Origin of the sequence: Pseudoxanthobacter soli DSM 19599 (assembly GCF_900148505.1) — a bacterium.
Classification (GTDB): Bacteria; Pseudomonadota; Alphaproteobacteria; order Rhizobiales; family Segnochrobactraceae; genus Pseudoxanthobacter; species Pseudoxanthobacter soli.
The window spans coordinates 1-88540 of sequence record NZ_FRXO01000015.1; the positions used below are offsets into that span (position 1 = coordinate 1).

Sequence of the window (88540 nt, forward strand, 5' to 3'; positions counted from 1 at the left end):
TCTAAGGCTTGTGGGGATTCACCGCGAGTTGATGACGGCAGCGGCGAGGTAGATCATGGCCTCGAAGCTGCGGTCGGTTTTGCAAGCGCGCATGGCGATGCGCTTGAATTCCTTGAGTTTGCAGAAGAAGTTTTCGATGAGGTGACGCCATTTGTACATCTCGGTGTCGAGCGGGATGGGAATGGCGCGGCGGGGGTGCTGTGAGATCACGATCTTTGCGCCACGCTCGTTGAGTTCGGCGATGATCTCGTTGCTGTCGAAGGCCTTGTCCGCAAGCAAGGCACCGAACTCGACGCCCTTGATTAGCGGGGCGACACCGACGGTGTCGAAACGATGACCGGGCATGAGCTGAAACCGCACGAGGTTGCCCAAGGCGTCGGTCAGCGCCAGGATCTTGGTCGTCATGCCGCCTTTGGAACGGCCAATGGCCTGGCTCTGAGTCCCCCTTTTGCGCCCTGGCCGTGCCGGTGAACCTTGACGATGGTGGCGTCGACCATGGCGTATTCCATGTCGGGCTCCTCCGTCAGCGCATCGAAAATCCGCTTGAAAACATCGGCTTCTCGCCAATCGCGGAACCGCCGGAACGCCGTGCTCCAGTTGCCGAACGTGGCTGGAAGGTCACGCCACGGACTGCCCGTGCGGACAATCCACAGCACCGCCTCCAGGAACAGCCGGTTGTTTGCGCCGCTACGCCCAGGGTCCGTCGGCTTGCCCAGACAATGCGGTTCCATCTTCGCCCATTGGGCGTCCGTCAGTACGAAGCGATCCATCCAAAGCGTGAATCACATCTACGCCAAATTGGGAATCCCAAATCCCCACAAGCCTTAGCCGGCGCGGCCGCTCTAGCCGCGCGGTGTGCCCTGCAGGGCGGCGCCGAGGCCGGGAATGGTGTCGAGACCGCTGTCCCAATAGGGTTCCGGGCCGTAGAGGTCGGCGAGGAAGTCGATGAACAGCCGCACCTTGGCGGGCAGGAAGCGGCGGCTCGGATAGACGGCGTGGACGCCGACCCGCCGGGAGGCGTGATAGTCGGGCAGCACCACCTGAAGCGCGCCGGAGCCAAGTTCGGCGCCGACATCCCAGGTCGAGCGCAGCGCGATCCCCATGCCGGCGATCACCGCCTCGCGCACGACTTCGTTGGAGTTGGTCCTGAGCGGACCGGAAACCCGCACCGCGACGGAGCCTTCGGGCCCCTCCAGCCGCCACGGGTCCTGCTGCCGCGTGGCGAGGCAGGCATGGCGGTCGAGATCCGCGATGGTCTCCGGCTGGCCATGGCGGGCGAGATAGGCGGGTGCTGCGCACATCACGCGGTGAACGTCCGCAAGGCGGCGCGCCACGAGGCTCGAATCCATCAGCTCGCCGATCCGGATCGCGACGTCGACGCCCTCGCCGACGAGGTCGACGAAGGAATCCGACAGGTCGAGATCGACCACCACCGCCGGGTTCGCCTCTATGAAACGGCCGAGGTGCGGCGCGACGTGCAGGCGGCCGAACGAGGTCGGCGCCGAGACGCGGAGCACGCCCCGGGCGAGCGCGGAATCCCCGGTGACGTAGGCCTCCGCCTCGCCCACGGCGGCGATGATGGCCGACACGCGCTCGAAGAAGCCCTGCCCTGCCTCGGTCACGGACACCTGACGCGTCGTGCGCTGGAGCAGCCGGGTGCCAAGGCGCTCCTCGAGCTTGTTCATGCGCTTGGAGACCACCGCCGGCGACAGCCCCATCTCGCGGCCCGCCGCCGAAAGGCTGCCGTTGGTGACGACGCGCACGAAGATTTCGAGATCCGTCAGATCAGACACAGCGCTGGAACACCGTCTGGAGCCTATCGCGTTCAGATCGAACCGATCCGAACGACGAGCATAGGACCAAAGTCTTGAACCCGGGGCGATTTCCTGTCGGCCGGATGGGTCCATCCGATCGGGAAAGCGCTCCGGTGCGGGTGGAGCCGGACCGGTCGCGCGGAGAGACACGCGCGACGATCCTGTCCCCCGTTCTTGCACCGGCTTTCCTGCCCCCCGCAAGCCGCTTCCCGCAAGCCGCTTCCGGCATCGTGGGGACCGGGCGACCGGCCCAAACGAAAACGGCCGCGCGAACGCGGCCGATCCCGGTGCGCGCCTCCCGAACCCGGCGATCCGGACCGGGAGGCGCTTTCGATGGGGAGGGAAGCCGTCAGAGGTTCTTGACGATTTCCTCGGTCATCTTCTTGGCGTCGCCGAACAGCATCAGCGTGTTGTCGCGGAAGAACAGCTCGTTCTCGACGCCGGCATAGCCGGAGCCCATGCCGCGCTTGATGAACAGCACGGTCTTGGCCTTCTCCACGTCCAGCACCGGCATGCCGAAGATCGGCGAGGCCGGGTCGGACTTGGCGGCTGGGTTGGTCACGTCGTTGGCGCCGATCACGTAGGCGACGTCGGCCTGGGCGAACTCGGAGTTGATGTCCTCCAGTTCGAACACCTCGTCATAGGGCACGTTCGCCTCGGCGAGCAGCACGTTCATGTGGCCCGGCATACGCCCGGCGACCGGATGGATGGCGTACTTCACCTCGACGCCTTCCTCCTTCAGCTTGTCGGCCATCTCGCGCAGCGCGTGCTGCGCCTGGGCGACCGCCATGCCGTAGCCGGGCACGATGATGACCTTGGACGCGTTCTTCATGACGAAGGCGGCGTCTTCGGCCGAGCCCTGCTTCACCGGGCGGCTTTCCTTGGCGCCACCGCCGGCCGCGGCCGCCGTCTCGCCGCCGAAGCCGCCGAGGATCACCGACACGAACGAGCGGTTCATGCCCTTGCACATGATGTAGCTGAGGATCGCGCCCGACGAGCCGACCAGCGCGCCGGTGATGATGAGCGCGGTGTTGCCCAGCGTGAAGCCGATGCCGGCCGCCGCCCAACCCGAATAGGAGTTGAGCATGGAGACCACCACCGGCATGTCGGCGCCACCGATCGGCACGATGATGAGGCCGCCGAGCACCAGCGAGACCAGCGTGATCAGCCAGAACAGCGCGTGGCTCTCGGTGCGCACGAATGCCACGATCAGGATGATCAGCAGCACGGCGAGGCCGAGATTGATGGCATGGCGCGCCGGCAGCAGGATCGGCTTGCCGCTCATGCGGCCATCGAGCTTGAGGAAGGCGATGACCGAGCCGGTGAAGGTGATCGCGCCGATGGCGACGCCGAGCGACATTTCCACGAGGCTGGCGCCGTGGATGGAACCGGGATCGCCGATGCCGAAGGCTTCCGGCGCATAGAGCGCGCCGGCCGCCACGAACACCGCCGCGAGGCCGACCAGCGAGTGGAAGGCCGCGACGAGCTGGGGCATCGCCGTCATGGGAATGCGCCGGGCGGTGACGGCGCCGATGCCGCCGCCGATGGCGAGCGCCAGCACGATCAGCGCGAACGCGCCCGGCGAGGGACGCGCCACGGCGAGCGTGGTGAGCACGGCGATCGCCATGCCCGACATGCCCATGAGGTTGCCACGACGGGAGGTGGCGGGGCTGGAAAGCCCGCGCAATGCCAGGATGAACAGCACCCCGGAAACGAGATAGAGCAGAGCCGCGAGATTGGCGTTCATGAGATGCGGTTCCTCAGCCCTTCTTGCGGTACATGGCGAGCATCCGGCTTGTGACCATGAAGCCGCCGAAGATGTTGACGGCGGCCATGACCAGAGCCAGGAAGCCGAATCCCCGCGCCCAGACGGCGCCGGGGCCGACGGCGAGGTCGACGCCGACGGACAGGAGCGCGCCGACGACGATGACCGACGAGATCGCGTTGGTGACCGACATCAGCGGCGTGTGCAGCGCGGGCGTCACCGACCACACCACGTAGTAGCCGACGAAGATCGCCAGCACGAAGATCGACAGGCGGAACACGAACGGATCGATCGCCCCGCCGGTCACGGCGCTGAGGCCGTGGGCGATGGCGTCGCCGGCACCGGAGGCGCCGTGGGCGATCTGGTCGGCATAGGCCTGGGCGGCATCGGCCGCGGCGCGCGCCTCCTCGGCCGCGATGCGGGCGAGGTCGGCGGCCGCGCGGGCCTGTTGAAGAGCGTCGCTCTGCGCAACGGTGTCCATGTCAGCTTCTCCCCCGATCAGGCCGCGGCGAAGGCCGGATGCACCACCGCGCCGTCGCGGGTGATCACGGTCGCCTTGACGAGTTCGTCGTCCCAGTTGATGGCGAGGTTCTTCGTGGCCTTGTCGATCAGGGTCTCGACGAAGGCGTAGAGGTTCTTGGCGTAGAGCTGGGACGCGGAGGCCGCGATGCGGCCGGAAACGTTCCTGTGGCCGACGATCTTCACGTCGCCGACCGTCACCACTTCGCCCGCCACCGAGCCTTCGACGTTGCCGCCGCGCTCGACCGCGAGATCGACCACCACCGAACCCGGCTTCATCGAAGCCAGCATCTCGGCCGTGATCAGCCGGGGCGCGGCACGGCCGGGAATCAGCGCCGTGGTGATGACGATGTCCTGCTTCTTGATGTGCTCGGCGACGAGGGCCGCCTGCTTGGCCTGATATTCCGCCGACATCGGCTTGGCGTAGCCGGCGGCGGTCTCGGCCTGCTTGAATTCCTCGTCCTCGACGGCGACGAACTTGGCGCCGAGCGAGGCGACCTGCTCCTTCGAGGCCGGGCGCACGTCAGTCGCGGTGACGACGGCACCGAGGCGGCGCGCCGTGGCGATCGCCTGGAGGCCGGCGACGCCGGCGCCCATCACGAACACGCGGGCCGCCGGAACCGTGCCGGCCGCCGTCATCATCATCGGCAGCGCGCGGTCATATTCGGCGGCGGCGTCGATCACGGCCTGGTAGCCGGCGAGGTTCGCCTGGGACGACAGCACGTCCATCACCTGGGCGCGGGTGATGCGCGGCATCAGCTCCATCGCGACCGACGTGATGCCGGCGCCGGCGAGTTCGGCCAGCGCCTCGGCATTGCCGTAGGGGTCGAGCGTGGCGACCACCAGCGCGCCGGACTTGATGAGCCTGATTTCGTCGGAGGTCGGGCGGCGCACCTTGAGCACGATGTCGGCATCGGCAAGCGCCGTGGCCGCGTCGGGAGCGATGGTGGCGCCGACGGCTTCATATTCGCCGTCCGGAATGCGCGAGGCCTTCCCCGCGCCCGTCTCAACGCTCACCGTCGCGCCGAGGGCGATGAAGCGCTTGACGGTGTCGGGAGTCGCGGCGACGCGCGGTTCCGCGTCGACCGTTTCTTTGGGAACGGCGATCTTCATGGAAAGCTCCGCTGGATCAACCTGCCCCCGGACGCCGGCCGGGACCAGAAAAGCTGATCGATTTCAGAAGGACGGAGCAGCCCCCGTCCGCATTCGGGAATGCGGGCCGCCCCAGACGCGTGAAGAGGAGGCATGGCCCAGCCCGGCCGATGCCGCCTGCGGAAAAGACAGGCTCGCCGACGGACCGCCACGGCCATCCGCCGGAAATTCGAAAACCGGCCCGGCAGACATCGTGCCGCCCCGCGATACCGCCGTCGGCCGGCGCGGGCGCGCGGCGAACGGGGCGCCGGCCTGCTTCAGGTCAGGAAGAAACCCATCAGGGCCATGAGAATGACGAGGCCGATCACCGACCACTTCACCATCCCGAGAAAAGTCGAATAGGTCGCTTCGTGGGCCGCGTAGTCCATCGCCGTCATATGCTCGCCGGCGGATCGTTCGGTCGTTGCATGGGACAAATGCCCGTGCGCCGTGTTCCCGTGCGCCATGTCTCGCTCCCTTCAGTTGTCGCCTTCGACGCCGGACGGAGCAGGCCGGGACGCCACCGGGCGCCGCAACCACGCCCCCGCCGGCAGAACCGCGGTGACTTATGCCTTAGGACTCTTAGCGGCGATATCGCACGGGAGCAATTCGGCATTTCCGCCGAACCACCCCTCATCTCCTGCATGGCTGATCGTCGCGGAGCGGGCAGCGGCGCGGCCGGGCGGCCGCGCGCGGTGGGCGCGCAAGGCGCCCTCAGGCCGGGACTTCGGCGAGCCCGACGCCCTGCAGCGCGGCCTCCTGACGGGCGGCCAGCAGACCGGGCTTGAAATCGGCGATGGCGGCCTCGAACAGGCGGTGGAAGTTGAGTTCGGCTTCGAGGTGGAGGAACACGCCGCCGAGGCCGAGCGCGGCGCGGTCCATGAACACGAACTCGCGCGGCACCGTGACCGGCCCGAGTTCCTTCAGCCGCTTCGCCACCGTGAATGCTTCCCGGCGGCCATATTCGGCCGCGCTGACGCCCTCGGCGATGGGCCGCACCCTGTCTTCCAGCAGCGGGCCGTAGATGAAGCGCGCCCAGATATTGAGGGTCTCGATCAGGTCGCGGTTGAGGTTGCGGAAGCCCCACACCTCGTAGGCTGCGACCACCTCGTCCTCGTTGCCGGCCTGGAGCCCGCGATAGAGCTGGATGACGCCGGCCACGAAGCGCGGCGGAAAGATGCGGATGCAGCCATAATCGAGCAGGTTGATGCCGGCAGGCCGGCCGTCTTCCTCGAACACCGTGTAGTTGCCGAGGTGCGGGTCGCCGTGGATGGTGCCGAAGCGGGCGAACGGGTGCCACCACGCGCGGAACATGGTTTCCGCCAGCCGGTTGCGGTCTTCGAGCGGCCGGTCCTTGAACGCCAGCATCGGCCGGCCTTCGAGCCAGCCCATGGTGAGCAGCCGCTTGGTGGAGAGTTCCGGCACGATCGCCGGCACGCGGATGCCGGGTTCCTCGCCGAGGATGATGCGGTAGAGCGCGGCGTGGCGCGCCTCGCGGCGATAGTCGAGTTCCTCACGCAGGCGCGCGCCGACTTCCTCGGCGATCTCGCGGGTGTCGATGGCCGGACGCATGCGGCGGTGGATCGCGAGCAGCGCGGAGAACTGCTTCAGGTCGGCCTCGACCGCCGATTCCATGTCGGGATATTGCAGCTTGACGGCGAGGTCGGCGCCGTCGAGCCCGACGGCGCGGTGGACCTGGCCGAGAGAGGCGGCGGCGGCGGGTTCCTTCTCGAACGAGCGGTAGCGCTTTTCCCACGCAGGGCCGAGTTCGGCCATCATGCGGCGCTTGACGAAGGCCCAGCCCATCGGCGGCGCGTTCGACTGGAGGTTGGCGAGCGCGGCGGCATATTCCGGGGGAACGGCTTCGGGAATCGTCGAGAGCAGCTGCGCCACCTTCATCAGCGGCCCCTTGAGGCCGCCGAGCGCGCCGGCGATGTCGGCCGCCGTCTTCTCCGCGTCGAGTTCGCGGCCGAGGAGCCGCGCGCCCATGATGCGGGTCGCCACGCCGGAGATGTCGGTGCCGACGCGGGCATAGCGCGCCGCCCGGGCGGTGAAGCGGTTGCGTTCCTGGTCCACCCTGTCGTCCGCCACTCGTCGTCTCCCTTGCCGCGCCGCCCGTCCTTGAAGTGGGCACGCGACGCCGGATTACCAGAGGCGCCACCCGATCACGAGCGCGAGGGTCAGGCTTCGGACCGGCCGCCGGGCAGGATGCGCACGAGGGCGACGAGCACGATGACGGCGATGGGGGTGATGAAGTCGGTGTAGAGGATCGGGCCGGCATTGCCGGCGGCCATGTCGGCCGTCTGCTCGATCTGGATGAGATGGCCGATTCCGGCACCGCCGAGGAAGCAGAGCGCCATGATCCCGACCGCCATGGAGAAGCCGAGTTCCTTGCGGAAGGCGGCGATGATGGCGGTGACGCCGATGCCGAGATTGGCGACGCCGACCTCGAGCTGGAACGGGCTCGGCGCCCAGCCGATGGAGGCCGCGACCTGATCGGGCACGAAGACGTGGCCGGTGAAGCCCCACAGGCCGAGCAGGCCGAGCGGGATCAGCAGCACATAGCGCAGCAGCGCCCGGGCGATGCGGTAGGGCGTGATCGGACGCGGCCCGCGGCCGAGCGCGACGCCGGCCGCGACCAGCGCGACCACCCAGGCCAGAATCGGCACCCAGAAAACCATCGCCATCTCCTCATCGGCCTTCGGCGGGCAGCCGCCGCGACGCCGCGACCCGCGCGCGCGAGCGCCGCGCACACGGCTGAAAGGCGGATCATTCCCGAACTTGGCGTCCGGCGCCAGAGGCCCGGGCACGGCCGGCATCGCAAAACCGGATTCCGGTGCCGCCCGGTGAGGCGGTGCCGCGACCGGCCTCACTCGACGATGACGTCGTCCGGCGGCGCGTGGTCGTCGGGAAGGGTGTCCTCGCGCGGCTCGCCGGTGCGCCAGAACGTCGTGGTCTGGTCGTTCCAGTCGAGCAGCATCCGGCTGTAGACGTTCTCGCCGTTCAGAATGAACTGGCTCATGCCGATCGGGATTTCGTCCGCGGTCTCCACCCCGTTCATCGGGCCGGACACCAGCATCCGCGCCATGAAGATGGTGTTGTTGTAGGGCACGAACGCGATCTTCGCGCCGGTCTCCTCCAGCGTCAGCACCAGCCGGTCGCCGTCCACCGCAATGCGGGCGGGGCCGAGCATGTCGCTGGAATAGGCTCCGGCGAAGCGCGCGAGGTCGCCGGGCGGCGTGCGGTCCGCCGGCGGCTGTTCGCCCGCCTCGTTCTCCGCCACCGCGTCCTGCGACTGCTTCAGCGCGACCTTCAGCGCGGAATCGTCGCCCTTCTGGTCGAGGAGTTCGGTGTTGATCCACTTGGCGAGGCCGGTGGAGAAGGTCGGCAGGCCCTGGTCGCGCAGGTTGTTGAGCACGATCACGCCGAAACCGGCCTCGGGCATGAAGCCGATATAGGCGTTGAAGCCCTGCGAGCTGCCGCCATGCCAGACGAGCTGGCCGCGCGAGGTGGCGGAAACGAACCAGCCGTTGGCATAGGACAGGTTGCCGCCGATGGCGATGCGCGGCAGCCGGGTCTGGTCGAGGGCTTCCTCGGAGACGAGGCGCTTGCCGTCCCAGACGCCGCCGGCGAGCTGGAACCGCACCCAGCGCGCCATGTCCTCGAGGTTCGAGTTCATCTCGCCGCCCGGTCCGAGCCGGTAGGGAATGTTGACGTTGAAGGGAATCTGTTCCGCCCCGTGGGTGGTGAAGCGGTGGCCCTCGGCATGGTTCGCGGCGTCGGCGATATCCGCCATGGTGAAGCTCGTCGACGTCATGCCGAGCGGTTCGAGCAGTTCGGCGTGGACGAGCTCTTCCCAGCTCCCCACCTCGTAGCGGTCGGCCAGGATCATGCCGCCGATCAGCGACGGCAGGTTGGTATAGGCGAACTTCGAGCGGAAGCTCGATGCGAACGGAATGCTGCGCAGCTCGTAGACCCGCCGGCCATCCTTGTAGCCGAGATAACCCATGACATCGTTGACATAGGCCGGCAGGCCCGAGCGCTGGGCGACGAGGTCCTGCACCTCGAATTCGCGCGTCACCCACGGATCCGACAGCGTGAAGCCCGGCATGAGATCGGCCACGCGGGCATCCCATCCGAGCTTGCCCTCATCGACCGCCATGGCGAGCGTCGTCGACAGGAAGCTCTTGGTGACGGATGCGATCTGGAACACGGTCTTCGCGTCCACGGGGCGCTTGTCGGCGAGGGAGCGGACGCCGAAGCCCTTGGCGTAGACGAGGCCGTCGCGGTTCACGATGCCGACGACGGCGCCGGGCACGGCGAAGTCCTTCATCGCCTGCCGGACGAGAGCGTCGAGCTTCGGCGCGAACTTGGCGACGCGCTGCTTGACCACGCCCGGCGCGAGTTCGCCCGCGCCGCCCTGCTGCGCCGCCGCCGGCGCCGCCGAGAGGCCGACCGCCAGCACCGTCGCGGCGACGAACCCGATCCCGCGGGCCACCGGACCGGCCGGACGCAACAACACCCCGAACGCCGTGCGCACGAACCTACCGACCATCATTCGCTCACCGAGACTATGAAAGACAAGGAAAGATTTATCACGGGCGACTTTAAGCAACGATGGAGCGATTCCATCGATCTGCAAATAGCATCACAGCGCACGATTTGAACAGCGCGTCGCACGCGATAAAAAAGGACCTGCCTGGGATCGGCTTCTTCGATCGGCCGCCGTCTAAACTTCGGCGGGCGCCTCGCCGGCTTTCCGCGTCCTGGCTGCGACGGCATCGAGGGCGGCGACCACGCGGTCGCGGTGCTGCGTGAGGGCCTTGTAGGCGAGTTGCGGCTCGTCGAGTGCGAGGATCTGGCCCTTCAGACTGTCCGCCAGCGCGGCGCCGTCGGGGTGGCGGGCGAGCGCGGTCAGCGGGTCGATCTCGATCTTGATGGTGAACAGGATGTCGCCGCTTTCCGGCAGGCGGCGCAGGGTCTGGCGCTCGACACGGATGAAGGTGCGCGCGGCGACGACGTCCGGCCCGGCGGTCCAGGCGCGGTCGCGCGGGCCGTTCTTCGATTCCGGATGATGCAGTTCGGGATCGGGATTGAGCGCCCAGTTCATCCGCCACACCGGAAAGCCGACGCGCAGGCTGTCGAAGATGCGGTTCATGCGCGCGGCGAGCTGCTCGGCATAATGCGGCACCGGCTCGTGCAGGCCGTCGAGGGTCTTGCCGAACTTTTCCGCCAGCGACCAGGACGACGGGAAGCACAGCGAGGCGGCGGCGAGGCGGTAGCCGCCCGCGCCCTTGCGCATCAGGCAGAGATCTTCCTGCACCAGCCGCGAGACCTGCAGAAGCGGCGGGCCGGCGGCGTCGGAAAGATCGACGACGCGGTCGGCGGGCAGGACGGCCACGCCCTCGCCCGCGCGCCGGTAGAGGCCGGGATGGATCTCGACGAGGTGGGCGGCGACGAGGTCGGCCACCTCGCGCTGGGCGGCGCGGGTCTCGATCTCCTCGCGCCACACGGCTTCGGGGCGGTGCGCGATCAGGTCCTCCTTCTCGTCGAGATAGGCGACGAGAAGCCGGTCGGGCAGGAACCAGTCGGCGAGGTCGACCGGCTGCAGGCCGATGGAGAACGGCTTGCGCGAGCCGTCATAGGGCGTATGGGCGAAATCGGTCATCGGCGAACGGCTTCCACGGAGATGCGCGGGCGCCTGGCCCGCCCGCCCATCCTGCCGATCCCGCCGCCGCGGCCAATGCGGCCCATCGCCCCGACCGGGCGTCTGCCGATCAGTCGAGGGTTTCCAGTTCGTCGATCATGCCCGAGATGACGTCGAGGCCGCGCTTCCAGAAATCCGGATCGCGGGCATCGAGGCCGAACGGGGCGAGCAGTTCGCCGTGGTGCCGGGTGCCGCCGGCCTTGAGGAGCGCGAAATATTTCTCCTGAAAGCCGCTCTCGGCCTGCGAATAGACCGCGTAGAGCGAGTTCACCAGACAGTCGCCGAAGGCGTAGGCATAGACGTAGAACGGCGCATGGATGAAGTGCGAGATGTAGCACCAGAACGTCTCGTAGCCCGGATTGAGCCGGATCGCCGGCCCCAGGCTTTCGCGCTGCACTTCGAGCCAGATATCCGAGATGCGCTCGGCGGTGAGTTCGCCCTCGCGGCGCTCGAGGTGGATGCGCCGTTCGAAGGTGTAGAACGCGATCTGGCGCACGACCGTGTTCAGCATGTCTTCCACCTTCGAGGCCAGCATCACCTTGCGCTCGGTGGCGGTGCGGGTGCGGTCGATCAGGGTGCGGAAGGTCAGCATCTCGCCGAACACGCTGGCGGTCTCGGCCAGCGTCAGCGGCGTCGGCGCCATCAGCGCGCCGTTCGGCGCCGCCAGCACCTGATGGACGCCGTGGCCGAGTTCGTGGGCGAGCGTCATCACGTCCCGCACCCGGCCCTGATAGTTCAGGAGCACATAAGGGTGCGCGCTCGGCACGGTCGGATGCGCGAACGCGCCCGGCGACTTGCCCGGCCGCGCCGGCGCGTCGATCCAGCCGCGCTCGAAGAAGCGGTCGGCGATCGCCGCCATGTCCGGCGAGAACCGGCTGTAGGCTTCGAGCACGGTGGCGCGCGCGTCTTTCCACGGCACCACCCGGTCGTCGGCCTCCGGCAGCGGGGCATTGCGGTCCCAGTGGTCGAGCGCTTCCTTGCCGAGCCAGCGCGCCTTCATGGCGTAGTAGCGGTGGGACAGGCGGGGGAAGGCGTCGCGCACGGCGGCGACGAGCGCATCCACCACCTCGCGCTCGACGCGGTTGGCGAGATGGCGCGAATCCGCGACATCCTGGAAGCCGCGCCAGCGATCGGAGATTTCCTTGTCCTTGGCGAGCACGTTCATGACGAGCGTGAACGTGCGCAGGTTTTCCTTGAACACCTCGGCGAGCGCGACGGCCGCCGCCTCGCGCCGCGCCGGCACCGGATCGGACAGCCGGTTCAGGGCCTGCTCCAGCGTCATCGTCTCGGTGGCGATCTCCACCGTCAGCCCGGCCACGGTCTCGTCGAACAGGCGGTTCCAGGCGGCATGGCCGGTGACGGACTTCTCGTGGAACAGCTGCTCGATGCGGGGTTCGAGCTGGTAGGGCTTCTCGCGGCGGCAGTCCTCGATCCAGGGGCGGTAATGGGACAGCGCCGGCGCAGCGTAGCCGGCTTCCAGCGCGGCGGCATCGAGATCGTTGAGTTCGAGGCCGAAGAACAGCAGGTGGGTGCCGGCCGTCGTCAGCTTCTCCTGCACGTCGCCGTAGAACTTCGCCCGCTTCGGATCGGAGGTATCGCCGGCATAGACGAGCCCGGCGAACGAATAGAGCCGGCCGACCAGTTCCTCCAGCGCCTCCAGGCGCGCGATCACCTCGGCCAGCGCGGCGCCGCCCTGCGGCCCGGACAGGCGGGTGGCGAGCGTGCCCTTCACCTCGGCCTCAAAGGCGCGGGCTTCTTCCAGCGCGCGGGCGAGATCGGTGGCAACCGCCGGAGAGTCCATGCCCGGATAGAGATCGTCGAGATTCCACTCCGGCAGGTCGCCGAGCGCGGCTGCCGATGCCGTGGCAGCCGACGGAGCGAATGCGGGGCCGGCGGCAGGCGGAAACGGACCGGGCGAAGCAAGGCGAGGCATCGAACCACATACTCCCTGGATGCAGGCCGGCGTCCGCGTCGCGGCGGGCCGGCCGGGGCGCCGCGGCGGCGCCCATTCCATCACGTTGTTCCCTTCACATAGGCCGTTCGAGGTGGGCGGATCAATGGCGGCGCCCCGGAATGCCGCCGGGCGGAACGGATGGGGCGGTGCTGGCGCGTCCGCACGCCGGCATGGCAGCACGGCGGCGATGCAACCGGACCGACCGTGACCATTTCACAATAATGAATCCTCATCTTGCGATCTGCGGACGTTGTTAACGGGACGTTGAGGGAAATCATAAACATCATGGCTTCCTGCCCACGGCCGTGCTTGCGACCCGAGCGGGGGCAGACGCGGCTTTGCGGCCGCGGCACCGGCGTGCCGCCCTTCGCGGATGGAGGCGGCGCATCGCAGGTCACGATCGCTTGATATCCGCGGGCCGGCCGACGCTTCGTTCGGAATGAAAAGGAGAGCCCCTTTGCGCGTTTCGTTCCGCACGATCCTTGCCGGCAGCGCCCTCGTCACGCTCGCCGTGGCCGTGCCCGTGACCACGTTCGCGGCCATGCCGGGCGCGTTCGGCGTGCAGTCCGCCGGGCGCACCCAGGATCTGATCGCCGCCGCGATCTCCACCTATTCGGTCGACCCGGTTTCCGCCGCGCTGCGCCGGACGATCGAGGGCCACATCGCCGCGATGGCGCCGCCTGCGGCCGCGCCCGCCGATCCCGCCGCCGCGGCGCCGGCGCCGAAGCCGCTCTCGGCGAGCGACGCGGACTGGGTGGGCATCGCCGCGTTCTATTCCGCGCGTGGCTATGCGCCGGTCTGGTTCGCGGGCGGCGTGCCGACCGCGCGCACCCGGGCCGTCGCCAACCGATTGGCGAAGGCCGGGGAGGACGGCCTCGACCCCGCCGCCTATTCCGTGCTGGACCGCTCGCTGCAGCCGATCTCGCCGGAGGATGCCGACCGGCTCGCCCGCGCGGAGCTGCGCGCCGCAGCCGCCATCCTGCGCTATGCCCGCGAGGCCCAGACCGGGCGGGTGAAGCCGTCGTCCGTCTCGCCGCTCGACGCGGAAAAGCCGGTGCCGCCGGACCCGGCGTCGGTGCTCGCGGCGGTCGCCGACGCGCGCGACCCCGCCGTCGCGCTCGACAGCTACAACCCGCCTTATCTCGGCTTCCGGCAGCTGCGCGCCAAGCTCGCCAACCTGCGGGCCGGCCTGCCGGTGAGTTCGATGCCGCTCGGGGCCTCCGCGGCCGGCAAGATCCCGTCCGTCGGGCGCGTGCCCGCGCTCGCGGTGCGCGATCCGGCCGTCGCCGAGCGCGGCCCGGCGCTCGCGTCCCGCGGCACCGGCATCGTTTCCGACGCCGATCCGCAGGTCACCGGAAGCCTGCCCCAGCCGCGTCCGCAGGCCGCCGCCACGGAGAGCGGCAAGAGCGCGACCGCAACCAGGGACACCGCGGCCTACCGCCAGACGGAAGCCGCCATCCTCGCCAACATGGAGCGCTGGCGCTGGCTGCCGCGCGATCTCGGCCGCTTCCACGTCTGGGTCGACATTCCCGGATACGACCTCGCCGTGGTGCGCGACGGCGAACGCACCTTCCACACCCGCGTCGTCGTCGGCCGGGACACCAACCAGACGCCGACCTTCTCCAGCGCGATCAACAACATCGTCGTCAATCCCTACTGGAACGTGCCGGTCTCGATCGTCACCAAGGAGATGCTGAAGCAGATCAAGGCGAACCCGGGCTACCTCGCCAAGAAGAACTACGAGGTGCTCTACAAGGGCCAGCCGGTCGATCCGACCCGGATCGTCTGGAACGAGAACGCGGCGCGGGCCCTGTCGATCCGCCAGAAGCCCGGCGCCGGCAATGCGCTGGGGACGGTGAAGTTCCTGTTCCCGAACCCGTTCTCGGTCTACCTGCACGACACGCCGTCGAAGGCGCTGTTCGCCAACGATTCCCGCGCCGACAGCCACGGCTGCGTGCGGGTGCAGAACCCGATGGCGTTCGCATCCGCCCTGCTGGCGGAGGACCCGAACCTCAACGGCGACAAGGTGAAGGATCTGGTCGGCGGCAAGGAGCGCTGGCTGAAGATCGCCACCCCGGTGCCGGTCCATCTGACCTATTTCACCGCCATGGTGACGCCGAACGGCGACCTCGACCTGCGCGAGGACATCTATGGCCGCGACGCCAGGCTGAAGGCCAAGCTCGGGCTGTGACGGTCAAGCGCGGGCGGGAAGACTTGAGGCCACAATATTTGACGCTGAAGACTTGAGGCTGAAAAGACTTGAGGCTTGAAGACGCTCTGCGGCACGCCCATTGCTGAGCGTGCCGCAGATTCGACCGGCGGCTCCCCCCCAGTCCGAACCACGCCGGTTTGCGGGTCCGGAAGAAGCCACCGATGATCCCCGGCCGCGCCTGAAGGCAGCAGCCGGTGGCCCGAAAGCCGGCCAGGACGTCCGACGCATTCCGCCGCGCGCCCCCAGATCAGGGAGGCCGCGCCGCCGTCATTCCGCGTCTTCGGCTCATCAACCACAGCGTCCGTGCCGCGATGGGCAGGACCGGGGATCGTCACCGTCGATTTCAACTCGCCATCGCCCCGGCGGGCGAGCCCGGAATGCTTACCTGTTCAGAATAATTCCATCTGGAACAGGCAACTTTCTAAAATAAACCCCCAAGATTAAATTTCAGAAAGGTTTCGTTTGGCGCCGTTTTGCGTCGCGGCGATACATACACCTTATGTCGCCGAAGTATATATTCGACTCTGCCCAATTTGGGCACATTTCATACTTTTAATATTTCATAGTTTTAATGTGAGGAGCCTCGGGCGGCGGCGACGTGCGCATTCGCCCATGCGGGAGCGTGCCCCGGCGCATGCGCGCAGGCGGCCCGGCGGCGGCAAGACCCAATCGGTGCCGCGCGTCAGGCTTGCAAGACCGTGTGAGGCTTTCTGAACCGCGTCAGGCTTGCAGGACGGTGAAGGCGTCGACGTCGATCAGGCCGAAATCCGAGATCTTCAGGTGCGGGATCACCGGCAGCGGCAGGAACGCGACCTGAAGGAACGGCTCGGCGAGCGTGCAGCCGAGCGAGCGGGCCGCGACGCGCAAGGGGCCGAGCGCGGCCTCCACTTCCTCGTAGGGCATCAGGCTCATCAGCCCGGCGACGGGAAGCGGCAGGTCGGCGACCACCCGGCCGCCGGAGACCACGGCGAACCCGCCCTTGATCTCGGAGAGGTGGTTGACCGCCATCGCCATGTCGGCGTCGTCGGCACCGACCACGGTGATGTTGTGGCTGTCGTGGCCGACCGAGGAGGCGATGGCGCCGCGCTTGAGGCCGAAGCCCTTCACGAAGCCGAGCCCGATATTGCCGTTGACGCCGTGGCGCTCGACGACCGCCACCTTGACCACGTCCTGCGACAGGTCGATGCCGCGGATGCCGTCGTCGAACGGCAGCGTGAGCGTGAGGTGGTCGGTGATGATCTTGCCGGGGATGATCCCGATCACCGGCCCGGTCGCCTTGCTGGCGCGGACGCGGAAATCGGCCGCCGCGACGTGGGGCGCGCGGATGCTGTCGAGCCCGACCGGGGCGACCAGCGGACGCGCCTCGAACGCGGCATCGTCCACCGGCACGCCGCCGGCGATGACGCGGGCGACGGTGCAGGCTTCCAGATCGTCGAGCAGCACGATGTCGGCGCGCCGCCCCGGCGCGATCATGCCGCGGTCGAACAGCCCGAACGCGTTGGCCGCCGTCAGCGAGGCCGAGCGGTAGGCGGCGAGCGGGGGAACGCCCATCGCGATGGCGGTGCGGATGAGATAGTCGAGATGGCCCTCGTGGGCGATCTCCAGCGGGTTGCGGTCGTCGGTGCAGAAGGCGAGGAACGGCGAGGTGGCGAGCGTCAGCAGCGGGCCGATGGCGGCGAGGTCCTTGCAGACCGAGCCCTCGCGGATCAGCACCGTCATGCCCTTGCGGATCTTCTCGAGCGCCTCCTCGGCGGAGGTCGATTCGTGGTCGTTGCGGATGCCGGCCGCGATGTAGCCGTTGAGATCGGTGCCGGTGACGAGCGGCGCATGGCCGTCGATGGAGCCCCCGGCAAAGGCGACGAGCTTGTCGAGCACCTCCGGATCCTTGTGGAGCACGCCGGGGAAGTTCATCACCTCGGCGAGGCCGAGGGCCTTGGGATGGTCGCGCAGCGGCACGAGGTCGGCGGCCGTGAGGCGGGCTCCGGCGGTTTCCATGTGGGTCGCCGGCACGCAGGACGACAGGTTGACCTTGAGGTCCATCACCATCGCCGAAGCGCTGTCGAGGAAGAAGCGGATGCCGGGAACGCCGAGCACGTTGGCGATCTCGTGCGGGTCGCACAGCGCCGTGGTGACGCCGTGGGGCAGCACGCAGCGGTCGAATTCCTGCGGCGTCACCAGCGACGATTCGACGTGAAGGTGCGTGTCGATGAAACCGGGCACCGCGATGCGGCCGGCGCCGTCCACCACATGGCGGCCGCGATAGCGGCCATAGGTGCCGACGATGGTGTCGCCGCACACCGCGATGTCGGTCTCGACCAGGTCCCCGGTGACGAGATCGAGGAGCCGCACATCCTCGATCACCAGATCGGCCTCGGTGACGCCCCTGCCCTGATCGATCCGCCGTTCCAGCACGCCGCGCGAAACCACCATCGACCTCCAACAGAACCGCCGCCCGAACCCATCCCGCGCCGCGAACCGCGCGGGGATGCCCGACGCCCGATCATTCCATAGGGCAGCGGGAATGTCACAGGGATAGGACGGCGCCGGGGCGGGACGCGGAGCGGCGCCCATTACGCAAGTCGGAACGCTGCTGTACAAACGGATCGCGGGCACCCGCGGCTCTCGCGATCCGGTGCCCGCAGGTTGCGCTATCCACCGAGGCCACGTTCATGTCCGTCTCTTCCCGGCGTTTTTCCTCCCGCGTCGACCACATCGCCGGCGAATCGGTCGATGCCTGGAAAATCCACTATGCGGCCAGACAGGCCGAGCGGCGCGGCGAGGACGTCATCGTCCTCAGCGTCGGCGACCCGGATTTCGCCACCCCGGCGCCGATCGTGCGCACGGCGATCGAGGCGCTGGAGCGCGGCGACACGCATTATTCGGACATTCTCGGCCGCCCCGCGCTGCGCGAGGCGATCGCCCGCGAGCACAACCGCCGCAGCGGCATGAATGTCGGCCCGGAGAACGTGATCATCGCCTCCGGCGCCCAGAACGCGCTGTTCGCCACCGCGCTCTGCCTGTTCGGGCCGGGCGACGAGGTCATCGTGCCGGAACCGATGTATCTCACCTATCCCGCCACCATCGGCGCTTCGGGCGCCACCCTGGTTCCCGTCGCGATGCCGGCGGCCGGCGGCCTCAGGCCCGATATCGCGGCGATCGCCGCGGCCGTCACCCCGCGCACGCGCGCCATCGCGCTCGCCAATCCCAACAACCCGACCGGCATGGTGCTGACCCGCGAGGAGGCCGATGCCATCGCCGCCATCGCGATCCACAACGACCTGTGGGTCATCTCCGACGAGGTCTACGGCACGCTGGTGTTCGACCGCGAGCACATCACCCTCGCCGCCCTGCCGGGCATGGCCGAACGCACCGTGACCGTGGACAGCCTGTCGAAGTCCCACGCCATGACGGGCTGGCGCGTCGGCTGGCTGGTCGCGCCGCCGGATCTCATCGGCCACGTCGCCAATCTCGACCTGTGCATGCTCTACGGCCTGCCCGGCTTCGTTCAGGAGGCGGCGCTGGTCGCGGTGGAGGACAGCGCGGCGGTGACCGAGGCGATGCGCTTGATCTATCGCCGCCGCCGCGACCTTGTCGTCGCAGGGCTGGAGGGCATCGACGGCATCCGCTGCCTGACGCCGGAAGCCGGCATGTTCTGTCTGCTCGACGTGCGGGACACCGGGCTCAGCGCGCTCGATTTCGCGTGGGGCCTGTTCCGCGAGACCGGGGTTTCGGTGCTCGACGCAGCCCCGTTCGGCCCGAGCGCGGCCGGCTTCGTGCGCCTTGCCTTCACCATCGGCGACGAGCAGCTCGCGGAAGCCTGCGTGCGCATCGCCGGCTATGTCACCCGGCTGATGCGGCGAAACGATATCGAGGGTTAGCAGACCTCCGGTCCCGCGCGGGTTCCGCTTCCACGGTGATTCTGTCCGGCCGGAGCACCCCGGAGAGTCTGCTCAGGACGACGCGGGCACCGCCGCCGCCGGGGCGCCTGCCTTTTGATCCAACCGCTTGCCGGCCGGGCGGGAGTGCGGCCATGATCGGCCGCTTCATTCACGAGGACCATCATGACGACCAATGCCGAATTGCTCGCCCGTCGCAATGCAGCCGTGCCGCGCGGCGTGGGGCACACCACGCCGATCTCGGCGGAGCGAGCGGAAAATGCCGAGGTCTGGGACGTCGAGGGCAAGCGCTACATCGATTTCGCCGGCGGCATCGCGGTGCTGAACACCGGCCACCGCCATCCCAAGGTGATCGCCGCCGTCAAGGAGCAGCTCGACCGCTTCACCCACACCTGTTTCCAGGTGCTGATGTACGAGCCCTATATCGAACTGGCCGAGCGGCTGAACGCCCTCGCCCCGATCGACGGGCCGGCGAAGTCGCTGTTCTTCACCACCGGCGCCGAGGCGACCGAGAACGCGGTCAAGATCGCGCGCATCGTCACCGGCCGCTCGGGCATCATCGCCTTCACCGGATCGTTCCACGGCCGCACCAACCTCGCCGTGACGCTGACCGGCAAGGTGCTGCCCTACAAGAAGGGCCTGCCGGCCACCCTGCCCGACATCTTCCACGTGCCGTTCCCCGCGCCGCAGAACGACGTGACCGTGGATGAGGCGCTGCGCCACCTGAGCTTCCTGTTCAAGGCCGACGTCGCGCCCGACCATGTCGCCGCGATCATCATCGAGCCGGTGCAGGGCGAAGGCGGCTTCCACATGGCGCCGCCGGCGCTGATGACGGCGCTGCGCACGATCTGCGACGAGCACGGCATCCTGCTGATCGCCGACGAGGTGCAGACCGGCTTCGGGCGCACCGGCAAGATGTTCGGCATGGAGCACTACGAGGTGAAGCCGGACCTGATCTGCGTGGCGAAGAGCCTCGCGGGCGGCTTCCCGCTTTCCGGCGTCATCGGCAAGGCGGACGTGATCGACGGCGTCGATCCGGGTGGCCTCGGCGGCACCTATGCCGGCAACCCGCTCGCCTGCGCGGCGGCCCTCGCCGTGCTCGACGTGTTCGAGGAAGAGCACCTGCTCGACCGTTCGAACGCCATCGGCGAGCGCATCCGCGCCCGTCTGCACGGCTGGGAGCGGCGCAACGACCTCGCCCCCATCGCGGCGGTGCGCGGCCCGGGCGCGATGATCGGCTTCGACATCGTCAAGGAGCGCGGCACGCACGAACCCGATGCCGACACCACCAAGGCGGTGGTGAAGAAGGCCTATGAAAGCGGCCTCGTGCTGCTTTCCTGCGGCACCACCTACAACACCATCCGCATCCTGGTTCCGCTGACGGCCTCCGACGAGATCGTCGACGAGGGCCTGGACCTTCTCGAAGGCGCGCTGCGGATTTCGTAAGCGACGCGCAATCGCGGGAACCGACGCGCGGCGCCGCTTCCGGAACCGAACCGGATGCGGCGCCGCAGCGGCTGCGGACGGCGGTGTGCGGACATGCGCGCCGCATAAGAAGACCACGAGGGCGATCCGGACCATGACCACCTGCGGCGAAGTGCTGGTCGAGCTGCTCGAAGCCTACGGCGTCGACGTGGTGTTCGGCATTCCGGGCGTCCACAATGTCGAGTTCTATCGCGGGCTATCGGCCTCCACCGTCCGCCACGTCACGCCCCGCCACGAACAGGGCGCCGGCTTCATGGCCGACGGCTATGCCCGCGCCACAGGGCGGCCGGGCGTGTGCTTCACCATCACCGGCCCGGGGCTGACCAACATCCTGACCGCGATGGGACAGGCCTATTCGGATTCGATTCCGATGCTGGTGATCGCCAGCACCAACAGCCGGCCGCAGCTCGGCACCGGGCGCGGCCACCTGCACGAGCTGAAATCGCAGCGCGCGCTTGCCGAGGGCGTCACCGCCTTCAGCCACACGCTGATGACGCCCGACCAGCTGCCGGACGTGCTGGCGCGGGCGATGGCGGTGTTCGCGAGCGCCCGCCCGCGACCGGTCTATATCGAAATCCCCGTGGACGTGATTGCGGCACCGGCAAGCCATCTGCCGCGCAAGGCCCACGCCCTGCCGGCCCCGCCGCTGCCGCCGGCGAGCGCCATCGCCGCGGCGGCAAATGCCTGCGCGGCGGCGGAACGGCCGCTGCTGGTACTCGGCGGCGGTGCGGTGGCGGCGCCCGCGGCCGCCGTGGCGCTTGCCGAAGCGCTCGACGCGCCGACGGTGATGACCATCAACGCCCGTGGCCTGCTGCCGCCGGACCACCCGCTGATCGCAGGCGAAATCCTCACCGCGCCGCCGATCCTCGCCGCGCTGGCGGAGGCGGACCTCGTGATCGCCGCCGGCACCGAGTTCGGGGAGACGGAGATGTATCCCGACGTCGCCGACATCCGCATTCCCGGCGGGCTGGTGCGCATCGACATCGACCCCGAACAGCTGGTGCGGGCACCGGCCGCCGACATCCCGCTTCTCGGCGATTGCCGCGCGACCATGGCCGCGCTGGCGGAGTCCCTGCCGGCCGATCGGGACAGCGGCGGCGCCGCCCGCGCGGCAGCGCTGCGCGCGGCGACCGCCGCCGCCCTGCCCACCGGCATCGCGCCCTATCGCCGGCTGATGGAGACCATCGACGCGGTGCTGCCGCACGCGATCGTCGTCGGCGATTCCACCCAGACGGTCTACCACGCCAACCAGTTCTACCGTCCCGCGCTGCCGCGTTCGTTCTTCAACGCCTCCACCGGCTACGGCACCCTCGGCTACGGCCTGCCGGCCGCCATCGGCGCGCAGCTCGGCGAGCCAGACCGGCCGGTGATCGCCCTCGTCGGCGACGGCGGCGTGCTGTTCACCATCGGCGAACTCGCCGCGGCGGTGGAAGCCGGCGCGCCGGTGATCGTCATCCTCTGGAACAACGATGGCTATGGCGAGATCCGCAGCTACATGACGGCGCGGCAAATCACCCCGGTCGGCGTCGACCTCAAGGTGCCGGACTTCATCCGCATCGCGGAGGGTTTCGGTTGCGCGGCCGAACGCGTGCGCAGCTTCGCCGGGCTCGCCGACGCCCTCGTTGCCGCCCACGAGCGCTTCGTGCCGACGCTGATCGAGATCCGCGCCGACGCCCCGTTCATCCGGGAATGCCTCTGAGGGCGGCGGCCGCCCCGGGCCGTTGCTGCTCCGCCCTGCCCCGGGGGCGCCGGGACGATGCCGGCGCTGCCGTGCCCGGGCCAGACCCGGCCTCGGCTGCATCCCGGGAGGCCGTCCCTTCAGGCACACGCGGACGATTCCCCTTGAAGCGGCGCCATCCCAGGATTGGTGCGACACGATGCCGTGAGGCGGCGACGGAACCGCTGTCCGAACCGGTCCCAAAGAAACAACCGGCTTGCCGTCTTTCGCAAGTGCAGCGAAACTCCCGCCTCACGGAAGGCCGCCGGGCGGCCGGAATGGTTCGGCCCTGGCGCCTTCCGGAGCACGATCACGCTTGCCTGAAGCCGTGAGCGTGTCCGAAGGACTCGTTCCGGACGCCTTTCGACGGACTGCTTGATCCGTCCGGAACGGAACCGCCGCCGGAGAACCATGCGCCGAGACACGATGACCGCGCCCTCGCTCCGCTCGCTCGCCCTCATCCGCCCCGACGGGACGGGTGCGCTCGACGCTGCGGTTGCAACCGGCGCGGATGCGGTGGTGATCGATCTCGCGCCGTTCCGCGATGCCGCCCTTGTGGACGCGCGGACCCGCACGGCGGCGCTGCTCGCGGCGATGCCGCGCGGCGGCGGCGCGCCGCTCCGGTTCGTGCGCGTTCACCCCATCGCGTCGGGCCTCGTCGATGGCGACCTCGATGCGGTGATCGCTGCCGGGCCGGACGGCATCGTGCTGCCGGGCGCGGACCCCGACGGCATCGGCCGTCTGGCGCTGCGCATCGCCGTACGCGAGGCGCGGCTCGGGCTCGATGCCGGTGCGGTGTCGATCATCGCGATGGTGGCGGAGGACGCGGCCGGGCTTCTGAAGCTGTGCGGCGCGCAGCCGGCAGGGCGCCTCGCGGCCCTCGGCTTCTGTCCCGCCCGGTTTCGCGGCGCGGTCGGCACTCCCGGACGGCTCGCCAATGGGCGGGAAGATGCCGGCGCGGCCGACCTGCTGGCGCGCGGATTGGTGGCGGCGGCCGCCGCGGCGGCCGGCGTGGCCGCGCTGATCGACCTGACGGCGGAGACCGCGGCGCAGAGCGACAATCATGCGACCGAAGAATTGGGCGCGCTCGCCCGCCGCGCGCTCCGCGACGGCTTCACCGGCGGCTTCGCCTCGGCCCCGGAAGGCATCGCCGCGCTGAACGGGGTGTTCCGCGGCGAAGAAGCCGCAGTGGGGTGAGGCCCGCTTCGCCGCGCCAAGCGGCCGTCCGCCCACATCGGACAGGAAGGCCACTCCCCGGCAAGGACGCAGATTTCACGAACAGATGCGACCGCCTCGCCGCACGTCACCGGAAGCCCCGATGACGTGCGTCTCGCTGGCCGGCACGCCGCTCAGGCCCCCGCGCGCTTGACGCCGATGGCCGCAGCCACCGCAGCCGACGCGGCGGCGGGGTCGCGGGCGGCGATGGCGTCGGCGGCGGCGCGGTAGGAGGCGGCGGCGGCGCGGCGGCGCGGCGGCGCGGCCGCCGAGAGGGCGAGGCCGAGGGCCGCGACAAGGCCGGCGAAGGCCTGGTTGCCGCTGCCCGTCAGCAGTTCCGCGGCGATGCGGTTCTCGGCGGTGACGGACTCGGCGCGGTCGCTTCCCGCGGCCTCGAACGCCGCGACCGCAGCCGACAGGCGCTCGACCGACGCGGCGGCCGGCCGGCGCGCCGCGAGCGCGGCGGCATCGGGCAGCACCGTCGCCCGGAGCGCGAGGAGGTCGGCGGCGAGCGGGCCGCGCAGGTCGTCGTCGGCGAGCGACCATTTCACGAGATCGGCGTCGAGCACGCTCCACGAGGCGCGCGGCAGCACCAGCGTGCCCGCGCGGCGGACGGTGCGGATCATGCCCTTGCCGGCGAGGATCTTCACCGCCTCGCGCAGGATGTTGCGGCCGACGCCGAGCGCCAGGCAGATTTCGCTTTCGACCGGCAGGGTCTCGCCGGGCAGGTACTCGCCCCGCACGATCGACGTGCCGATCACGCGGGCGGCACGCTGGGCGAGGCTTTCGGCGGGCGGACGGACGGGCTTTCTCGTCGCGGCGGGCGCGGACGCGGCACCCGACCCGGAGGACCCGGCCTTGGAGGACCCCGCCTTGGGAGATGCTGCCTTGGGAGATGCTGCCTTGGGAGATGCGGCGTTGCGGGATGGCGCCTTGGGCGACGCAGCTTTGGGCGACGCAGCTTTGGGCGACGCAGCTTTGGGCGATGCAGCTTTGGGCGATGCCGCGACCGCCCTGCCGGACCTGCCCGTCTTCCTGGAACCGCCGTCAGATCGCGCCATCCGAGCCCCTTCCGCGTTCCGGAGCGGCTGGCTCTCGCCCGGCGGACGCCCGTCTCCGGCCGTCCGGCCGGCGCACGGCCAGCCTCATCCTCTCTCGAGCCACCCGCGCCGGGCATGGTCCAGCGGCATCGGATCGGATGCACCGGCGTCTGACGCCACTATGGTCCTATCTTGCGGCCCCGTAAATCCCACGATTGTTGCAGTGCGAAACCTTTCAGCGGCCGTAGCGCGAGATGGCGAGATCGTCCGCCGCGATCTCCGGCTTGCGGCCGGAAATCAGGTCGGCGATCACCTGCGCGGAGCCGCACGACATGGTCCAGCCGAGCGTGCCGTGGCCGGCATTGACATAGAGGTTCGGATAGCGCGTCGGGCCGACGATGGGGGTCGAATCCGGCGTCATCGGCCTGAGGCCCGTCCAGAAGAACTCGTCGGTCATGCGGCCGCCGGTCGGGAACAGGTCGTTGATGGAGAGTTCGAGCGTCTCGCGCCGTTCCTTGAGCAGCACGCGCTTGTAGCCGGAGAGTTCCGCCATGCCGCCGATGCGGATGCGGTCGCCGAGGCGCGTGATCGCCACCTTGTAGAGGTCGTCGAGCACGGTGGAGACCGGCGCGCCCTCCGGATCGACGATCGGCAGCGTCAGCGAATAGCCCTTCACGGGATAGATCGGCGCGTCGATGCCGAGCGGCCGCAGCAGTTGCGGCGCGAACGACGCGAGCGCGACCAGATAGGTGTCGCCGGTGATGGTGCCACCATCGGTCTCGATGCCGGTGATCCGGCCGCCGTCCGCGCGGATGCGGCGGATGGTGGTGTTGAAATGGAACTTCACGCCGAGCGCCTCGGCCATCGGCGCCAGCCGCTCGGTGAACATCTGGCAGTCGCCGGTCTCGTCGTTCGGCAGCCGCAGACCGCCGACGAAATCGGCGCGGGCGCGCGCGAGCGCCGGCTCGGCCGCGATGCAGCCCGCCCGGTCGAGCAGCTCATAGGGCACGCCGTACTGCCGGAGCACCGCGATGTCCTCGGCGGCGTGGTCGAGCTCCTGCTGGGTGCGGAACAATTGCAGGGTGCCGAGCTCGCGCTCGTCGTAATGGATGTTGGTCGCCTGCCGCAGCGCCTTGAGGCAGTCGCGGCTATATTCCGCCAGCGCCACCATGCGCCCCTTGTTCACGGCATAGGCCGTGTGGGTGCAGTTCATCAGCATCCGGAACAGCCACGCATACATGTGCGGGTCGAGCTGCGGGCGGATGACCAGCGGGCCATGCTTGTGGAACAGCCACTTCAGCGCCTTCTGCGGAATGCCCGGCGCCGCCCACGGCGAGGCATAGCCCGGCGAGACCTCGCCCGCATTGCCGAAGCTCGTCTCCATCGCCACGCCCGGCTGGCGGTCGACGACCTCGACCTCGTGCCCCGCCCGGGCGAGATAATAGGCGGACGTGACACCGACGACCCCCGCGCCGAGGACAACGACCTTCATGATCAAACTCCAGTCCAGAACGGGACGGCGCCCGTCCGGGCGCCGCGTTGCAATTATCCGACCAGTTCGCCACGCCGCTCAGCCGATATAGCGGCGGTGATAGCGCGAACCGAGGCCGGTGAGGATTTCGTAGCCGATGGTGTGGGCGGCGGCGGCCACGTCGTCGACCGACTGGTGCGGCCCGATGAGTTCCACCGGGGCGCCATCGAACAGCCGGCCGGGCGGCACCGCGGAGGCGTCGAGCGTCGCGGAATCCATCGAGATGCGCCCGACGAACGGCAGCGCGATCCCCTCGAAATAGGCCGACCCGGTGTTGGAATGGCTGCGCAGCCAGCCGTCCGCGTAGCCGACGGCGAGGGTCGCGATGCGCATCGGCCGGTCGGCGCGGAAGCTGTAGCCGTAGCCGACCGCGCATCCCGGCGCGATGTCGCGCACCTGGATGACCCGGCCGTCGAGCCGCACCACCGGCTTCATGGGATTCGGGAGGCCCGGAACCGGGGCCAGCCCGTAGAGCGCCGCACCCGGCCGCACCATGTCGAAATGATAGGCAGGGCCGAGATGGATGCCCGCCGAATTGGCGAAGCAGGCCGGCGCCGCGGGCAGCAGCCGGCGGCGGGCCTCGAACGCCGCGAGCTGCTCGGCATTGGCCGGATGCTCCGGCTCGTCGCCGCAGGCGAGATGGCTCATGACGGCCTTGAGTTCGATGCCGGCGAGCGTCGCAGGCGTGTCGGCCAGCGCCTCGATTTCCGCGAGCGGCAGGCCGAGCCGCGACATGCCGGTATCGATCTGAATGACGCCCGGCAGCGCCCGGCCGTGGCGGCGGGCATAGGCGGCCCAGGCCTCGACCTGCCGCAGGTCGTTCAGCACCGGCGTCACGCCCGCCTCGGCGCACTCGGCCTCGGCATCCGGCATCAGCCCGTTCAGCACATAGATCGCGGCGGACGAAGGCAGGTGGGGCCGCAACCGCAGCCCTTCCTCGAGATGGGCGACGAAGAAGTGCCGGCATCCGGCGGCGGCGAGCACCGGCGCCACACGGTCGGCGCCGAGGCCGTAGGCGTCCGCCTTCACGACGGCGGCGCAGGCCGCGCCGGACGCACGCGCCTGGAGGGCGAGATAATTGTCGCGGATCGCCGAAAGGTCGACGGTGAGCCACGCACCGGCATGTTCGGCGGTGGGCCACGGAATGGCGTTCGCCACGGCGACTTGCGACAGGGACACCATCCGACCTCTCCTCCGTGAAGCGCCTGCGACCCGGACCACGACGGCCGGGCCGAACGCATCGAAGCTTTTGAAACCAGACCCGATTTTCCCGCCGGCGGCCAACGCCCCGTCCGGTCGGCACCGTCGGAAACCCGAACGCCCGCATCCGTGCCAGCCACAAGGATGGCAGAAGGACGACGCAATTTCATTGCGATCTGCGCATGAAATTGCCATCTGCAAGATTATTTCCGCATATCATGCGGGAAAATGGAGGAAAGCTGCATGGCCGTGCTCGACGCCATCGACGAACGCATCATCGCGCTCTTGCGCAGCGACGGCCGGCTGAGCAACGCGCGGCTCGCCGAGGCGGTCGGGCTGTCGCAATCGGCCTGCCTCAGGCGGCTGCACGCGCTCGAAACGAGCGGCGTGATCCGCGGCTACACCGCCATCGTCGACCTGCCGGACGAGGCGGACGTCACCGTCGTCTATGTCCACATCACCCTCGACCGGCAGACCGAGGATTATCTCGACCGCTTCGAGGCCGGCGTGCGCCGCTGCCCGGACGTGCGGGAGTGCTACCTGATGACCGGCATCGCCGATTATGTGCTGAGGGTGGAGGCAGCGAGCGTCGCCGACTATGAGCGGGTTCACCGCGAGCAGCTTTCGCGCCTGCCCGGCATCGCGCGCATCCAGTCGAGCTTTACGATCCGCAGCGTCGTGCGCGCCGGCTCCGGCCCCGGCCGCCGCTGAGCCGCCCGTGAACTCGCTATCGATGAGAATGACGCGCTCAGACGCGGCTGATTGTGGCCGCTTACAACTGGCAGATTATGCGCCGGAACGGTTTCGCGTTGCGGACATAGCCATTCCGGGGCGCGTCGGATTTTTCGTCAAGCACGGCAGCAGAGTAGGCCTCGTCGAGGCGCATTGTCTTCCAACCGATACGCTCGTTGCTATTGCTGCCACCGCGTACCTGCCAGACGCTCATTGCGAGGTTGCCGGCAGTCGTCTCCCCAACGGTGTGAACCTCGACAACCCGAGAATAGCCATCGTAGCGCAACTCAAGGCACTTGCCGCTTCTCAACGCTGAACACGCCAACTCTGTCCACATGGCGAGCATCCTAAAGGTTGCCTCAGAGCAGAATACCCGATTCACGCGTGGCTCGCGAAGTATGTAACGCCCCAAAACGAAGGCACCCCGGAACGGCTGTTCCGGGGTGCCTGTGGTCAGACTGGGTGGCGAGGCGAAATCAGGCCTTGCCTTCGGTGTCGTTGCGCATCTCGTACCACATCGCGTTCAGGATCGCGAAGGAGCAGGCGAGCCCGAGGCCGAGGATCCAGGAGAAGTACCACATGGCTGCTTTGCTCCGTGTCAGTAGGCGTTGGGGTTGCGGTCGATGGTGGTGGTCGAGACCGTGCCGCGCATCACCCGGTAGACCCACGCGGTGTAGACCAGGATGATCGGCAGGAAGATCACGGTCGTGATCAGCATGATCCACAGCGTCAGGTGGCTCGACGAGGCGTCCCACACCGTCAGGCTGGCGTTCGGATCGACCGAAGACGGCAGCAGGAACGGGAACAGCGAGAGACCGGCCGTCGAGATGATGCCGAGGATGCCGACGGCCGAGCCGAGGAAGGCGAGCGGCCGGATGCGGGCGGCGAGGCAGAGCGCCGCGATCACGAAGCCGGCGAAGCCCAGCACCGGAGCGGTGATCATCCACGGATGGGCGGCATAGTTGGCGAGCCAGGTGCCGGTGTTGGCCGAGACCGTCTTGCCGAGCGGGTTCGAGGGCCCGAGCGGGTTCTGCACGCTCGTCACCACATAGGCGCCGAGGTGGTTGGCCACCCAGTAGCCGCCGACCGCGAACAGCACCACCGTCGCCAGCGCGGCGATGATGCCGTAGCTGCGCGCCCGCGCCGCCACGGTGCCGTCGGTCTTCCAGACCAGCAGCGTCGCGCCATGGGTGACGAGCATCGCCACGCTGACGAGACCGCCGAGCAGCGCGAACGGCGTAAGCAGGCCGAAGAACGTGCCGTGATAGGCCGGCCGCAGGGTCTCATCCAGCGAGAACGGCACGCCGAGCAGCACGTTGCCGACCGCGACGCCAAAGATCAGCGCCGGCACGAAGCCGCCGATGAACAGCGCCCAGTCCCACAGCGAGCGCCACGCCGGGTTCTCGATCTTGCCGCGGAACTTGAAGCCCACGGGCCGGAGGATGAGGGCGAGCAGGATCACCATCATCGCGAGATAGAAGCCCGAGAACGACACCGCGTAGAGCGCCGGCCAGGCGGCGAAGATCGCGCCGCCGCCGAGGATGAGCCACACCTGGTTGCCTTCCCACACCGGGCCGATGGTGTTGATCACCACCCGGCGTTCGTCGTCGGTCCTGCCGACGAACGGCAGCAGCGCCGCCGTTCCGAGATCGAAGCCGTCCATGATCGCGAACCCGATCAGGAGGACGCCGAGCAGAAGCCACCAGATGATCCGCAAGGTCTGGTAGTCGAGAGGAATGAGCTGGTCCATGGGATTGGTCCTTGCAGATCAGGAGCGGCTGGCGACCGCGCTGGCGGGCCTGAAGGCAGCCCCCGGCGCAATCGGCTCGTCCATGGGAAGGTGCAGCGGCTTCGGTCCGTGACCGATGGTCTTGATCATCAGCCAGACCTCGATGATCGCGAGCGTCGAGTAGATCGCCACGAACATCGTGAGGCTGAGGGCCAGATCGAGCACCGTCAGGCCCGAGGTCGCATAGAAGGTCGGCAGCACGCCTTCGATGATCCAGGGCTGGCGGCCATATTCGGCGATGAGCCAGCCGAATTCGATCGCGACCCACGGCAGCGGCAGGCTCCACAGCGCCACGTGCAGGAACAGGCGGTTTTCGCCGATCTTGTTGCGCGAGGCGATCCAGAACGCGACCGCGAAGAAGGCGATGAAGTAGAAGCCGAGCGCCACCATGGTGCGGAACGAGAAGAACAGCGCGATCACGTTCGGCACGGTGCTTTCGGCCGCCGCGGCGACCTGCTCGTCGGTCGCGTTCTCGATGTCCGGCCGGTACTGCTTGAGCAGGAGGCCGTAGCCGAGGCTGCGCCAGGTCTGGTCGAACTTGGCCCGCGCCTCAGCATCGGTCGGGTTCTTGCGGATGGTCTGCAGCGACTCGTAGGCCACCACGCCGTTGCGGATCTGACCGGCGGCACGCTCGACGAGATCGTTGATGCCGAGCAGCGGCGTCGTCAGCGAGCGGGTGGTCAGCAGGCCGAGCACGTAGGGGATGCGCACCTCGAAGGCGTTGGTGTGCGTCGCCTGGTCCGGGATGGTGAAGAGCTCGAAGCTCGCCGGCGCGGACTCGGTCTCCCACATCGCCTCCATGGCGGCGACCTTCATCTTCTGATGCTCGGTCGCGAGATAGCCGCTCTCGTCACCCAGCACGACCACCGACAGCGCGGAGGCAAGGCCGAAGCTCGCCGCGACCGCGATGGAGCGCTTGGCGAGCGCGGTGTGACGGTTGCGCAGGAGGTAGAACGCGCTGATCGACAGCACGAACATCGCGCCGGTGACGTAGCCGGCCGAAACGGTGTGCACGAACTTCGCCTGGGCGACCGGGTTGAACAGCACCGCGGCGAAGTCGGAGACTTCCATGCGCATGGTGTCGGGATTGAACACCGCGCCGGTCGGGTTCTGCATCCAGCCGTTGGCGATCAGGATCCAGAGGGCCGAGAAGTTGGCGCCGAAGGCGACCAGCCAGGTGACGACCAGATGGCCCACCTTGGAAAGCCGGTCCCAGCCGAAGAAGAACATGCCGACGAAGGTCGCTTCCAGGAAGAAGGCCATCAGGCCTTCGATGGCGAGCGGAGCGCCGAAGATGTCGCCGACATAGTGGCTGTAGAAAGACCAGTTCGTGCCGAACTGGAACTCCATGACGATGCCGGTGGCGACACCCATCGCGAAGTTGATGCCGAAGAGCGTGCCCCAGAACATCGTCATCTGCCGCCAGATCGGGCGGTTGGTCATGACGTAGACGCTCTCCATGATCGCCAGCATGAAGGAAAGGCCGAGCGTCAGGGGGACGAATAGAAAGTGATATAACGCGGTTGCCGCAAACTGCAGCCGCGAAAGATCGACGACGGTGAAATCGATCATCGGTCTTGCCTCGCTGGGTCCGGTCGCCGTGGTGCCCGCCGGCAGGCAGCGCCTGCGTGCCCCCACACAGAATACGGCCCTCTCCACTTGAGAGGACCTCCAGAGCGGACCTAACGCCCACGCCGCCCCGGGAACCTTGATCCGCGTCAAGGCACGCCGGGCGCCCCCATTCTTGAAGTTGGACGTATTGACGCGGGGCGGGAGAATGCGCGCGCCCGCCCGCCTACATTGCGCTTGAATGCAGCCCGTGCCCCGAAGCCGGAGCTGATGCCGGAGCTTTCGGGGTGAGACCGACCGACGGAAAAGGAATCGCCATGGCGCCGGGAAACGACAGGCCCGGAAACGGCAGAAGCGGCGCCGGAGCGGGGGCGGATGACGTCGGGCAGGCGCGCGAGCCGTCGCCGGTCGATTCGGCCGTGGGCGAGGCGGCGGAAGCCGCGGCGCTGCCGCGCAAGCCCGGCCGCGCCGAGTCGCGCTGGCTTCGCGGCCTGCAGGGCCATGCCCGCGGGCCGCTGATGATCGCCATCGCCGCGCCGCTCGTGGCCGGCGTGCTGGTCGTGTTCCAGGCCTTCCTGCTCGCCCACGTGCTGGACCGCGCGATCTCGGGACACGCCCCGGCCAGGGACCTTCTGCCCGGGGTGATCGCGTTCGCGCTGATCATCATCGGCCGCGGGCTGATCGGGCGCGTCGGCGAGGAGGCCGGGGCCGTGGCGGCGGAGCGCATCAAGGCGCTGCTGCGGCGATCCCTGTTCTCCCATCTGATGGCGGCGCCGCCGGCCTGGGTGCGCGGGCGCGCCTCCGGTGCCATGGCCTCGGTGCTGATGGAGCAGGTCGAGGCCATCGACGGCTTCTTCTCGCGCTTCCTGCCGGCGATGATCGCCGCCGCCGTGCTGCCGATCGCCTTTGCGGTGACGGTGATGCCGTTCGAACCCATCGCCGGGCTGCTGTTCTTCGTGTCCGCGCCGATGATCCCGCTGTTCATGGCGCTCGTCGGCTGGGGCGCGGAAGCCGCGAGCCGCCGTCACCTCAATGCGTTCGCCCGGCTTTCCGGCTTCTTCGCCGACCGGGTGCGCGGCATCGCCACGCTGAAGCTCTACGGCCGCGCCGAAGCGGAGGCCGACGCCGTGAAGGCCGCCAGCGACGACCTGCACCAGCGCACGCTGGCGGTGATGCGGATCGCGTTCCTGTCCTCGGCGGTGCTTGAATTCTTCGCCGCGCTCGGGGTGGCCGGCGTCGCGCTCTATATCGGCCTCACCTATCTCGATCTCATCAGCATCTGGTCGCTGCCGCTGACGCTGCAGATCGGCCTGTTCTGCCTGGTGATGGCACCGGAGGTCTATCTGCCGCTGCGGGTGCTGGCCGCGCATTATCACGACCGCGCCAACGCGCTCGCCGCCGTCAACGAGATCGGCGCGGCGTTCGATTCGCTGCCGGCGGTCGGAGCCGAACCCGAGAGCGCACCGGCCCCGGCCGCCGCCCGCCCGACGGCTGCGCTCGGCCTCGACATCGGCCGCCTGCGGCTTGCGACGCCGGACGACGCGCGGATGCTGCTCGACGGCGTCGACCTCGCCATCGCGCCCGGCGAGCACGTCGCGATCATCGGCGAAAGCGGCATCGGCAAGTCGACCCTGATCGAGGCGCTGTGCCGGCTGCGCGCGTTCGAGGGCGACATCCGCCTCGGCGGTCGCGCGCTCGCCGACATCGACGAGGCGGAACTGCGGGCGACGATGGCGGTGCTGGGCCAACGGCCGCATCTGTTCCGCGGCACCCTCGCGGACAATATCCGCCTCGGGCGGCGGGAGGCGGACGATGCCGCCGTCGCCGAGGCCGCGCGGCTCGCGGGCGTCTCCGCCTTCGCCGACAGCCTGCCGGACGGGCTCGCCACATTCGTCGGCGAACGCGGCCACGGCGTCTCGGGGGGCGAGGCCCAGCGGGTGGCGCTCGCGCGCCTCTTCCTGCGCGACCCCTCCGTGATCCTGCTCGACGAGCCGACCGCCCATCTCGACGGCGAGACGGAGCGGCGCGTTCTCGATGCCGTCGTGGCGTTCGCGCGGGGGCGCACCCTCGTGGTGGCGACGCATTCCCCGGCCGTCGCCCAGCGCATGGACCGCATCTTCCGCATCGCCGGCGGCGGCCTCCTGCCCGTTCCCCACCGCCGCGGCCGCCGCGACGGCACCGCCGCCGCCGACGGCCAGGCGTGAAGGAGACCCCGATGCACGCCCTCCTCGCCTTTCGCAAGCCGTTCGCCCGCCGAGCCGGCCGCCTCGCGCTCGCACTCGTTCTGGCGGCGGTCACGCTTGCCGCCGGCATCGGCCTGCTCGGTGTTTCCGGCTGGTTCATCACCGCCTGCGCGCTGGCCGGCGCCGGCTCGATGTTCAATTTTCTCGGCCCCTCCGCCATGGTGCGCGGCCTGTCGCTGCTGCGCATCGTGGCGCGCTACGGCGAGCGGCTGGTCGGCCATGACGCCACCCTCGGCCTGCTCGCCGACCTGCGCGCGTTCGTGTTCCGGGCGCTGATCCCGCTCGCCCCGTTCCTGACCCGCGGCCGCGACTGGACCTCCGGCGACATCGTCTCGCGGCTCACCGCCGATGTCGACGCGCTCGATACCCTGTTCCTGACGGCGATCACGCCGGCGCTGACGGTGCTGCTGCTCGGCCTCGCCGTCGCGGCGCTGATGGCGGGGGCGATTCCCGCGGCGGCACTGGTCGTCGCCTGCGGCGTGGTGATCGTCGCGATCGTGGTGCCGCTCGTGACGGTGCGGCGGGGCCGCAAGCCGGGCCGCGCGGTCGTCGCGGCGTCCGCCGAGGTGCGCGCCGCGGTGCTCGACGGGCTCGACGGCCACACCGACCTTGCCGCGCTCGGCGCGCTCGATGAGGCGCGGGAGCGCGTGCGCGCCGCCAGCGCCGCGCTCTCGGCCGCGCGGCTCGGCCAGATCCGGGCCGGTGCCGACGGCGCGCTCGCCGTGCAGGTGGTCGCCGGGGTGGTGCTGACGGGCGTGCTGTGGTTCGGCCTCACCGGCCTCGGTGCCGGCGAAGGGGCGCTGTCCGGGCCGGTCCTCGTCGGCTGGCTGCTCGCCGGCTTCGCGATCTTCGAGGCCGCCGGACCGGCCGCGCGCGGCGCGAGCCGCGTCGGCGCGGCGATGGCCGCCGCCGCACGCCTCGCCGCGCTGACGGAGGCGAAGCCGGTCGTGCGCGATCCGCAGCGCCCGGCCGCGCTTCCCGACGGCGCCATCGTGTTCGACGACGTGCGCTTCGCCTACGATCCCGCCCGCCCGGTGCTCGACGGCGTGTCGCTGACGGTATCCCCCGGCGAAAGGGTGGCGATCGTCGGGCCGAGCGGCATCGGCAAGTCGACCCTCGTCAACCTCCTGCTGCGCCTCGACGATCCGCAGGCTGGCGCGATCCGCATCGGCGGCGCCGACATCCGCGACGTCGCGCAGGCGGAGCTTCACCGCCGCATCGCGCTGATGTCGCAGGATACCCCGGTGTTTCTCGGCAGCGTGCGCGACAATCTGCTGATCGGCGATCCCGCGGCGGACGATGCCGCCTGCTTCCGCGCGCTCGCCGCCGCCCGGCTCGAGGGCTTCGTGCGCAGCCTGCCCTCGGGGCTCGATACCTGGCTCGGCGAAGCCGGCCGTACGCTTTCGGTCGGGCAGGCCCGCAGGCTCTGCCTCGCACGCGCGCTGCTGTCGCCGGCCCCGGTCATCGTGCTCGACGAGCCGACCTCGAGCCTCGACCACGAGACCGAAAGCGGCTTCCTCGCCGATCTCGCGACGGCGACGCAGGGCCGGACCGTGGTGATGGTGACGCACGCCCACCTGCCGCACGGCGCGGTCGACCGCGTGCTGAAGCTCGACGGCGGCAGGCTGCTGCCGGCCGCCGCCTGAAGTTTAGGAAGACTATCGAAAATCGCCCGGCCGGATCGCTTCACCCGGCCGGAAACACGCGCCCCGCCGTTCAGGCCGGGGTCGGGACGTCGGCACCGAGCAGTCCGTCGGACTTCAGGCGCTGCCAGAACGCGGCCGGGATCGGCGTCTCGAACCATGCGAGGTTCTGGCGGATGCGCTCGGGCTTGGCCATGCCGAGCACGACGCTCTTCACCGCCGGATGGCCGAAGGCGAACTGCACCGCCGCCGCCTGGATCGGGATGCCGAATGCGTCGCACACCGCGTTCAGCTTCAGCGTCTGCTCGATGATCTCGGCCGGTGCGTCGCCATAATCGAACTTGGCACCCGGCCGCGCGCCCTTGGCGAGAATGCCCGAATTGAACACGCCCACCGCCACGACATCGACATTGCGCTTGCTGGCTTCGGGCAGGAAATCGGCCAGCGCCTCCTGGTCGAGCAGCGAATAGCGGCCAGCCAGCATGACGATGTCGAGGTCGGCGTCGCGGATGAAGCTCGACGCCACTTCGGATTCGTTGACGCCGATGCCGATGGCGCCGACCTGGCCCGCGCGGCGCAGCTCGTCGAGCGCGCGATAGCAGCCCTCCACCGCGGTGCGATAGTTCAGGTCGAACGCCTCGCCCTGATTCCGGCGGTCGATGTCGTGGATATAGAGGATGTCGATGCGCGAGACGCCGAGGCGGGCGAACGACTGCTCCAGCGAGCGGAACGTCGCGTCGTAGCCGTAATCGATCACCGGCTTCAGCGGCAGCGGCGCGAAGTAGCCGGTGCCCTTGAACGCCTCGCCATAGGGCGGCACGAAATAGCGGCCGACCTTGGTGGAGAGCAGGAAGCTGTCGCGCGGCACCTGACGCAGGAAGCGGCCGACCCGGATTTCGCTGAGGCCGCTGCCATAGAGCGGCGCGGTGTCGAAGTAGCGGATGCCGGCGGCATAGGCCTCCTCCAGCGTCGCGTCCGCGACGGCCTCGGGAACCGCCTCGTAGAGATTGCCGATGCCGGCCGCGCCGTAGCCGATCCGAACGGACATCGGCTTGGCGGAAAGCGCGGAGGAAGCGGGCTTGGTGTCGGTCATCCGGAACGTTCCTCGATCAGGGAGCGACTCGACGGCATGGCCGAGCCGTTGAAGCGCGCGGATGCTATCGGCACGGTACTTAAACCGCAATGTACCGGCCGGCGATTTCCCGCCTCCGTTTCGTGAACGTGGCGCGGACGGCCGCTCAGCCGCCGGCCTTGTCCGTCTGCCACTCACGGAACGGATGCGTGACCAGATTGGAGTTCTGGTATCGCGGATCGCCGGTCACCTCGGTGCCGAGCCACGCCGGCATCTCGACGTGATCGTCGGGGTGGCGAAGCTCGATCTCCACCAGCACGAGCCCGGCATTGGCGCCGCCGAATTCGTCGACGGTCCACAGCGCGCCGTGGTGGACGACCTCGTGGCGGACCTTCTCGATCACCGGCTCGGAGGGGAAAAGCTCAAGCATCTGCTCGGCGTCCGCGCGCGGCACCTCGTATTCGAACTCGTGACGCACCCGGTCCGACACGGCGCCCTTGATGGTGATGAAAGCCTTGTCGCCGGCGATGCGGATGCGGGCGACCACCATCGGCGTGCGGACGAAATAGCCCTGCCGGATATCGACCGGGTTGCGCGCCTCCTTCCGCCAGGCATCGTCCTTGACGAGGAATTTCCGCTCGATCTCGAGGGCCATGGCGCCGCTGTCCGTTCCCGGTGGCATCAGCCAGATTGTGATCCGAAAAGCCACGCGAACGCCAGTCCGGCGAATGGTCGCGCACGGCGTTTCATCGTCCGTCTCGCTTCTCCCCCTCAATCCTCCATGACGGGCCGTCCATTGGTCGCGTCGTATTTGAGAATGTCCGCCCTCATCCGGTCCTGCCACCGGGCGACGAACTCACTTGTGTCGGACGCGTGCAGGTGTGCGGCCAGCGACGGCTGGTCCCGCCAGCGCTCGACGACGAGGAGGCGCGCGGCATCGCGATCGTCGACTGCGACGGCATAGAACTGGTTGCCGTCGCGCTGCCGGCTGCGGCGTGCGAGAGCCTCGATATCGGCGGTGAAGGCGTCCAGATCGCTTGGATCGACCTGAACATGGCCTGCGACGATCAGCATCGGGCGCTCCTTATGCCGGGGGAAATGGCCGTCATCGCTTCACTCATGGCGTGCCGCCTCGCGTTCCGCGTCACGCGACGGTGAGGACGATCTTGCCCTGGATGCCGCCGCGTGCGGCCCGCTCGTGCGCCCTCGCCGCCTCCGCCAGCGGAAAGGTGCTGTCGACGACGACGCGGACGGTGCCGTCCTCCAGCAGGCGGGCGGCTTCGGCGAGCTGCGCGCCGCTGGAGCGGACCTGGGTCGTCGATATCGTGATGCCGCGCTTTTCCGCCTCGTCGTGGCCGGCGAAGCCGAGCGGATAGACCGGCAGGAGGAAGCCACCGCGCTTCAGCGTGGCGAGGAAGCGGCCGGTCTCCGCGCCGCCCACCGTATCGAGCACGACATCCACGTCGCGCACGATCTCGTCCGCCGCGACCTGCGTGTAGTCGATGAACCGGTCCGCGCCGAGGTCGCGCATCAGCGCCTCGTTCTTGCCCGACGCGACGGCGATGACGCGCGCGCCCTTCCAGCGGGCGAGTTGCACGGCGAGATGGCCGACGCCGCCGCCCGCACCGTTGATCAGAACCGTTCTGCCGTCGAGCGGCGGGGGAACATGCGCCCGGGGCTGGAACGGGTTCGGCGCGTCGTGGCCGAGATCGATCAGGAACTGCCAGGCCGTGAGCAGCGACATCGGCGCGCCCGCCGCACGGACATGATCGATGCCGGCCGGCTTCCGCGCGAGGTCCGATGCCGGCACGGCGACATATTCGGCATAGGCCTTGTTGCCTTCCATGGCTTCGGCCGGGAAGCGCACCATCGCATAGACGTCGTCGCCGGGCGCGAAGCCTGCCACGCCCGGACCGACCGTCTCGACCACGCCGGACACGTCCGATCCCAGGATCAGCGGGAAGGCGGGAGAGGGCTGCCATTCGGGCGGAAGCGAGCGGTAGCCGTCGCGGAGATACCAGTCCGGCGGATTGAGGCCGGCCGCATGGGCGCGCACCAGAACCTCGCCCGGCGCGGGAACGGGACGCGGCGCATCCTCGTAGTGCAGCACCTCGGGGCCGCCGAAGGCGTGAAGCCGAACGGCCTTCATGCTGTTGGTCATTGCCTGCTCCATCGGAAGATCATCGTCCGGGAGATATGACCCGAGAGGCTGGATTTGATAATCGTGCCGGAACTCGCTTTAGTCATGCCATGAAGGAACAGATTGCACTTGAGCGACTGACCGGCCTGATCGCGTTCGCGCGCGCCGGATCGATGGGCAGCTACACCGCCGCCGCCCGGTCGCTGGCGATTTCACCCTCGGCGGTGAGCAAGAGCATCCAGCGGCTGGAGAAGACCCTCGGCATAGCCCTCTTCACCCGCACCACCCGCTCGCTGACGCTGACCCCCGAGGGGCGCGACCTTCACGAGCGCGCCCTCGCCCTGCTGCGGGCCGCGGAGGAGATCGAGCAGGTGGCGAAGGCCGCCCGGTCGGAGCCTTCGGGCACGCTGCGGGTCGCGGCCTCCCTGCCGATCGGCATCCACGTGATCGCCCCGGCCCTGCCGGCATTCCGCGCGCGCCATCCCGATGTGGAGGTCGACCTTCGGCTGAGCGACCGGTTCGTCGATATCGTCGAGGACGGCATCGATATCGCCGTGCGGATCGGCGATCCCGGCGACTCGCGGCTGCTGTCGCGCCGGCTGGCGCCGCACCTGTTCTGCTGTTTCGCCTCGCCCGCCTATCTCGCCGCGCGCGGCACGCCCTCCCATCCCGACGAACTGGAGACCCACGACACCGTCAGCTTCCGCTATCAGAGCACCGGCCATGTGATGCGCTGGCCGTTCCGCGTCGGCGACCGCGAGATCGAGGTGGTGCCGGCCTCCGGCATCGTGGTGGATGCGAGCGAGGCGGTGATCGCGGCGCTCGTGGCCGGTGGCGGCATCGGCATCAGCGCGAGCTTCATCGCGGCGCCTCATGTGGCGCGCGGCGATCTGGTGCCGGTGCTGTCCGCCTATGCGGTCGAACGGCACAACATCACGGCGCTCTGGCCGCAAAGCCGCCGCTCCAATCCCGCCGTGCGCGCGTTCCTCGCGCATCTGCAGGGCATCTTTCGCGCGCGGACGGCACCGCGCGCCCCCGCCCGCGTGAAGCCGGCGCAATCCGAGGCGCGCGGGCGCGGAAGCCCGGTGCGCGCGTGCGGTCAGGGCTTGTAGAACGCGAGGAACATCGCGATGCCGCAGTCGATCAGGGGATCGGCCTCGCTTGCCGGCCAGGGCGGCAGCGCGAGCATGCCCGAGAGCCTGGAATCTTCCGAGATGAGGGCGAGAAGCTGGAGCGCGGCGAGGTCGGGATCGGGGATGCGCAGACGGCCCGCGCGGTCGAGCGCGGCCAGATAGGTCGCGATCTTGCGGACCGAGCCGCCGGGGCCCTCCTCATAGAACACCTCCGCCAGACGGGGGAACCGCGGCGCGACCGGAATCAGGACGCGGAAGAGGTCGAGCCCCTCGCGCTGGGTGAAGATGCGCCGATAGTTGTCCGCCACCCTCCGCAACTCGGCCTCGACCGACGCGCTCTGCGGGTCCGGCACGTAGAGTCTGGCATTGACCGCCCGGCATTCGACGCGGATCAGCTCTTCGAACAGCGCGGCCTTGCCGGGGAAATGCGCGTAGAGCGTCGCCTTGGAGATCGCGGCGACGCGCGCGATCTCCTCCATCGTGGCGCCGTCGTACCCCGACTTCAGGAACACCGCGCGGGCGGCCTTCAGCGACTCCCGGGCTTTCGGCGGCAGGACGGTCGCGTCTTTCCCGGCTGCAACGGTTTGCGTCTCGTTTTCTGACATGGCTGCGATTTATCTGAACTGAACGGTTTAGTCCATATTGACTTCCGCATTCGCCGGGCCTACCCGATAATCAAACTGAACGGTTTAGTTCAGAGCGGATTCCTGCGGGTGCCATCGATCATGCGAGACCATCGCCCTCTTTCCCGGGCCGCCACCTGTCTGCGCGGAAGCACCATCGTGGCTTCCCTGCTCCTTCTGAGCGGCTGCATGGTGGGACCGAACTTCGAAGCGCCCGCGGCGCCCAATGTGATGGGCTATCTGCCCGAAGGCACGCCGCGCCCGACCGTGTCCGCGAACGTGCACGGCGGCGCCAGCCAGGCCTTCCTCTCAGGTCGCGATCTGCCGGGCGAATGGTGGCGGGTGTTCCGCAGCAAGCAGATCGACGCCTTCGTGGCCGAAGCCATCCGCAATCATCCCGATATCGCGGCCGCCCAGGCCGCTCTGAGGGAAGCGCGCGAGACGGCGCTGGCGGAGGAAGGCGCGCTGTTCCCGCAGGTTTCGGCGGATGGCAGCGCCACCCGCGAGGTCGCCGCACTCGCGAGCCAGGGCCAGAACGGCAATACCGGCCCCTATAACCTGTTCAACGCCTCGGTCAGCGTCAGCTACGCGCTCGATGTCTGGGGCGGCACGCGGCGCGAAATCGAGGCGCTGAACGCGCAGGCGGATTACCAGCGCTTCCAGCTGGAAGCGACCTATCTCACCCTGACCTCGAACGTGGTGACGGCCGCCATCACCGACGCCTCCCTGCGCGCGCAGATCGATGCGACCAACGACATCATCAAATCGGAGCAGGAACAGCTCACGCTGGTGCAGCGCCAGTTCGAGCTCGGCGCGGTGGCGCAGTCCGACGTGCTGTCGCAGCAGTCCAATCTCGCCCAGACCCAGGCGACGCTGCCGCCGCTGCAGAAGCAGCTCGCCCAGCAGCGCAACCAGTTGATGGCCTATCTCGGCCGGCTGCCCAGCGAGGACCACGGCGAGCACGTCAATCTCTCCGGCCTGACCCTGCCGCGCGACCTGCCGGTGAGCGTGCCGTCGGCTCTGGTGCGCCAGCGCCCCGATATCGGCGCCGCCGAGGCGAGCCTGCACCAGGCCACCGCGACAGTGGGCGTGAACGTCGCCAACATGCTGCCGCAGGTGCAGCTCAGCGGCAGCTACGCGCGCGCCAGCCTCACCCCCGAAAAGCTGTTCTCCCCGGGCACCGTCGCCTGGAGCGCCGCCGGCAGCCTCGCCCAGACGGTGTTCGACGGCGGCACGCTGTTCCACGACAAGGAAGCCGCCATCGCCGCCCGCGAGCAGTCGTTCGCGCAATACAAGAGCACGGTCATCAACGCCTTCCGCGACGTGGCCGATGCCCTGCGCGCCATCGAGGCGGATGCCAGCACGCTGAAGGCCCAGCTCGCCTACGAGAAGGCCGCGCAGGACAGCGTGACGATCTCGCGCACGCAATATCTGGCCGGGGCGGTGACCTATCCCTCGGTGCTCACCGCCGAACAGAACTACCAGCAGGCCGTGGTCGCACGGGTGAAGGCGCAGGCCGCGCGCTTCAACGATACCGCGGCGCTGTTCCAGGCGCTGGGCGGCGGCTGGTGGAACCGCGTGGACCAGACGGCGCAGTCCGAACCCCGCACGAACGCGGGCTACCTCCAGGATCACTGACAGGCCCCCCTGACGGGACCACTGACCGGGCTGCGACGCCCCCTCGCAACGCCCCCGTGCCGAAGCCGCAAGGAGAGACGGCAGATGAAGAAGCGGATGATCCTCATGCTGGCCGTCGTCGCCCTGATCTTCGGGGCGTTCTACGGGTTCCAGACCTTCAAGGCGACCATGATCAAGCAGGCGCTCGCGTCGCTGCGCGACCCGCCGCAGACCGTCGCCACGGCCGTTGCCACCCTGACGCCGTGGCAGTCCAGCATCAAGGCGGTCGGCAGCGTCCGCGCCGAAGCGGGCGCCGATCTGGCGCTCGAAAGCTCGGGCACCGTCGCTGAGATCAATTTCAAGTCCGGCGACGAGGTCGCCGAGGGTCAGGTGCTGCTCAAGCTGCGCGACGACCAGGAGGTCGCCAGCCTCGACGCCCTGAAGGCGACGGCCGACGTCAGCTCCCTCATCCTCAACCGCGACCGCGAGCAGTTGAAGATCCACGCCGTGAGCCAGGCGACCATCGACAGCGACACCGCCAATCTCAAGAAGGCGCTGGCAGAGGTCGCCGAACAGCAGGCGGTGGTCGACAAGAAGACGCTGAAGGCCCCCTTCGCCGGCCGCCTCGGCATCCGTTCCGTGGATCTCGGCCAGTATGTGAGCGCGGGCACGACCATCGTGACGCTGCAGTCGCTCAACCCAATTTTCGTCGATTTCTACCTGCCGCAGCAGGCCCTCGCCGAGGTGCGGACGGGACAGACGGTGAAGGCCACGGTGGACACCTATCCCGGCCAGGCATTCGAGGGCACGGTGACGGCGATCAGCCCCAAGGTCGACGTCGCCTCGCGCAACGTGCAGGTGCGCGCCGAGTTCAAGAACGACGACCATCGCCTCACCCCCGGCATGTTCGCGACCGTCGAGATCTCCGTCGGCACGCCGGACCAACTGGTGACGCTGCCGCAGACCGCGGTGACCGCCAATCCCTACGGCGACATCGTCTTCGTGGTGGAGAAGAAGGAAGGATCGGCGACGGGGCTGACCGCGCGGCAGGTGTTCGTCACCACCGGCGCGACGCGGGGCGACCAGATCGCCATCACCGACGGCATCAAGGCGGGCGAGCAGATCGTCGTCGCCGGCCAGATGAAACTGCACAACGGATCGCAGGTCAGCGTGAACAACGCCGTGCTGCCGACGGACGATCCCTCCCCCACCATCGTCGATCGCTGAGCGAGGCGCGCATGTCGTCCTTCACGGATATCTTCATCCGCCGGCCGGTGCTGGCGATCGTGGTCAGCCTGATGATCCTGGTGCTCGGCCTGCGCGCGATGGCCTCCATGCCCATCCTGCAATATCCGCGCACGCAGAACGCCATCGTGACCGTCACCACCACCTATCCCGGTGCCGATCCGGACGTGGTGGCGGGCTTCATCACCACGCCGCTGGAGAATGCCATCGCCCAGGCGAACGGCATCGACTACATGACCTCCACCAGCACCACCGGCACCAGCACGATCACGGTCAACCTGCGGCTCAATTACGATACCGGCAAGGCCCTCACCGAGATCAACACCAAGGTCAATTCGGTGCTGAACCAGCTTCCGTCCGGCACGCAGCAGCCGGTGCTGACGGTGAAGGTGGGGCAGACCATCGATTCGATGTATATCGGCTTCCGCAGCACGGCCATCGCGGCGAACCAGATCACCGATTACCTGATCCGCGTGGTGCAGCCGAAGCTGCAGGCGGTGCAGGGCGTGCAGACGGCCGAACTGCTCGGCAGCAAGACCTTCGCCATGCGTGCGTGGCTCGACCCGATCCGCCTCGCGGCCTATGGCGTGACCGCCTCCGAGGTCTCCACCGCGCTCGGCAACAACGACTATATCGCCAGCCTCGGCAACACCAAGGGCCAGATGGTGCAGGTGAACCTCACCGCCTCCACCAGCCTGCACAATGTCGAGGAGTTCAAGAACCTCATCGTCAAGGAAGAGAACGGCGCCATCGTGCGCCTGAAGGACGTCGCCAACGTCACGCTCGGCGCCGACGACTACGATTCCGCCACGATGTTCAACGGCCATGAGTCGGTCTATATCGGCATCCAGATCGCCCCGACCGCCAATCTGCTCGACGTCATCAAGGGTGTGCGGGCGGTGCTGCCGGAGATCGAGTCGCAGCTGCCGACCGGTCTCACCATGGGCGTCATCTACGATTCCTCGGAGTTCGTGAACTCCTCCATCGACGAGGTGATCCACACGCTGGTGGAGGCGCTGGCCATCGTCACCCTGGTGGTATTCGCCTTCCTCGGCTCGTGGCGGTCGGTGCTCATTCCCGTCATCGCCATTCCGCTGTCGCTGATCGGCACCTTCCTGATGATGCTGGCGTTCGGCTTCAGCATCAATCTGCTCACGCTGCTCGCCCTGGTGCTGGCCATCGGCCTCGTGGTCGACGACGCCATCATCGTGGTGGAAAGCGTCAACCACCACATGGAAGAGGGCATGACGGCGCGCGAGGCCGCCTTCGCCTCGGCGCGGCAGCTCGCCAATCCCATCATCGCCATGACGGTGGTGCTGATCGCCGTCTATGTGCCGATCGGCTTCCAAGGCGGGCTCACCGGCGCGCTGTTCACGGAATTTGCCTTCACGCTCGTCGGCGCGGTGACCATCTCCGCCGTGATCGCGCTCACCCTGACGCCGATGATGTCGGCCAACATGCTGAAGCCTGTGGACCACGCCGGCGGCGATCTCGAATCCCGCATGGTGCTGGCGGTGGACCGGGTGATGGGCGCCGTCACCGGCGCCTATTCCCGCTCGCTCAGGGGCGCGCTCAACTACAAGCCCGTCACCGTGGTGTTCGCCGCGCTGGTGCTGTGCAGCGTCTACTGGTTCTACACCTCGGCCCAGAGCGAACTCGCCCCGGAGGAGGATCAGGGCATCATCCTCGCCCAGAGCATTTCGGCCCCGAACGCCACGCTGCAGCAGAAGCTGCTCTACGACGCGCAGACCTACGACATCTTCAAGAAGCACCCGGAGACCGAGACGGTGTTCCAGGTGGAAAGCACCGGCACCAGCATCGCCGGCTGGGTGATGAAGCCCTGGGACGAACGCAAGGCGACGACCAAGACCCTCCAGCCCATGATCCAGCAGGAGCTGAACCAGGTCGCCGGCCAGAAGATCGTCGCCTTCCAGCAATCGCCCCTGCCGGGTTCGAACGGCCTGCCGATGCAGATCGTCATCGGCACCTCGGACGGATTCGACAAGCTCAACGAGGTGGCGACCAAGTTCCTGCAGGAGGCGCTGAACACCGGCCTGTTCATCTTCCTCAACAACGACCTGAAGATAGACCAGCCGCAGGCTTCCATCGTCATCGACCGCGAGAAGACCTCGCTCCTCGGCCTTTCCATGAGCGACGTGGGCGGCGCACTGTCCTCGATGCTCGGCGGTGGCTATGTGAACTATTTCAGCCTGGACGGGCGATCCTACAAGGTCATCCCGCAGGCGAAGCAGGAAGCGCGGCTCAATACCGATCAGGTCCTGAACTATTACATGCGCCTGAAGGACGGGACCATGGTCCCCCTGTCCACGGTGGCGCGCGTGGAGACCAAGACCGTCCCGGAATCCCTCAACCACTTCCAACAGGTGAACGCCGCGACCATCGCCGGTGTCGTCGCTCCCGGCGTCACCACGGGCGATGCCATCGCCGCGCTGCAGGATCTGGCCCGCCGGACTCTGCCCGTCGGCTACACCCTCGATTTCGGCGGCGCCTCGCGGCAATACGTGCAGGAAAGCGGCGGCTTCATCACCACCTTCGCCTTCGCGGTGATCGTGATCTTCCTGTCCCTCGCCGCCCTGTTCAACAGCTTCCGCGATCCGGTGGTGATCCTGCTGTCGGTGCCGATGTCGCTTGCCGGCGCGCTTCTGTTCATCAGCCTCGGCATTGGCGGCGCCAGCATCAACATCTACACCCAGGTGGGGCTCACCACGCTGATGGGGCTGATCAGCAAGCACGGCATCCTGATGCTGGAGGTCGCCAACGAGCTGCAACTCGCCGGCAAGTCGAAGCGGGAGGCCATCATCGAGGCGGCGACGCTGCGGCTGCGGCCGATCCTGATGACGACGGCGGCCATGGTGCTCGGCGTCGTTCCGCTGATCGTCGCCACCGGCGCCGGCGCGGCCTCGCGCTACAATCTCGGCCTCGTGATCGCCACCGGCCTCGCCATCGGCACCCTGTTCACGCTCTACGTGGTGCCGACGGCCTATGTGCTGATGGGCCAGACGCACCGCCGCGAGGTGGAAGAAGGCGAGCCGGTGCCCGTGCCGGCCGAATAGGCCGCCCCGGCGCCGTCACGCGGGATCGCGCGGCGGATGCCGGACCTATCATCCGGGCCGCGCAGCCCGATCCGATGGCCGGCCCGGCGACGCCCGGGCCGGCCATTCGCGTTCCCACCTCGGCATATCCACCGCATACGATGGTTCAGCCGATCGAACGGTTCGTAGAATGGTCGCCCGGGCCGCACCGTGGAACTCTGCCCACCTCGGCCGCGCACATGTCGTGGCGCGGCGACAGCCGGGAGGTCGGGCCATGCTGGCTTACGGATATGTCGCACTCGGGGGTGCCATCGGCTCCGCGCTGCGCTTCGGAATCAACCGCTGGCTCACCCTGCTTCTGGGCGATGCGCTGCCGTGGGGAACCATCCTCATCAACATGGGCGGCTCGTTCATCATCGGCCTGTTCGCGACGCTGTTCGAGGGCGCGGCGGGCGCGTCGACCCCGCTCGAAATCCGCCAGTTCGTGCTGGTCGGCCTGTGCGGCGGCTTCACCACGTTCTCGTCCTTCAGCCTTCAGACCCTGACCCTGCTCCATTCCGGCGAACCCGTTCGCGCCTTCCTCAACATTGCCTTATCGTTGGCGTTGTGTCTGGTCGCGGTCGCTGTGGGCTATCTCCTGCCCGGCGCACTCGCCACCATGTCCGGGAGTGCGGGAGCATGAGAATATTGGCGGTACTGACGGGGGCGGCCAGCGTGCCGGCGGCACTCGACGCCGCGGAACTGGCGGCATCCGCGCTGGCGGGCGCCTCGATCGAGGCGCTGGAGGTCGTCGTCGACCCCGAGCATATGGTGGCCGCCAGCGAGGAGATCAGCATCCAGCGCTTGCGGGAGATGAGGGAGGGACCGCCCGAGGAACGCGCCCGGGCGGTGCGCACGGCGTTCGACAACTGGATGGCGCGACGGGACCCGAAGGCGGCGCCGGTCGTCTGGCGCTCCGTCACCGGCGCGGAAACCGAGAGCGTGATCCGCGAGGCCGCGCCGGACGTGGCGCTGCTGACCCTGCCCCACGACGGCAACATGGATGCCTCGGACGCGCTTCACGCCGCGATCTTCTCGACAGGCAGGCCCCTGCTGTTGGTGCCTCCGGCATGGCGCGCGGCGGCGCGCGCCGGCTTCGCCCACATCGCCGTCGGGCTGATCGACGACGACACCATGCGCCGCGCCATCGTCGCCGCGGAACCCTGGCTGCGCGCCGCCACCCGGATATCGGCCATCAGCGTCATGGGGAAGAGCAACGTGAGTGCCGATCCGGCCACGATGTGGCCGCTCACTTCGATCGTGCCCGAGTTCCGGATGGTGCCGCCGACCGACGAGCCGACGGCGAGCCGGCTTGTCCGGGAAGCGGATCGTCTGGGCGCAGACCTCCTGGTCGCCGGGGCCTACGGGCACATGGAACTGACGGAATGGCTGTTCGGCGGGGTCACGCGGGAACTCTTGGCGGTCGCCGACCTGCCGCTCCTGCTCGCCCACTGAGACGCTTGTCGATCGGCACAGCGCTGGAGAGCCCATCCTGCTCGAGAGCCCATCCTCTCGTTGCGATCGGATGATGCCGTCCGATCGAACAGCGCTCTAGAATTCGCCGATGGCGCGGGCGGCCAGGATGGCCGCGGAGGCGCGGTTCTCAACGCCGAGCTTGGCGTAGATCTGTTCGAGGTGCTTGTTCACCGTGCGCGGGCTGAGGCCGAGGATGTCGCCGATATCGCGGTTGGACTTGCCGCGCGCGATCCAGACCAGCACCTCCGCCTCCCGCGCGGTCAGGGCATAACGCTGCTTCAGCACGGCCTCCTGACCGGCGGTGTCGTCGCTCGTCAGGCGGAACAGGAATTCGTCCTCGCCGGTCTTGCCGAGGAGAGACAATTCCAGCCGGCGCCCGTCCGATGCGGCGAGCGTGACCGGCGCAGGCGGGCCGCCAGATCCATTTCCCCGCAGCCAGTCCCGAAGGCTTTCCGGCAGGAGAAGCGTGCCGTCCGTCGCGGCGGCGAGGCTGACGCCGAGCAGGCGCAGCGCCTGGGGCGTCGACCACAGCACGCGGCCGTCGCGGTCGGCGGCGAGCAGGTAGCGGCCGGCGGTGTCGAGCGCCGCCCGCGCGCTGGCAGCCGAGCGGGCATTGGCGAGGTGGACGCGGATGCGCGCGAACAGCTCGTCGAGATTGATCGGCTTCGTCACATAGTCGACGCCGCCCGCCTCCAGCCCCTGCACGATGTGCTCGGTCTCCGTCAGCCCGGTCATGAAGATGATCGGGACGTGGGCGAGCGGGCCGGCCTTCAGCCGCCGGCAGGTCTCGAAGCCGTCCATGCCGGGCATGAGCGCGTCCATCAGCACCACGTCGGGCGTGATGCGCTCCACCAGGGCCAGCGCCTGCTCGCCCGCGGTCGCGACCAGCACCGTCACCCCGGAAAGCTCCAGGGCGTCGGTCAGCAGCTTCAGGGTCTCGGGCGAATCGTCGACGACAAGAACGATGTCGCGCGCGCCCGGCAGAACCGCCCGCACATCAGCCATGGTCCGCCAGCCCCTCCAGCATCCGTGTCATGCGGTCGAAATCGAAGGCGTTCATGTGGCGCCGGGTCTCGTCGATGAAGGCGGGATCGACGCCGTCGCCTTCGAGGGCGGCGAGCTTGGCTTCGATGCCGCGAACATAGCCGATGCGCGCGAGGCCAAGAAGCTCCGCCACGTCGCCCGCGCGCGGGCCGGGCGTCCCCGGGGCGGCGGGAGCGGGCGGCGGCGCCCCCGCGACCGATCCCTCCTTCGCCTCGTCCCTAGTCGGCCCGGTCTCGTCCGCATCGATCCAGACGAGGTCGAGCAGCACCTGGATGCGTTCGAGCAATTGGCGCAGGTCGAACGGCTTCGGCAGCGTCTCGTTGTGCACCGCATGCTCGCCGGCATCCGGCGGCGTGTCGCCGATATTGGCCGAGAGCATCACGATCGGGGCGGTGTGGCCGCGCCGGCGAAGGTGGCGGGCGAGTTCCCACCCCGTCATGCCGGGCATCGAGATGTCGAGCAGGAACAGGTCGGGCCGGATTTCGGAAACGAGGTCGAGGCAGGCCGGCCCGTCGACGGCGTCGAGCACCAGGAAGCCGATCGGCTCCAGCGCCTCGTGGATCAGGTCGCGGTGATCGTCGTCGTCGTCGACCACGAGCACGGTGCGCCGGGGACCCTCGTAGTCGCGAATCTGCTTGGCCGGGGCCGGGGCCGGCTTCGGGCGCGCCACCGCCGACAGCATCAGCCGCGCCTGGAACCGGCTGCCTTCGCCGACCGTGCTGGAGACGGAGATGTCGCCGCCCATCAGCTCGGTCAGAAGCTTGGTGATGGTGAGCCCGAGGCCGAGGCCGGCGGCCGCCCGCACGGTGGCGTCGTGCCCGCGCTCGAACGGCTCGAACACGCGCTCGATCTCGTCGGGCGGAATGCCCGGCCCGGAATCCTCCACCGCGATGGTGGCGACCTGGTTGCGGTAGCCGACCTTGAGCGCGACGTGGCCGCGCTCGGTGAACTTGATCGCGTTCGACAGGAGATTGATAAGGATCTGCCGCAGCCGCTTCTCGTCGGTGACGACCACCTCCGGCAATCTCGCCGCCTCGAAGCGGAAATCGAGCCCCTTGGCGCGCGCCTGCAGGCGGAACATGTCGACGAGTTGTTCGAGGAACTCGCCGATGCGCACCTCGTTGCGCTGGATCTGGAGCCGGCCGGCCTCGATCTTGGAGATGTCCAGAAGGCCGTCGATCAGGCCGGAGAGGTGTTCCGCGTTGCGGCGGATCGATTGCAGGCCGCCGATCCGCCGGGGCGGAAAGGCCGGGTCGCGCTCCAGGATCTGGGCGTAGCCGAGCACGGCGTTCAGCGGCGTGCGCAGTTCGTGGCTGAGCCCGACGACGTAGCGGCTCTTGGCGAGGTTCGCCGCCTCGGCGATCTCCTTCGCCTTCTGCAGCGCGGCGTCGGTGCGGCGGTGGGCGGCGATCTCGCGCAGCAGCAAGGTGTTCTGGCGCATGGATTCCTCCTGCGCCACCCGCCGGCTTTCGTTCGCCAGCACGAAGAACCAGCCGGAGATGCCGGCGATGATCATCAGGATGAAGAACGCCGCCCAGAGCGTGCGCCCGACGATGTCGCCGTGCACCTCGCCGGTCGAGGTCACCACCGTGTAGATGATGACGAGCAGGCCGCCGATGACGAGCGCAAACAGCGCCATCACCCAGGCATATTGGCCGATGCGCGAATTGAACCGGGCGACGACGTGCTCCGGCAGCACCGTCGAGAGCGCGCTGATCGCCTGCGCCTGGAACCGGGCCTTCGGCTTGCAGAGATCGTGGCAGCGCGCGTCGAGCGAGCAGCACAGCGAGCAGATCGGCCCGGAATAGGCGGGGCAGAACGCCATGTCCTCCGGCTCGAAATGGTGCTCGCAGACGCTGCAGCGGATCTCGGTGCGGTTCTGCCAGTGGGCGCGCGGCTTGCGGGCGAGATAATAGCGCCCGCCGGTCGCCCAGGCGATGGCCGGCGTGGCGACGAGGGCCACGACGAGCGCGATGAACGGCGCGAGCGCCTGCGCCACCGGCCCGAACACCCCGAACAGCGCGACGAGCGCGACGAGGGCCGCGAGCCCCATGCCGCCGACGCCGACCGGGTTCACGTCGTAGAGGTGGGCGCGCTTGAACTCGATTCCCGGCGGGCTGAGGCCGAGCGGCTTGTTGATGACGAGATCGGCCACCATCACGCCGAGCCAGGCGACGGCGGCGATGGAGAACACGCCGAGGGTGCGCTCCAGCGCGCGGTAGATGCCGAGTTCCATCAGCATCAGCGCGATGGCGACATTGAACACCAGCCACACCACCCGGCCCGGATGGCTGTGGGTGAGCCGCGAGAAGAAGTTCGACCACGCCAACGAGCCGGCATAGGCGTTCATCACGTTGATCTTGAGCTGCGACACCACCACGAAACCGGCGGTGACGGCGAGCACCACGCCCGATGAGGAAAACACGTAGCCGAACGCGACGTGGAACATCTGCGCCGGCTCGGCGGCATGGTCCTCGGGCACGCCCGCGCGCAGCGCCAGATAGGCGAGGAAGGAGCCGGCCAGCAGCTTCGGCGCGCCGAGGATGATCCAGCCCGGGCCGGCGAACAGCAGCGCCGCCGACCAGCCCCTGCCCGTGCGCGGCGCTTCCCGGTCGTATTCGCGCGGCGGCAGGAAGCGCAGGAAGTCGACCTGTTCGCCGATCTGGGGAATGAGCGCCAGGATCACCGCGGCGGCCGCCCCGAAATGCAGCAGGTCGAAGGTCGCCGATGGCGTCGCGGTCGGATGGCCGGGCGCGCCGCCGAAGGCCGTCCAGGCCTGGATTGCGGGCCAGTCGTGGATGGCGATGAACACGAACGGCAGGATGTTGAGCACGATCCAGACCGGCTGGGTCCAGAGCTGGAAGCGGCTGATGCCGGTGATGCCGTGGGTGACGAGCGGAATGACCGCCAGCGACGAGATGATGTAGCCGAGCCAGAGCGGAATGCCGAAGCACAGCTCCAGCGCCGACGACATGATCGACGCCTCGATGGCGAACAGCATGAAGGTGAACGTCGCATAGATCAGCGACGTGATGGTGGAGCCGATATAGCCGAAGCCCGCGCCGCGCGTCAGGAGATCGATGTCGACGCCGTAGCGGGCGGCATAGCGCGCGATGGGGATGCCGGTCAAAAGGATCACGACGCTGACGGCGAGGATCGCGGCCACCGCATTGGTGAAGCCGTAGCTCAGCGTGATGGCGCCGCCGATCGCCTCCAGCGCCAGGAACGAGATCGCGCCGATCGCCGTCTGCGCCACGCGCCCGGCCGACCAGCGCCGCGCCCGCTTGGCGGTGAAGCGAAGGGCGTAGTCCTCCAGCGTCTGGTTGGCGACCCAGCGGTTGTATTCCCGCCGGACCGGGAGGATGCGCTGACGCCCCGACATCGCTTGCTTTCGCCCCTCCCCCGACCGGTCCGGCGCCGGCATCGCGGGCGAACGCCCGGCCTCGCGCACCCGCGAGGATGCGTGCTTTGGCATCGATCCGCACGCTTGTCCACGGGATCGCTCGCCTCATGCGATGCAAACCGGATGCCGTTTCGCAGCCCGCCCGCTCCATCGCCCCGGCAGCGCTGCGGGACGACCAAATTGCGCGGCGTTCCGCGGCCCTCCGGCACCTCCGCCGCCCCCTACGTCATTCGACGTATTTGCTGCAGCGCGAGATGCGCCGACAGTCGGGGCTGGCTGGAAAGGCATCGTGCCGAAAAATAAGCCTCATCACCGCAAACAGGGGAACACTCCATGACGTCGACGACCCTTGACGCATCCTGGAACCGCCCGGAGGAGCCCGCCGCTCCCGCCGGCCGGCTTCCGCGCTTCCTCCGCTCCGCCCGCCGCGCCTTCGGCGCGCTCGCCATGGTTGGTGCCGTGGCCCTCGCCGGTGCCCAGCATGCCAAGGCCGCCGACGACACCATCAAGGTCGGCGTGCTGCACTCGCTGTCCGGCACCATGGCGATCTCGGAGACCACGCTGAAGGACACCGTCCTGATGCTGATCGACGAGCAGAACAAGAAGGGCGGCCTGCTCGGCAAGAAGCTCGAGGCGGTGGTCGTCGATCCCGCCTCCAACTGGCCGCTGTTCGCCGAGAAGGCCCGCGAGCTCCTGACCAAGGACAAGGTCGCGGCGGTGTTCGGCTGCTGGACGTCGGTGTCGCGCAAGTCCGTGCTGCCGGTGTTCGAGGAGCTGAACGGCATCCTGTTCTACCCGGTGCAGTACGAAGGCGAGGAATCCTCGAAGAACATCTTCTACACCGGCGCCGCCCCGAACCAGCAGGCGATCCCGGCCGTCGACTATCTGATGGAGAACGAGGGCGTCCAGCGCTGGGTGCTTGAAGGCACCGACTACGTCTATCCGCGCACGACCAACAAGATCCTCGAGGCCTACCTGAAGTCCAAGGGCGTGAAGGCCGAGGACATCTCGATCAACTACACGCCGTTCGGCTTCTCCGACTGGCAGACCCGCGTCGCCGAGATCAAGAAGTTCGGCTCCGAGGGCAAGAAGACCGCCGTGGTCTCCACCATCAACGGCGACGCCAACGTGCCGTTCTACAAGGAACTCGCCAACCAGGGCATCAAGGCCACCGACATCCCGGTCGTCGCCTTCTCGGTCGGCGAAGAGGAACTCGCCGGCATCGACACCAAGCCGCTCGTCGGCCACCTCGCCGCGTGGAACTACTTCGAGTCCGTCGACACGCCGGAGAACGCCGAGTTCATCAAGAAGTGGAAAGAGTTCATCAAGAACGACAAGCGCGTGACCAACGACCCGATGGAAGCCACCTATATCGGCTTCAACATGTGGGTTAAGGCGGTCGAGAAGGCCGGCACCACCGATCCGAGCAAGGTCATCCCGGACATGATCGGCGTCTCGGTCCCGAACCTCTCGGGCGGCTACTCGGCGATGATGCCGAACCACCACATCACCAAGCCCGTGCTGATCGGCGAGATCCAGGACAACGGCCAGTTCGAGATCGTGTCCGAGACCCCCGGCCTGATCGTCGCGCAGGAATGGTCCCCGTACCTCGAGGGTTCCCGCGACCTGATCGCCGACTGGCGCTCGCCGATGTCGTGCGGAAACTTCAACGTCAAGACCGGCAAGTGCGGCGGCGCCGGCGCAGCGAACTGACGCGCGGAGCACACGGCCGGGCGTGATCGCGCCCGGCCCGATCCTCTCTCCTGACCAACCGGCCGGCGCCCTGCGGCGCCGGCCTCCCCTCCCGGTGCATCGCCGAACGATCCGGCCGGTGCATCCTCCGCAAGACGGGGTGCCGCTCGTGATCCGCCAGTTCGTTGCCCGCAATCCGCTCCGCCGTTTCGCCGGCCTGATGGCGTGCCTGCTGACCTGTCTCGTCGTGGCGGCCGGCCTCGGCCTGTCGGGCACACCCGCCCGCGCCGACGCGGTCGACGACGCGCTGGCGCTGATCGCCAGCCCGAAATTTCCCGACATCGAGAAAGGCGTGACCGAGCTCGCCGCCAGCGGCGCGCCGGAAGCCGCCACGGTGATCGAGGCGCTCGGCGACGGCCGTCTGATGGTCGATGCCGGCAGCAAGACCCTGTTCGTCAAGGCCCCGGACGGCGCGCTGACCGACGCGCGCACTGGCGCGGCGGTGGCGGACGCCCCCTCCGGCCTCAAGGCCGTGCGCGTCAACAACCGCGTGCGCCGCGCCGTCGATGCCGCGGTCGGCATGCTGACGCTGATGTCGCCCGATCCCGCCAAGCGCCTCGCCGCCGCCGACGCCGTTTTCAAGTCGCGCGACGAAGCCGCGTTGCCGGCGATCGAGGCCGCGCTCGCCAAGGAGACCGACCCCGGCATCCGCACCGTGCTCGAACAGGCCCATGCGGTGCTGATCCTCAACGATCCGCAGGCGAACGCCGAAGCCCGCAGCGCCGCCGTCGCCAGCATCGTCGCCCGCGGCGACCAGGATGCGCTTTCGATCCTCGACGCGGCCAAGGCCGGCGCTAGCCCGGCCGACGCCGCCGCGATCGATGCCGGCATCCGCGCGATCCAGAACAAGCAGCAGATCGCGGCGGTGTTCCAGAACGTCTGGTACGGCCTGTCGCTCGGCTCGGTGCTGCTGCTCGCCGCCATCGGGCTCGCCATCACCTTCGGCGTGATGGGCATCATCAACATGGCCCACGGCGAGATGGTGATGCTCGGCGCCTACACCACCTTCGTGGTTCAGGAGGTCTGCCGCGCCTATGCGCCGGACATGATCGGCCTGTCGCTGCCGGTCGCCATCCCGCTCGCCTTCGTGGTTACCGGCGCGGTGGGCGTGCTGATCGAGCGCACCGTGATCCGCCACCTCTACGGCCGGCCGCTCGAAACCCTGCTCGCCACCTGGGGCATCAGCCTGATCCTGCAGCAGGCGGTGCGCTCGCTGTTCGGCCCGACCAACCGTCAGGTCGATGCGCCGAGCTACATGTCGGGCGCGTTCGAGGTTGCCGGCGTCACCATCACCTACGGCCGCATGTGGATCGTGGTGTTCGCCATCGCGGTGTTCTTCGGGTTGCTGACACTGCTGAAGTCGACCTCGTTCGGCCTGAAGATGCGCGCCGTCACCCAGAACCGGAAGATGGCGGCCTCGATGGGCATCCGCACCCCGATGGTCGACACCATGGCGTTCGCGATGGGCTCCGGCATCGCCGGCATCGCCGGGGTGGCGCTCTCCCAGATCGACAACGTCTCGCCCAATCTCGGCCAGGGCTACATCGTCGACAGCTTCATGGTCGTGGTGTTCGGCGGCGTCGGCAATCTCTGGGGCACCCTCGTCAGCGCGCTGACCCTCGGCGTCGCCAACAAGCTACTGGAGCCCTATGCCGGCGCCGTGCTCGGCAAGATCCTGATCCTGGTGCTCCTGATCCTGTTCATCCAGAAGAAGCCGCGCGGCCTGTTCGCGCTGAAGGGAAGGGCTATCGAAGCATGAGCGCGCCATCCAGCACGCCGACCGCCAGTCCCGCCCGCTTCGGCTTCCTCGATACCAAGGGCCGCATCTTCCTCATCGTGCTCGTGGCGGCGGGGATCTTCGTTCCCTTCGCGAACCTGGTGTTCCCGCCGGATTCCGCCTTCCACGTCCCGACCTACGCCGTGTCGCTCATGGGCAAGTACCTGAGCTACGCCCTGCTCGCGCTCGCGCTCGATCTGGTGTGGGGCTATTGCGGCATCCTCTCGCTCGGCCACGGCGCGTTCTTCGCCCTCGGCGGCTACGCGATGGGCATGTACCTGATGCGGCAGATCGGCTCGCGCGGCGTCTACGGCAACCCGGTGCTGCCGGACTTCATGGTGTTCCTGAACTGGACCGAGCTGCCCTGGTACTGGTACGGCTTCGACAGCTTCGCCTTCGCGATGCTGATGGTGGTCGTCGCGCCCGGCATCCTCGCCTTCGTGTTCGGCTGGCTGACGTTCCGTTCCCGCGTCAACGGCGTCTATCTCTCCATCATCACCCAGGCGATGACGTTCGCGCTCCTGCTCGCGTTCTTCCGCAACGACATGGGCTTCGGTGGCAACAACGGCCTGACCGACTTCAAGGACATCCTCGGCTTCGACATCCGCGCCGAGGGCGTCCGCGTGGCGCTGTTCGTCGCCACTCTGGTCGCGCTGGCGCTCGGCTATCTCATCTCCCGCGCGCTGACGCTCTCCACCTACGGCAAGGTGCTCGTGGCGGTGCGCGACGCGGAATCCCGCACCCGCTTCCTCGGCTACCGCGTCGAGCACTACAAGCTCGTCGCCTGGACGGTGTCGGCGATGATGGCCGGCGTCGCCGGAGCGCTCTACGTCACCCAGGTCGGCATCATCAACCCGTCGGAATTCTCCCCGGCGAACTCCATCGAGGCCGTGATCTGGGTCGCGGTCGGCGGGCGCGGCACCCTCGTCGGCGCGGCGCTCGGGGCGGTGGTCGTCAACTTCGCCAAGACGTGGCTCACCGGCGCGCTGCCCGAAGTGTGGCTGTTCGCCCTCGGCCTCCTGTTCGTGGTCGTCACGCTCTATCTGCCGAAGGGCATTCTGGGCGTCGTCAACCAGTGGAAGAACCGCCGCCGGGCGCCGCCTGCGTCCGCCGCCCCCGAACCCGTCGCCTTCACCGCGACCGAAAAGCCGGCGGAGTGATCCCGATGACCGTGAGCGCCGACCTCCCCGAAACGTCCGTGGCCCCGCCGCCGCCCGTCCACACCCACGGCACGCCGCTGACCAACACCATCCTCTATCTCGATGGCGTGCACGTCTCGTTCGACGGCTTCCGGGCACTGAACCAGCTCTCGCTCGCCATCGCGCCCGGCGAGATGCGGGCGATCATCGGCCCGAACGGCGCCGGCAAGACCACGATGATGGATTGCATCACCGGCAAGACCAAGCCGGACGGCGGCGTGGTGATGTTCGACGGCGCCGTCGACCTCACCCAGCTCGACGAGGCGGCCATCGCGGAACTCGGCATCGGCCGCAAGTTCCAGAAGCCGACGGTGTTCGAGACGCTGACGGTGGAGGACAATGTCCGCCTCGCGCTCAAGGGGCCGCGCAGTCCGTGGTCGGCCCTGTTCGGCGAGCGCAACCGCATCGCCCGCGAGCGCATCACCGAGGTGCTCGACATCGCCCGCATGACCGAGCATCGCGACCGCCTCGCCGCCGACCTGTCCCACGGGCAGAAGCAGTGGCTGGAGATCGCCATGCTGCTCGCCCAGGACCCGAAGCTCCTGCTGGTCGACGAGCCGGTGGCGGGCATGACCGATTCCGAGACGATGGAAACGGCCAAGCTCCTGAAGAAGATCTGCGCCCAGGGCCACGCCGTGGTGGTGGTCGAGCACGACATGCTGTTCGTGCGCGAACTCGACTGCAAGGTCACGGTGCTGCACGAGGGCTCGACGCTGGCCGAGGGCTCCATCGACGCGGTCTCGGTCAACGAGCGCGTCGTGGAGGTCTATCTCGGTCGCTGAACGACGGCGCGCCCGCGGCCGGATCGCCCTCCGGCCGCCAACCGTCGACAACCGGACTATCGGGCCTGCACCCCGGATGCAGGTTCCATGGAGAGGCCCATGCTGAGCGTCGAATCCATCGATCTCTATTACGGTGCCGCCCAGGCGCTGCGCGATGTCTCCATCACCGCCGAGACCGGCAAGGTGACGACGGTGCTCGGCCGCAACGGCGTCGGCAAGACCTCGCTGCTGCGCGCCATCACCGGCCGCGAGCCCATTTCCCGCGGCGCCATCCGGTTCGAGGACCGCGAGATCTCGAAGCTGAAATCCTACGACCGCGCGCGCGGCGGCATCGCCTTCGTGCCGCAGGGCCGCGAGATCTTCCCGCTGCTGTCGGTCAAGGAGAACCTGGAGACCGGCTTCGCCCCGCTGAAGCGCTCCGAGCGCTACATCCCCGAGACCATCTACGACCTGTTCCCGGTGCTGAAGGACATGCTGCACCGGCGCGGCGGCGACCTTTCCGGCGGCCAGCAGCAGCAGCTCGCCATCGCCCGCGCCCTCATCACCCGCCCCCGCCTGCTCGTGCTCGACGAGCCGACCGAGGGCATCCAGCCGTCCATCATCAAGGATATCGGCCGCGCCATCGATTTCCTGCGCAGCCAGGGCACCATGGCGATCCTGCTGGTGGAGCAATATTTCGATTTCGCCCGCGACCTGTGCGACACATGGGCCGTGATGGAACGCGGTGCCATCGTCATGTCCGGCACCCGCGCCGAGATGAACGAGGACGAGGTGCTGCAGCGGCTCGCCGTGTGAGCTCCAGGGGAAGCCCTCCCGCGCCGGGACGCCCCCTCTGCGGCGCGAAAAAGCCGGTTTCCCTTTTGGAAGCGGCGGTGGCGGCCCCATTCCCGGGTCGCCACCGCCGCTTTTTTTATCGGCCGCCACCGCGCGGCCCGTCGGCCCGCGCCGGCGTGGTGGCACGGAAGATGCTTCGGTTTCCGCAGCGCCGGCGAGCGGCGAGGGAACGAGGAGAGGCATCATGACGGTGACGACGGCAGCCATCCACCCGACCGACGAAGTGCTGCCGACGCCGCGCCTCGTCACGCTCGGCTTCCAGCATGTGTTCGTGATGTATGCCGGCGCCATCGCCGTGCCCCTGATCATCGGCCGCGCGGCGAAGCTGCCGCCGGAGGACGTCGCGCTCCTCATCAACGCCGACCTGCTCGCCTGCGGCATCGCCACGCTGATCCAGTCGTTCGGCCTCGGCCGCTTCGCAGGCATCCGGCTGCCGGTGATGATGGGCTGCACCTTCGCCGCCGTCGGCCCGATGGTGGCGATGGCGACCGATCCGGCCCTCGGCCTCGTCGCCATGTTCGGCTCGGTGATCGCCGCCGGCCTGTTCACGATCCTCGTCGCGCCGTTCATGAGCCGGCTGCTGCCGCTGTTCCCGCCGGTCGTCACCGGCACGGTGATCCTGGTGATCGGGCTGTCCCTGATGGGCATCGGCATCAACTGGGCGGCGGGCGCGCCGAACCCCACGCTGCCCGGCTACGGCGATCCCTCCCACCTCGCCGTCGCCGCGTTCGTGCTCTGCGTCATCCTCGCGGTGATGCGGTTCGCCACCGGCTTCGTGCGCAACATCGCCATCCTGATCGGCATCGTGGTCGGCGCGCTCGCGACCTATGCCCTCGGCATGATGCACTTCGACAAGGTGGTGACGGCGCCCTGGTTCGGGCTGGTGATGCCGTTCCATTTCGGCATGCCGGTGTTCGATCCGGTGTCGGTCGTCACCATGTGCGTGATCATGATCATCGTCATGATCGAATCGACCGGCATGTTCCTCGCCCTCGGCGAGATGGTGGAACGCCCGGTGACGCAGGACGACCTCGCCCGCGGCCTCCGGGCGGACGGCCTCGGCACCCTGATCGGCGGCGTGTTCAACACGTTCCCGTACACGTCGTTCTCGCAGAATGTCGGGCTCGTCGGCGTCACCGGCATCCGCAGCCGGTTCGTCTGCGTCGCCGGCGGCCTCATCCTGCTGGCGATGGGGGTGGTTCCCAAGCTCGGCGCGCTGGTCGAATCCGTGCCGGTGTTCGTGCTCGGCGGCGCCGGCATCGTGATGTTCGGCATGGTCGCGGCGACGGGCGTGCGCATCCTCGCCGGCGTCGACTACGCCGCCAACCGCAACAACCTCTATATCGTCGCGATCTCAGTCGGGTTCGGCATGATCCCGGTGCTGGCGCCGAGTTTCTTCAACGCCCTGCCGGGCGCGCTGGCGCCGGTGCTGCATTCCGGCATCGTGCTGGCCGCGCTGATGGCGGTGGTGCTGAACCTCGTCTTCAACGGCTGGGTCTCGCACGCGGAAGCGAGCGCCGCAGTCCGCGACGGCGCCCGTTCGAGCGAGGCGCTGCACTGAGCCGCGTCTCGCGGCTCATCCTCGTCGCGCGCCGCGTCTCGCGGCTTAACCGCCCGCGGCGTCGGTGATCTTCCACCGGCAGGCAGCCCAGGCGCGGCGCCGGTTGGCGAGATCGACGTGGATGTGCTCCTCGTGGTAGCCGTCCGATCCCGGCCCGAGCACCGTCTCGAAGCGGGCGCAGGCGCTGGCCCGCATCACGGTCCGGAACGAGGCCGGCAGCGAGCGGCCGCCCATCGCGTAGCTGCGGCCGTTCGCCAGTACATAGCCGCCGACATCCATGGCGTTGCCGCGGCCGTGCTCGCTCAGCCGGTTGCCGCGCTGGCGGTTCTGCGGCCGGCAATCATAGGAATCCGCCACCTTCACCGCCGCGAGCGGGCTGCCGAGCTTCGCGATCGCCGGGGCGATGTCGGAGCGCATCCACGCGACGATCTCCGTCGCCATATGGCAGTTGAGGTGGGCCGGCGGCGTCATCTCCACCTCGCGACCGTCGGCGAGCTTGAACGAACTCACCTTCACGAGGTCCGGAACCCGGCAGGCGCCGCCGGATTGCTTGTGCTCGGAGGGCACCATGTCGGCGATGCCCTTGGCGACGATGGCCGCGCAGGCGGCGGGCAGCCCGCGCACCACGCCCTTGAGGTCCTGTGTCCCGGGCAAGGCCGTGAGCGACGAGCCGGGCAGCGTGTCGGTCGGCGGGTTGATCGACGTTCCCGGCAGCGCGGCGATCTCCGTGCCGGGCAATCGTGGCCTTGCCGCCGGGACAGGCACGACGAGGCCCCCGCTGACGGCGGCCGCGGCGCCGGTCTGCGGGCGCGCCTCGGCGGGCGGCGCTTCCTCGCTGCTGACGATGGCGGCCTCGGCAATGGCCGGGCGCGGCGTCGGCAGGCTGACGGGCACCGGCACTACCGGCTGCTCCAGCGCCTCGGCGACCACCGGCCTCGGCGGCCGCAGTTCGGGCATGTAGGCCTGCGGGATATCCGGTGCCTCGGCCTCCGGCGCGACCGGCGGTGGCACGACCGGAGCCGGCTCGACGACCACCGGCGGCCGGGCGGCCGGTGTCCGGCGGCCGGTCCGCGGCACGGCCGTGAAGCCGCCGCCCGCGGCGCCCGGCGCGATGGCGACGCCCTGCACGCCCGGCGGCACCAGCGCCAGCGCAGTCGGCGCGCCTTCGTCGGATGGCGCCGAATTGGGGAAGAACATTGCGTCCGGGCCGGGAGAGGGCGTCGCGCCCTTGTTGCGCAAGGCCGCGGAAAGCGCCGGGTTCGGCGGCGGCTCCGCGGCGATCACGGCGAAGGCGGCAAACGGGTCGGGCGGCGCCGGCGGCGCGAGATCGCCCTTGCCCGTCACGAGGCCGACCGGCCCGCCGGTGTCCTGCGCGCCTGCCGCCGCGGGGGCAGCCCCCGGGGTGCGGGCGACGCGATTGCCCTTCGCTGTCTTCGTCACGGGCGCGGTCTGTTCGGCCCCCTGCCCCGCGCCGGCTGCGAGGTCCTGCGCCGTGGCGCCTTCGGGCCAGACACCGAGGGCGAGGGTCAGGACAAGCACGGCCACCCCGGTCCACCGCGCGGCAGCGTCGGACCGCCGCCCCGGCGTGGCGGCACGGTCGGATTGCGGAGCGCTTTCCGACCGCATGATCCCGTCCGATTGACCGAACATCGCCCGCGTTTCGAGAACCGGCGCAGATGCCCGTCGTCCGGATCGCGTCGGTCCGGACGCGTCAGGCTGCGGCCTGCGTGCGGTCGCAGCCGTTCCGACCCCACGGTCCAGCGGCAACCGGCCGAAGGCCGGCCATTGTTCCGGTGGGCTCGCCATGCGTTCGGCTGTCCTGCTCCTGATCCGGCCTCGCCCGCGATTCCGTTCGGCACCACGGGATTCGCCCGTCGGCCCATCTCGCCCCGAGCCTGTTGCGAAGTCCATCGCTGCCGGTCAAATCGGACCGATTTGAGAACGGCGCCCGCTCATCCACACCGAAAACGACCCGGGGGGCACGTCTCGCGACGCGCCCCCGGCAATGCTGCGGCGAAGGAGGCCGGTTCAGGCGTGGACGCGGCTGTTCCGTGTTCTGGCCGGGGATGCGACGAGATAGATGCCGATCGCGACACCGAGCAGGCCGGCGAGCACGACATAATAGGCCGGCGCCAGCGGCTCGCCGCGCATCCACACACTGACGACGAGCGGGGTCAGGCCGCCGAACACGGCATAGGCGACATTGTAGGAGAACGAGATGCCGCTGAAGCGCACCGCCGGCGGGAAGGCCTGGATCATCACGAACGGGATCGCCCCGATCACGCCCACGGAGAGGCCGGCGATGCCATAGAGCGGCACCAGCAGGTGCGGCGCGTCGCCGATGTGGAAATAGAGCACGAACGCCGTCACCGCCATCGCGAGGCAGCCGACGATCAGCACCTTGCCGGCGCCGAAGCGGTCGGCGAGCGCACCGGAGGCGACACAGCCGAGCGTCAGCAGCAGCGTCGCGACCGCGTTGGCGGCGAGCGCGTCGCGCGGCGCGATGCCGTAGGCCTTCTCAAGAAGCGCCGGGGTCATCAGGATGATGACGACGACGCCCGCCGACAGCACCCAGGTCAGCAGCATGGAGATCGCGACGCCGCCGACATGGTCGCGCAGCACGGTCTTCAGCGGCAGTTCGGCGGCGAGAGCCTTGCGGGCCTGCATCTCCTGGAACACCGGCGTTTCTTCCAGCCAGCGGCGGAGATAGACCGAGACGAGCCCGAACACGCCGCCGAGCACGAACGCGAGGCGCCATCCATAGGACGCCACCTCGGCCGGCGTGAGCCAGTCGTTGATGGCGCTCGCCACCAGCGAGCCGATCATGATGCCGGCCGTCAGGCCGCAGGTCAGCAGCCCCGCCGCGAAGCCGACGCGGTGGCGCGGCGCGTGTTCCGCCACGAACACCCACGCGCCCGGCACCTCGCCGCCGATGGCCGCGCCCTGCAGCACGCGCATCGCCAAAAGGCCGATCGGCGCCCAGATGCCGATGGAGGCGAAGGTCGGCATCACGCCGATCGCCAGCGTCGACAGCGCCATCAGGAGGATGGAGAGCGTGAACATCCGCTTGCGGCCGAACCGGTCGCCGAAATGGGCGATGACGATGCCGCCGAGCGGGCGCGCCAGATAGCCGGCGGCGAAGATCGCGAACGCCTGCACGCTGCGCAGCCAGTCCGGCATTTCCGGCGGGAAGAACAGCTGCCCGACGACCCCGACGAAGAACACGTAGATGATGAAGTCGTAGAACTCCAACGCGCCGCCCAGGGCGGAAAGCGTCAGCGTGCGGTAATCGCGCCGGTTCAAGGGCCGGCCGACGGCAATCTCGGTCATGACGGTCTCGTGGTCTGGATGCTGCGCGCGCCGCGGCCGGGGAGGAAGCGCCTGCGGGGCCGGCATCGATGCGGGCTTTGCGCGCCCTCATTATGGCGGAAATGCGGCTTGCGCAATAAACCTCACCGCAGACCGGCCATGCACGACATAAACGGGCGTCTTGCTGCAATCGGCGGTGCGAACGGTCGATCTATGAAGAAGCGGTGTCGATCAGCGAGAGGACGAGCGTCATCGGATGACGCGGCGTGCCGGTGAAACCGTGGTGCTCGTAGAACGTTCGGGCATCGTCCGAAATGGCGTGTACGAGAATGCCCCGGATGCCCAGGATGGCGGACGCGTGGCGGACGCGCAGCACGGCATCCTGCAGCAACGCGACGCCGAGGCCTCGCCCCTGCATCGAGCGGTCGACCGCGAGCCTGCCGAGAACGGCCATCGGAATCGGGTCGGGCATGTTCCGCCGCAGCCGGCCGGTCGCATCCGACGACGCGAGCGCACCCGATGCCAGCGCGTAATATCCTACCACCCGGCGTTCCGCTGTGGTCACGACATAGGTGCGGGACGCGCCGGAAATCTGGTTTGCCAGGGCGCGCCGCCGCAGCCAGTCGTCGAGCGCCGCTTCGCCGGACTGGAATGCCGTCAAGACATGCGTCTCCAGCAGCGGTGCCGGCGCATGAAGCTCCACGCTCAGTCTTTCCACGGCTTCGGCGCGCGCATCAGCCGCTCATATCCCTCACCGGAGGGCGGGCGGTCGAGAACGGAGAGGAAGTGCTCGAAGGTCTCATGGTCGACGCGCACGAAGGCACGATCAAGCAATGCGTGCTCCGCGGCCAGGCGAGCGGCATCGATCATGAAGTCGGAGCGCGTCTTGCCGGCAATCTGCGCGGCCCGATCGATCAGGTCCCGAACATCCTCGCGCACCCGCAGGTTTACCGGGCGCGTCGCAGCCGCAGGCAAAGTCTCCTTCGATGGCGAGGCCATGTTCTCTTCCCTTCCGGCTCCGGCCCATCAGATACACATTGTGTACCCAGCATACCATCCAACGTCGCCCGAAAACAGTCGGGGCAGCGAGCGTGATCGCTCGCCGCCCCGGTCTCTCACCTGTCCGTTGATCCGGACTGGATCAGGTGTTGTAGCCGACCACCGAACCGTTGGCGTGGAGGTGGGCGACGAGGCCGGCGGTGGAGGAATCGAACGTGGCAGGGTCCGCCTTGCCGTCGATCACCGGCTGCAGCGACAGCGCCAGTTCCTTGCCGAGTTCCACGCCCCACTGGTCGAACGAGTTGATGCCCCAGATCGCGCCTTCGACGAACACGGTGTGCTCGTAGAGCGCGAGCAGGCGGCCGACCGTGAACGGATCGAGCTTGGCATAGGCGATGGTCGTGGTCGGCCGGTTGCCCGGGAACACCTTGTGGGGCGCGAGGCGCGCGGCCTCGTCCGGAGCCATGCCGGCGGCGAGAAGCTGCGCCGTCGCCTCCTCCAGCGTGCGGCCTTCCATCAGCGCCTTGGTCTGGGCGAGGCAGTTGGCGACGAGGTAGCCGTGCTGGTGGGGAAGCTGGTGCGGCTCCGCGGCGATCAGGAAGTCGGCCGGGATCACGTCGGTGCCCTGATGGATGAGCTGGTAGAAGGCGTGCTGGCCGTTGGTGCCGGGCTCGCCCCAGACCACAGGGCCGGTTGCGGTCTTCGCCGGCGTGCCGTCGCGGGTGACGCGCTTGCCGTTCGATTCCATGTCGAGCTGCTGCAGGTGGGCGGCGAAGCGCGACAGGTGCTGGTCGTAGGGCAGGATCGCCTTGGTCGGGAAGCCCCAGACATTGCGGTACCACACCCCGAGCAGGCCCTGGATCACCGGCAGGTTTTCCAGCAGCGGCGCGGTGCGGAAGTGCTCGTCCATGGCGTGGCCGCCGGCGAGGAACGCCTCGAAATTGTCGGCTCCGACGGCGAGTTCGACCGAGAGGCCGATCGCCGACCACACCGAATAGCGCCCGCCGACCCAGTCCCAGAACCCGAAGGCGCGGTCTTCCGGAATGCCGAACGCGGCGATCTTGGTGAGGTTGGTCGAGAGCGCCGCGAAGTGGGAACCGACCGCGGCGTCGCCGAGCTTGTCCACCACCCACGCCCGCGCGGTGCCGGCATTGGTCATGGTCTCGAGCGTGGTGAAGGTCTTGGAGGCGACGAGGAACAGCGTCGTTTCCGGATCGAGCGTCGCCAGCGTGTCGTGGATGTGGGCGCCGTCGACATTGGAGACGTAGTGCACCGCCGGCCCGTCGCCGCGATAGGGCGCGAGCGCCAGCGTCACCATCGCCGGGCCGAGATCGGAGCCGCCGATGCCGATATTGACGACGTCGGTGATGCGCTTGCCGGTCGCGCCCGCGATGGCGCCGGACCGCACGCCCTCGGCGAAGGCGCGCATCCGCGCCAGCACCTCGTTGACCTCGGGCATCACGTCCTTGCCGGCGGAATAGATCGGCCGGTTGGAGCGGTTGCGCAGGGCGACGTGCAGCACCGAACGATGCTCGGTGAAATTGATCGGCTCGCCCGCGAACATCCGCGCGCGAAGCCCCTCGACATCGGCGGCCCGCGCGAGATCGGCCAGGAGGTCGAAGGTCTCGCGGGTGGCGCGATGCTTGGAATAGTCGATCAGCAGGTCGTCGACCTTGAGCGAGAACCGGGCGAAGCGGTCCTTGTCGGCCTTGAACAGGTCGCGCATGTGCACGCCGTCGAAGGTGGCGCGGTGCGCTTCGAGACGGGCGAGTGCTTCAGCGACGGCGTCGGTCATCGGTTGCTCCGGCTTCTTGGGCGCCCGGCTGGGCGCGCCGACCATCGGATGATAAAGGCGCGGATAGTCTCGCTGGCGGGGATGTCTGGACGGAGACGGTCGGATGAACGCGAAGCCGGGGCGACCTTGTGCCGCCTCAGGCTGCGCGCCGCGCCTCGCGCCGCTTGAGCACGCCCAGAAGGGCGAGCCCCGGCAGGGCCAGCAGCGTGGCGATCACATAGTACCAGACCCATCCCGCATAGGCGACGACGAAGCCCGCCGGCGCCGCCAGCGTCACCCGCGCCATGCCCTCGAGCGAGGTAAGCAGCGCGAACTGGGTGGCGGTGTAGTCGCGGTTGGAACAGAGCTTGGAGAGATAGGCCGCCATCACCGTGCCGCCGATGCCGGTGGCGAAGTTCTCCAGTGCGATGGTGCCGCACAGCGTGGTCGCGGCCCACAGGCCCTGGAGGCCGTGCTCGGAAATCGACGTCAGCGTGATGCGCTTCACCCCGTCGGCTCCGACCACGCCCACCGCCTCGACGAGATGCGGCAGGTCCAGCGCCGGCCAAACGAAGGTGATGTTGGTGGCCATCTGGCCGATGGTGGCGATCCACAGAGCCTTCATCACGCCGATGCGGTTCGCCAGGATGCCGCCGACGAACCCGCCCGCGATCACCGAGAAGAAGCCGAACGGCCATTGCAGCGCCGCGTAGGTCGCCTTCTCGAAACCCATGGTGAGGAAGAAATAGGTGCGCAGTTCCGTGGTGAAGGCGTCGCCGAGCTTGAACAGCAGCACGAACAGCAGGATCAGCCACCACGCGTCCTTCTTCACGAAGTCGCGGAACGGATCGACCACGGCGCTGCGGAAGCGGCCCTCGGCGCGGTGGGCGAAGCGCGGCGCCTGCGCCGCCCAGTCCTCCTTCGCCAGGAAGGTGCCGACGATGCCGATCAGCACGAGGCTCGAAACCGCGATGAAGCCGAGATGCCAGGCTTCCGCCTGCGGCACGCCCGACGCCTCGATCCACGACACCAGCCCGACCGTGCCGGCGAACGACACCAGCATCGCCACCCGGTAGGCGGCGAGGAAATTGGCGGTGCCGGCGGCCTGTTCGCTCTCTTCGAGCGATTCGATGCGCAGCGCGTCGACGGCGATGTCCTGTGTCGCCGACAGGAACGCCACCACGACCGCGACCGCGGCGACGCCCATCCGGTCCACCGCGGGATCGAACAGGCCGAGGCAGGCGATCGCCGCCATCAGCAGGATCTGGATGGAGAGCAGCCAGGCCCGGCGGTGGCCCAGAAGCCGCGACAGGCCGGGGATGGCGAAGCCGTCGATGGCGGGCGACCAGACGAATTTCCAGCCATAGGCGATGCCGACCAGCCCGAACAGGCCGATGGTCTCGACGCTGACGCCGGTCTCGGTCAGCCACGCCTGCAAGGTGGAGCCGGTCAGCTGCAGCGGCAGGCCCGACGAGAAGCCGAGCAGCAGCATGACGGCGACCCGCCGCCGGCCGTAGACGGCGAACAGGCGGGCGAGCCAGCCGAGCGGCGGCGCGGCTTCCGCGGCGCCCTGGGATGGGGCTGAAGTGGTCGGCTCGCTCACCCTGTCGGCCTCGTTGTCCGCTCTCGCGCGGCACCCGCCGCGCTTTGGCGGATCATGCCCCGGCATCGGTTAACGGATGCGAATCAAGCCGGCCCAGCATGGCGGCATCGGCCCGCCGCCGCCAGCCGTCCGGAGCCGGACGAGGCTCACTCGTCGGGAGAGTCCTCGATCGGATCGTAGATCGAGCTGTCGAAGCCGAGCAGGTTGAACGACTGCTGCATATGGTCCGGCAGCGGCGCCGACACATCGAGCACGCCGCCAGCCGGATGCGGGATGATGATCCGCCGGGCGTGGAGGTGCAGGCGGTTCTGGATGCCGCCGGGCAGCTGCCAGTTCTCGATGTTGAAATATTTGGGATCGCCGATGATCGGGTGGCCCATATGGGCGGCGTGGGCGCGAAGCTGGTGGGTGCGCCCCGTCACCGGCCGCATTGAAAGCCAGGCGATCTGCTGGGCTGCCTGGTCGACGACGGCATAATAGGTCAGCGCGTGCACCGCCTCGTCCTCGCCGTGCTGGGCGATGCGCATGCGCTCGCCCTCCGGCCCCGGCTCCTTGGCGAGGAAGGTGGAGATGCGGCCCTGCCGCGGCTTCGGCACGCCCTTGACGAGCGACCAGTAGATTTTCTTGGTCTGGCGGGCGCGGAACGAGCCGGTCAGCTTCTCCGCCGCCAGCCGCGTGCGCGCCACCACCAGAATGCCCGAGGTGTCGCGGTCGATGCGGTGGACGAGGCGCGGCTTCTGGCCCTTGGCGTCGCGGAAGGCTTCCAGCATGCCGTCGACATGGCGCGTCAGGCCTGAACCGCCCTGCACGGCAAGGCCCGCCGGCTTGTTGAACACGAAGGTCTCGCGATCCTCGTGCAGGATGAGGCTTTCCAGGAACGCGCGGTCGCTCGGCCGGCCGGCCGGGGCCAGCCGCTCGCCGCGCTCCTCGCCGCCACCGCCGCCGGCCCAGGGCGAGGCGCCCGCCGGCCCGTCGGTCGGCATCGGCGGGATGCGCACGCCCTGCCCCGACGCCAGCCGCGTCGATGCCTTGACGCGCGCGCCGTCGACCCGGATCTGCCCCGAGCGCAACAATTTCTGCAGCTGGACGAAGCCCAGCCCCGGATAATGAGCCTTGAACCAGCGATCGAGACGCATGCCGTCTTCGTCGCGGCCAACGGTGATGGTGTAGACGCCTGCCATGATGCCCCGTAGGTGGCAGGTTCCCGCCCGGTTCGCAAGCGCGGAATAGTGCGGGCGCCTGCGCGCGCCGCGCGCGGCTCGGCCGGCCGGCGCGTCTTCCGTTCGGATCGAGCCGGTCGGAAAGCGCTCTACTGGAACAGCATCCGCCCGCCGAGCATCCCGGCGGCGACGGCCAGCAGCGACAGCACCACGGAACCCAGCACATAGGCGGCCGCCAGCATCAGCTCGCCGCGCTCCCACAGCACGAAGCTGTCGAGCGAGAACGTGGAGAACGTGGTGTAGCCGCCGAGCACACCGGTGGTGAAGAACACCCGGAACCACTTCGAAGCGGTCGGCTCCTGGAAGGCCAGCCACGAGATCACCGCGCCCATGATGAACGAGCCGGTGATGTTGATGAAGAACGTCCCCCAGGGAAACGCCATCCCGAACGTCTTCATCGCGAACATGCCGACATAGTAACGCACCAGGGCGCCGAGGCCGCCCCCGACGAACACCAGCATTGCATCGGACATCGGTCTTCCCCAGCTAGCCTGTCACGACGGCAAGGCGGCGGTCCGGCCCCGCCGCGCATCGTCGTGGCACGCTAATCCATCGGCCTGAAAAGGGGAATGCGGCTCTCCGCCATGCGGATGCACAGAGTGGCCGGGGGCCTATCGCGACCGCATCAGCCTTCGTTGCGGCTGCGCCTCAGCTCCGCCCATCGGGCGAGCCGCTCGCCGAGCACCTTCTCGAAGCCGCGCGGCGTCGGCCGGTAGAAGCTCTGGCGGCCGATGGCTTCGGGAAAATAGTCCTGCCCCGAGAAGGCGTCCGGCTCGTCGTGGTCGTAGCGGTAGCCGGTGCCGTAGCCCTCGGATTTCATCAGCCTGGTCGGCGCGTTCAGGATCGTCTTCGGCGGCACCAGCGAGCCGTTCTCCTTGGCGACGCGCATCGCGGCCTTGTAGGCGTTGTAGGCGGCATTGGATTTCGGCGCGGTGGCGAGATAGATCGCCGTCTGCGCCAGCGCCAGCTCGCCCTCCGGGCTGCCGAGGAAGTGATAGGCGTCCTTGGCCGCGTTCGCGACCACCAGCGCCTGCGGATCGGCAAGACCGATATCCTCCACCGCCATGCGCACCAGCCGCCGCGCCACGAACAGCGGGTCCTCGCCGGCATCGAGCATCCGGCAGAGATAATAGAGCGCCGCATCGGGATCCGAGCCGCGCACCGACTTGTGCAGCGCCGAGATCAGGTTGTAGTGCCCGTCTTCGGACTTGTCGTAGATCGGCGCCCGGCGTTGCAGCACCGCCTGCAGCCGCTCGGCGTCGAAGATCTCGCCCTCGCCGGCGGCGCGCCAGACCTCCTCCGCGAGCGTCAGCGCGGCGCGGCCGTCGCCGTCGGCCATGCGCACCAGCACGCCGCGCGCCTCCTTGTCGAGCGGCAGGCGCCGCTTCTCCACCTCTTCGGCGCGGCCGAGCAGGCGCATCACCGCCTCGCCGTCGAGCGGGCGGAACACCAGCACCTGCGCGCGCGACAAAAGCGCGGCATTCAGTTCGAACGACGGGTTTTCCGTGGTGGCGCCAACGAGCGTGACCGTGCCGTCTTCCATCACCGGCAGGAAGGAATCCTGCTGGGCCTTGTTGAAGCGGTGGATCTCGTCGACGAACAGCAGCGTGCCCTTGCCCATGGCGCGGCGGCCGCGGGCGGCATCGAACAGCTTCTTCAGGTCCGCCACGCCGGTGTGGATCGCCGACACCTGCTCGAAGGCGAGATCGGTCTCGCCCGCCAGCAGCCGCGCGACCGTGGTCTTGCCGGTGCCGGGCGGGCCCCAGAACACCAGGCTGCCGACGGAGCCGGAGCGCAGCATCCGCGTCAGGGTTCCGTCCGGCCCGACCAGATGGTCCTGGCCGACGACTTCGGAGAGCTTCCTCGGCCGCAGGCGGTCGGCCAGCGGACGCGGCGCGGACCGCTCGAAACCGGCGGCGGCGAACAGATCGGACATGGCGGAACCCCGGGCATCCGCCGCCGGCGCGCCTGAACAACGCAGGGACCGGTGTGCGGCAGCGATCTCAACACGGCCCGGAGTAACGCCCCGTTCGGATCGGCTCGATCGGAACGGAACGCCGCCGGACGGCCTTGCATAGTGGATCGACAAGGCCGCTTCCAGCGCCTTGCCGCCTGTCGCCGAGAGGCCGACGGTCGAGGCCTACCCCCTCAGCGCGATCTGGAGCACCCTGCCCTCGCGTTCGACCGCGATCCGCCACACCGGCGCCCGGCGCGCGGTGAGCTTGGCGAGCTGCGCGGTCGTGTCGATGGCGGTGCCGTTGACCTCCAGCACGATATCGCCCGCGACGAAGCCCACCTGCGCGGCGATGGAGTTGGCCGCGACGCGCGAGACCGCTACCCCCTTGCGGTCGCCCGGCAGCCGCAGCTCGTCATTGACCGCCGGGGACAGGTTCATCACCGTCGCGCCCGCGAACGGCGACACGCCGTCGAGATTGCGCGCATCGCGGGCCGGAACCTCCGGCGCCTGAACCAGCGCAACCGCAAGCGACAGCGTTTCCTCGCCACGGCGGATGCCGAGCGCCACCGTGCCGCCGAGCGGTTTGGTGGCGAAGCGGTAGCCGAAGCTGTCGGGATCGTCGATCTCGACGCCATCGACCGAGACGACGAGGTCGCCGACCTCGAGACCCGCCTTCGCGGCGGGGCTGCCCGCCACTACGGCGGTCACGATCGCGCCCTCGGGCCTGTCGAGGCCGAGGCCGTCGGCGATATCGGCCGTCACCGTCTGGAGCGTCGCGCCCAGCCACGGCCGGCGGATCACGCCACCCTGCCGAGCGGCGTCGACCACCTGCCGCACCATGTTGGCGGGAATCGCGAAACCGATGCCGATCGAACCGCCGGAGCGGGAGAAGATCGCGGTGTTGATGCCCACGACGTTGCCCTTCATGTCCACAAGCGCGCCGCCGGAATTGCCGGGATTGATCGCGGCATCGGTCTGGATGAAGAACTGATAGTCGGTGATGCCGACCTGGGTGCGCGCCAGCGCCGAGACGATGCCCTGGGTGACCGTCTGGCCGACGCCGAACGGATTGCCGACCGCCAGCACGATGTCGCCGACCTCCAGCTTGTCGGAATCGCCGAGCGTCAGCGCCGGGAACGTGCCTTGCGCGCCGCGGATGCGCAGCACGGCGAGATCGGTCTTCTCGTCCTTCAGCACGATGTCGGCATCGAATTCGCGCCGGTCGGCGAGCGCGACGCGCACGGCGTCGGCATCCTTGATGACGTGGTTGTTGGTGACGATGATGCCGGAGGGATCGACGATCACGCCCGAGCCGAGCGACTGGAGCTGCCGTTGCCGGGTGGGTCCGCGCAGGCCGTCGCCGCCGCCGAAGAACCGCCGGAACAGCGGATCGTCGCCGAACGGCGAAGACGGCTGCGCCACGATGCGCGAGGCATAGACGTTCACGACCGCCGGCACGACGCTCTTCACGACGGGCGCGAAGGAGAGCGTGATCTCCGCCTTGCTCGTCGGCACGCGCACGGCTGGCGCCGCCGGAGCCGCAGGCGCGGCGTTCTGAGCGACCGAGCTCTGCACGAACAAAGCCGCCCCGCCGGCACCGAGCCCGAGCGCGACGACAGCCGCGACGGCAATCCGGCTGAAGGCGCGCGGAACACGCGTCAGGGGAAAACGCGGCGTCGGGAAACGTGGCATCCGGAAACCTGGCATTCGCTCTTCCTCACCCACTTTTCGGCTCTGAAGGGCCTTCCGGTCTGGCAGACTCACCGGACCGACAGGAAACCGCCCCAGATTCAAAGACTTGAGAGCATTCCGTCCGGACCGGCATGATCTGAACGGAAAAGGCTCGGGCCGCGGTGGCGATGGCAGCAAGCAAACACGACAGGAAAACGGCAGAGCGGCGTGCCGCCGACGCGCCACGGAACGTGCGCGCCCGATCCACCGCCGGTCGCCGTCGGCCTCCGCGCTACCCCCGCCTCAGGCACGCCGGCCCGCCTCTCGCCGCCACCCGCAGGAGCCGCATGATCACCATACCCCCGGTCGCCCGCACCGCGATGCGCCGCGCGCAGAGGTGGCCGTCATCGAACGAAAAAGGGGCGGCCCGAAGACCGCCCCCGATTCAAACCTGAGACAGGAACCCGCGCCGGACCAAGCCGGCCAACGGATCACGCCGCTTCGGCAGCAGCCTCGGCCTCGGCGCGCGCGCGATCGGCGGCACCCTTGGCAGCCGGATCGCGATCGACGAGCTCGATCACCGCAACGGCGGCCGCGTCACCCTGGCGGAAGCCCGCCTTCAGCACGCGGGTGTAGCCGCCGGCGCGCTCCTTGTAGCGAGGGCCGAGGGTGTCGAACAGCTTCCGGACCGTCTCCAGGTCCTTGATCTGCGCGATGGCCTGGCGGCGGGCGTGCAGGTCGCCGCGCTTGCCGAGGGTGATCAGCTTCTCGACGATCGGACGCAGGTCCTTCGCCTTCGGCAGGGTTGTCACGATCTGCTCGTGCTGGATCAGCGACACCGCCAGATTGGCGAACAAAGACTTGCGGTGGGCGCTGTCCCGACCGAGCTTGCGACCGCTGTTCGCGTGGCGCATGGCCCTCTCCTACTTCTCGAATTCCGTCGTGTCACCGAAAGCGGGCGGCCGAAACCGCCGGGATCGCTCTCAGTAGTGATGATCTTCGTAACGCTTGGCCAGCTCTTCGATATTCTCAGGCGGCCAGTTCTCGATTTCCATGCCGAGGTGCAGACCCATCTGGGCCAGCACTTCCTTGATCTCGTTCAGCGACTTGCGGCCGAAGTTCGGGGTGCGAAGCATCTCCGCCTCCGTCTTCTGGATCAGGTCGCCGATATAGACGATGTTGTCGTTCTTCAGGCAGTTGGCCGAACGGACCGAAAGCTCCAGCTCGTCGACCTTCTTGAGAAGCGCGGGGTTGAACGCCGGGAGCGGAACGTCGTCGCGGATCTCCTCGCGGCGCGGCTCTTCGAAGTTCACGAACACCGACAGCTGGTCCTGCAGGATGCGGGCGGCATAGGCCACCGCGTCGTCCGGCACCACCGAACCGTCGGTCTCGATGGACAGCGTCAGCTTGTCGTAATCGAGCACCTGGCCCTCACGGGTGTTCTCGACCCGGTAGGACACCTTCTTGACCGGCGAATAGAGGCTGTCGACGGGGATGAGCCCGATCGGCGCGTCTTCCGGCCGGTTGCGCTCGGCCGGGACATAGCCCTTGCCGGTGTTGACCGTGAACTCGATGCGGATGTCGGCACCGTCGTCGAGCGTGCAGAGCACGAGATCGGGGTTCAGAACCTCGATGTCGCCCACCGTCTGGATGTCGCCGGCGGTCACGACGCCGGGGCCCTGCTTGCGCAGCACCATCCGCTTCGGGCCTTCGCCCTGCATGCGGAGCGCGACTTCCTTGATGTTGAGGATGATGTCGGTCACATCCTCGCGCACGCCGGCGATCGACGAGAACTCGTGCAGCACGCCGTCGATCTGTACCGCCGTCACCGCCGCACCCTGGAGCGACGACAGCAGCACGCGACGAAGCGCATTGCCGAGCGTCAGGCCGAAGCCGCGCTCCAGCGGCTCGGCCACGACGGTCGCGATCCGCTTCGGATCATCGCCCACCTTGACGTCGAGCTTGGTCGGGCGGATCAACTCCTGCCAATTCTTCTGGATGGTCACGGTCCGCACCCTTTCACATCACCGCCCTATGAAGCGCATCGCCTCCTGAGCGCCCCCGGGATCGCGGCCAGGGGTCCGCCATTCAAGTGAAGGCGCCGGCTCAAGGACACGGCGCTTCAGATCGGGCGGGCCGCATCGCGGCGCCCCACCCGACAAGCGTCCTCAGACGCGGCGGCGCTTGCGCGGCCGGCAGCCATTGTGCGGGATCGGGGTCACGTCGCGGATCGACGTCACCATGAAGCCCGCGGCCTGGAGAGCACGCAGCGCCGATTCACGACCCGAACCCGGACCGCACACCTCGACCTCGAGGGTGCGCATGCCGTGCTCCTGCGCCTTGCGCGCCGCGTCCTCGGCGGCGACCTGCGCGGCGTAGGGGGTCGACTTGCGCGAGCCCTTGAAGCCCATCGTGCCGGCGGACGACCACGAGATCGCGTTGCCCTGGGCATCGGTGATGGTGATCATGGTGTTGTTGAACGACGCGTTGACGTGAGCGACGCCAGACGAGATGTTCTTGCGCTCGCGGCGGCGGACGCGCGTGGCTTCTTTCGCCATGGTCTTTCAATTCTCCAACATCGAACCGGCATCACGCCGGGATACCGTGGTCCCGCACCAGATGAAGGCGTCGGGAAACCCGGGCCTCGACCGAACGGGCGCCTGATTACTTCTTCTTGCCGGCGATCGCCTTGGCAGGACCCTTGCGGGTGCGCGCATTGGTGTGCGTGCGCTGGCCGCGAACCGGCAGGCCGCGACGATGGCGCAGGCCGCGATAGCAGCCGAGGTCCATCAGCCGCTTGATGTTCATCGCCACTTCACGACGCAGGTCGCCCTCGACCACGTAGTCCTGGTCGATGGCTTCGCGAATCTGAAGCACTTCGGAATCCGACAGCTCGTTGACGCGACGCTCGGGAGCGATCCCGACCTTCTCGATCAGGTCCTGAGCCTTCCGCGGCCCGATGCCGTGGATGTACTGAAGCGCGATCAGGACGCGCTTGTTCGTCGGGATGTTGACGCCTGCGATACGGGCCACGCTTCTATCTCCTAGACCCCTGCCGACACCGGCGGGGCAACGTTCTTCACCGGCGCGAAGCCGGCAGTCGCTGGTCTCGAACTTCGGCACCCGAAACCGAACGGCAACGAATCGCGCTTACGATTCCATCACCCGGACGATCTCAAGCACGCAACGACCGGCTCCGGTCGCCTCTCGGCCACCGGCACCGATCGCATCACGATCGCGAAATGGTGCCGTTCCTTAATGGATCGCGGCGATACAGTCAACCGCCGCGATCCGGTTCTCATGGTCGTTTCAGGCCACACTGGCCTTGATCGCCGCCTCGATCCGCTCCGTCACCTCGTCGACATTCAGCATGCCGTCGACGGTCTGGAGCAGTCCCGCGGCGCGGTAATAGTCGGAAACCGGCGCGGTTTGGGCGCGGTAGACCTCAAGGCGCTTCTTCAGCGCCTCGGGCGTATCGTCCGCGCGAACGGCGGCGCCCGATTCGCGGGCGCGCTTCTCGATGCGGCCGAGCAGCGCCGACTCGTCCACGACGAGTTCGATCACGACGTCGAGGGTCAGCCCCTTCTGCGCCATCAGATCCTTCAGGATCTCGGCCTGCGCCACCGTGCGCGGGAATCCGTCGAGTATGAAGCCGCGCGCGCAATCCGCCGCCTCGATGCGGTCGGCGACGATCTCGCCTACCACGGCATCGGGCACGAGCTCGCCACGCGCCATGATGTCCTGCGCCCGCAGGCCGACAGGGGTCTTGTCACGCACGGCCGCCCGCAGCATATCGCCGGTCGAAAGCTGCACGATGCCGTGCCGCTCCACCAGGCGAGCCGCCTGGGTGCCCTTCCCGGCCCCGGGCGGTCCGAGCAATATCAGTCTCATCGACGTTTTCCCCCGAGCTTCGCTTTCTTCACGAGCCCTTCGTATTGGTGGGCGAGCAGATGCCCCTGAACCTGCGAGACCGTGTCCATGGTCACGCTCACCACGATCAGGAGCGAGGTGCCGCCGAGATAGAACGGCACACCTGTCGCCGATATTAGAAATTCGGGCAGAAGGCAAACCAGCACAAGGTATATAGCGCCGAGCACGGTGATGCGCGTGAGCACGGTGTCGATGTACTCGGCCGTGCGCTCGCCGGGCCGAATGCCGGGGATGAAGCCGCCGTGCTTCTTCAGATTGTCGGCGGTCTCGGTCGGATTGAACACGATCGCCGTATAGAAGAACGCGAAGAACACGATCAGCGCCGCATAAAGCGCCATGTAGAGCGGCTGGCCGTGGCCGAGCAGCGTCGTGACCGTGGTCAGCCAGCCGATATTGGCGCTCGCGGCGAAGCTCGACGCGGTCGCGGGGATCAGCAGCAGCGACGAGGCGAAGATCGGCGGAATCACGCCCGAGGTGTTGAGCTTCAGCGGCAGGTGCGACGACTCGCCCTGGAAGATGCGATTGCCCTGCTGGCGCTTCGGATACTGGATCAAGAGCCGGCGCTGGGCGCGCTCCATGAACACGATGAAGGCGATCACGACGACCACGAGCACGATGATCGCGAGAATCACCACCGTGGAGATAGCGCCCTGGCGGCCGAGCTCCAGCGTTCCGGCGAGTGCCGTCGGCAGGCCGGCGACGATACCGGCGAAGATGATGAGCGAGATACCGTTGCCGATACCGCGCGCGGTGATCTGCTCGCCGAGCCACATCAGGAACATCGTGCCGCCGACGAGCGTCACCGTGGTGGAGGCCCGGAAGAACCAGCCGCCTTCGATCACGACGTTCTGCGCCGCCTCGAGGCCGATGGCGATCGAATAGGCCTGCACGACCGCCAGCAGCACCGTCAGGTAACGGGTGTACTGGTTGATGATCTTGCGGCCGCTCTCGCCTTCCTTCTTCAGCGCCTCCAGCGACGGCACGACGGTCGTCAGCAGCTGGATGATGATGGAGGACGAGATGTACGGCATGATGCCGAGCGCGAAGATCGCCATGCGGCCGACGGCGCCGCCGGCGAACATGTTGAACAGGCCGAGCAGGCCGCGCTGGGCGCCGGAAAAGGCCTGGGCGAGCGCGTCGGGGTTGATTCCCGGCAGCGGGATGTACGTGCCGAGGCGATAGACAAGCAGCGCGCCCAGCGTGAACCAGATGCGCTTCTTGAGTTCGCTCGCCTTCGAGAAGGCAGCGAAATTCAAGTTCGATGCGAGTTGCTCAGCCGCCGATGCCATGTTCCGCTCCGCTCGCCGCTGTCAGACCCAGGCCGCATGGCGGCGCGCATCAAAACGCATCCGCATGTTCGAAATCGGGCAACCGTCTTGCGGCGAGCACGCCGGTTCAGGCCCGTTCCAGCCATTGAGGGTCCAAGGGCCACGCGTGCCCTCGATTCGGGCCGCGATCCTAGTCCAATTCCACCGCGCGACAATGCCCGCATCGGGTCGCAGGCAATTTTAGGAATGACCTGTCGCCTTTTGGTGACCGGCCGGGAGGCCGATCCACCGGGGTACCCTTCTCGCGACACGACCGCGATCTTGCGACCGCGGTCCCGAAGAGCGTTCAGATACCGATGAGAGCCGTAGCCCGCGTTCGCCGGAAACCGCCGACGAACCCCGAATGAAAAACGCCGACCGAACCCGGCCGGCGTTCGTCATCAGGCTTCCGCGGTCTCGCCGGACTTCAGCGCGACCGAGCCGCCGGCCTTCTCGACCGCCGCGATCGCGGCCGCCGAGGCGCCCTCGACCGAGAACTTCACCGCAACGGTGAGTTCGCCGTCGTTGAGGAGGCGGACGCCGTCCTTCACGCGACGCAGCACGCCGGCCGCCTTCAGCGCTTCGGCATCGACAACAGCCGACGCATCGAGCCGGCCCGCATCGATCGCCTGCTGGATGCGGCCGACCGAAACGACGTTGTAGCTCTTGCGGAAGATGTTGTTGAAGCCGCGCTTCGGCAGGCGGCGATGCAACGGCATCTGGCCACCTTCGAAGCCCTTGATCGCCACGCCGGTGCGGGACTTCTGACCCTTCACGCCGCGGCCGGCCGTCTTGCCCTTGCCGGAGCCGATGCCGCGACCGACGCGCATGCGCGACTTCGTGGCGCCCGGATTATCCCGGATCTCGTTGAGCTTCATGGACGGGACTCCTTCACGCCTCGTCCACGATACGGACGAGGTGGGCGACCTTGGTGATCATGCCGCGCACCGCAGGCGTATCCTGCAGGGTGCGGCGACGGTGCAGCTTGTTCAGGCCGAGACCGACCAGCGTCGCCCGCTGATCGGCCGACCGGCGGATCGGGCTGCCGGTCTGCTCGACCGTGATGGTGTTCTTGGCTTCGGTCATCGGTTCAATCCCGGATCATGCGGGCGCCCATCCGGGCGCCCTCGGTTCTCGGGCCTGCCTGGCTCACGCCTCGGCGGCCGCATCCGCATCGACGTCACGGCGACGCGCCTGCAGCGCCGACACCTTGATGCCGCGGCGAGCCGCGACGGAGCGCGGGCTGTCCTCGTGCTTCAGCGCGGCAAACGTCGCGCGCACCATGTTGTAGGGGTTGGAGGAGCCGAGCGACTTCGCCACGACATCCTGCACGCCCAGCGTCTCGAACACGGCACGCATCGGACCGCCGGCGATGATGCCGGTACCGGCCGGGGCAGCGCGCAGGATCACGCGACCGGCGCCGTGGCGGCCGGCGACGTCGTGATGCAGCGTACGTCCCTCGCGCAGCGCAACGCGGATCAGGCCGCGCTTGGCCGCTTCGGTCGCCTTGCGGATCGCCTCAGGCACTTCACGCGCCTTGCCATGTCCGAAGCCGACGCGTCCCTTCTGGTCACCGACGACGACGAGCGCAGCGAAGCCGAAACGCCGACCACCCTTGACCACCTTCGCGACGCGATTGATGTGGACGAGCTTGTCGACGAATTCGCTATCGCGCTCTTCCCGTTCCCGCTCTCGAGCCATATTCCATAGTCCTTGATTTCTTCGCGGCCCGGTTTGGCCCAGGGCCCCTCAGCCGGCTGCGGTGTCGTCAGAAATCCAGACCGCCCTCACGGGCGGCCTCGGCGAGCGCCTTGATGCGCCCGTGATAAATGCGCCCGCCGCGATCGAACACGACCTTGCTCACACCCGCAGCCGTCGCGCGCTCGGCGATCAGCTTGCCGACGACCGAAGCCGCCGCAGTATCCGCGCCGGTCTTCAGATCGGTGCGCAGATCCTTCTCGAGCGTGGAGGCCGCAGCCACCGTGACGCCGGCGGCGTCGTCGATGATCTGGGCATAGATGTGCTTCGAGGACCGAAACACGCTGAGCCGCGGCCGACCGTTCGCCGCCGCCTTGAGGGCACGCCGCACGCGGGCGCGGCGACGCTCGTCTGTCGTAAGATGTCTCGCCATCGCTGCCACCCGTTACTTCTTCTTGCCTTCTTTGCGGACGATGAACTCGCCCGCATAGCGCACGCCCTTGCCCTTGTAGGGCTCCGGCTGGCGCCACTCGCGAATTTCGGCGGCCACCTGGCCGACCTTCTGCTTGTCGATGCCCGAGACCAGGATCTCGGTCGGCTTCGCGCAGGTGATGGTGATGCCTTCCGGGATCGGGAAGGCCACATCATGGCTGTAGCCGAGCGACAGGTTCAGGCTGTTGCCCTGCACCGCCGCCTTGTAGCCGACACCCGTGATCTCGAGCTTGCGCTCGAAACCCTTGCTGACGCCTACCACCAGGTTCGACACCATCGTCCGCGACATGCCCCAGAGGGACCGAGCCTTCTTGGACTCGTCGCGCGGCGTAACCGTGATGCCATCCGCCGTCTGCTCGACCGCGACCAGATCGTGAACCACGAAGGCCAGCTGGCCCTTCGGTCCCTTCACCGAAACGGTCTGTCCGTCGACGGTCGCCGTGATTCCACCCGGAACCACGACGGGCTTCTTGCCAATCCGCGACATCGCTCACCTACCCGTTCAATCTCGTTTCACCGGCCGGCGGATCGTGCCAGCCGGCGCCGCATCAGAAGACGCGGCACAGAACCTCGCCGCCGACATTCTGGTCGCGGGCGTCGTGATCGCTCATCACGCCCTTCGGCGTGGACAGGATCGAAACGCCGAGACCGTTGGCGACGCGCGGCAGCGCCTTCACCGAGGCATACACACGCCGGCCGGGCTTCGAGACGCGCTCGATCGTCCGGATGACGGGCTCGCCATCGTAGTACTTCAGCTCGATCTCGAATTCCGAGCGCCCGTCTTCGAAATCGACGGACGTGTAGCCACGGATGTAGCCTTCGGACGCGAGAACGTCCAGCACCCGGCCGCGCAGGCTCGAAGCCGGCGTGGCGACCTTGGACTTGCGTCGCATCTGCGCATTGCGGATGCGGGTCAGCATGTCACCCAAGGGATCGGTCATCGTCATGGGACCGTTCTCCTTACCAGCTCGACTTGACAAGGCCCGGGATCAACCCGAGGCCGCCGAGTTCGCGCAACGCAACGCGCGACATCTTCAACTTGCGATAATACGCCCGGGGCCGCCCGGTCACCTCGCAGCGGTTCCGCACACGCACGAGCGCGGAATTCCGCGGCAGCTCGGCGAGCTTGAGGCGCGCCTGAAACTGCTCTTCGAGCGACAGGGACTCATCGACCGCAGCCGCCTTAAGACGCGCGCGCTTCGCGGCATACTGCTTGGCGAGCTTCGCCCGGCGGTTATTGGTTTCGATAGAGCTCTTCTTAGCCATCGGTCAAACTCCGCTCCGCCCGATCACTGCCGGAACGGGAAATTGAAGGCGCGCAGGAGGGCCCGCGCCTCGTCGTCCGTCTTCGCCGTCGTGCAGACGATGACGTCCATGCCCCAGACCTGATCGATCTTGTCGTAGTCGATCTCCGGGAAGATGATGTGTTCCTTGATGCCCATGGCATAGTTGCCGCGGCCATCGAAGCTCTTCGGATTCAGGCCGCGGAAGTCGCGGACGCGCGGCAGCGCGATCGTGACCAGGCGGTCCAGGAACTCGTACATCCGGGTGCGGCGCAGGGTCACCTTGGCGCCGATCGGCATGTTCTCGCGAACCTTGAAGCTCGCGATGGACAGCCGGGCCCGGGTGATGACCGGCTTCTGGCCGGCGATCTTCGCCAGGTCGCCGGCAGCGACCGACGCCTTCTTGGAGTCGCCGGTGGACTCGCCGACACCCATGTTCAGAACGATCTTGTCGATCGCCGGAACTTCCATCGGATTCTTGTAGCCGAACTCTTCAATCAGCTTCGGTCGAACAACGTCGACGTAGTGCTTCTTGAGCCGGGCTTCATAAACCGCCTCAGCCATCGATCGTCTCTCCCGAACGCTTCGCAACGCGCACCTTGCGGCCGTCCTCCAGGACCTTGAAGCCGACTCGGGTCGGCTTGCCGTCCTTCGGGTCCGCCAGCGCGACGTTCGAGAGGTGGATCGCGGCTTCCTTGGAGATGATGCCGCCCTCTTCCTTCGCGCTCTGCTTCTGATGCTTGCGCACCATGTTCACACCACGAACGACCGCCCGGTCTTCCGACGGACGGACTTCGATGACTTCGCCGGTCCGACCCTTGTCACGACCGGCAAGGACGACGACCTTGTCGCCTTTCTTGATCTTTGCGGCCATCACAGCACCTCGGGCGCAAGCGAAATGATCTTCATGTGGTTCTTGGCGCGGAGCTCGCGCGGCACCGGTCCGAAGATACGGGTGCCGACGGGCTCCTTCTGATTGTTGATGAGCACGGCCGCATTGCGGTCGAAGCGGATCACGCTGCCATCCGGACGACGAATGTCCTTCGCCGTGCGGACGACGACCGCCTTCATCACGTCGCCCTTCTTGACGCGGCCCCGGGGAGACGCTTCCTTGATCGAGACGACGATGATGTCGCCGACCGAAGCGTACTTCCGCTTGGAGCCGCCAAGCACTTTGATGCACATGACACGACGCGCGCCGGAGTTGTCCGCCACATCGAGGTTAGTCTGCATCTGAATCATGACTGGCCGCCTCTATAATCTCTTGTCCCGCGGGGTCATCCCGGCCGCCCGTTGCGGCCGAGAACCTTCCTCGGGCTCAGCCCGCCACCGCTTCACCGGTCGACGCGACCGCGCCGACCACGACCCAACGCTTCAGCTTCGACATCGGCCGACCTTCTTCGATCAGCACCACGTCGCCCACCTTGTAGGTGTTGGCTTCATCGTGAGCCTGGTACTTCTTCGTGCGCCGGACCGTCTTCTTCAGAAGCGGGTGGGTGAAGCGGCGCTCGACCTTCACCACGATGGTCTTGTCGTTCTTGTCGCTGACGACGATGCCCTGAAGCACGCGTTTCGGCATGGTTGCCTCCTCAAGCGCTCAGTTTGTCGCGCAGGATGGTCTGGATCCGCGCGATGTCGCGACGGATAATCCGCACGCGCGCGGTGTTCTCAAGCTGGCCCGTCGCCTTCTGAAAGCGCAGGTTGAACTGCTCCTTCTTAAGCTTGGCCAACTCGTCGTTCAACTCATCGACGGTCTTGGTCCGAACGTCGCTCGCCTTCATGGCAATCGTCTCCTTGAACCCGAACGACACCGTCACTCGGCGATGCGCTGGACGAAGCGGGTGCGGATCGGGAGCTTCGCGGCGCCGAGACGCAGCGCCTCGCGGGCCACCTCCTCGGACACGCCGTCGATCTCGAACACGATCCGGCCCGGCTTCACTTTGGCCGCCCAATACTCGATGGCGCCCTTGCCTTTACCCATGCGGACCTCGGTGGGCTTCGCAGTGACCGGAACATCCGGAAACACGCGGATCCACACGCGGCCCTGACGCTTCATCTCGCGCGTGATCGCGCGGCGCGCCGCCTCGATCTGCCGGGCGGTGACCCGCTCCGGCTCCAGGGCCTTCAGGCCAAACCCGCCGAAGCTGAGCTCGAACCCACCCTTGGCGACGCCGTGGATGCGGCCCTTGAACTGCTTACGGAACTTCGTGCGCTTCGGTTGCAGCATGGTACGTCTCTTATTCCCGCCTGCCTGTCAGGGAAGTCGGCCCTCAGGCCGCCTCGCTCCGGCGGCGTCCACCACCGCTCTCACCGCCGCCTTCGAGCGCACGGCGCTCGGAAGCCATCGGATCGTGCTCGAGGATCTCACCCTTGAAGATCCACACCTTGACGCCGCACGTGCCGTAGGCCGTGCGAGCCGTCGCCACGCCGTAATCGACGTCGGCGCGCAGGGTGTGCAGCGGCACGCGACCTTCGCGATACCACTCCATGCGCGCGATTTCGGCGCCGCCGAGACGGCCCGAGCAGTTGATGCGGATGCCCTCGGCTCCGAGGCGCATCGCGGACTGCACGGCCCGCTTCATCGCCCGGCGGAACGCAACGCGGCGCTCCAGCTGCTGGGCGATCGAGGCAGCCACCAGGTTGGCGTCGATCTCGGGCTTGCGCACCTCGACGATGTTGAGGTGGACTTCCGAGTCCGTCATCTCACCGATGCGCTTGCGCAGCTTGTCGATGTCGGCGCCCTTCTTGCCGATCACTACGCCCGGACGGGCGGTGTGGATCGACACGCGGCACTTCTTGTGCGGACGCTCGATGACGATCTTCGAGACGCCGGCCTGCTTCAGCTCCTTGGTCAGAGCCGCGCGGATCTTCAGATCCTCGTGCAGCAGCTGGCCGTACTGGGCACGGTCGGCGTACCAGCGCGAGTCCCACGTCCGGTTGATGCCCAGGCGCAGACCGATCGGATTGACTTTCTGACCCATCAGGCCGCCTCCTCGACTTCACGGACGACGATGGTGAGGTTCGAGAACGCCTTCTCGATCCGGCCCACCTTGCCGCGACCGCGCGGCGAGAACCGCTTCATCACCAGGCCCTTGCCGACATACGCCTCGGCCACCACAAGGGCGTCCACGTCGAGATCGTGATTGTTCTCGGCGTTGGCGATCGCAGACTCGAGCGTCTTCTTCACGTCGCGAGCGATCCGCTTCTGCGAGAAGGTCAGATCGGCAAGTGCCGCACCGACCTTCTTGCCCCGGATGAGCTGGGCGACAAGATTGAGCTTCTGAGGGGAAACCCGAAGGCTCCGGGCGACAGCTTTCGCCTCGGTGTCCTTGAGCGCCCGCTCGCGCTTCGGCTTACCCATCGTTACTTCCTCTTCGCCTTCTTGTCGGCCGCGTGACCGTAGAAGGTCCGCGTCGGAGCGAACTCACCGAACTTGTGGCCGACCATGTCCTCCTGAACGAGGACCGGAATGTGCTTCTGACCGTTGTAGACCCCGAAGGTGAGGCCCACGAAATGCGGCAGGATCGTCGAACGGCGCGACCAGATCTTGATCACCTCGGCCCGGCCGGCGGAACGCGCCTTGTCGGCCTTCTTGAGGAGATACCCGTCGATGAACGGGCCTTTCCAGACGGAACGAGACACGGCTGAGCCCCTTACTTCTTGGCGTGGCGGCTGCGGACGATGAACTTGTCCGTGGCCTTGTTGCGCCGGGTCTTCTTACCCTTGGTCGGCTTGCCCCACGGGCTCACCGGATGACGGCCACCCGAGGTGCGGCCTTCACCACCGCCGTGCGGATGGTCGACCGGGTTCATGGTGACGCCGCGATTGTGCGGACGGCGGCCGAGCCAGCGCGAGCGGCCCGCCTTGCCGAGATTGATGTTGGCGTGGTCCGGGTTCGACACCGCACCGACGGTCGCGAAGCAGGTGCCGAGAACGCGGCGCTGCTCGCCCGAATTCAGGCGCAGGATCGTGTAGCCCTGGTCACGGCCGACGATCTGGGCGTAGGTGCCCGCCGAGCGCGCGATCTGGCCACCCTTGCCGGGCTTCAGCTCGACATTGTGGACGATCGTGCCGACCGGCATGGAACCGAGCGGCATCGCGTTGCCCGGCTTCACGTCGACCGCGGCGCCGGAGACCACGCCATCGCCGACAGCCAGACGCTGCGGGGCGATGATGTAGGCCAGCTCGCCGTCTTCGTACTTGATCAGCGCGATGAACGACGACCGGTTCGGATCGTACTCGAGACGCTCCACCACCGCCGGCACGTCGATCTTGCGACGCTTGAAGTCGACGACGCGGTAGGTGCGCTTGTGTCCACCGCCGCGGAAGCGGACGGTGACGCGACCGTTGTTGTTGCGACCGCCCTTCGAGGAGAGGCCCTCGGTCAGAGTCTTGACCGGCGCGCCCTTCCAGAGGTCGGACCGATCGACGATGACCAGCTGGCGCTGGCCCGGCGTCGTCGGCTTGAAATGCTTCAGTGCCATGGCGTCCGACCTCGACTCACAGGCCCGTGGTGACGTCGATCGACTGGCCCTCGGCCAGCGTCACGATCGCCTTCTTGACGTCGGACTGCTGCCCGACGACACCACGGAACCGCTTAACCTTGCCCTTGCGGACGAGCGTGTTCACGGCCGTCACCTTCACGCCGAACAGCGCTTCGACAGCGGCCTTGATCTCCGGCTTGGTGGCGGTCTTCGCCACCTTGAAGACGACCTTATTCTGCTCGGAAAGCACGGTCGCCTTTTCAGTGATCACCGGAGCGACGATCACGTCGTAGTGCTTCAGGTTCGTCATTTGAACCGCTCCTCGAGGCTCTCGATGGCGGAACGGGTCAGAACCAGCGTGTCGCGCCGCAGGATGTCGTAGACGTTGATGCCCTGGACCGGCAGCACGTCGACATAGTGCAGGTTCTGCGCCGCGAGCTTGAAGTTCGCGTCGATCTCGGCGCCGCCGATCACGAGCACGTCGCTGAAGCCCAGCGCGCCGAGCTTGGCCTGCAGCGCCTTGGTCTTCGGCTCGGCCGCGGTGGCGTCGTCGACGATCACCAGGCTCTCGGACTTCAGCTTCGCCGACAGGGCGTGACGCAGGCCGAGGGCACGGAACTGCTTCGGCAGGTCGTGGGCGTGGGAACGCACCACCGGACCGAAGGCCTTACCGCCGCCGCGGAACTGCGGGGCGCTCGCGGCACCGTGACGGGCACGGCCGGTGCCCTTCTGCTTGTACATCTTCTTGCCCGTCCGAGCGATCTCGGACCGGTCCTTGGTCTTGTGCGTGCCGGCCTGGCGCTTGGCGAGCTGCCAGCGCACGACGCGGTGCAGGATGTCCGCGCGCGGCTCAAGCCCGAAGATCTCGTCGGAGACCGTGATCGAGCCGGCCTCGGCGCCGTCGAGCGTCTTGACCTGGAGTTCCATCACTCGTTCCCCTTCTCGACCGGAGCCTCGGCAGCCGCTTCGGGAGCAGCGTCACGCACCCGGAACGAACCCGGCATGGGCACGTCCTTCGGCGCAGCGCGCTTCACGGCGTCGCGCACCAGAATGGTGCCGCCCTTGGAACCCGGCACCGCGCCTTCCACCAGGATCAGCCCGCGGGCCGGATCGGTAGAGACGATGCGCAGGTTCTGGGTGGTGACGCGCACCTGACCCATGTGGCCGGCCATCTTCTTGCCCTTGAAGACCTTGCCCGGATCCTGGCGCTGGCCGGTCGAGCCATGGCTACGGTGCGTCACCGAGTTGCCGTGGCTGGCGCGGCCGCCGCCGAAATTGTGGCGCTTCATGACGCCCGCGAAGCCCTTACCGATGGACGTTCCCGTCACATCGACGAACTGGCCGGCGATGAAGTGGTCCGCGGTGATCTCGGCGCCGACTTCGATCAGGTTCTCGGGGGAAACCCGGAACTCGACGATCTGGCGCTTCGGCTCCACCTGGGCCTTGGCAAAATGGCCGCGCATGGCCTTCGACGTATTCTTCGGCTTCGCATGACCGGCGCCGAGCTGAAGGGCGGTATAACCATCCTTCTCCGCCGTGCGGTGAGACACCACCTGGCAGTTCTCGACGCGCAGCACGGTCACGGGCACGTGCTCACCGGCGTCGTTATAGACGCGGGTCATGCCGACCTTCTGAGCGATCAACCCTGAGCGCATTGGATCAGGCCTCTCTTCGTCCCACAGCGTTACAGCTTGATCTCGACGTCGACACCCGCCGCCAGATCGAGCTTCATAAGAGCGTCGACGGTCTGCGGGGTCGGGTCGATGATGTCGAGCAGCCGCTTGTGGGTGCGGATCTCGAATTGCTCACGGCTCTTCTTGTCGACGTGCGGAGAGCGGTTCACCGTGAACTTCTCGATGCGGGTCGGCAGCGGCACGGGGCCACGAACCTGCGCACCGGTGCGCTTCGCGGTATTGACGATCTCGCGGGTCGACGCGTCGAGCACGCGATGGTCGAACGCCTTCAGGCGAATCCGAATGTTCTGACCGTTCATGGATGCGCCCTCGATTCAGCGCTTACGTCCGGAATTACGAAGATGTGCCCGCCCCTTGAGACGGGCACATCGGACTGGGGCTTAGGTGAGCCGAAGCTCACTTGATGATCTTGGCGACGACGCCGGCGCCGACGGTGCGGCCGCCTTCACGGATGGCGAAGCGCAGGCGCTCTTCCATCGCGATCGGGACGATGAGGGTGACCTTCACCTTCACGTTGTCGCCCGGCATCACCATCTCGGTGCCTTCCGGCAGCGTCACGATGCCGGTCACGTCCGTGGTGCGGAAGTAGAACTGCGGACGGTAGTTCGTGAAGAACGGGGTGTGGCGGCCGCCTTCTTCCTTCGTCAGGATGTAGGCCTCGGCCTCGAACTCCGTGTGCGGGGTCACGGTGCCGGGCTTGCACAGCACCTGGCCGCGCTCCACGTCCTCGCGCTTCGTGCCGCGCAAGAGCGCGCCGATGTTGTCGCCCGCCTGGCCCTGGTCCAGCAGCTTGCGGAACATCTCGACGCCCGTGATGGTCGTCTTCTGCGTCGGACGGATGCCGACGATCTCGATTTCCTCGCCGACCTTCACGATGCCGCGCTCGACGCGACCGGTCACCACGGTGCCGCGGCCCGAGATCGAGAACACGTCTTCGATCGGCATCAGGAACGGCAGGTCGACCGGACGCTCCGGCTGCGGGATGTAGGCGTCGACCTGGGTCATCAGCTCGAGGATCGCGTCCTCGCCGAGCACAGCGTCGCCGTCGTTCAGCGCAACGAGAGCCGAGCCCTTCACGATCGGGATGTCATCGCCCGGGAAGTCGTAGGACGACAGCAGCTCGCGAACCTCGAGCTCGACGAGCTCCAGAAGCTCCGGATCGTCGACCATGTCGCACTTGTTGAGGAACACCACGATCGCGGGAACG

Annotated in this window: 84 protein-coding genes; 20 read left to right on the top strand and 64 right to left on the bottom strand. The window is 68.3% G+C overall.

The window, feature by feature from the left end:
• Window positions 1-18 precede the first annotated feature (18 nt).
• The 11 genes from BUF17_RS22330 to BUF17_RS20865 form a co-directional block, all read right to left on the bottom strand.
• Window positions 19-770 (bottom strand): IS5 family transposase gene (locus BUF17_RS22330; RefSeq protein ID WP_139282629.1). Its coding sequence is split into 2 segments (ribosomal slippage): window positions 19-440 and window positions 440-770, totalling 753 coding nucleotides; the frame shifts between segments, so codons are not numbered across the junction.
• A 72-nt stretch (window positions 771-842) separates the two neighbouring features.
• A complete protein-coding gene (locus BUF17_RS20820) occupies window positions 843-1793 on the bottom strand; it encodes a LysR family transcriptional regulator (RefSeq protein ID WP_073632394.1) in 951 nt (316 codons plus the stop codon).
• 370 nt (window positions 1794-2163) lie between these two features.
• Window positions 2164-3561 carry an NAD(P)(+) transhydrogenase (Re/Si-specific) subunit beta gene (locus BUF17_RS20825; RefSeq protein ID WP_073632396.1) on the bottom strand — a complete coding sequence of 466 codons (1398 nt, stop codon included), beginning with the start codon at window positions 3559-3561 and terminating at the stop codon, window positions 2164-2166.
• Between the two features lie 13 nt (window positions 3562-3574).
• A complete protein-coding gene (locus BUF17_RS20830; protein ID WP_073632397.1) occupies window positions 3575-4060 on the bottom strand; it encodes a proton-translocating transhydrogenase family protein in 486 nt (161 codons plus the stop codon).
• Window positions 4061-4077: 17 nt separating this feature from the next.
• Window positions 4078-5211 (bottom strand): Re/Si-specific NAD(P)(+) transhydrogenase subunit alpha, encoded by a 1134-nt coding sequence (locus BUF17_RS20835; protein ID WP_073632399.1) that lies wholly within the window; start codon window positions 5209-5211, stop codon window positions 4078-4080.
• A 296-nt stretch (window positions 5212-5507) separates the two neighbouring features.
• Complete coding sequence (locus BUF17_RS22775; protein ID WP_139282630.1) at window positions 5508-5627, bottom strand: aa3-type cytochrome c oxidase subunit IV; 120 nt, start codon at window positions 5625-5627, stop codon at window positions 5508-5510.
• A gap of 316 nt (window positions 5628-5943) precedes the next feature.
• A complete protein-coding gene (locus BUF17_RS20845; RefSeq protein WP_073632403.1) occupies window positions 5944-7320 on the bottom strand; it encodes an ABC1 kinase family protein in 1377 nt (458 codons plus the stop codon).
• A gap of 89 nt (window positions 7321-7409) precedes the next feature.
• On the bottom strand, window positions 7410-7916 hold the full coding sequence (locus tag BUF17_RS20850; protein ID WP_244530980.1) for a DUF6790 family protein: 507 nt from the start codon (window positions 7914-7916) through the stop codon (window positions 7410-7412).
• Window positions 7917-8098: 182 nt separating this feature from the next.
• Window positions 8099-9787 carry a serine hydrolase gene (locus BUF17_RS20855; RefSeq protein WP_073632405.1) on the bottom strand — a complete coding sequence of 563 codons (1689 nt, stop codon included), beginning with the start codon at window positions 9785-9787 and terminating at the stop codon, window positions 8099-8101.
• 171 nt (window positions 9788-9958) lie between these two features.
• Window positions 9959-10897, bottom strand: coding sequence for a heme-dependent oxidative N-demethylase family protein (locus BUF17_RS20860; RefSeq protein WP_073632407.1), 939 nt, complete (start codon window positions 10895-10897; stop codon window positions 9959-9961).
• A gap of 109 nt (window positions 10898-11006) precedes the next feature.
• Entirely contained in the window at window positions 11007-12869 is a 1863-nt protein-coding gene (locus tag BUF17_RS20865) for a M3 family oligoendopeptidase (RefSeq protein WP_139282631.1), read from the bottom strand.
• 478 nt (window positions 12870-13347) lie between these two features.
• On the opposite strand from BUF17_RS20865, the gene BUF17_RS20870 reads away from it, so the two are divergent.
• Complete coding sequence (locus BUF17_RS20870; protein ID WP_073632409.1) at window positions 13348-15081, top strand: L,D-transpeptidase family protein; 1734 nt, start codon at window positions 13348-13350, stop codon at window positions 15079-15081.
• Window positions 15082-15822: 741 nt separating this feature from the next.
• Here BUF17_RS20870 and ade read toward each other — a convergent pair.
• A complete protein-coding gene (gene ade / locus BUF17_RS20875) occupies window positions 15823-17529 on the bottom strand; it encodes an adenine deaminase (protein ID WP_244530981.1) in 1707 nt (568 codons plus the stop codon).
• Between the two features lie 242 nt (window positions 17530-17771).
• Here ade and BUF17_RS20880 point away from each other — a divergent pair, with 242 nt between their 5' ends.
• The 4 genes from BUF17_RS20880 (at window position 17772) to BUF17_RS20895 (ending at window position 23397) form a co-directional block, all read left to right on the top strand.
• Window positions 17772-18980, top strand: coding sequence for a pyridoxal phosphate-dependent aminotransferase (locus BUF17_RS20880; RefSeq protein ID WP_073632412.1), 1209 nt, complete (start codon window positions 17772-17774; stop codon window positions 18978-18980).
• 183 nt (window positions 18981-19163) lie between these two features.
• A complete protein-coding gene (gabT, locus tag BUF17_RS20885; RefSeq protein ID WP_073632414.1) occupies window positions 19164-20444 on the top strand; it encodes a 4-aminobutyrate--2-oxoglutarate transaminase in 1281 nt (426 codons plus the stop codon).
• 133 nt (window positions 20445-20577) lie between these two features.
• Window positions 20578-22182, top strand: coding sequence for a 5-guanidino-2-oxopentanoate decarboxylase (locus tag BUF17_RS20890; RefSeq protein ID WP_073632416.1), 1605 nt, complete (start codon window positions 20578-20580; stop codon window positions 22180-22182).
• A gap of 444 nt (window positions 22183-22626) precedes the next feature.
• Window positions 22627-23397 carry an aldolase/citrate lyase family protein gene (locus BUF17_RS20895; protein ID WP_073632418.1) on the top strand — a complete coding sequence of 257 codons (771 nt, stop codon included), beginning with the start codon at window positions 22627-22629 and terminating at the stop codon, window positions 23395-23397.
• A 152-nt stretch (window positions 23398-23549) separates the two neighbouring features.
• Here BUF17_RS20895 and BUF17_RS20900 read toward each other — a convergent pair whose 3' ends face one another.
• The 3 genes from BUF17_RS20900 to alr form a co-directional block, all read right to left on the bottom strand.
• A complete protein-coding gene (locus BUF17_RS20900) occupies window positions 23550-24476 on the bottom strand; it encodes a FadR/GntR family transcriptional regulator (RefSeq protein ID WP_084565059.1) in 927 nt (308 codons plus the stop codon).
• A 214-nt stretch (window positions 24477-24690) separates the two neighbouring features.
• Complete coding sequence (locus BUF17_RS20905) at window positions 24691-25947, bottom strand: D-amino acid dehydrogenase (protein ID WP_073632422.1); 1257 nt, start codon at window positions 25945-25947, stop codon at window positions 24691-24693.
• Between the two features lie 78 nt (window positions 25948-26025).
• On the bottom strand, window positions 26026-27168 hold the full coding sequence (gene alr, locus BUF17_RS20910; protein ID WP_073632423.1) for an alanine racemase: 1143 nt from the start codon (window positions 27166-27168) through the stop codon (window positions 26026-26028).
• A gap of 261 nt (window positions 27169-27429) precedes the next feature.
• Here alr and BUF17_RS20915 point away from each other — a divergent pair, with 261 nt between their 5' ends.
• Window positions 27430-27897: an Lrp/AsnC family transcriptional regulator gene (locus tag BUF17_RS20915; RefSeq protein WP_073632425.1), complete on the top strand. Its 468-nt coding sequence runs from the start codon at window positions 27430-27432 to the stop codon at window positions 27895-27897.
• Between the two features lie 61 nt (window positions 27898-27958).
• Here the strand turns inward: BUF17_RS20915 and BUF17_RS20920 are convergent, their stop codons facing one another.
• The 4 genes from BUF17_RS20920 to BUF17_RS20935 form a co-directional block, all read right to left on the bottom strand.
• The gene (locus tag BUF17_RS20920) at window positions 27959-28255 is read right to left on the bottom strand and encodes a hypothetical protein (RefSeq protein ID WP_073632545.1); all 297 of its coding nucleotides are present in this window, start codon (window positions 28253-28255) and stop codon (window positions 27959-27961) included.
• A gap of 139 nt (window positions 28256-28394) precedes the next feature.
• Window positions 28395-28499, bottom strand: a complete 105-nt coding sequence (gene cydX, locus BUF17_RS20925; protein WP_073632427.1) for a cytochrome bd-I oxidase subunit CydX — start codon at window positions 28497-28499, stop codon at window positions 28395-28397.
• Window positions 28500-28516: 17 nt separating this feature from the next.
• Window positions 28517-29668: a cytochrome d ubiquinol oxidase subunit II gene (gene cydB / locus BUF17_RS20930; RefSeq protein WP_073632429.1), complete on the bottom strand. Its 1152-nt coding sequence runs from the start codon at window positions 29666-29668 to the stop codon at window positions 28517-28519.
• Window positions 29669-29686: 18 nt separating this feature from the next.
• Window positions 29687-31279, bottom strand: coding sequence for a cytochrome ubiquinol oxidase subunit I (locus BUF17_RS20935; RefSeq protein WP_073632432.1), 1593 nt, complete (start codon window positions 31277-31279; stop codon window positions 29687-29689).
• A gap of 314 nt (window positions 31280-31593) precedes the next feature.
• Between BUF17_RS20935 and cydD the strand changes: the two genes are divergently transcribed.
• Together cydD and cydC are read left to right on the top strand one after the other, a co-directional pair.
• Window positions 31594-33480, top strand: coding sequence for a thiol reductant ABC exporter subunit CydD (cydD, locus tag BUF17_RS20940; RefSeq protein WP_084565060.1), 1887 nt, complete (start codon window positions 31594-31596; stop codon window positions 33478-33480).
• Window positions 33481-33491: 11 nt separating this feature from the next.
• Entirely contained in the window at window positions 33492-35165 is a 1674-nt protein-coding gene (gene cydC / locus BUF17_RS20945; protein WP_073632435.1) for a thiol reductant ABC exporter subunit CydC, read from the top strand.
• Between the two features lie 70 nt (window positions 35166-35235).
• On the opposite strand, the gene BUF17_RS20950 is transcribed toward cydC, so the two are convergent.
• The 4 genes from BUF17_RS20950 to BUF17_RS20965 form a co-directional block, all read right to left on the bottom strand.
• Entirely contained in the window at window positions 35236-36255 is a 1020-nt protein-coding gene (locus tag BUF17_RS20950; protein WP_084565062.1) for an aldo/keto reductase, read from the bottom strand.
• 145 nt (window positions 36256-36400) lie between these two features.
• Window positions 36401-36889 (bottom strand): CYTH domain-containing protein, encoded by a 489-nt coding sequence (locus BUF17_RS20955; protein ID WP_073632437.1) that lies wholly within the window; start codon window positions 36887-36889, stop codon window positions 36401-36403.
• 116 nt (window positions 36890-37005) lie between these two features.
• The gene (locus tag BUF17_RS20960; protein WP_073632439.1) at window positions 37006-37308 is read right to left on the bottom strand and encodes a putative quinol monooxygenase; all 303 of its coding nucleotides are present in this window, start codon (window positions 37306-37308) and stop codon (window positions 37006-37008) included.
• Window positions 37309-37378: 70 nt separating this feature from the next.
• Window positions 37379-38395 (bottom strand): NADP-dependent oxidoreductase, encoded by a 1017-nt coding sequence (locus tag BUF17_RS20965; RefSeq protein ID WP_073632441.1) that lies wholly within the window; start codon window positions 38393-38395, stop codon window positions 37379-37381.
• Between the two features lie 89 nt (window positions 38396-38484).
• On the opposite strand from BUF17_RS20965, the gene BUF17_RS20970 reads away from it, so the two are divergent.
• Window positions 38485-39486, top strand: coding sequence for a LysR family transcriptional regulator (locus tag BUF17_RS20970; protein ID WP_073632443.1), 1002 nt, complete (start codon window positions 38485-38487; stop codon window positions 39484-39486).
• Here the strand turns inward: BUF17_RS20970 and BUF17_RS20975 are convergent.
• Window positions 39474-40112 carry a TetR/AcrR family transcriptional regulator gene (locus BUF17_RS20975; protein ID WP_073632446.1) on the bottom strand — a complete coding sequence of 213 codons (639 nt, stop codon included), beginning with the start codon at window positions 40110-40112 and terminating at the stop codon, window positions 39474-39476. The two genes, BUF17_RS20970 and BUF17_RS20975, sit on opposite strands and share 13 nt — an antisense overlap.
• Window positions 40113-40232: 120 nt before the next feature.
• Here BUF17_RS20975 and BUF17_RS20980 point away from each other — a divergent pair, with 120 nt between their 5' ends.
• From BUF17_RS20980 to BUF17_RS21000, 5 genes are all read left to right on the top strand, one after another.
• Window positions 40233-41768 carry an efflux transporter outer membrane subunit gene (locus BUF17_RS20980; protein ID WP_073632449.1) on the top strand — a complete coding sequence of 512 codons (1536 nt, stop codon included), beginning with the start codon at window positions 40233-40235 and terminating at the stop codon, window positions 41766-41768.
• Window positions 41769-41852: 84 nt separating this feature from the next.
• A complete protein-coding gene (locus tag BUF17_RS20985) occupies window positions 41853-42974 on the top strand; it encodes an efflux RND transporter periplasmic adaptor subunit (RefSeq protein WP_073632451.1) in 1122 nt (373 codons plus the stop codon).
• Window positions 42975-42985: 11 nt separating this feature from the next.
• The gene (locus BUF17_RS20990) at window positions 42986-46066 is read left to right on the top strand and encodes an efflux RND transporter permease subunit (RefSeq protein ID WP_073632453.1); all 3081 of its coding nucleotides are present in this window, start codon (window positions 42986-42988) and stop codon (window positions 46064-46066) included.
• A gap of 253 nt (window positions 46067-46319) precedes the next feature.
• Window positions 46320-46727, top strand: coding sequence for a fluoride efflux transporter CrcB (gene crcB / locus BUF17_RS20995; RefSeq protein ID WP_073632455.1), 408 nt, complete (start codon window positions 46320-46322; stop codon window positions 46725-46727).
• Window positions 46724-47539 (top strand): adenine nucleotide alpha hydrolase family protein, encoded by an 816-nt coding sequence (locus tag BUF17_RS21000; RefSeq protein ID WP_084565064.1) that lies wholly within the window; start codon window positions 46724-46726, stop codon window positions 47537-47539. Before crcB (BUF17_RS20995) ends, BUF17_RS21000 begins: the two co-directional genes overlap by 4 nt.
• A gap of 96 nt (window positions 47540-47635) precedes the next feature.
• Here the strand turns inward: BUF17_RS21000 and BUF17_RS21005 are convergent, their stop codons facing one another.
• Entirely contained in the window at window positions 47636-48565 is a 930-nt protein-coding gene (locus BUF17_RS21005) for a response regulator (protein ID WP_073632457.1), read from the bottom strand.
• Window positions 48558-51986, bottom strand: coding sequence for an ATP-binding protein (locus tag BUF17_RS21010; RefSeq protein ID WP_073632459.1), 3429 nt, complete (start codon window positions 51984-51986; stop codon window positions 48558-48560). Before BUF17_RS21010 ends, BUF17_RS21005 begins: the two co-directional genes overlap by 8 nt.
• Window positions 51987-52454: 468 nt before the next feature.
• On the opposite strand from BUF17_RS21010, the gene urtA reads away from it, so the two are divergent.
• The 6 genes from urtA to BUF17_RS21040 all read left to right on the top strand — a co-directional run bounded on the left by urtA (window position 52455) and on the right by BUF17_RS21040 (window position 59912).
• Window positions 52455-53720, top strand: coding sequence for an urea ABC transporter substrate-binding protein (gene urtA / locus BUF17_RS21015; protein WP_073632554.1), 1266 nt, complete (start codon window positions 52455-52457; stop codon window positions 53718-53720).
• A gap of 199 nt (window positions 53721-53919) precedes the next feature.
• Window positions 53920-55518: an urea ABC transporter permease subunit UrtB gene (gene urtB, locus BUF17_RS21020; RefSeq protein WP_073632556.1), complete on the top strand. Its 1599-nt coding sequence runs from the start codon at window positions 53920-53922 to the stop codon at window positions 55516-55518.
• A complete protein-coding gene (gene urtC, locus BUF17_RS21025; RefSeq protein ID WP_073632461.1) occupies window positions 55515-56696 on the top strand; it encodes an urea ABC transporter permease subunit UrtC in 1182 nt (393 codons plus the stop codon). Before urtB ends, urtC begins: the two co-directional genes overlap by 4 nt.
• A 5-nt stretch (window positions 56697-56701) precedes the next feature.
• Window positions 56702-57517 (top strand): urea ABC transporter ATP-binding protein UrtD, encoded by an 816-nt coding sequence (gene urtD, locus BUF17_RS21030; RefSeq protein WP_084565072.1) that lies wholly within the window; start codon window positions 56702-56704, stop codon window positions 57515-57517.
• A gap of 99 nt (window positions 57518-57616) precedes the next feature.
• Window positions 57617-58312 carry an urea ABC transporter ATP-binding subunit UrtE gene (gene urtE, locus BUF17_RS21035; RefSeq protein ID WP_073632463.1) on the top strand — a complete coding sequence of 232 codons (696 nt, stop codon included), beginning with the start codon at window positions 57617-57619 and terminating at the stop codon, window positions 58310-58312.
• A 223-nt stretch (window positions 58313-58535) separates the two neighbouring features.
• Window positions 58536-59912 (top strand): nucleobase:cation symporter-2 family protein, encoded by a 1377-nt coding sequence (locus tag BUF17_RS21040; protein WP_073632465.1) that lies wholly within the window; start codon window positions 58536-58538, stop codon window positions 59910-59912.
• 45 nt (window positions 59913-59957) lie between these two features.
• Here BUF17_RS21040 and BUF17_RS21045 read toward each other — a convergent pair whose 3' ends face one another.
• From BUF17_RS21045 to BUF17_RS21230, 38 genes are all read right to left on the bottom strand, one after another.
• The gene (locus BUF17_RS21045) at window positions 59958-61538 is read right to left on the bottom strand and encodes an extensin-like domain-containing protein (RefSeq protein ID WP_139282635.1); all 1581 of its coding nucleotides are present in this window, start codon (window positions 61536-61538) and stop codon (window positions 59958-59960) included.
• Window positions 61539-61940: 402 nt separating this feature from the next.
• A complete protein-coding gene (locus BUF17_RS21050; protein ID WP_073632469.1) occupies window positions 61941-63242 on the bottom strand; it encodes an MFS transporter in 1302 nt (433 codons plus the stop codon).
• A gap of 190 nt (window positions 63243-63432) precedes the next feature.
• The gene (locus BUF17_RS21055) at window positions 63433-63924 is read right to left on the bottom strand and encodes a GNAT family N-acetyltransferase (RefSeq protein ID WP_073632471.1); all 492 of its coding nucleotides are present in this window, start codon (window positions 63922-63924) and stop codon (window positions 63433-63435) included.
• A gap of 2 nt (window positions 63925-63926) precedes the next feature.
• Window positions 63927-64220: a type II toxin-antitoxin system TacA family antitoxin gene (locus BUF17_RS21060; protein WP_073632473.1), complete on the bottom strand. Its 294-nt coding sequence runs from the start codon at window positions 64218-64220 to the stop codon at window positions 63927-63929.
• Window positions 64221-64362: 142 nt separating this feature from the next.
• Window positions 64363-66015 carry a glucose-6-phosphate isomerase gene (gene pgi / locus BUF17_RS21065; protein ID WP_073632560.1) on the bottom strand — a complete coding sequence of 551 codons (1653 nt, stop codon included), beginning with the start codon at window positions 66013-66015 and terminating at the stop codon, window positions 64363-64365.
• Window positions 66016-66151: 136 nt separating this feature from the next.
• Window positions 66152-67597: an AmpG family muropeptide MFS transporter gene (locus BUF17_RS21070; protein ID WP_073632475.1), complete on the bottom strand. Its 1446-nt coding sequence runs from the start codon at window positions 67595-67597 to the stop codon at window positions 66152-66154.
• Window positions 67598-67743: 146 nt separating this feature from the next.
• Complete coding sequence (locus BUF17_RS21075) at window positions 67744-68778, bottom strand: RluA family pseudouridine synthase (protein WP_073632477.1); 1035 nt, start codon at window positions 68776-68778, stop codon at window positions 67744-67746.
• Between the two features lie 128 nt (window positions 68779-68906).
• The gene (gene crcB, locus BUF17_RS21080; protein WP_073632479.1) at window positions 68907-69290 is read right to left on the bottom strand and encodes a fluoride efflux transporter CrcB; all 384 of its coding nucleotides are present in this window, start codon (window positions 69288-69290) and stop codon (window positions 68907-68909) included.
• Between the two features lie 152 nt (window positions 69291-69442).
• The gene (locus BUF17_RS21085; protein WP_073632482.1) at window positions 69443-70753 is read right to left on the bottom strand and encodes a replication-associated recombination protein A; all 1311 of its coding nucleotides are present in this window, start codon (window positions 70751-70753) and stop codon (window positions 69443-69445) included.
• Window positions 70754-70957: 204 nt separating this feature from the next.
• Window positions 70958-72481: a DegQ family serine endoprotease gene (locus BUF17_RS21090; protein WP_244530982.1), complete on the bottom strand. Its 1524-nt coding sequence runs from the start codon at window positions 72479-72481 to the stop codon at window positions 70958-70960.
• A 455-nt stretch (window positions 72482-72936) separates the two neighbouring features.
• On the bottom strand, window positions 72937-73359 hold the full coding sequence (gene rplQ / locus BUF17_RS21095; RefSeq protein ID WP_073632484.1) for a 50S ribosomal protein L17: 423 nt from the start codon (window positions 73357-73359) through the stop codon (window positions 72937-72939).
• Between the two features lie 69 nt (window positions 73360-73428).
• Window positions 73429-74460 (bottom strand): DNA-directed RNA polymerase subunit alpha, encoded by a 1032-nt coding sequence (locus tag BUF17_RS21100; protein WP_244530983.1) that lies wholly within the window; start codon window positions 74458-74460, stop codon window positions 73429-73431.
• Between the two features lie 153 nt (window positions 74461-74613).
• On the bottom strand, window positions 74614-75003 hold the full coding sequence (gene rpsK / locus BUF17_RS21105; protein WP_073632488.1) for a 30S ribosomal protein S11: 390 nt from the start codon (window positions 75001-75003) through the stop codon (window positions 74614-74616).
• Window positions 75004-75109: 106 nt separating this feature from the next.
• Window positions 75110-75478, bottom strand: a complete 369-nt coding sequence (gene rpsM, locus BUF17_RS21110) for a 30S ribosomal protein S13 (protein WP_073632490.1) — start codon at window positions 75476-75478, stop codon at window positions 75110-75112.
• 276 nt (window positions 75479-75754) lie between these two features.
• On the bottom strand, window positions 75755-76336 hold the full coding sequence (locus BUF17_RS21115) for an adenylate kinase (RefSeq protein WP_073632492.1): 582 nt from the start codon (window positions 76334-76336) through the stop codon (window positions 75755-75757).
• Window positions 76333-77664: a preprotein translocase subunit SecY gene (gene secY / locus BUF17_RS21120; protein WP_073632494.1), complete on the bottom strand. Its 1332-nt coding sequence runs from the start codon at window positions 77662-77664 to the stop codon at window positions 76333-76335. Before secY ends, BUF17_RS21115 begins: the two co-directional genes overlap by 4 nt.
• Before the next feature lie 419 nt (window positions 77665-78083).
• The gene (gene rplO / locus BUF17_RS21125; protein ID WP_073632497.1) at window positions 78084-78560 is read right to left on the bottom strand and encodes a 50S ribosomal protein L15; all 477 of its coding nucleotides are present in this window, start codon (window positions 78558-78560) and stop codon (window positions 78084-78086) included.
• A gap of 13 nt (window positions 78561-78573) precedes the next feature.
• A complete protein-coding gene (rpmD, locus tag BUF17_RS21130) occupies window positions 78574-78768 on the bottom strand; it encodes a 50S ribosomal protein L30 (protein WP_073632499.1) in 195 nt (64 codons plus the stop codon).
• Window positions 78769-78831: 63 nt separating this feature from the next.
• Entirely contained in the window at window positions 78832-79383 is a 552-nt protein-coding gene (gene rpsE / locus BUF17_RS21135; RefSeq protein ID WP_073632501.1) for a 30S ribosomal protein S5, read from the bottom strand.
• 67 nt (window positions 79384-79450) lie between these two features.
• Window positions 79451-79813: a 50S ribosomal protein L18 gene (rplR, locus tag BUF17_RS21140; RefSeq protein WP_073632503.1), complete on the bottom strand. Its 363-nt coding sequence runs from the start codon at window positions 79811-79813 to the stop codon at window positions 79451-79453.
• A 12-nt stretch (window positions 79814-79825) separates the two neighbouring features.
• Window positions 79826-80359 carry a 50S ribosomal protein L6 gene (gene rplF / locus BUF17_RS21145; RefSeq protein ID WP_073632505.1) on the bottom strand — a complete coding sequence of 178 codons (534 nt, stop codon included), beginning with the start codon at window positions 80357-80359 and terminating at the stop codon, window positions 79826-79828.
• Window positions 80360-80420: 61 nt separating this feature from the next.
• Window positions 80421-80819 (bottom strand): 30S ribosomal protein S8, encoded by a 399-nt coding sequence (gene rpsH / locus BUF17_RS21150; protein ID WP_073632507.1) that lies wholly within the window; start codon window positions 80817-80819, stop codon window positions 80421-80423.
• 13 nt (window positions 80820-80832) lie between these two features.
• On the bottom strand, window positions 80833-81138 hold the full coding sequence (gene rpsN, locus BUF17_RS21155) for a 30S ribosomal protein S14 (RefSeq protein WP_073632509.1): 306 nt from the start codon (window positions 81136-81138) through the stop codon (window positions 80833-80835).
• Window positions 81139-81161: 23 nt separating this feature from the next.
• On the bottom strand, window positions 81162-81719 hold the full coding sequence (rplE, locus tag BUF17_RS21160; protein ID WP_073632511.1) for a 50S ribosomal protein L5: 558 nt from the start codon (window positions 81717-81719) through the stop codon (window positions 81162-81164).
• Entirely contained in the window at window positions 81712-82029 is a 318-nt protein-coding gene (rplX, locus tag BUF17_RS21165) for a 50S ribosomal protein L24 (protein WP_073632513.1), read from the bottom strand. The genes rplE and rplX overlap by 8 nt, the downstream gene beginning before the upstream one ends.
• Window positions 82029-82397, bottom strand: coding sequence for a 50S ribosomal protein L14 (gene rplN / locus BUF17_RS21170; RefSeq protein WP_073632515.1), 369 nt, complete (start codon window positions 82395-82397; stop codon window positions 82029-82031). The genes rplX and rplN overlap by 1 nt, the downstream gene beginning before the upstream one ends.
• A 76-nt stretch (window positions 82398-82473) precedes the next feature.
• Window positions 82474-82734, bottom strand: coding sequence for a 30S ribosomal protein S17 (gene rpsQ, locus BUF17_RS21175; RefSeq protein WP_073632516.1), 261 nt, complete (start codon window positions 82732-82734; stop codon window positions 82474-82476).
• 10 nt (window positions 82735-82744) lie between these two features.
• On the bottom strand, window positions 82745-82936 hold the full coding sequence (gene rpmC, locus BUF17_RS21180) for a 50S ribosomal protein L29 (protein ID WP_073632564.1): 192 nt from the start codon (window positions 82934-82936) through the stop codon (window positions 82745-82747).
• 32 nt (window positions 82937-82968) lie between these two features.
• Window positions 82969-83382 (bottom strand): 50S ribosomal protein L16, encoded by a 414-nt coding sequence (gene rplP / locus BUF17_RS21185; protein ID WP_073632518.1) that lies wholly within the window; start codon window positions 83380-83382, stop codon window positions 82969-82971.
• A gap of 43 nt (window positions 83383-83425) precedes the next feature.
• Window positions 83426-84136, bottom strand: a complete 711-nt coding sequence (gene rpsC, locus BUF17_RS21190) for a 30S ribosomal protein S3 (RefSeq protein WP_073632520.1) — start codon at window positions 84134-84136, stop codon at window positions 83426-83428.
• Entirely contained in the window at window positions 84136-84516 is a 381-nt protein-coding gene (gene rplV, locus BUF17_RS21195) for a 50S ribosomal protein L22 (RefSeq protein ID WP_073632522.1), read from the bottom strand. Before rplV ends, rpsC begins: the two co-directional genes overlap by 1 nt.
• 2 nt (window positions 84517-84518) lie before the next feature.
• Complete coding sequence (gene rpsS / locus BUF17_RS21200) at window positions 84519-84797, bottom strand: 30S ribosomal protein S19 (RefSeq protein ID WP_073632524.1); 279 nt, start codon at window positions 84795-84797, stop codon at window positions 84519-84521.
• 11 nt (window positions 84798-84808) lie between these two features.
• Complete coding sequence (gene rplB / locus BUF17_RS21205; protein WP_073632526.1) at window positions 84809-85639, bottom strand: 50S ribosomal protein L2; 831 nt, start codon at window positions 85637-85639, stop codon at window positions 84809-84811.
• A 16-nt stretch (window positions 85640-85655) separates the two neighbouring features.
• Window positions 85656-85949, bottom strand: coding sequence for a 50S ribosomal protein L23 (locus BUF17_RS21210; protein ID WP_073632528.1), 294 nt, complete (start codon window positions 85947-85949; stop codon window positions 85656-85658).
• Complete coding sequence (rplD, locus tag BUF17_RS21215) at window positions 85946-86566, bottom strand: 50S ribosomal protein L4 (RefSeq protein WP_073632530.1); 621 nt, start codon at window positions 86564-86566, stop codon at window positions 85946-85948. Before rplD ends, BUF17_RS21210 begins: the two co-directional genes overlap by 4 nt.
• The gene (gene rplC, locus BUF17_RS21220) at window positions 86566-87294 is read right to left on the bottom strand and encodes a 50S ribosomal protein L3 (protein WP_073632533.1); all 729 of its coding nucleotides are present in this window, start codon (window positions 87292-87294) and stop codon (window positions 86566-86568) included. The genes rplD and rplC overlap by 1 nt, the downstream gene beginning before the upstream one ends.
• 29 nt (window positions 87295-87323) lie before the next feature.
• Complete coding sequence (gene rpsJ, locus BUF17_RS21225; RefSeq protein ID WP_073632535.1) at window positions 87324-87632, bottom strand: 30S ribosomal protein S10; 309 nt, start codon at window positions 87630-87632, stop codon at window positions 87324-87326.
• A 97-nt stretch (window positions 87633-87729) separates the two neighbouring features.
• A partial coding sequence (locus tag BUF17_RS21230; protein ID WP_073632537.1) for an elongation factor Tu occupies window positions 87730-88540 on the bottom strand: 811 nt, incomplete at its 5' end.

What these genes read in the sequence shown, in the direction of transcription:
- BUF17_RS20825 (WP_073632396.1), bottom strand. Translation starts at nt 3,561, where the DNA reads ATGAACGCCAATCTCGCGGCTCTGCTCTATCTCGTTTCCGGGGTGCTG.
- BUF17_RS20830 (WP_073632397.1), bottom strand. Translation starts at nt 4,060, where the DNA reads ATGGACACCGTTGCGCAGAGCGACGCTCTTCAACAGGCCCGCGCGGCC.
- BUF17_RS20835 (WP_073632399.1), bottom strand. Translation starts at nt 5,211, where the DNA reads ATGAAGATCGCCGTTCCCAAAGAAACGGTCGACGCGGAACCGCGCGTC.
- BUF17_RS22775 (WP_139282630.1), bottom strand. Translation starts at nt 5,627, where the DNA reads ATGACGGCGATGGACTACGCGGCCCACGAAGCGACCTATTCGACTTTT.
- BUF17_RS20850 (WP_244530980.1), bottom strand. Translation starts at nt 7,916, where the DNA reads ATGGCGATGGTTTTCTGGGTGCCGATTCTGGCCTGGGTGGTCGCGCTG.
- BUF17_RS20855 (WP_073632405.1), bottom strand. Translation starts at nt 9,787, where the DNA reads ATGATGGTCGGTAGGTTCGTGCGCACGGCGTTCGGGGTGTTGTTGCGT.
- BUF17_RS20860 (WP_073632407.1), bottom strand. Translation starts at nt 10,897, where the DNA reads ATGACCGATTTCGCCCATACGCCCTATGACGGCTCGCGCAAGCCGTTC.
- BUF17_RS20865 (WP_139282631.1), bottom strand. Translation starts at nt 12,869, where the DNA reads ATGCCTCGCCTTGCTTCGCCCGGTCCGTTTCCGCCTGCCGCCGGCCCC.
- BUF17_RS20880 (WP_073632412.1), top strand. Translation starts at nt 17,772, where the DNA reads ATGTCCGTCTCTTCCCGGCGTTTTTCCTCCCGCGTCGACCACATCGCC.
- gabT (WP_073632414.1), top strand. Translation starts at nt 19,164, where the DNA reads ATGACGACCAATGCCGAATTGCTCGCCCGTCGCAATGCAGCCGTGCCG.
- BUF17_RS20890 (WP_073632416.1), top strand. Translation starts at nt 20,578, where the DNA reads ATGACCACCTGCGGCGAAGTGCTGGTCGAGCTGCTCGAAGCCTACGGC.
- BUF17_RS20895 (WP_073632418.1), top strand. Translation starts at nt 22,627, where the DNA reads ATGACCGCGCCCTCGCTCCGCTCGCTCGCCCTCATCCGCCCCGACGGG.
- BUF17_RS20900 (WP_084565059.1), bottom strand. Translation starts at nt 24,476, where the DNA reads ATGGCGCGATCTGACGGCGGTTCCAGGAAGACGGGCAGGTCCGGCAGG.
- BUF17_RS20905 (WP_073632422.1), bottom strand. Translation starts at nt 25,947, where the DNA reads ATGAAGGTCGTTGTCCTCGGCGCGGGGGTCGTCGGTGTCACGTCCGCC.
- alr (WP_073632423.1), bottom strand. Translation starts at nt 27,168, where the DNA reads ATGGTGTCCCTGTCGCAAGTCGCCGTGGCGAACGCCATTCCGTGGCCC.
- BUF17_RS20915 (WP_073632425.1), top strand. Translation starts at nt 27,430, where the DNA reads ATGGCCGTGCTCGACGCCATCGACGAACGCATCATCGCGCTCTTGCGC.
- BUF17_RS20920 (WP_073632545.1), bottom strand. Translation starts at nt 28,255, where the DNA reads ATGTGGACAGAGTTGGCGTGTTCAGCGTTGAGAAGCGGCAAGTGCCTT.
- cydX (WP_073632427.1), bottom strand. Translation starts at nt 28,499, where the DNA reads ATGTGGTACTTCTCCTGGATCCTCGGCCTCGGGCTCGCCTGCTCCTTC.
- cydB (WP_073632429.1), bottom strand. Translation starts at nt 29,668, where the DNA reads ATGGACCAGCTCATTCCTCTCGACTACCAGACCTTGCGGATCATCTGG.
- BUF17_RS20935 (WP_073632432.1), bottom strand. Translation starts at nt 31,279, where the DNA reads ATGATCGATTTCACCGTCGTCGATCTTTCGCGGCTGCAGTTTGCGGCA.
- cydD (WP_084565060.1), top strand. Translation starts at nt 31,594, where the DNA reads ATGGCGCCGGGAAACGACAGGCCCGGAAACGGCAGAAGCGGCGCCGGA.
- cydC (WP_073632435.1), top strand. Translation starts at nt 33,492, where the DNA reads ATGCACGCCCTCCTCGCCTTTCGCAAGCCGTTCGCCCGCCGAGCCGGC.
- BUF17_RS20950 (WP_084565062.1), bottom strand. Translation starts at nt 36,255, where the DNA reads ATGACCGACACCAAGCCCGCTTCCTCCGCGCTTTCCGCCAAGCCGATG.
- BUF17_RS20955 (WP_073632437.1), bottom strand. Translation starts at nt 36,889, where the DNA reads ATGGCCCTCGAGATCGAGCGGAAATTCCTCGTCAAGGACGATGCCTGG.
- BUF17_RS20960 (WP_073632439.1), bottom strand. Translation starts at nt 37,308, where the DNA reads ATGCTGATCGTCGCAGGCCATGTTCAGGTCGATCCAAGCGATCTGGAC.
- BUF17_RS20965 (WP_073632441.1), bottom strand. Translation starts at nt 38,395, where the DNA reads ATGACCAACAGCATGAAGGCCGTTCGGCTTCACGCCTTCGGCGGCCCC.
- BUF17_RS20970 (WP_073632443.1), top strand. Translation starts at nt 38,485, where the DNA reads ATGAAGGAACAGATTGCACTTGAGCGACTGACCGGCCTGATCGCGTTC.
- BUF17_RS20975 (WP_073632446.1), bottom strand. Translation starts at nt 40,112, where the DNA reads ATGTCAGAAAACGAGACGCAAACCGTTGCAGCCGGGAAAGACGCGACC.
- BUF17_RS20980 (WP_073632449.1), top strand. Translation starts at nt 40,233, where the DNA reads ATGCGAGACCATCGCCCTCTTTCCCGGGCCGCCACCTGTCTGCGCGGA.
- BUF17_RS20985 (WP_073632451.1), top strand. Translation starts at nt 41,853, where the DNA reads ATGAAGAAGCGGATGATCCTCATGCTGGCCGTCGTCGCCCTGATCTTC.
- BUF17_RS20990 (WP_073632453.1), top strand. Translation starts at nt 42,986, where the DNA reads ATGTCGTCCTTCACGGATATCTTCATCCGCCGGCCGGTGCTGGCGATC.
- crcB (WP_073632455.1), top strand. Translation starts at nt 46,320, where the DNA reads ATGCTGGCTTACGGATATGTCGCACTCGGGGGTGCCATCGGCTCCGCG.
- BUF17_RS21000 (WP_084565064.1), top strand. Translation starts at nt 46,724, where the DNA reads ATGAGAATATTGGCGGTACTGACGGGGGCGGCCAGCGTGCCGGCGGCA.
- BUF17_RS21005 (WP_073632457.1), bottom strand. Translation starts at nt 48,565, where the DNA reads ATGGCTGATGTGCGGGCGGTTCTGCCGGGCGCGCGCGACATCGTTCTT.
- BUF17_RS21010 (WP_073632459.1), bottom strand. Translation starts at nt 51,986, where the DNA reads ATGTCGGGGCGTCAGCGCATCCTCCCGGTCCGGCGGGAATACAACCGC.
- urtA (WP_073632554.1), top strand. Translation starts at nt 52,455, where the DNA reads ATGGTTGGTGCCGTGGCCCTCGCCGGTGCCCAGCATGCCAAGGCCGCC.
- urtB (WP_073632556.1), top strand. Translation starts at nt 53,920, where the DNA reads ATGGCGTGCCTGCTGACCTGTCTCGTCGTGGCGGCCGGCCTCGGCCTG.
- urtC (WP_073632461.1), top strand. Translation starts at nt 55,515, where the DNA reads ATGAGCGCGCCATCCAGCACGCCGACCGCCAGTCCCGCCCGCTTCGGC.
- urtD (WP_084565072.1), top strand. Translation starts at nt 56,702, where the DNA reads ATGACCGTGAGCGCCGACCTCCCCGAAACGTCCGTGGCCCCGCCGCCG.
- urtE (WP_073632463.1), top strand. Translation starts at nt 57,617, where the DNA reads ATGCTGAGCGTCGAATCCATCGATCTCTATTACGGTGCCGCCCAGGCG.
- BUF17_RS21040 (WP_073632465.1), top strand. Translation starts at nt 58,536, where the DNA reads ATGACGGTGACGACGGCAGCCATCCACCCGACCGACGAAGTGCTGCCG.
- BUF17_RS21045 (WP_139282635.1), bottom strand. Translation starts at nt 61,538, where the DNA reads ATGCGGTCGGAAAGCGCTCCGCAATCCGACCGTGCCGCCACGCCGGGG.
- BUF17_RS21050 (WP_073632469.1), bottom strand. Translation starts at nt 63,242, where the DNA reads ATGACCGAGATTGCCGTCGGCCGGCCCTTGAACCGGCGCGATTACCGC.
- BUF17_RS21060 (WP_073632473.1), bottom strand. Translation starts at nt 64,220, where the DNA reads ATGGCCTCGCCATCGAAGGAGACTTTGCCTGCGGCTGCGACGCGCCCG.
- pgi (WP_073632560.1), bottom strand. Translation starts at nt 66,015, where the DNA reads ATGACCGACGCCGTCGCTGAAGCACTCGCCCGTCTCGAAGCGCACCGC.
- BUF17_RS21075 (WP_073632477.1), bottom strand. Translation starts at nt 68,778, where the DNA reads ATGGCAGGCGTCTACACCATCACCGTTGGCCGCGACGAAGACGGCATG.
- crcB (WP_073632479.1), bottom strand. Translation starts at nt 69,290, where the DNA reads ATGTCCGATGCAATGCTGGTGTTCGTCGGGGGCGGCCTCGGCGCCCTG.
- BUF17_RS21085 (WP_073632482.1), bottom strand. Translation starts at nt 70,753, where the DNA reads ATGTCCGATCTGTTCGCCGCCGCCGGTTTCGAGCGGTCCGCGCCGCGT.
- BUF17_RS21090 (WP_244530982.1), bottom strand. Translation starts at nt 72,481, where the DNA reads ATGCCAGGTTTCCGGATGCCACGTTTCCCGACGCCGCGTTTTCCCCTG.
- rplQ (WP_073632484.1), bottom strand. Translation starts at nt 73,359, where the DNA reads ATGCGCCACGCGAACAGCGGTCGCAAGCTCGGTCGGGACAGCGCCCAC.
- rpsK (WP_073632488.1), bottom strand. Translation starts at nt 75,003, where the DNA reads ATGGCGAAAGAAGCCACGCGCGTCCGCCGCCGCGAGCGCAAGAACATC.
- BUF17_RS21115 (WP_073632492.1), bottom strand. Translation starts at nt 76,336, where the DNA reads ATGAGACTGATATTGCTCGGACCGCCCGGGGCCGGGAAGGGCACCCAG.
- secY (WP_073632494.1), bottom strand. Translation starts at nt 77,664, where the DNA reads ATGGCATCGGCGGCTGAGCAACTCGCATCGAACTTGAATTTCGCTGCC.
- rplO (WP_073632497.1), bottom strand. Translation starts at nt 78,560, where the DNA reads ATGAAGCTCAACGAGATCCGGGATAATCCGGGCGCCACGAAGTCGCGC.
- rpmD (WP_073632499.1), bottom strand. Translation starts at nt 78,768, where the DNA reads ATGACCGAAGCCAAGAACACCATCACGGTCGAGCAGACCGGCAGCCCG.
- rpsE (WP_073632501.1), bottom strand. Translation starts at nt 79,383, where the DNA reads ATGGCTCGAGAGCGGGAACGGGAAGAGCGCGATAGCGAATTCGTCGAC.
- rplR (WP_073632503.1), bottom strand. Translation starts at nt 79,813, where the DNA reads ATGGCGAGACATCTTACGACAGACGAGCGTCGCCGCGCCCGCGTGCGG.
- rplF (WP_073632505.1), bottom strand. Translation starts at nt 80,359, where the DNA reads ATGTCGCGGATTGGCAAGAAGCCCGTCGTGGTTCCGGGTGGAATCACG.
- rpsH (WP_073632507.1), bottom strand. Translation starts at nt 80,819, where the DNA reads ATGACGATGACCGATCCCTTGGGTGACATGCTGACCCGCATCCGCAAT.
- rpsN (WP_073632509.1), bottom strand. Translation starts at nt 81,138, where the DNA reads ATGGCTAAGAAGAGCTCTATCGAAACCAATAACCGCCGGGCGAAGCTC.
- rplE (WP_073632511.1), bottom strand. Translation starts at nt 81,719, where the DNA reads ATGGCTGAGGCGGTTTATGAAGCCCGGCTCAAGAAGCACTACGTCGAC.
- rplX (WP_073632513.1), bottom strand. Translation starts at nt 82,029, where the DNA reads ATGGCCGCAAAGATCAAGAAAGGCGACAAGGTCGTCGTCCTTGCCGGT.
- rplN (WP_073632515.1), bottom strand. Translation starts at nt 82,397, where the DNA reads ATGATTCAGATGCAGACTAACCTCGATGTGGCGGACAACTCCGGCGCG.
- rpsQ (WP_073632516.1), bottom strand. Translation starts at nt 82,734, where the DNA reads ATGCCGAAACGCGTGCTTCAGGGCATCGTCGTCAGCGACAAGAACGAC.
- rpmC (WP_073632564.1), bottom strand. Translation starts at nt 82,936, where the DNA reads ATGAAGGCGAGCGACGTTCGGACCAAGACCGTCGATGAGTTGAACGAC.
- rplP (WP_073632518.1), bottom strand. Translation starts at nt 83,382, where the DNA reads ATGCTGCAACCGAAGCGCACGAAGTTCCGTAAGCAGTTCAAGGGCCGC.
- rpsC (WP_073632520.1), bottom strand. Translation starts at nt 84,136, where the DNA reads ATGGGTCAGAAAGTCAATCCGATCGGTCTGCGCCTGGGCATCAACCGG.
- rplV (WP_073632522.1), bottom strand. Translation starts at nt 84,516, where the DNA reads ATGGGTAAGCCGAAGCGCGAGCGGGCGCTCAAGGACACCGAGGCGAAA.
- rplB (WP_073632526.1), bottom strand. Translation starts at nt 85,639, where the DNA reads ATGGCACTGAAGCATTTCAAGCCGACGACGCCGGGCCAGCGCCAGCTG.
- BUF17_RS21210 (WP_073632528.1), bottom strand. Translation starts at nt 85,949, where the DNA reads ATGACGAACCTGAAGCACTACGACGTGATCGTCGCTCCGGTGATCACT.
- rplD (WP_073632530.1), bottom strand. Translation starts at nt 86,566, where the DNA reads ATGGAACTCCAGGTCAAGACGCTCGACGGCGCCGAGGCCGGCTCGATC.
- rplC (WP_073632533.1), bottom strand. Translation starts at nt 87,294, where the DNA reads ATGCGCTCAGGGTTGATCGCTCAGAAGGTCGGCATGACCCGCGTCTAT.
- rpsJ (WP_073632535.1), bottom strand. Translation starts at nt 87,632, where the DNA reads ATGAACGGTCAGAACATTCGGATTCGCCTGAAGGCGTTCGACCATCGC.